The 115,343-nt window shown below is 55.7% G+C and carries 101 protein-coding genes (2 of these 101 only partly in view); 43 read left to right on the top strand and 58 right to left on the bottom strand.

What is annotated here, in order from left to right:
- Positions 1 to 189, bottom strand: the 5' end (the start) of a protein-coding gene (locus K1718_RS06185) for a helix-turn-helix domain-containing protein (RefSeq protein WP_265683086.1). It extends 714 nt beyond the left edge of the window; 189 of the gene's 903 nt are visible here — the first part of the coding sequence; its start codon is at positions 187 to 189; its stop codon lies off the left edge, out of view.
- Between the two features lie 92 nt (positions 190 to 281).
- On the opposite strand from K1718_RS06185, the gene melA reads away from it, so the two are divergent.
- From melA to K1718_RS06150, 7 genes are all read left to right on the top strand, one after another.
- The gene (melA, locus tag K1718_RS06180; protein ID WP_265683084.1) at positions 282 to 1,652 is read left to right on the top strand and encodes an alpha-glucosidase/alpha-galactosidase; all 1,371 of its coding nucleotides are present in this window, start codon (positions 282 to 284) and stop codon (positions 1,650 to 1,652) included.
- Between the two features lie 528 nt (positions 1,653 to 2,180).
- The gene (locus tag K1718_RS06175; protein ID WP_265683082.1) at positions 2,181 to 3,815 is read left to right on the top strand and encodes a phosphotransferase; all 1,635 of its coding nucleotides are present in this window, start codon (positions 2,181 to 2,183) and stop codon (positions 3,813 to 3,815) included.
- Complete coding sequence (locus K1718_RS06170; RefSeq protein WP_265683080.1) at positions 3,808 to 4,698, top strand: GAK system ATP-grasp enzyme; 891 nt, start codon at positions 3,808 to 3,810, stop codon at positions 4,696 to 4,698. Before K1718_RS06175 ends, K1718_RS06170 begins: the two co-directional genes overlap by 8 nt.
- Positions 4,695 to 5,795: an HprK-related kinase B gene (locus tag K1718_RS06165; RefSeq protein WP_265683073.1), complete on the top strand. Its 1,101-nt coding sequence runs from the start codon at positions 4,695 to 4,697 to the stop codon at positions 5,793 to 5,795. Before K1718_RS06170 ends, K1718_RS06165 begins: the two co-directional genes overlap by 4 nt.
- Complete coding sequence (locus K1718_RS06160; RefSeq protein ID WP_265683071.1) at positions 5,792 to 6,493, top strand: histidine phosphatase family protein; 702 nt, start codon at positions 5,792 to 5,794, stop codon at positions 6,491 to 6,493. Before K1718_RS06165 ends, K1718_RS06160 begins: the two co-directional genes overlap by 4 nt.
- Before the next feature lie 18 nt (positions 6,494 to 6,511).
- Positions 6,512 to 7,864, top strand: a complete 1,353-nt coding sequence (locus tag K1718_RS06155) for a metallophosphoesterase family protein (RefSeq protein ID WP_265683069.1) — start codon at positions 6,512 to 6,514, stop codon at positions 7,862 to 7,864.
- Positions 7,861 to 8,136 carry an amphi-Trp domain-containing protein gene (locus K1718_RS06150; RefSeq protein WP_152500101.1) on the top strand — a complete coding sequence of 92 codons (276 nt, stop codon included), beginning with the start codon at positions 7,861 to 7,863 and terminating at the stop codon, positions 8,134 to 8,136. Before K1718_RS06155 ends, K1718_RS06150 begins: the two co-directional genes overlap by 4 nt.
- 38 nt (positions 8,137 to 8,174) lie before the next feature.
- Here K1718_RS06150 and K1718_RS06145 read toward each other — a convergent pair whose 3' ends face one another.
- From K1718_RS06145 to K1718_RS06080, 14 genes are all read right to left on the bottom strand, one after another.
- A complete protein-coding gene (locus K1718_RS06145) occupies positions 8,175 to 8,645 on the bottom strand; it encodes a hydrogenase maturation protease (protein ID WP_152500100.1) in 471 nt (156 codons plus the stop codon).
- 102 nt (positions 8,646 to 8,747) lie between these two features.
- Positions 8,748 to 10,190 carry a Ni/Fe hydrogenase subunit alpha gene (locus tag K1718_RS06140; RefSeq protein ID WP_152500099.1) on the bottom strand — a complete coding sequence of 481 codons (1,443 nt, stop codon included), beginning with the start codon at positions 10,188 to 10,190 and terminating at the stop codon, positions 8,748 to 8,750.
- An 85-nt stretch (positions 10,191 to 10,275) separates the two neighbouring features.
- Entirely contained in the window at positions 10,276 to 10,845 is a 570-nt protein-coding gene (locus K1718_RS06135) for an NADH-quinone oxidoreductase subunit B family protein (protein WP_152500098.1), read from the bottom strand.
- Positions 10,842 to 11,570: a 2Fe-2S iron-sulfur cluster-binding protein gene (locus tag K1718_RS06130; RefSeq protein WP_152500097.1), complete on the bottom strand. Its 729-nt coding sequence runs from the start codon at positions 11,568 to 11,570 to the stop codon at positions 10,842 to 10,844. The genes K1718_RS06135 and K1718_RS06130 overlap by 4 nt, the downstream gene beginning before the upstream one ends.
- On the bottom strand, positions 11,567 to 13,453 hold the full coding sequence (locus K1718_RS06125) for an NAD(P)H-dependent oxidoreductase subunit E (protein WP_152500096.1): 1,887 nt from the start codon (positions 13,451 to 13,453) through the stop codon (positions 11,567 to 11,569). Before K1718_RS06125 ends, K1718_RS06130 begins: the two co-directional genes overlap by 4 nt.
- Before the next feature lie 388 nt (positions 13,454 to 13,841).
- Positions 13,842 to 14,927 (bottom strand): hypothetical protein, encoded by a 1,086-nt coding sequence (locus K1718_RS06120; RefSeq protein WP_209006841.1) that lies wholly within the window; start codon positions 14,925 to 14,927, stop codon positions 13,842 to 13,844.
- Positions 14,928 to 15,175: 248 nt separating this feature from the next.
- A complete protein-coding gene (locus K1718_RS06115; protein ID WP_152500095.1) occupies positions 15,176 to 16,333 on the bottom strand; it encodes a M56 family metallopeptidase in 1,158 nt (385 codons plus the stop codon).
- On the bottom strand, positions 16,320 to 16,715 hold the full coding sequence (locus K1718_RS06110) for a BlaI/MecI/CopY family transcriptional regulator (protein ID WP_152500094.1): 396 nt from the start codon (positions 16,713 to 16,715) through the stop codon (positions 16,320 to 16,322). The genes K1718_RS06115 and K1718_RS06110 overlap by 14 nt, the downstream gene beginning before the upstream one ends.
- Positions 16,716 to 16,850: 135 nt before the next feature.
- Entirely contained in the window at positions 16,851 to 17,129 is a 279-nt protein-coding gene (locus K1718_RS06105) for a DUF2160 domain-containing protein (RefSeq protein ID WP_152500093.1), read from the bottom strand.
- Entirely contained in the window at positions 17,129 to 17,926 is a 798-nt protein-coding gene (locus K1718_RS06100) for a carbohydrate ABC transporter permease (protein WP_152500092.1), read from the bottom strand. Before K1718_RS06100 ends, K1718_RS06105 begins: the two co-directional genes overlap by 1 nt.
- 11 nt (positions 17,927 to 17,937) lie before the next feature.
- Positions 17,938 to 18,807, bottom strand: coding sequence for a carbohydrate ABC transporter permease (locus K1718_RS06095; protein ID WP_209006975.1), 870 nt, complete (start codon positions 18,805 to 18,807; stop codon positions 17,938 to 17,940).
- Complete coding sequence (locus K1718_RS06090) at positions 18,804 to 19,892, bottom strand: ABC transporter ATP-binding protein (RefSeq protein WP_152500090.1); 1,089 nt, start codon at positions 19,890 to 19,892, stop codon at positions 18,804 to 18,806. The genes K1718_RS06095 and K1718_RS06090 overlap by 4 nt, the downstream gene beginning before the upstream one ends.
- A 12-nt stretch (positions 19,893 to 19,904) precedes the next feature.
- Positions 19,905 to 20,969 carry an ABC transporter ATP-binding protein gene (locus K1718_RS06085; RefSeq protein ID WP_265683057.1) on the bottom strand — a complete coding sequence of 355 codons (1,065 nt, stop codon included), beginning with the start codon at positions 20,967 to 20,969 and terminating at the stop codon, positions 19,905 to 19,907.
- Between the two features lie 127 nt (positions 20,970 to 21,096).
- Entirely contained in the window at positions 21,097 to 22,836 is a 1,740-nt protein-coding gene (locus tag K1718_RS06080; RefSeq protein WP_152500088.1) for an ABC transporter substrate-binding protein, read from the bottom strand.
- Positions 22,837 to 23,330: 494 nt separating this feature from the next.
- Between K1718_RS06080 and K1718_RS06075 the strand changes: the two genes are divergently transcribed.
- Entirely contained in the window at positions 23,331 to 24,389 is a 1,059-nt protein-coding gene (locus tag K1718_RS06075) for an NAD-dependent epimerase/dehydratase family protein (RefSeq protein ID WP_265683054.1), read from the top strand.
- 37 nt (positions 24,390 to 24,426) lie between these two features.
- Here the strand turns inward: K1718_RS06075 and K1718_RS06070 are convergent, their stop codons facing one another.
- The 5 genes from K1718_RS06070 to K1718_RS06050 are packed head-to-tail and all read right to left on the bottom strand — an operon-like array spanning position 24,427 to position 28,948.
- Positions 24,427 to 25,116, bottom strand: coding sequence for an ABC transporter ATP-binding protein (locus K1718_RS06070; protein WP_265683053.1), 690 nt, complete (start codon positions 25,114 to 25,116; stop codon positions 24,427 to 24,429).
- The gene (locus K1718_RS06065; protein ID WP_265683051.1) at positions 25,113 to 25,862 is read right to left on the bottom strand and encodes an ABC transporter ATP-binding protein; all 750 of its coding nucleotides are present in this window, start codon (positions 25,860 to 25,862) and stop codon (positions 25,113 to 25,115) included. Before K1718_RS06065 ends, K1718_RS06070 begins: the two co-directional genes overlap by 4 nt.
- Positions 25,855 to 26,838 (bottom strand): branched-chain amino acid ABC transporter permease, encoded by a 984-nt coding sequence (locus K1718_RS06060; protein WP_265683049.1) that lies wholly within the window; start codon positions 26,836 to 26,838, stop codon positions 25,855 to 25,857. The genes K1718_RS06065 and K1718_RS06060 overlap by 8 nt, the downstream gene beginning before the upstream one ends.
- Positions 26,835 to 27,755, bottom strand: a complete 921-nt coding sequence (locus tag K1718_RS06055; RefSeq protein ID WP_265683047.1) for a branched-chain amino acid ABC transporter permease — start codon at positions 27,753 to 27,755, stop codon at positions 26,835 to 26,837. Before K1718_RS06055 ends, K1718_RS06060 begins: the two co-directional genes overlap by 4 nt.
- A gap of 56 nt (positions 27,756 to 27,811) precedes the next feature.
- Positions 27,812 to 28,948, bottom strand: coding sequence for an ABC transporter substrate-binding protein (locus K1718_RS06050; protein WP_265683046.1), 1,137 nt, complete (start codon positions 28,946 to 28,948; stop codon positions 27,812 to 27,814).
- Positions 28,949 to 29,516: 568 nt separating this feature from the next.
- Between K1718_RS06050 and K1718_RS06045 the strand changes: the two genes are divergently transcribed.
- From K1718_RS06045 to K1718_RS06025, 5 genes are all read left to right on the top strand, one after another.
- Complete coding sequence (locus tag K1718_RS06045; protein ID WP_265683044.1) at positions 29,517 to 30,419, top strand: type 2 periplasmic-binding domain-containing protein; 903 nt, start codon at positions 29,517 to 29,519, stop codon at positions 30,417 to 30,419.
- Positions 30,420 to 30,546: 127 nt separating this feature from the next.
- The gene (locus K1718_RS06040; protein ID WP_265683042.1) at positions 30,547 to 33,879 is read left to right on the top strand and encodes a transglutaminase family protein; all 3,333 of its coding nucleotides are present in this window, start codon (positions 30,547 to 30,549) and stop codon (positions 33,877 to 33,879) included.
- Positions 33,880 to 33,967: 88 nt separating this feature from the next.
- Positions 33,968 to 36,373, top strand: a complete 2,406-nt coding sequence (locus K1718_RS06035; protein WP_265683041.1) for a circularly permuted type 2 ATP-grasp protein — start codon at positions 33,968 to 33,970, stop codon at positions 36,371 to 36,373.
- A 42-nt stretch (positions 36,374 to 36,415) separates the two neighbouring features.
- On the top strand, positions 36,416 to 37,291 hold the full coding sequence (locus tag K1718_RS06030) for a transglutaminase family protein (RefSeq protein ID WP_265683040.1): 876 nt from the start codon (positions 36,416 to 36,418) through the stop codon (positions 37,289 to 37,291).
- Between the two features lie 133 nt (positions 37,292 to 37,424).
- The gene (locus K1718_RS06025) at positions 37,425 to 38,867 is read left to right on the top strand and encodes a serine protease (RefSeq protein WP_265683038.1); all 1,443 of its coding nucleotides are present in this window, start codon (positions 37,425 to 37,427) and stop codon (positions 38,865 to 38,867) included.
- A gap of 66 nt (positions 38,868 to 38,933) precedes the next feature.
- Here K1718_RS06025 and K1718_RS06020 read toward each other — a convergent pair whose 3' ends face one another.
- The 8 genes from K1718_RS06020 to K1718_RS05985 form a co-directional block, all read right to left on the bottom strand.
- Positions 38,934 to 39,992, bottom strand: coding sequence for an ABC transporter ATP-binding protein (locus K1718_RS06020; RefSeq protein ID WP_265683034.1), 1,059 nt, complete (start codon positions 39,990 to 39,992; stop codon positions 38,934 to 38,936).
- An 18-nt stretch (positions 39,993 to 40,010) separates the two neighbouring features.
- A complete protein-coding gene (locus tag K1718_RS06015; protein WP_265683032.1) occupies positions 40,011 to 41,300 on the bottom strand; it encodes an MGH1-like glycoside hydrolase domain-containing protein in 1,290 nt (429 codons plus the stop codon).
- 43 nt (positions 41,301 to 41,343) lie between these two features.
- Complete coding sequence (locus K1718_RS06010) at positions 41,344 to 42,573, bottom strand: carbohydrate ABC transporter permease (RefSeq protein WP_265683031.1); 1,230 nt, start codon at positions 42,571 to 42,573, stop codon at positions 41,344 to 41,346.
- Positions 42,570 to 43,817 carry a sugar ABC transporter permease gene (locus tag K1718_RS06005; protein WP_173006227.1) on the bottom strand — a complete coding sequence of 416 codons (1,248 nt, stop codon included), beginning with the start codon at positions 43,815 to 43,817 and terminating at the stop codon, positions 42,570 to 42,572. Before K1718_RS06005 ends, K1718_RS06010 begins: the two co-directional genes overlap by 4 nt.
- A gap of 244 nt (positions 43,818 to 44,061) precedes the next feature.
- Positions 44,062 to 45,411, bottom strand: a complete 1,350-nt coding sequence (locus K1718_RS06000) for an ABC transporter substrate-binding protein (RefSeq protein WP_152500072.1) — start codon at positions 45,409 to 45,411, stop codon at positions 44,062 to 44,064.
- Positions 45,412 to 45,413: 2 nt separating this feature from the next.
- Positions 45,414 to 46,520: a LacI family DNA-binding transcriptional regulator gene (locus K1718_RS05995; protein WP_265683029.1), complete on the bottom strand. Its 1,107-nt coding sequence runs from the start codon at positions 46,518 to 46,520 to the stop codon at positions 45,414 to 45,416.
- A 353-nt stretch (positions 46,521 to 46,873) separates the two neighbouring features.
- Positions 46,874 to 47,284 carry a D-ribose pyranase gene (rbsD, locus tag K1718_RS05990; RefSeq protein ID WP_152500070.1) on the bottom strand — a complete coding sequence of 137 codons (411 nt, stop codon included), beginning with the start codon at positions 47,282 to 47,284 and terminating at the stop codon, positions 46,874 to 46,876.
- A gap of 34 nt (positions 47,285 to 47,318) precedes the next feature.
- On the bottom strand, positions 47,319 to 48,500 hold the full coding sequence (locus tag K1718_RS05985; protein WP_265683025.1) for a GAK system CofD-like protein: 1,182 nt from the start codon (positions 48,498 to 48,500) through the stop codon (positions 47,319 to 47,321).
- A gap of 297 nt (positions 48,501 to 48,797) precedes the next feature.
- Here K1718_RS05985 and K1718_RS05980 point away from each other — a divergent pair, with 297 nt between their 5' ends.
- Complete coding sequence (locus tag K1718_RS05980) at positions 48,798 to 49,187, top strand: DUF427 domain-containing protein (RefSeq protein ID WP_265683024.1); 390 nt, start codon at positions 48,798 to 48,800, stop codon at positions 49,185 to 49,187.
- Between the two features lie 25 nt (positions 49,188 to 49,212).
- Here K1718_RS05980 and K1718_RS05975 read toward each other — a convergent pair whose 3' ends face one another.
- From K1718_RS05975 to K1718_RS05945, 7 genes are all read right to left on the bottom strand, one after another.
- The gene (locus tag K1718_RS05975) at positions 49,213 to 49,650 is read right to left on the bottom strand and encodes an SRPBCC family protein (protein WP_265683022.1); all 438 of its coding nucleotides are present in this window, start codon (positions 49,648 to 49,650) and stop codon (positions 49,213 to 49,215) included.
- The gene (locus K1718_RS05970) at positions 49,643 to 49,990 is read right to left on the bottom strand and encodes an ArsR/SmtB family transcription factor (RefSeq protein WP_265683020.1); all 348 of its coding nucleotides are present in this window, start codon (positions 49,988 to 49,990) and stop codon (positions 49,643 to 49,645) included. Before K1718_RS05970 ends, K1718_RS05975 begins: the two co-directional genes overlap by 8 nt.
- 83 nt (positions 49,991 to 50,073) lie before the next feature.
- The gene (locus K1718_RS05965) at positions 50,074 to 50,445 is read right to left on the bottom strand and encodes a MaoC family dehydratase (RefSeq protein ID WP_265683018.1); all 372 of its coding nucleotides are present in this window, start codon (positions 50,443 to 50,445) and stop codon (positions 50,074 to 50,076) included.
- On the bottom strand, positions 50,442 to 50,831 hold the full coding sequence (locus tag K1718_RS05960) for a MaoC/PaaZ C-terminal domain-containing protein (RefSeq protein WP_265683017.1): 390 nt from the start codon (positions 50,829 to 50,831) through the stop codon (positions 50,442 to 50,444). The genes K1718_RS05965 and K1718_RS05960 overlap by 4 nt, the downstream gene beginning before the upstream one ends.
- A gap of 5 nt (positions 50,832 to 50,836) precedes the next feature.
- Positions 50,837 to 52,378 (bottom strand): AMP-binding protein, encoded by a 1,542-nt coding sequence (locus tag K1718_RS05955; protein WP_265683016.1) that lies wholly within the window; start codon positions 52,376 to 52,378, stop codon positions 50,837 to 50,839.
- A gap of 42 nt (positions 52,379 to 52,420) precedes the next feature.
- Positions 52,421 to 53,209 carry an enoyl-CoA hydratase/isomerase family protein gene (locus K1718_RS05950; protein WP_265683014.1) on the bottom strand — a complete coding sequence of 263 codons (789 nt, stop codon included), beginning with the start codon at positions 53,207 to 53,209 and terminating at the stop codon, positions 52,421 to 52,423.
- A complete protein-coding gene (locus K1718_RS05945) occupies positions 53,206 to 53,832 on the bottom strand; it encodes a TetR/AcrR family transcriptional regulator (protein WP_152500062.1) in 627 nt (208 codons plus the stop codon). The genes K1718_RS05950 and K1718_RS05945 overlap by 4 nt, the downstream gene beginning before the upstream one ends.
- A gap of 362 nt (positions 53,833 to 54,194) precedes the next feature.
- Here K1718_RS05945 and hemA point away from each other — a divergent pair, with 362 nt between their 5' ends.
- Positions 54,195 to 55,412 (top strand): 5-aminolevulinate synthase, encoded by a 1,218-nt coding sequence (hemA, locus tag K1718_RS05940; RefSeq protein WP_152500061.1) that lies wholly within the window; start codon positions 54,195 to 54,197, stop codon positions 55,410 to 55,412.
- 80 nt (positions 55,413 to 55,492) lie between these two features.
- Here the strand turns inward: hemA and K1718_RS05935 are convergent, their stop codons facing one another.
- On the bottom strand, positions 55,493 to 56,803 hold the full coding sequence (locus K1718_RS05935) for a hypothetical protein (protein ID WP_265683005.1): 1,311 nt from the start codon (positions 56,801 to 56,803) through the stop codon (positions 55,493 to 55,495).
- A 99-nt stretch (positions 56,804 to 56,902) separates the two neighbouring features.
- Here K1718_RS05935 and K1718_RS05930 point away from each other — a divergent pair, with 99 nt between their 5' ends.
- The 9 genes from K1718_RS05930 to K1718_RS05890 all read left to right on the top strand — a co-directional run bounded on the left by K1718_RS05930 (position 56,903) and on the right by K1718_RS05890 (position 65,329).
- Positions 56,903 to 57,640, top strand: a complete 738-nt coding sequence (locus K1718_RS05930; RefSeq protein WP_265683003.1) for a DUF1194 domain-containing protein — start codon at positions 56,903 to 56,905, stop codon at positions 57,638 to 57,640.
- Positions 57,641 to 57,793: 153 nt separating this feature from the next.
- Positions 57,794 to 59,041, top strand: coding sequence for a cation:proton antiporter domain-containing protein (locus tag K1718_RS05925; protein ID WP_265683002.1), 1,248 nt, complete (start codon positions 57,794 to 57,796; stop codon positions 59,039 to 59,041).
- 54 nt (positions 59,042 to 59,095) lie between these two features.
- Complete coding sequence (locus tag K1718_RS05920; protein WP_152500057.1) at positions 59,096 to 60,706, top strand: glutamate synthase-related protein; 1,611 nt, start codon at positions 59,096 to 59,098, stop codon at positions 60,704 to 60,706.
- A 29-nt stretch (positions 60,707 to 60,735) separates the two neighbouring features.
- Complete coding sequence (locus tag K1718_RS05915) at positions 60,736 to 62,712, top strand: thiamine pyrophosphate-dependent enzyme (protein ID WP_265683000.1); 1,977 nt, start codon at positions 60,736 to 60,738, stop codon at positions 62,710 to 62,712.
- 161 nt (positions 62,713 to 62,873) lie between these two features.
- Positions 62,874 to 63,095, top strand: coding sequence for a hypothetical protein (locus K1718_RS05910; RefSeq protein WP_152500055.1), 222 nt, complete (start codon positions 62,874 to 62,876; stop codon positions 63,093 to 63,095).
- Positions 63,092 to 63,259 (top strand): hypothetical protein, encoded by a 168-nt coding sequence (locus K1718_RS05905; RefSeq protein WP_173005902.1) that lies wholly within the window; start codon positions 63,092 to 63,094, stop codon positions 63,257 to 63,259. Before K1718_RS05910 ends, K1718_RS05905 begins: the two co-directional genes overlap by 4 nt.
- Entirely contained in the window at positions 63,256 to 64,323 is a 1,068-nt protein-coding gene (locus K1718_RS05900; protein WP_265682998.1) for a Rieske 2Fe-2S domain-containing protein, read from the top strand. Before K1718_RS05905 ends, K1718_RS05900 begins: the two co-directional genes overlap by 4 nt.
- The gene (locus tag K1718_RS05895) at positions 64,320 to 65,081 is read left to right on the top strand and encodes a hypothetical protein (protein WP_265682996.1); all 762 of its coding nucleotides are present in this window, start codon (positions 64,320 to 64,322) and stop codon (positions 65,079 to 65,081) included. The genes K1718_RS05900 and K1718_RS05895 overlap by 4 nt, the downstream gene beginning before the upstream one ends.
- Entirely contained in the window at positions 65,078 to 65,329 is a 252-nt protein-coding gene (locus K1718_RS05890; RefSeq protein ID WP_265682995.1) for a hypothetical protein, read from the top strand. Before K1718_RS05895 ends, K1718_RS05890 begins: the two co-directional genes overlap by 4 nt.
- A gap of 15 nt (positions 65,330 to 65,344) precedes the next feature.
- Here K1718_RS05890 and K1718_RS05885 read toward each other — a convergent pair whose 3' ends face one another.
- The 9 genes from K1718_RS05885 to K1718_RS05845 form a co-directional block, all read right to left on the bottom strand.
- The gene (locus K1718_RS05885) at positions 65,345 to 66,142 is read right to left on the bottom strand and encodes an alpha/beta fold hydrolase (RefSeq protein WP_265682994.1); all 798 of its coding nucleotides are present in this window, start codon (positions 66,140 to 66,142) and stop codon (positions 65,345 to 65,347) included.
- The gene (locus K1718_RS05880; protein WP_152500050.1) at positions 66,139 to 67,200 is read right to left on the bottom strand and encodes a branched-chain amino acid ABC transporter permease; all 1,062 of its coding nucleotides are present in this window, start codon (positions 67,198 to 67,200) and stop codon (positions 66,139 to 66,141) included. Before K1718_RS05880 ends, K1718_RS05885 begins: the two co-directional genes overlap by 4 nt.
- A gap of 14 nt (positions 67,201 to 67,214) precedes the next feature.
- Complete coding sequence (locus tag K1718_RS05875) at positions 67,215 to 68,243, bottom strand: branched-chain amino acid ABC transporter permease (protein WP_152500049.1); 1,029 nt, start codon at positions 68,241 to 68,243, stop codon at positions 67,215 to 67,217.
- Complete coding sequence (locus K1718_RS05870; RefSeq protein WP_152500048.1) at positions 68,240 to 68,965, bottom strand: ABC transporter ATP-binding protein; 726 nt, start codon at positions 68,963 to 68,965, stop codon at positions 68,240 to 68,242. Before K1718_RS05870 ends, K1718_RS05875 begins: the two co-directional genes overlap by 4 nt.
- A complete protein-coding gene (locus tag K1718_RS05865; protein WP_265682993.1) occupies positions 68,965 to 69,747 on the bottom strand; it encodes an ABC transporter ATP-binding protein in 783 nt (260 codons plus the stop codon). Before K1718_RS05865 ends, K1718_RS05870 begins: the two co-directional genes overlap by 1 nt.
- Positions 69,748 to 69,879: 132 nt before the next feature.
- Positions 69,880 to 71,079, bottom strand: a complete 1,200-nt coding sequence (locus K1718_RS05860; protein ID WP_265682991.1) for a substrate-binding domain-containing protein — start codon at positions 71,077 to 71,079, stop codon at positions 69,880 to 69,882.
- A 379-nt stretch (positions 71,080 to 71,458) separates the two neighbouring features.
- The gene (locus tag K1718_RS05855) at positions 71,459 to 73,051 is read right to left on the bottom strand and encodes a BCCT family transporter (RefSeq protein WP_152500045.1); all 1,593 of its coding nucleotides are present in this window, start codon (positions 73,049 to 73,051) and stop codon (positions 71,459 to 71,461) included.
- A gap of 318 nt (positions 73,052 to 73,369) precedes the next feature.
- Positions 73,370 to 74,431, bottom strand: a complete 1,062-nt coding sequence (locus K1718_RS05850; protein ID WP_152500044.1) for an ABC transporter ATP-binding protein — start codon at positions 74,429 to 74,431, stop codon at positions 73,370 to 73,372.
- 25 nt (positions 74,432 to 74,456) lie between these two features.
- Entirely contained in the window at positions 74,457 to 75,236 is a 780-nt protein-coding gene (locus K1718_RS05845) for an IclR family transcriptional regulator (protein ID WP_152500043.1), read from the bottom strand.
- A 119-nt stretch (positions 75,237 to 75,355) separates the two neighbouring features.
- Between K1718_RS05845 and K1718_RS05840 the strand changes: the two genes are divergently transcribed.
- From K1718_RS05840 to K1718_RS05800, 9 genes are all read left to right on the top strand, one after another.
- Positions 75,356 to 76,615, top strand: a complete 1,260-nt coding sequence (locus K1718_RS05840; RefSeq protein ID WP_152500042.1) for an ABC transporter substrate-binding protein — start codon at positions 75,356 to 75,358, stop codon at positions 76,613 to 76,615.
- Between the two features lie 189 nt (positions 76,616 to 76,804).
- A complete protein-coding gene (locus K1718_RS05835) occupies positions 76,805 to 77,722 on the top strand; it encodes a carbohydrate ABC transporter permease (protein WP_152500041.1) in 918 nt (305 codons plus the stop codon).
- Position 77,723: 1 nt separating this feature from the next.
- Positions 77,724 to 78,572, top strand: a complete 849-nt coding sequence (locus tag K1718_RS05830; protein WP_152500040.1) for a carbohydrate ABC transporter permease — start codon at positions 77,724 to 77,726, stop codon at positions 78,570 to 78,572.
- 54 nt (positions 78,573 to 78,626) lie between these two features.
- Complete coding sequence (locus tag K1718_RS05825) at positions 78,627 to 80,705, top strand: alpha-galactosidase (RefSeq protein ID WP_265682987.1); 2,079 nt, start codon at positions 78,627 to 78,629, stop codon at positions 80,703 to 80,705.
- A 62-nt stretch (positions 80,706 to 80,767) separates the two neighbouring features.
- Positions 80,768 to 81,532, top strand: coding sequence for an SDR family NAD(P)-dependent oxidoreductase (locus K1718_RS05820; RefSeq protein ID WP_265682985.1), 765 nt, complete (start codon positions 80,768 to 80,770; stop codon positions 81,530 to 81,532).
- Positions 81,529 to 82,449 (top strand): 2-dehydro-3-deoxygalactonokinase, encoded by a 921-nt coding sequence (locus K1718_RS05815; protein WP_265682984.1) that lies wholly within the window; start codon positions 81,529 to 81,531, stop codon positions 82,447 to 82,449. Before K1718_RS05820 ends, K1718_RS05815 begins: the two co-directional genes overlap by 4 nt.
- Positions 82,446 to 83,060: a 2-dehydro-3-deoxy-6-phosphogalactonate aldolase gene (locus tag K1718_RS05810; protein WP_265682983.1), complete on the top strand. Its 615-nt coding sequence runs from the start codon at positions 82,446 to 82,448 to the stop codon at positions 83,058 to 83,060. Before K1718_RS05815 ends, K1718_RS05810 begins: the two co-directional genes overlap by 4 nt.
- Positions 83,061 to 83,065: 5 nt before the next feature.
- On the top strand, positions 83,066 to 83,905 hold the full coding sequence (locus K1718_RS05805) for an SMP-30/gluconolactonase/LRE family protein (protein WP_265682982.1): 840 nt from the start codon (positions 83,066 to 83,068) through the stop codon (positions 83,903 to 83,905).
- 8 nt (positions 83,906 to 83,913) lie between these two features.
- The gene (locus K1718_RS05800) at positions 83,914 to 85,815 is read left to right on the top strand and encodes a beta-galactosidase (RefSeq protein WP_265682981.1); all 1,902 of its coding nucleotides are present in this window, start codon (positions 83,914 to 83,916) and stop codon (positions 85,813 to 85,815) included.
- An 84-nt stretch (positions 85,816 to 85,899) separates the two neighbouring features.
- Here the strand turns inward: K1718_RS05800 and K1718_RS05795 are convergent, their stop codons facing one another.
- The 5 genes from K1718_RS05795 to iolG all read right to left on the bottom strand — a co-directional run bounded on the left by K1718_RS05795 (position 85,900) and on the right by iolG (position 91,605).
- Positions 85,900 to 86,574 carry a DsbA family oxidoreductase gene (locus tag K1718_RS05795; RefSeq protein WP_265682962.1) on the bottom strand — a complete coding sequence of 225 codons (675 nt, stop codon included), beginning with the start codon at positions 86,572 to 86,574 and terminating at the stop codon, positions 85,900 to 85,902.
- 22 nt (positions 86,575 to 86,596) lie between these two features.
- On the bottom strand, positions 86,597 to 88,495 hold the full coding sequence (locus tag K1718_RS05790) for a monovalent cation:proton antiporter-2 (CPA2) family protein (protein WP_265682960.1): 1,899 nt from the start codon (positions 88,493 to 88,495) through the stop codon (positions 86,597 to 86,599).
- A complete protein-coding gene (locus K1718_RS05785) occupies positions 88,495 to 89,103 on the bottom strand; it encodes an NAD(P)H-dependent oxidoreductase (RefSeq protein ID WP_247649406.1) in 609 nt (202 codons plus the stop codon). Before K1718_RS05785 ends, K1718_RS05790 begins: the two co-directional genes overlap by 1 nt.
- A gap of 290 nt (positions 89,104 to 89,393) precedes the next feature.
- Entirely contained in the window at positions 89,394 to 90,515 is a 1,122-nt protein-coding gene (locus K1718_RS05780) for a Gfo/Idh/MocA family protein (protein ID WP_265682959.1), read from the bottom strand.
- A gap of 88 nt (positions 90,516 to 90,603) precedes the next feature.
- On the bottom strand, positions 90,604 to 91,605 hold the full coding sequence (iolG, locus tag K1718_RS05775) for an inositol 2-dehydrogenase (protein ID WP_265682958.1): 1,002 nt from the start codon (positions 91,603 to 91,605) through the stop codon (positions 90,604 to 90,606).
- A gap of 117 nt (positions 91,606 to 91,722) precedes the next feature.
- Here iolG and K1718_RS05770 point away from each other — a divergent pair, with 117 nt between their 5' ends.
- The 8 genes from K1718_RS05770 to iolB all read left to right on the top strand — a co-directional run bounded on the left by K1718_RS05770 (position 91,723) and on the right by iolB (position 101,322).
- A complete protein-coding gene (locus K1718_RS05770; RefSeq protein ID WP_152500028.1) occupies positions 91,723 to 92,565 on the top strand; it encodes a MurR/RpiR family transcriptional regulator in 843 nt (280 codons plus the stop codon).
- 142 nt (positions 92,566 to 92,707) lie between these two features.
- On the top strand, positions 92,708 to 93,649 hold the full coding sequence (locus tag K1718_RS05765) for a sugar ABC transporter substrate-binding protein (protein ID WP_152500027.1): 942 nt from the start codon (positions 92,708 to 92,710) through the stop codon (positions 93,647 to 93,649).
- 194 nt (positions 93,650 to 93,843) lie between these two features.
- Positions 93,844 to 94,977 carry an ABC transporter permease gene (locus K1718_RS05760; protein WP_152500026.1) on the top strand — a complete coding sequence of 378 codons (1,134 nt, stop codon included), beginning with the start codon at positions 93,844 to 93,846 and terminating at the stop codon, positions 94,975 to 94,977.
- A 1-nt stretch (position 94,978) separates the two neighbouring features.
- Positions 94,979 to 95,770 (top strand): ATP-binding cassette domain-containing protein, encoded by a 792-nt coding sequence (locus tag K1718_RS05755; RefSeq protein WP_152500025.1) that lies wholly within the window; start codon positions 94,979 to 94,981, stop codon positions 95,768 to 95,770.
- Between the two features lie 32 nt (positions 95,771 to 95,802).
- Positions 95,803 to 97,749, top strand: a complete 1,947-nt coding sequence (locus K1718_RS05750) for a bifunctional 5-dehydro-2-deoxygluconokinase/5-dehydro-2-deoxyphosphogluconate aldolase (RefSeq protein WP_265682954.1) — start codon at positions 95,803 to 95,805, stop codon at positions 97,747 to 97,749.
- Entirely contained in the window at positions 97,746 to 99,584 is a 1,839-nt protein-coding gene (gene iolD / locus K1718_RS05745) for a 3D-(3,5/4)-trihydroxycyclohexane-1,2-dione acylhydrolase (decyclizing) (protein WP_265682952.1), read from the top strand. The genes K1718_RS05750 and iolD overlap by 4 nt, the downstream gene beginning before the upstream one ends.
- A 23-nt stretch (positions 99,585 to 99,607) precedes the next feature.
- Positions 99,608 to 100,504 carry a myo-inosose-2 dehydratase gene (gene iolE, locus K1718_RS05740; RefSeq protein WP_265682951.1) on the top strand — a complete coding sequence of 299 codons (897 nt, stop codon included), beginning with the start codon at positions 99,608 to 99,610 and terminating at the stop codon, positions 100,502 to 100,504.
- On the top strand, positions 100,501 to 101,322 hold the full coding sequence (gene iolB, locus K1718_RS05735; protein ID WP_265682949.1) for a 5-deoxy-glucuronate isomerase: 822 nt from the start codon (positions 100,501 to 100,503) through the stop codon (positions 101,320 to 101,322). The genes iolE and iolB overlap by 4 nt, the downstream gene beginning before the upstream one ends.
- Before the next feature lie 107 nt (positions 101,323 to 101,429).
- Here iolB and K1718_RS05730 read toward each other — a convergent pair whose 3' ends face one another.
- The 7 genes from K1718_RS05730 to K1718_RS05700 form a co-directional block, all read right to left on the bottom strand.
- Entirely contained in the window at positions 101,430 to 103,610 is a 2,181-nt protein-coding gene (locus tag K1718_RS05730; RefSeq protein ID WP_265682947.1) for a methyl-accepting chemotaxis protein, read from the bottom strand.
- A 206-nt stretch (positions 103,611 to 103,816) separates the two neighbouring features.
- Positions 103,817 to 104,731 carry a sugar kinase gene (locus K1718_RS05725; protein ID WP_335343018.1) on the bottom strand — a complete coding sequence of 305 codons (915 nt, stop codon included), beginning with the start codon at positions 104,729 to 104,731 and terminating at the stop codon, positions 103,817 to 103,819.
- A gap of 330 nt (positions 104,732 to 105,061) precedes the next feature.
- Entirely contained in the window at positions 105,062 to 105,847 is a 786-nt protein-coding gene (locus K1718_RS05720; protein WP_265682946.1) for a DeoR/GlpR family DNA-binding transcription regulator, read from the bottom strand.
- Between the two features lie 393 nt (positions 105,848 to 106,240).
- Positions 106,241 to 107,332 (bottom strand): ABC transporter ATP-binding protein, encoded by a 1,092-nt coding sequence (locus tag K1718_RS05715; protein ID WP_152500017.1) that lies wholly within the window; start codon positions 107,330 to 107,332, stop codon positions 106,241 to 106,243.
- Between the two features lie 33 nt (positions 107,333 to 107,365).
- Positions 107,366 to 108,514 (bottom strand): carbohydrate ABC transporter permease, encoded by a 1,149-nt coding sequence (locus K1718_RS05710; protein ID WP_265682944.1) that lies wholly within the window; start codon positions 108,512 to 108,514, stop codon positions 107,366 to 107,368.
- Positions 108,514 to 109,755, bottom strand: a complete 1,242-nt coding sequence (locus K1718_RS05705) for a carbohydrate ABC transporter permease (RefSeq protein ID WP_247649348.1) — start codon at positions 109,753 to 109,755, stop codon at positions 108,514 to 108,516. The genes K1718_RS05710 and K1718_RS05705 overlap by 1 nt, the downstream gene beginning before the upstream one ends.
- Before the next feature lie 141 nt (positions 109,756 to 109,896).
- A complete protein-coding gene (locus tag K1718_RS05700; protein WP_152500014.1) occupies positions 109,897 to 111,264 on the bottom strand; it encodes an ABC transporter substrate-binding protein in 1,368 nt (455 codons plus the stop codon).
- Positions 111,265 to 111,513: 249 nt separating this feature from the next.
- Between K1718_RS05700 and K1718_RS05695 the strand changes: the two genes are divergently transcribed.
- Positions 111,514 to 112,554, top strand: a complete 1,041-nt coding sequence (locus K1718_RS05695; protein ID WP_265682943.1) for a LacI family DNA-binding transcriptional regulator — start codon at positions 111,514 to 111,516, stop codon at positions 112,552 to 112,554.
- 13 nt (positions 112,555 to 112,567) lie between these two features.
- On the opposite strand, the gene K1718_RS05690 is transcribed toward K1718_RS05695, so the two are convergent.
- The gene (locus K1718_RS05690) at positions 112,568 to 113,239 is read right to left on the bottom strand and encodes a GntR family transcriptional regulator (RefSeq protein ID WP_265682941.1); all 672 of its coding nucleotides are present in this window, start codon (positions 113,237 to 113,239) and stop codon (positions 112,568 to 112,570) included.
- 670 nt (positions 113,240 to 113,909) lie between these two features.
- Between K1718_RS05690 and K1718_RS05685 the strand changes: the two genes are divergently transcribed.
- Positions 113,910 to 115,343 carry the 5' portion of a TolC family outer membrane protein gene (locus K1718_RS05685; protein ID WP_265682940.1) on the top strand. Its footprint extends 75 nt past the window's final position, so only the first 1,434 of its 1,509 coding nucleotides appear in the window; its start codon is at positions 113,910 to 113,912; its stop codon lies off the right edge, out of view.

Raw genomic sequence — 115,343 nt, 5'->3', positions numbered from 1 at the left:
GAACCTGTATGTCATCTCGCCGCCTGTGAGCCAGTTGAACTCGACATGTCCATGCCAGTCCAGACCATGCCGAACCGGCACAAAACGGCGCATTGCAAACTGACCGAAGACAACAGGCTTACCGCCAACAAATGACGGACGGTCAGCATCTTCAGGTCCAAAAACAGAGCGAACGGGCAAATCGGGCACACCTGTAATTTCCGGACATTTTACTTTGATAACAGGATAGAATGTCCCGAACAGTCGTGCAATCTGATCTCACAACCAGGAGGTCTTTGCCCATGTCCAATCCAGCCAAGATTACCTTTGTCGGTGCCGGATCAACCGTTTTTGCCAAGAACATCATCGGCGACTGTCTGCTGCGGCCAGCGCTTACCCATGCTCATTTTGCCCTCATGGATATCGACCCTGAACGCCTTCGCGAATCCGAAATTGTGATATCCAAAATGATCTCCTCGCTAGGTGCCAAGGCAACGGTTTCCTGTCATCAGGACCAGCGGGAAGCGCTGGAAGGCTCTGATTTTGTCGTCGTTGCCTTCCAGATCGGCGGCTACGAACCTTGCACCGTCACAGACTTCGAGGTTCCAAAGTCCTATGGCCTACGTCAGACGATTGGCGACACGCTCGGCATTGGTGGCATCATGCGCGGCTTGCGGACCGTTCCGCATCTTTGGGGCATATGCGAAGACATGCGGGCCGTGTGCCCGGATGCGTTGATGCTGCAATACGTCAATCCAATGGCAATCAACACCTGGGCGATCAGCGAGAAATATCCTGACATTCGTCAGGTGGGTCTGTGCCACTCGGTTCCTCTGACAGCTGCCGAGCTGGCCGAGGATCTGGAAATTGACACAAGCCGATTGCGCTACAAAGTTGGCGGCATCAATCATATGGCCTTCTATCTTCACCTTCATGAAGTGCTGGATGACGGTTCAACGCGGGACCTCTATCCCAAATTGAAAAAGCTTCACGCGAGCGGAGCAATTCCGAAAACGGACAACTTGTGGAATCCCCGGTGCCCCAACTATGTTCGCTATGAAGTCATGCAAAAGCTTGGGTATTTCGTGACCGAAAGCTCCGAGCACTTCGCAGAATACGTTCCCTGGTTCATCAAGAGTGGCCGCAAGGATCTGATAGATCGCTTCTCGATCCCATTGGATGAATATCCGAAACGTTGTGTTGAGCAGGTGGCCGATTGGAAAGAGCAGGCGAAGGCCTTCCTAGGACCAGATTCGATTGAGGTGAAGGCCTCGCCTGAATACGCGTCGGAAATCATCAATGCGATCGTGACCAACACACCAACAACGATCTATGGAAACGTGCCCAACCATGGTTTGATCGACGCGCTGCCGAAGGGGTGTGCCGTTGAGGTGCCTTGCCTGATCGACAGCAACGGTGTTCAGCCTACACGGGTCGAAGGTATCCCGCCGCAGCTGACGGCCCTGATGCGGACCAATGTTTCCGTTCAGGAACTGACTGTTCGGGCGCTTGTCGACGAAGTACCGGAACATGTCTATCACGCAGCGATGCTTGACCCGCACACTGCAGCCGAATTGGATCTCGATCAGATCTGCGGCCTTGTCGATGACCTGATCAGGGCTCATGGCCACTGGCTGCCCAGCTGGCTGGCGACAAACAGACAGGCTGCCTGATCGACATCGATTTAACCCAAGACGCCCTCGCGACCATCGAAAACGGATTTGACCAGCACGATCAGTTTGACCACCCTTGCGAAACACTTTGCAAGGGTGGTTCGCGCTTTGGCGCGGACTTGTTCAGTCTGACGCTGATCTGCTGATTGTTCGCGACTTAGCGAAACCTTGTTCAAGAGATTGAACACCGCAGCAACGACGTGCTGTCAGGCCGGCTCAATTGCAGGCCTTGTCGGCAGATGCGAGGATAAGACACCCTTCCAAAGGGCCCCGCATCGGTAAAGCCCCTTTTTCGGCAAACCTTCCGATCCTCTTTCCACACATTCATCTTCTGGGATGAAAAGTTGTTCGCTCAAGAAAAACAACATTCCGTCAAAGGTTGCTATTTCAAACTTCCCGGCGGAAAACAGTAGCTTGGCGAAACATCTGAAGATGCTCAACAACTTCGTCCAGCCTATGTCACAAAACTGTTTTCACTTGGCTATAGTCGGGGCTTGGAAACTATCTCGGATCGCACAATGAAGAACAATGACTAGCCTGCCCAAGACCATCCGGGAAAATCTCCACTTTTTGTGCGCTGAAATCGATGGGCAGCTGATCCTTCTGGAAGCGTTCTTCCAGGATCCGACAGCCGCACTCGCTCGAAGGATCATGGACCGTGCGGGCTATGCCCACAATCTGAAGACACGGATCTTGGACGCATGCGTGCGCCAGATGGCGGGCGCAAAAAAAGACAACAGAAAACATCTGACACTGCGCAGCCTCGAATTTGTTGCCGTCGACCTGCAACGCCTTTCCAATCTGGCGCGCCAGTCACTGCGGCATGTGGAACGGATCGACACCTTCAATACACTGGTCCCGGAGCGGTACCCGGTAATCGTTGGACATGTCCGCAGCGGTGTCGCCAGGATCGAAAATGCCATTCATAGCAGCGACAGCAATCTGGCCATCGAAATTGGCCAGATGCAAAATAAGATCGAGGCCGACTACCGCAAGGTTTTCAAGGTCTACACACGGGAAATGCGCAACCCCAAAACGCAGCCGTCCGACATTGCCAACAGTCTGCTCGTCGCAAGCGAGTTTCAGCGTATGGGCGATTCCCTCAAATCCATCAGCGAAGCGCTGATCTCGTCAAATATCGGACAGGCGGTCAATTTTGAACGCTACTTCTCGCTGCAGAGCCTGATGTCCGACCTTGAGGAGCCAAACGGCGAACTGGCTATTGAGGCCATCGCAGAAACGCGGTCCGGCAGCTCCATCTCAGCAATTCGAAACACAAAAACCGAAACCGTGACTGCCGTCTTCAAGGATGGTGAAAAGAACAAGGTGAAAGAAGAGCGTCAGGGTGTTGAAAGCTGGCACTCTATCTATCCGGGCCTTGCTCCCAAGATCCTGTCCTATAAAAAGCGCAACCAGTCGGCTGCTCTTTTGATCGAACATCTGCCGGGCCTGACGCTCGAACATATTCTTCTGAACGAAAACGGAGATCTTTGCGACAAGGCACTCGCGCGCCTGTCCAAAACACTGCGTGACATCTGGAAACAGACCAGAACCAAGGAACCCGCCGAGCTGGGCAGCATGCAACAATTGTCTGAACGGCTCGGAGAGGTGCGCCGGGTTCATCCGGAGTTTCAGGAAACTCACGTCCGGTTCTGCGGAGAAGCCTTGCCGTCGCTCGACACTCTGGTCGGTCTGGCGGCAAAGCGCGAGGCGCAGGTGGCAGCCCCCTTTTCCGTCTACATCCATGGCGACTTCAACGTCGACAACATCATCTTCGACCCGGGAGAAAACAGGATCCATTTCATCGATCTGCACCGATCGCGTTACATGGACTATGTTCAGGATATCTCGGTGTTCATGGTTTCGAACTACCGTCTGCACGTTCTAGATCGCGAGACACGTAGCCGCATCATGGATGTCTCGCAAACCTTCTTTAAATCGGCACGGGCATTTGCCCGAAAACAGAATGACGACACTTTCGAATTCCGTCTCGCGCTCGGCCTGGCACGGTCCTTTGCCACCTCCACCCGTTTCATCTTCGACAAGGTTCATGCCAGACGCATGTGGCTGCGTTCCCGTTACCTGATCGAGAAAGCCCTTGCCTGCCCCGTTGGCGAGGAGGCCAGGTTCCGTCTCCCATTGAAGGAGATTTTCGTTGACTGAGCTGAAGATTGGCGTGGTCGGCATTCCCGGCAAATGGTCCACCGAAATTCTGGCGGAAGAACTTGAAGCCCGAACCGGATTTCGCTGTGTCATCGACATGGCCGATGTTGTGCTTGACCTGAAGTCCCGATCGCTAAGCGCCGGAAATCACAATCTCTGTGGTTTTGACGGCCTGATCATCAAGAAAATCAGCCAGGAGTATAGCCCCGCGACGCTGGATCGCCTGGATCTTCTGCGTATCGCCGAAGCTTCAGGTGTACGGGTGTTTTCCAAAACCCGATCCATCTTCAGCCTCGTCAACCGGCTCAGCTGCACCCTTACGCTTTCCGATGCAGGCATACCAATGCCCGCAACGTGCATCACCGAAAGCATCGACGAGGCAGCTCTTGCCGTTCAACGGTTTGGCACTTCGGTTTTCAAGCCATTGTTTTCAACCAAAGCACGCGGAATGACGCTGATTGAAGCACAGTCAGACGGTGACCGCCTCCGGCAGGACATCGCTGCCTTCAAGGCAGAAAACCCGGTCATGTACCTGCAGAAGAAAGTCAATCTTTCCGGTCGGGACCTCGGCATGGTGTTCCTGGCAGGTGAATATCTCGGTACCTATGCACGCGTTGCCAAGGAAGGCAGCTGGAACACAACCATCCATGACGGCGGCCGCTACGAAGCATTTACACCTGAACCGTCGTTGATAGATCTCGCGCGCCGCGCACAGGCCCCGTTTGATCTGGATTTCACCACGGTCGACGTCGGGCTGACGGACGAAGGTCCTGTCGTCTTCGAGGTTTCCGCTTTTGGTGGTTTCAAGGGTGCGCTCGAAGGTGCGTCAATCGACGCAGCCAGTCTTTATGCATCATATGCAATTGAAAAGGTGCGTTCGTGAGAAAGCCTCACCTTCAGGAAATTGTCGACGCACTTGCACCTGACCGGGCAACCCAAAACGCTGACCCGGTCTGCTTGAGCGTCGGTGGATTTGTGATCGAAGTGCGGTGTGTCTCCATCACCTTGCTGGCAGAACTGCTAAGATATTTTCAGCATGTCATTGTCGCGCCTTGCGAACCCGACACCGTTGTTCATGTTCTTGGCAATGCACAGCTGCCCTTTGAGCCTGAATATGTCGACTGGGTACGGGAGGCGAGCAAGCGCGGGCGCAAGGATACCATTTATGACTTGCCTGACGGCCGGTTGATCCTCAAGGTTCGAACGGGAGTTCAGTTTCTGCAGTCCCCAGCCTGGTCCGTTGCTTTCGGGCCTACAGAGCAAAATGCCAACCAGGTTATCAATTTCATCAACACGCAAATCCTGAACCGGTTTCAGCGCGAGGGCTGGCTCGCCTGTCATGCGGCGGCGGTCAAGACCAGTGACAAGGGTCTGGCCATTTCCGGTCTGTCCGGGGGCGGTAAATCAACCACCATGCTCCGCCTGATGGAGATCGCGGATACGCATTATGTCACCAACGATCGATTGCTCGTTCGCAAAAACGCAAACAAGACGGATGCACTCGGCATTCCCAAATTACCGCGCATCAATCCTGGAACCATCGTCACCAACGCAAGGCTCACGGGCCTCATCGACGAGGAACGGGAGGAAGAGCTTCGCAATCTGGAACCGGATGAGCTCTGGCATCTGGAAGAAAAATACGACCTCTTCATTGATGACATCTACGGGCCGGGCCGCATTTCGCACGAAACGCATTTGACGGATTTCTGGGTCCTGAACTGGTCTCGCGACAGCACTGCACCGACCGATGTTTCCGCAGTGAACTTGAAATCACGACCGGATCTTTTGTCCGCCATCACAAAAAACCCGGGGCCTTTTTATCAAAGATCGAACGGCGCCTTCTGGACTGACCGGTCGGCTCTGGAAGCAACCGCTTACCTTGATGCACTTTCAGACATTCGCGTCTGGGAAGTCTCTGGCCTCATCGACTTCGACGCATTGTTTGATGCTGGAATGCAATTGTTGGGAACTCCATCATGAACGACAGGTTCATCATTCTCCTGCGCCATGGCGCTTACCGGCAAAAACCTGGAACGCCAAGCGCACTGCAACCTTTTGATCTGACCGAAACAGGAAAAGCGCAAGCCAAGGCAGCCGGCCTTGAGCTGGCAGAACTCGCCAGGGACAAAAACTGGCACGTTTCGCCGGAAATCTTTTGTTCGCGCCAATTGCGGTCCTGGCAAACAGCAACGCTGCTCAGCAGGACCATGTCGAAAACGACGGGCCAAACCTTTGAGGTAACGGAAACAGAAGCCCTCGCCGAAAGGTCGGTCGGGGCACTGGCCAATCTCACCATTCCAGAAATTGAGCAAGTGCTGATGGAAGATCCCCGCCATGAAGCTCCGCCGGAAAACTGGAAATCGGACAGTCACTACAAATTGCCGGTTCAGGGAGCCGAGAGCCTGATGGAAGCCGGGGCACGGGTGGCCGACTTTCTGCAAAAACGTGTCGAAACAAACCCCCACGTGAATGGCCCGATAGCCCAGATATGTGTCGGTCACGGAGCAGCGCTGCGCCACGCTGCTCATCATCTGGGAGTGCTTTCCTTTCCGAAAATCCGGCAAGTGAGCATGCATCACGCCAAGGCTGTGATCTTGAGATTTCACCCGGATGCCGGCTGGAGCCATCACACCGGCGCCTGGAAAGAGCGCCGGGTTCTGGAACTCACAATGGACTGATTGGACCTCAAGCAAACTATGACGACCAACAAACCCGTTGCACAAATGCTACCGCCCATCGCTGCCAAGGATCTGACCGATCTGGGTGTTCCGAACAGCTGCGTTCCCTGGCCACTTGTCCACACAGGAAGCGAGCCGCGCGTTCACGCCAGGACCCCTGATCTGTTATCCAGTGTCGCAAAAGCCAATGCTCTCGGCCCCTGGGATTGGCCAGACAAACCAATAGTTTTTGTCTCGGATCTGCACGCAGACGCCGAAAGCCTTCTCCGTTCACTTGTTGCAGTGGGAGCAATCGTTCGCTTTGGCAGTGGCCTGACCGACTTTGAGTTGACGTCTTTCGGCCGCAGCTGCCAGATCGTTGTTGGCGGGGACTGTATCGACAAAGGTCCGAGCAATCTCGATCTGCTCGATAGCCTTTCAGCGCTTATGAAGCTGGGTGCAGACGTTGTTCTCCTGGCAGGAAACCATGACCTGCGTCTTTATCTCGGCCTTGAGTCGCTGACCGTCAAACGCGGTTCCCTGAATGCGCATATGTTTGTGCGTATGGGCAAGAAGGTCATGCCTTTGCTTCGGGAGGTCTTCGACAGATATGTCGATCCGGACACCGCATTGGACCGTCTGCCGGACGAAAAGGCCTGTCTTGAACTGATGGTGCCAGGCAAGAAGTGGGCAAAACAGTTTCCAAAAGCAGCTGCCAGCTTTCTGAATGACGCTGCAGTCAAAAAGGAAATGCGCCGGCTCAAGAAAAAAACATCCAGATTTTCCCAACATGCTGAAGAGCATGGCTTCACCATGCGACAGCTCTATGCTGCGGCGCTGGCGTGCAGAGAGCTCTTCATAAATCCCACAGGACAATACGCCTGGTTTTTTCAAAGCATGAAAGCTGTGCACCAGAGCGGGTCTTTGCTTTTTGTTCACGCCGGCGTCGATGACAGCATGGCCGCGCTGATTTCAGCAAAGGGTATTGCGCATGTGAACCGCCGCTTCAGGAAGGAGAGCCGGAAAGATCCTTTTGTTTTCTATTCTGGAACGATCGCCAATCTGGTGCGCACCAAATACCGCGATGTCGACCATCCGCTGACAGCCAGGGGTGTTGAAGAGCTGCACCTGGCAGGCATCAAGATGCTGGTTCAAGGTCACGTCAATCGACACAGCGGACAGGAACTGACTTCAAAAAACGGGCTGCTGCACCTGGAAGCAGACGTCACTCTTGATCGGCACTCCAGAAGCTCAGAGGGCCTTGAAGGCATTGGCACCGGCGCGACCATCATTCATCCAAATGGCAACATTCTGGGTATCAGTCGCGACTATCCGCATGCCAAACTGTTCAACCCGGACCACATTCTTCAACAACACGGACTGCTGCTATGATGGAACGTAAGGGCCGTTTCCGGCACCAGTCGCTTCAGGATAAGAAATCGATCCAGAAGATGCTCGATGCCATCAAACGCGGGATCGCCAAGGGAGAATTGGAGTTCGGGGACGAAACCGGCGATATCACACTGGAACCGAAGGGTCTCATGAACCTGCGTGTAACCGCGACGGTTGAAGATGACCAGTCGCGCCTCGACTTGCGCATCACTTGGACCAGCGACAGCATCGACCGAAAAGAAAGCGGCAAGCTCAAGGTCAAAGGAGGATAGAAGGCTTCAAGTCCCCCAGTTACGCGCTTTGACAAGGATCAGCTGTCAACTCGGTCCGGCACGACGCCGTTGGTACAGGTGCGTTCTGACAGCCAGTCCAAAAAGAACGCTTCGGCATCGTCAAGGTTTTTCAACGCCTTTTCCGAAAGCCCTTCTTTGACTTCGCCGAATTCGTGACCGGATATCCCGAGCACATAGGCCCGCGGTTTTGCCCCGTAGAGCGTCTCGCAAAGCGCAAGAACCGTCTGTGGCTTCAGACTGTGGCTGCCCAGAACTTCAGGAGCGCCTGCGGCAATTTCCTGGAAGGAAAATGGGTTTTCGCCTTCAATCTCCGCGTCGGCGAACACCACCACCTCATGGCCTGAAATCGTCAAGGCATGCTCGGCGACCAATTGATAGTCGGTGTCGATTTCCAACTCGGATAGTGCCCTGCCTGCCAGTCTTTGGGAGAACGCCGGGCCAAGTCCGTCGTCGCCACGCCCCGGGTTGCCATAGCCAATCAGGATCATCGCGCTATCCCGCTCCGGACGGTCGAAAAATGGATTGCCAACCGTATGTTGCTTGCCTCTGAGGGCTCATCTGGAAGAATGACCGCAAGTGTTTTTCATTTCTCATATGCATTGAGACCTACAGTCGACCAGACCGCCATCAGCATCGAACAGCTCCACCTGCAGCGGCATTTGACCGAGTGCATGCGTCGCGCATGACAGGCATGGATCATACGCCCGCACGGCAACCTCAACATGGTTCAGGAGACCTTCCGTGATCTGTTCCTTGCCCGATAGATGTTTGACGGCGACATCTTTTACCGCCCGGTTCATGCCTTCATTGTTGTGCGTGGTGGAAACGATCAGGTTGCAATAGGTCACCTGGTCGTGCTCATCGACCTTGTAGTGGTGAATGAGATTACCGCGCGGGGCTTCGATAACACCGATACCTTCTTCGCGCCTGTCCCCCTTGGCGATCAGGTCCGTGCCCTGCAGATCCGGATCGTGCAAAAGCTCACGGATCTTTTCGACACAGTGGAGGACCTCGATCATTCGGGCCCAGTGATTGGCGAGCGTGGAATTGTTTGGTGTTCCGCTCGTGACGGCTTTCAGTTCCTTGTGGGCAGCGTCCGCCAACGGCGTGTCGATGAAACTTGCCGTGTTCATACGGGCAAGCGGACCAACCCGGTACCAACCGACGTCAGGACCCAACTCCTTGATGAACGGAAACTTCATGTAAGACCAGGAGCGGACATCCTCGACAATCAGCTCGTGATATCTGGTGTAGGGCACCTGATCGAAGATCGTATCGCCGGTCGAACTCAAGGCCCGCAAAGTGCCATGATAAAGATCCAGGGCTCCGTCGCTCTCTCTCACAATCGACATGTAATTGGATGGGAAGGACCCGAACTCGGAAACAAGGTCCTCGTTTTCAAGTGTGTAGTCGCGCGCAAGCTTCACCGCGTCCTGACACCATTCAATCATCTCGTCGACATTCGACAAGAAATGGTCGCGTCTTTCGAGCGGCAGATTGCGATTGATCCCACCCGGAATGGCACCCGTTCCGTGCACCTTCTTGCCAGCCGTCGCCTCGATGATTTCCTGGCCGTATTTCCGCATCAGAACAGCGCGTTTGCCCAGTTCAGGCTGCTCTTTCAGAACTTCAAAAATATTGCGCTTTTCGGCAGGCGCTCCGAAGCCGAACAAAAGGTCGGGAGCTGCGAGATGAAAGAAATGAAGCACATGGCTCTGCATGACCTGCCCATAGTGCATCAGCCGGCGCATCTTCTCACCCGTCGGCGTCAATTGGTCGACCCCGGCGATCATGTCCATCGCTTTTGCTGCAGCCAGATGATGGCTGACCGGGCAAATACCGCACAGCCGCTGCACAATCACCGGCACTTCCCACATCAGACGGCCACGGATGAAACGCTCAAATCCGCGGAATTCGACAATGTGCAGCCGAGCTTCGTCGACCTCATTTTCCGCATTGAGGTGGATGGTGACCTTCCCGTGTCCTTCAACGCGGGTGACCGGCGAGATTTCAATCATTCTGGGTTCAGTCATCTCGAATTTCCAGCCAACTCTGGTGGGTTGCATCTGTGCGCCGGCGGACCGGCGACACTTCCAAAAAAGGGTTCAGAACGCGCCCTTAGTCGAACCTGATCATTTCGCGTTCAAAGCCGCGGAATTTTCCGGTCAGCAGTTTGAAGAGCGTGTCGAAAATTACATCGCCTGTCGGTGCACAGCCCGGGATCTGGTAGTCGATCTCCACCACTTGGGAGCAGGGATAGACCTCGTCGAGCAACAACGGCAAAGCGGGATCGTTCGGCACATTATGGGTCGTATTGCGGATGTATTTCCCGGTGATGTAGGCCTCGTCAAGGCACTCACGCAAAGGCGCATCGGAATGCATGATCGCGTTTCGCATCGCTGGAAGTCCACCCATGATGGCACATTGCCCGAGCGCGATCAGGATGTCGCAATTCCGTCTGAAATCGTGCAGCACATGCACGTTTTCCTCGTTACAGCATCCCCCTTCAATAATGCCGATATCACAGCGCTCGGTGAATTTTTTCTTGTCTGTTAGCGGAGAACGGTCGACGTCGACCAGTTTCATCAACTCAATCAGACGCTCATCGATATCGAGGATCGCCATATGGCATCCAAAGCACCCGGCCAAAGACGCTGTTGCTATGCGAGCCTTGGGAAGTTCGCTCATTTGCGCTTCTCCTCGATCTCATGGCCGATCAATCCCTTGTCGAACTCACGCTCACCGATCGGGACGGCGAAACCGACGCGCTTGCGGATGATGCAGCCCACTGGGCAGACTTCACTCGACATCGCATGATCGGAAACTTGCGCATCCGTATCGGCAAGGTTCTCACCGTTCACGGCGACCCGGCGGTGGATGCCGCGCCCGACATAGCCAAAGACACCTTTGCCATCGACATCCTGCGAGGCGCGAATACAACGGCCACAAGAAATACAGCGATTGGTGTCCAGCGCGATGTCGGGGTGCGATGCGTCGAGCGCACGGCACGGCTCCAGATATGGAAACTTGGTGGCTTCGGTCATGTCGAGCCGGTAGGCCATTGCCTGCAATTCGCAATTGCCGCTGGCCTCGCAGATCGGGCACAAATGGTTGCCTTCATGGAACAGCATCTCCACAAGGTCACGGCGCATTTTTGTAAGATGCGGAGTTTCGTTTTCGACTGCCTGGCCAGGCGCCGCCGGCTGCGTGCAGGCAGCGACGCTGCGGCCACCTGCCTTTACTGTGCAGACCCGGCAACTGCCCTGATGCCGTAACCCTTCGTGATCACACAAGCGCGGAATATAGACACCCGCAGCGTCAGCCGCTTCCATAATCGTCTGCCCCGCATGGGCCTTGATCTCCACCCCATCGATGGTGAAAGTGAAGCCGGTTTCCTTCTCTGTTCCGCTCATTGGGTGAAGTCCTTGTCGAAGATGTAGGAGCGGCGCTTGGCAATCTTGCGCGCGCCGTCGATCGCCGACTGAATGTCGAACGTATCGCGAATGCCATCCTTGCTCGGCTTGGAAACGGCCGAATAGACAAGCGGAAAATTCTTAAGCGTTGAGAGGATCGGATTGGGCGACGTCATGCCGAGACCACATCGGCTGGTCTCTATGATGGTTCCGGAAAGGTCCTTCAAGTAGTCAATGTCTTCAGGATTGGCGAGCCCCTTCTGGAACTTCTGGATCGCCTTCTGCAGAAAGACGTTCCCGACCCGGCAAGGCGTACAATAACCGCAGCTCTCGTGAACGAAAAAGGACATGTAGTATTCAACGATTTCCAGAATATTCCTCTGTCCGTTGAAGATGATGATCGCACCGCCCGTCGCCAGATCATCGAAGGTGAGTTTGCGATGGAAGCTGTCGCGGCCGATCATGGTCCCGCTTGGGCCCCCTACCTGAACAGCGGCAGCATCGGTGCCGCCAACCATCTCAAGCAGTTCCCAGACCGAGTGCCCGTAGGGCAGCTCGTATATACCCGGGTTCAGACAGTCGCCGCAGACGGAAAAGAGTTTGGTTCCGTGGGATCCTTCGGTCCCCATCGCGTGAAACCACTTGGCACCTTGATCCAGGATGCGCGCTGCATGGCAGAAGGTTTCAACATTGTTGACCACCGTCGGGTAACCAAGATACCCGCGACTGACTGGAAACGGAGGTCGCGTCTTTGGTTCGCCCGGCAGGCCTTCACAGGAACTGATCAAAGCGCCTTCTTCACCACAGATATAAGCACCGGCACCGAGCTGTAACCGGATGTCGAATTCAAAACCTTTGACGCCGAGAATGTCTTTGCCAAGCAGCCCGCGGCGGCGACGCTCCTCAAGCACGCCTTCCAACAACTCGCGCAGATAAACGTATTCACCTCGCAGGTATAATATTCCCTCGCGAGCGCCAACTGCCCGTGCAGCTATCGTCATTCCTTCAACGAGAAGGTGCGGGCGCTCTGTCAAAAGCACACGGTCCTTGAAGGTTCCCGGCTCACCTTCGTCGGCATTGCAGATCACAAAGTGCCTGTCGAGCTTCTCACTGGCCGCGAAACGCCATTTTCTGCCGGTGGTGAAACCGGCACCGCCGCAACCGCGCAAGCCGCTTTCTTCAACTGCATTGATGATCTGGCTCGGTCTCATGCCAACGGCATTGTTGAGGCCTGCATCTTCCGGCACTGGTCCAAGCAATACGGCCCCGGCGTGCCGAATGTTGTTTTCAACCATCCGCACGGCCCGCTCGTGCGCTGACAGTTCGTTAAAGCGATCGCTGACAAGGCTTTCAGGAGCCTGACCTGCCATCAATGCCTCTGCGGCCGTGCGAGCGGTCTCGGGTGTCAGGCTGGTCAGCATGACATTGTTCACCATGGCGGCCGGTGCCTGATCGCACATGCCGATGCAAGGTGTCGTCTCGAGAGAAAATGCCCCATCAGCGGACGTCTCACCGAGCTTGATGCCAAGAACGTCTTCAAATACGGCGACAACATCGTCCAAACCACAAAAGCGGTCGACAATGTCGTCGCACAAGCGGATCGTCACCCGTCCCTTCGGTGTCAAAGAGAGGAACGAATAAAAACTCGCAACTCCTTCAACTTCGATGCGCGTGAGATCGGTGTGCGACGCAATCGCATCCATGGTTGAGGGAGCTATGCAGCGATAGCGGTCCTGAACATCGTGAAGTATGTCGAGCATCCGGTGCTTGTCATTGCCGAACCTCTCACAAATGGCAGCGATTTCTGACTGCGGAACAGGAGCCACATTACAGGATGAAGCTGTGAGGCCGTTGGCGCCGGCGCCATTTCGACCGTTGTCCATAGTGAGCTCCCTCGTGATCCGTCCAGGTTCGCTTCCGGCTGGTAAATCGATTTGAACGAAATGCCTTTCACAAGGAATGACCAACACCGGGCACGTTCAATCGCCAGAAACTCCGATTGCTCTACGCTCCCAAAGATGGGGAGAAACGTCTTTGAGCCAGATCAAGATGCACGGAATAGGTGCAGGAAACACGCTGCTATCGTGACAAGGTCACACACGGCAATGCAATGGCCACGGTGCGTTGGTTTCCCCGCTGCTACTGGTTGACCTCGAAAGCGGTCCGCAGTGGCTTGGTCAGCAGGTCCGACGGCGCAACGCTAGAAGCGCTTCCGGTCCAAAAGGACCGGTGCGGTCACTATTGAGTGGCCTATGACCATTCAATCGTCAGCTAGGATATCAACGTCGCGCGATGAGCCAATGCCTGCTCGATTGTCTGGCGAAAGCGCGCAGCGACAGCCGTATAACCATCGTCCGTGCCGTGTATCTCGTCGTTCCAGTCCGAGACTTCGGGCATTGCCCCGCGACAATCGACCAGCCAGACGCCAGTATTCAACGGGTTTGCCGACAGCCCGGCCAACATGCCGTAAAGCTCATCCACGAGGTACATGATCAGATTGCGCCGCAGGGACTGGCTGACAATACCGCGCCGGTCCAGCGGGTCTCCCAGCCACTGGTTCTTGTCCGCATATTTGGGATTGCGCCTGTCCTTGCCCCCGGCTGGATGGTGCGGATAAGGAAACGCATAGTCATATCCATGAATAACAATCGGCAGATTGCGAAATCCGGGATCCGCTCTGATGTCGGAAATTACCTTCCTGTAGGCCGTCTTCAGGAAGGTCAGTTTTTCTTTCAGAACCGCGTGATCGATGTGCCCCGCAATGTCGCCGGGATTGCCGTTGAACGGCCGGATCAGATCGTAGAGCACGGGTTCGCCGGTGTCCGGATCAGCCCCGATAATGTCGTTGCCGGCGGCAGAAAACAGGAAGGCGTCAACATGGTCGCGCATCTTCCCCAGTGAACTCATGTATTCACGGCGCGCTTTTTTTTCAGGTCCATAAACCATGTTCTCAGCCGTGTCGCCGGCAGCTCCAACAGAATAAATCAGAAAGTGCCTGTTGAGCTGGTCAATAACGTCTTTGATCAGGACCGGGAACTGAAACCAGCTGTCACCTTCAGAAACCAGAACCGGACGGTTTTCGCCCGCGTTCAGCCGTCTTCGAAACTGGCTCTGCCGTCGCCATCTGGCCAGGCGATTGGCGGTACCCATCGCGTTTTCCAGCTCCTGAAGGTCCGGGTCCATCTCAACCTTTTCGGGGTCAGGAGCCAGCACAAGATCGAAACCGCCCTGGTTTTTAACAACAACCGAATACTTGAGTATCTCCTCTGACTGTTCTGCGAACGCGTCCGGGTCCGTGGCCGGCTCTTTCAACAAGAGTCCCAAATAGTCCTGATAGGAAATTTTCTCCGCAGTCATGCTCAAAGCCTCCCTAAATGAAATCGAAAAACGAAAAGAAATAACTCTACTTATTCTAGCATGCCCTTACGTTATACAATCAGTATTTTAGGTGCAACCTGACCTCATAGAGAACAGGGCACTGTAATCGCCGACCGGACGCGGCTGGTGCAAAGTTTCGTCTGAGGCAATCAAGTTGAGAATAAAAAAGCCCGGACCATGAGATGATCCGGGCTTCTTGGATGTGGTCCAGAATAAGGTCTGGCAAATTACCTTAGAGGTCTCTGACCGAAGGTGTTGATCGCTTCCAGGCGCTCAAGATTGACGATCGTCGACAACATCAAACGATCATGGGTCCAATCGGGTGGTTTCTGAATGGACAGTGCCGTCAGGAACACAACGGCGACGACAGGCAGAACGGCAAGACCCAGCACGCCCCAGTGAGGACGCACCTGTTTTGTGTCAAGCAGAGCTTCCACGCGTCGGCGCAATTTCTGCGACGGGGAACGCCGAAGAACCTTGTCCTGAACTTCGATCAAGGCAACGGCTGCGATGTCGCCAGTCACACGCTTTGCCGCCTGCTCCTGACGTTTTTTCAGACCCGCCTGCGCAGCGCGCAGCAGGCACATGCAATAGGCCATCACGTCGATGCGCTTGTCTTCAGTGACTTTCTGATCGCAAGCCAGTTCACGCAGACGCTCAACTTCGGATTTCCAGACATAGAAGAACGGGTTCCAGAAGAAGAACGGCCGAAGCGTTTCCAGTGCGATTTCCCAGGTGACATCGCCCTGCCTCACGTGCTGAAGCTCGTGACGCATCACCAGCTTGAGATCCTCAGGCTGGGTCAGAAGTTCGGACGGGATGACAATGTAGTGGCGACTAAGCCCCCTTGCGGAAAACGGCACCAGCGCCCAGTCGGACAACAATAGCTGAACACGTCCCGAACGGCGCCATTCGTGGCAATTGGACAGAAAGTCCGACAGACGGACAAAGCTTGAGACCAGCCGCAGTCCGAAATAGGTAAAGCCGGCAAGCAACAGGACAGCTATCGCGCCGCCAATGCCAGGCGAGAAGCTCAAGATGCCTTCGCTGATCTGCCCGCGCATACCAAGGATGGCCTGAAAGTCCTGAGCGGGCATATCAATGCCGCCGCGAATGTACTGGGCCACCACCATATCCGACAGATTGACGCTCGCCGCAGCTGGGACCATCTGAAGCGTTCCCAGGTAGTGATAAAGCGCCGCTGCAGCCGGAGACAGGATCAGAACGGCAAACAGGCCGTTCAGAAGTGCGAGTTGAAGATTGTAGGCAAGCTTGATGCCTGTGCGTGTCATCACCAGCTTTACGACCATCCAGATCAGTGCAGTCACAGCCAGCGTGACATTTAAGTCGATGTAAACATCGAGCATCATGTTAAGTAGCGTCATCTGTCCTCCTCCTGTCCAGTAACGCTCTAATTTCCTCCAGGTCGTCCTCCGAAAACTCGTATTCATCGACCAGCCGGGCCACAAGCGAGGCCGGCGTGCCGTCAAATAGTTTTTCTGACAGATTTCGGATGGAACGGGACTGGTAGGCGTCCTTGGTCAGCACGGGGGAATAGATAAATGTCTTGCCTTCTTTTCGGCTGTCCACGAACCCTTTCTCATCCAGGATCCGCATAATGGTGGCACAGGACGTATAGGCGAGCTTTCTCTCCGACGGCAGACAATCCAGAATGTCGCGCACGGAGCCTTCGCCGATCTTCCAGAGTTCGGTCATGAACTCCAGTTCGACTTCGGTCAAAAACTCGTTGCTTTTACGCTTTCTCATTATGGTCCTGCGCCTATCGCGGAATGGATGTGACTCACAGCGCCTATTCTTGCATCAATCTTCCGCAAATTACTATACTTTTAGTCGATCAAAGAACTTCGCCACGCCCGATACTTTACCGGGCGTGGCAAATGTTTAGACCTTCCAGAAGCAAAACACACACCAGGCAAGGCTAAGTCCCAACGCACCCCAGAGCGGGTATCCGATGAGGCCGAGCCAGGCCAGGAATATGTAGGCAGTGCCGAGCAGTGTGATGAAAAGGCGGTCACCACGCGTCGTTGTGAGCCCCAGCACCCCCTGGCGCGCGTCACCGCCTGGATACCGGATTTCTAGGAACGTCAGAAAACCGACAGCTGAAAAGATGCCGACAAACAAAAGAGCTGTCGGCCAGGTCCAGGCCATCCAACCAAGCATTACACCCTCCCCAGGGCGAAGCCCTTGGCAATGTAGTTGCGGACAAAGTAGATGACGATGGCGCCGGGAATGATAGTCAGGGTCCCGGCGGCCGCCAGAAGCCCGAGTTCATAACCGGCGGAGGAAGCGGTTCGGGTCATCACGGCGGCAATCGGTTTGGCTTCAACAGCTGTCAGGGTCTTGGATAGCAGCATCTCCACCCAGGAGAACATGAAGCAGAAGAAAGCGGCCACCCCGACACCGGATTTGATCGCCGGCAGGAATATCGTCGCGAAGAACCGCGGGAACGAATAGCCGTCGACATAAGCAGTCTCGTCGAGTTCTTTCGGGACACCGCTCATGAAACCTTCCAGGATCCAGACCGCCAGCGGAATGTTGAACAGGCAATGCGCCAGAGCAACTGCGATGTGGGTATCGAACAGACCAACAGCGGAATAGAGCTGGAAGAACGGCAGTGCGAAGACTGCAGCAGGAGCCATCCGGTTGGTCAACAGCCAGAAGAAAAGCTGCTTGTCGCCAACAAAGGAATAGCGTGAGAACGCATAGGCTGCAGGCAACGCCACCAGAACGGAGATCACCGTATTCATCGTGACGTAGATGATCGAGTTGATGTAACCCCAATACCAGGTTGGATCGGTGAAGATCTCGATGTAGTTGGCGAGCGTCCAGGTTTGCGGGAACAGGGTGAACCCGGCCAGGATTTCATTGGTTGTCTTAAAACTCATCGCGACGAGCCAGTAGATCGGCAGCATCAGGAAGAGGATGTAAAGCGCGGGAACCAGGCTTTTCATGCGCATGTTGGTTCTCCTCAGGACTTGTTATCGTTCAGCGTCATCAGCGTGTAGAACAGCCAGGAGGCGAACAACGTGATGGCGAAGTAGATGAGCGACATGGCAGCTGCAGGACCGAGGTCGAACTGACCGAGCGCGATTTTTACGAGGTCGATCGACAGCAGTGTCGTTGAGTTGCCGGGCCCACCACCGGTGAGAACGAACGGTTCGGTATAGATGTTGAAGCTGTCCATGAAGCGCAGCAGCACCGCGATGGTCAGCACCGTTTTCATTTTCGGCAACTGAATGAACCGGAAGACGGCCCAGTTGGACGCACCATCGATTTCGGCGGCCTGATAGTAGGCGTTCGGAATGGAAACCAGTCCGGCATAGGCCAGGAGCACCACCAGCGACGTCCAGTGCCAGACATCCATGACGATGATCGTTACCCAGGCGGCTACGGGATTCTGGGTCATGTCATAGGAGATGCCGAGGACATGGTTCATCGTGTATCCGAGGAGACCGATATCCGGCAGCGTGAAGATGTTCCACATTGCGCCGACAACGTTCCAAGGGATCAGCATTGGCAACGCCATCGTGACCAGGCAGAACGGAACCCACGGTCCTTTTTTCGGCATCGCAAGCGCGATTGCGATGCCAAGCGGAACCTCGATGATGAGGATCATGAAGGTGAAGAAGAACTGCCGTCCGAGCGCATTGTGAAAACGTTCGGACTTCAGAACCTGTTCGAACCAGTCGAGCCCCTGCCAGAAGAACAGGTTGTCGCCGAAGGTTTCCTGGACCGAGTAATTCACCACGGTCATCATGGGTATGAGCGCGTTGAACGCGACCAGGAAAAGAACGGGCGTGACAAACAGCCAGGCGCGTTGGTTTTGAGTTTTCATCAGGCACCCTCCCCCGGGCTGCTCGCCAGCCAGCCATCCTTGTAGAGGCGGGTCTGAGATTGTTTGAAGTCAAGCATCACCGCATCCCCCGCGGTCGGAGCCTCGCCTTCCAGAATCGCGTGAATCCGGCTGTCATGGGCAACGGCTTCCACCACCTTGTGGCGACCGATATCCGCGACCTTGCGAACCTGCGCGGCAAGACCTGTTCCTTCCTTGGAAACAGACACGAATTCCGGACGAATGCCGACTTCCGCCTTGCCATCGCCGGTGCCCGTGACCGGGCCCTCCAGATTGATCTGTTCACCTCCGAAAAATGCACCGCCGTCCTTGACGTCGCACGGCAACACATTCATGCCCGGTGAGCCGATAAAGTGACCGACAAAGGTGTGCGCCGGACGCTCAAAAAGCTCCACCGGAGTTCCAATCTGCACAACTTCACCGTCCTGCATGACCACTACCTGATCGGCAAAGGTCAGAGCCTCGGTCTGGTCGTGAGTCACGTAGATCATCGTCGCCTTGACCCGCTGATGCAGCTCCTTCAACTTGGAACGCAACTTCCATTTCAAATGCGGGTCGATCACGGTCAGCGGTTCATCAAACATGACGACATTGACGTCTTCCCGCACCAGACCGCGACCCATGGAAATTTTTTGCTTGTTGTCAGGCGAAAGGTTTGCCGCCCGTGTCCCAAGCATCTCGGTAACTTCCAGCATCTCCGCTATGCCGGTCACCCGGCGCTTGACGATGTCTTCGTCCCGACCTCGGTTGCGCAGTGGAAAGGCCAGATTGTCGTAGACCGTCATCGTGTCGTAGATGACAGGAAACTGGAACACCTGGGCAATGTTGCGCTTTGCAGGCGGCAATGCCGTGACGTCCTGATCGTCGAACAGCACCTGGCCGTCGGATGGGACCAAGAGGCCCGAAATGATATTGAGAAGCGTGGACTTGCCGCAGCCGGACGGACCAAGCAATGCATACGCGCCACCATCTTCCCAGGTCAGGTCGATTTTCTTCAGCGCATAATCGTCATCACCCGTCGGGTTCGGATTGTAGCTGTGCCGCAAGTTGGAGAGTTTGATCTGTGCCATGAATTCCTCTCCTCAAGCCGCCAAATCGCCGTCAGGCGAAAAGAAGAAGCAATGGCTCGGGTCCAGATAGAACGTGTGGACTTCGCCGACGAAATAAGGATGCACACCAGGTGACAGAGACACCCATGATTGTCCGTGCATGTCGAAATGAGCGCTGCTCTCAGACCCGCTGAGTTCGGTCACCTGAACATGCCCGTCCAGGCGCACGCTATGATGATCACTCTCGACCGGCATCACGTGGTTCGGGCGTATGGCAAGCGTATACGGCCCATCGGAAAGACCGGTTGCCCCACCCGAAGCTGTCCAACGAATGTCGTCGTTCAAAATGATCATGTCGCCCTGTTTCGTGACAGGTGCAGTGTTGATCGGCGGGTTGGAGAACACCTTGGCGGACTCAAGATCCTTCGGCTTGCGGTAAATTTCTGCAGTCGAACCGAATTGAACCACGTTGCCGTCGCTCATCAGAGCCGTGTTGCCGCCAAGAAGAAGTGCTTCTTCTGGTTCCGAAGTGGCATAGACCACAACGGCACCACGTCCTGCGAAAAGCTCTGGCAGCTGATCGCGAAGCTCTTCGCGAAGCTTGTAGTCAAGGTTGGCCAGGGGCTCGTCCAGGAAAACGGCATCGCTTTCCTTCACGATCGCCCGCGCCAGCGCGGTGCGCTGTTGCTGACCGCCTGAAAGCTCATGAGGCTTGCGTTTGAGATAGGGGTTCAGCTTGAGCAGCGCTGCAGCCTCTTCCACCCGCCCTTCGATTTCCGATTTTGCAACACCCGATACTTTCAAAGGGGAAGCAATATTGTCGAACACCGACATATGCGGATAGTTGACGAAAAACTGGTGAACCAGGCTGATGTTGCGCTTTTGCGCTGACAGGCGGGATACATCCTTGCCATTTAAGATGATCTGCCCGGAGGCCAGGCTGTCGAGACCGGCCATCAGCTTGATCAGCGAGGTTTTCCCGGAACCTGTTTCTCCAAGGAGAACATTGAAGTGGCCCGGGAGCAAGGTCAGGCTCGTTTCCTTGACATGCGTGATGCCGGCAACGCGCTTGCTGACGTTTTTGAGTTCTAGTGACATGAATAACTGCACCTGCGTCCGGACTGGACTTACTTGCGGCAATCAGTTGCCGCTGCCATCGCTTTCGGATCGGTGAAGGACCGGGGCCACGCCCCGGTCCAGTTTGGTGAGAGACTAAGCTCTCGGCTTAGTTCTGCGACCAGCGGGCAACGAGCTCGTCGTAGTTGACGGTTTCGCCCTGTGGCTTCTCATTGTCGAGCTTGGCCTTCGGAGCACCCGGCTTGGACAGCCACTCGTTCGGGTCAGACTCTTCGTTGAGACGCGGACCGCAACCACCGTAGACGTTGGCGCGCTCGTCAGCCTGTTGCATGCGGGCCATAACGATGTCCATTTCTTCCGCCAGTCGGTCCATCGCTTCCTGCGGTGTGAAGGCACCGGAGTTCACGTCACCGATCTGCTGCCACCAGATCTGGGCCAGCTTCGGATAGTCCGGAACGTTGACGCCGGTCGGAGACCAGGCCACGCGATCCGGAGACCGGTAGAACTCAACCAGACCGCCGAGCTTTGGAGCCCGCTCGGTGAAGGACTCGTGGTTGACGGTACTGTCGCGGATGAACGTCAGACCAACGTGGCTTTTCTTGGTATCAACCGTTTTGGAAACCACGAACTGAGCATAAAGCCAGGCGGCCTTTGCACGATCTTCCGGTGTGGAATTCAGGATTGTCCAAGACCCCACATCCTGGTAGCCGACTTTCTGGCCGTCTTCCCAATAAGGACCATGCGGGCTCGGAGCCATACGCCACAGCGGCGTGCCTTCGTCGTCAACCGTGTTGTTACCTTCGGACTTCGGCTTCACCATGTCGGCGGTAAAAGCGGTGTACCAGAAAATCTGCTGGGCCACGTTGCCCTGGCTCAAGGCCGGCAAGGACTGGTAGAAGTCGAAGCTGGCGGCGCCAGGAGGCGCATAGTTGCGCAGCCATTCGTCCCACTTGCGGATCGCGTAGACCGCAGCCGGACCGTTGGCAGCACCACCGCGAGACACGGATGCACCCACCGGATTACATGTGCCTTCTTCCATGCGGATGCCCCACTCGTCGACCGGGATGCCGTTCGGCTCACCCTTGTCGCCTGCACCTGCCATGGAAAGCCAGGCGTCGGTCATGCGCCAGCCGAGGTCCGGTGCGCGCTTGCCGTAGTCCATATGGCCATAGATCTGAACGCCGTCGATTTCCTTGACGTCCTTGGAGAAGAACTCCGCAATGTCCTCATAGGCAGACCAGTTGACCGGTACGCCGAGATCATAGCCATATTTTTCCTTAAAGGCCTTTTGCAGGTCTTCGCGGTCAAACCAGTCCTTGCGGAACCAGTAAAGGTTCGCGAACTGCTGGTCGGGCAGCTGGTAGAGGTCGCCGTCCGGACCTGTGGTGAACTGGGTGCCCATGAAGTCATCCAGGTCGAGCCCAGGGTTTGTGACGTCCTTGGCAGCACCGTTCATCCAATCCGTCAGGTTGTAGGCCAACTGAAGACGTGAATGGGTACCGATAAGGTCGGAATCGTTGACATAGGCGTCATAGAGGTTCCGACCGGTCTGCATTTGGGTCTGAACAGCCTGGACCACTTCACCCTCGCCGAGGATCTGGTGGTTCACCTTGATGCCGGTGATTTCTTCAAAGGCCTTTGTCAGAACTTCCGACTCGTAAGAGTGTGTCGGAATGCCCTCAGACAAAACATTGATTTCCATGCCATTGAAAGGCTCGGCCGCATTGATGAACCACTGCATCTCTGCAAGCTGCTCGTCTTTCGACAGAACTGATGGCTGGAATTCCTGGTCGATCCACTTTTTGGCCGCTGCTTCATCGGCAAAAGCGGACCCTGCTCCCGCAAGCACAGCACCTGCTGCGACTGCGGAGAGTAGATACTTACGCATCTTGATCTCCTCCCGTGAGAAATTTTCGCCGTATTTATCCGGCTGGGTATACTTGGACACACCGCCGCCATGTTGTCAAACTAATTTTTTAGTAGATTTTCATAGGATCTAAAGATCGGTATAAAATATTGAAAAATATGTATTTTTTAAAACAACTGCAACCAAAAGCATGCCTGAACCGACCGCAATTTCTCGCCAAGGCAACACGCAGTGTGGCACAAATTTGACGTTAAATGGAGTCAAAAACGGGGTTTCGGTTCTTTCATTTGAATATACAACCACCTTCAAATGGCGCTCACTTTGCAGTGCAAACGAAAAATATTAAAAACCCACGTGCTGCGTTTTTGTATGACCGATTGCAGATTTGAACGCTGTCAGAAACCGATTTGCGTCGCATTGTTTGCTCCCGATGCCGCGTCACCTATCTTCTCTTTCGAGACCTGAGCAAAAGCAGATTTTACAAACCCCGCCCCGACAGAACCGGAAGCAGCAATTTGACACACATACCAACTGACACTCCCGTCCTGGTGACCGGCGCATCCGGCTATGTCGCCGGTTGGCTCGTCAAAGAGCTGCTTGAAGCCGGTGTGACGGTGCATGCCGCTGTCCGCAATCCGGATGACACCGAAAAGCTTGAACATCTGACGACGCTTGCGGCAGGTACTCCCGGCCAGATCAGGTTTTTCGGGGCCGACCTCCTCAGCGAAGGGTCCTATCAACAGGCCATGGAAGGATGCTCCGTGGTCTTTCACACAGCGTCGCCGTTCACGGTGTCTGTCAGGAACCCTCAAAAGGAGCTCATCGACCCAGCCGTCAAAGGAACGCAAAATGTCCTGAGGACAGCGAACGAGACACAAAGCGTAAGCCGTGTCGTGGTCACAAGCTCTTGCGCTGCCATCTATACCGACGCGATCGACTGCGAAAAAGCTCCGGGCGGGGTTCTGACCGAAGCGATATGGAACACCACAGCGTCCTTGTCTCATCAGCCCTACAGCTATTCTAAGACACTTGCTGAAAAAGAAGCCTGGAAGCTGGCGCAGTCGCAAGACCGGTACAAACTCGTAACCGTCAATCCGTCACTGGTCATCGGCCCATCGCTTGCCAGGAAGCCGACGTCTGAAAGTTTCAATATCGTCCGTCAAATGGGAGACGGCACGATGAAACCGGGAGCACCGAAGCTCGGCATCGGCGTCGTTGACGTGCGCGATCTCGCCAAGGCACACGTTGCAGCCGCCTTTCTTCCAGATGCTGAGGGCCGCCACATCATCTCGGGCCACAACACCAACATTCTTGAGCTCGGCAAGGCACTTATCCCGAAATACGGCGACAGCTACCCGGTCCCTCGCAACTCATTGCCGAAGTGGATGGTCTGGCTGCTTGGACCGCTGATCAACGACATCTCAAGGAAGTTCATCGCCAACAACGTCAACGTCAAATGGCGTGCGGACAACTCCAAAAGCAAATCGGCCCTCGGTGTTACCTATCGCCCCTTGCGCACGTCCATGGAAGAGATGTTCCAGCAGATGATCGACGCAGACGCATTCAGGAAATAGCGCGTCAGTTGGATGATCATCTTTCCAGGTGCTTTGGTTAAACGCCCAGATGCCTGTCTGCGACTTCACGATCAAGCGCATCGAACGGACCGGACCAGACGTCTTTGCCCCGCTCCACGATCACAGCCCGGTCCGCAATCCGTGCCAATTCCTTGAGCGACTTGTCGATGATCAGGATCGAGACACCTGTCTGGTTTTTGAGAGCTTCGATGGCGGTCCAGATTTCCTGCCGGACGACCGGTGCAAGGCCCTCCGTTGCCTCGTCAAGGACAAGCAGTCTCGGATTGGTCATCAGGGCACGACCGATGGCAAGCATCTGTTGCTCCCCTCCCGAAAGAGAGGCAGCCTGTTGCCGACGGCGCTCAGCCAATCTCGGAAACAGATCCGTCACCTTGGCGAAATCCCACTCGCCCTTGCGGCTCGCCGCCACGAGATTTTCCTCAACACTCAGTCCGGAAAAACATCTCCGGCCTTCCGGAACGAGCCCGATACCCAGCCGGGCAATCTTGTGACTGGGCAGCCCATTGATACGGTTTCCGGCAAACCGGATATCACCCTGCGCCGGCAACATTCCGCAGATTGTCTTTACTGTGGTGGACTTGCCCATGCCGTTTCGTCCCATGAGCGCCACAGCTTCTCCTTCGCTCACGTGCAACGAGACACCGAACAACGCCTGGATAGGTCCATAGGAAGCTTCTATCTGTTCAAGGGAAAGGACCGATTTCATGCCTCGTCCCCCAAATAGGCTTCGCGGACGCCAGGATCTGACCGAATTTCCTCAACGGTTCCGCTGGCAATGATGCTGCCATAGACCAGAACGCTGATGCGGTCGGCGAGCGCAAACACAGCATCCATGTCATGCTCGACGAGCAGGATCGGAGCTTCGGCGCGCAAAGTGTCAAGAAAACCGGTCATGCGTTTCGACCCTTCCGCACCCAGACCTGCCATGGGCTCATCCATGACAAAAGCCTTGGGCGCCAGTGTCAGCGCGATGGCGACTTCAAGTTGCCTGCGCTGACCATGGCTGAGATCGGCAGTACGTTTTTCGACCACATCCTCAAGACCGACCCGCTCCAGCGCCGTTCGTGCTGTTTCCAAAAGGTCCTTGTCGGTCAGAACTGGCTGAAACAGCCGGAAGGCTTTGCCACTCGCTCCGACACATCCAAGAACGACATTTTCCAGAACGGTATCTTCCATCGCCAATGCCGAAACCTGAAAGGTGCGCGCTAGGCCCGCCTTTGCCCGTTTGTCGACAGGCTTTTGGGTAACGTCTTCGTCGAGAAGATGAATACTCCCAAAATCTGGTTGTACCGTTCCGCAGATCTGATGAATGAGTGTGGATTTGCCGGCACCATTCGGCCCGATTACGGCATGAACTTCACCTTTGCGCAGCGTCAAGGAAATGTTCTTGCTGACCTCCAGCGCCCCGTAATTTTTGCATATCCCTCTGGTTTCCAGGACCACATCACCCATGAGCAGCCCTCCGGCCGCTGACCGCCCCGATGATCCCGCCCTTGACGAAAAGCACCACAAGCAGCAGCAGGACACCCAGATAGATATGCCAATAGTCCGACAGGTCGCCCAGCACATGCTCAAGCAGAACATAGACGATGGCGCCGACGACCGGGCCATAAAGCCTGCCGACGCCACCAAGGATCACCAGGATCATGATCTCGCCTGACATCTGCCAGGAGAACATGGCCGGACTGACGAACCGGTTCAGATCCGCAAAAAGTGCACCGGCAAGACCGGTAATCGCACCGGAGATAACAAAGGCTGCAAGGCGCAAGCGAAACGGCATCATACCGACAGCCTGAACCCGCTGTTCGGATTGACGCGCAGCGTTCAAGGCAAGGCCGAAAGGTGAGCGTGCGAGGAGCGACGCGAACAAAAGCACCAGCATCAATAGACCGAAACAAAGTCCATAGAACTGAATAGGTGCCAGCGTGTTGAGGCCGGGGAAACCGTTTCGAAGATAGATCGAGACACCATCTTCCCCGCCATAAGCGCTCCAGCTGATCGAGAAGAAAAAGAACATCTGCCCGAAAGCGAGGGTGATCATGATGAAATAGGCCCCGGATGTCCGGAGTGACAACAGGCCGATCACAAAAGCCGCAAGAGAGGACATCACGACCGCCACAAGCCAGATGACCGGCATGGACTTCGTCCCCTCGATCACGAAGGGCCATTCGATAAATGGTGTGTAGGTCTGGGCGTGATAGGCCAAGATGCCCATTGCGTAGCCTCCGAGACCGAAGAACACCGCATGCCCGAGGCTGATCAACCCACCGAGGCCAAGAGCAATATTAAGCCCGACTGCCGCCATGGCCAGAATGACCGCACGTGTTGCCAGTGTGATCGTAAAGGGCTCATCTGCAAAGAAAGCCCAAAGCGGCACGAGCACAAGACCGGCGACAATCAGCAAATTGAAACCGTTTTCCCGGGTCATGCGCGCGCTCCGAACAGACCCGTCGGTTTCAGGATCAGGACGGCGGCCATCAGGATGTAGATCGCCATGGACGCCAGCGAGGCACCGACAGATGTGGCAACAGAGGGCTCCATGAACAGTTTCAACACTTCAGGCAGAAAAATCCCGCCAAGCGTGTTCGTGAGCCCGACAAGAAGCGCTCCGACAAGAGCACCTTTGATGGACCCGATCCCGCCGATCACGATGACGACGAATGCCAGGATCAGGACCGGTTCGCCCATGCCCACCTGAACGGACTGAATGGCCCCGACAAGCGCACCCGCCAGTCCGGCCAGCGCCGCGCCCAGCGCGAAAACGATGGTGTAAAGCCGGCCAATATCGACGCCGAGCGCAGCAATCATTTCGCGGTCATTTTCGCCCGCACGGATCTGAATGCCAATGCGCGTTCGCGATATCAGCAGGAATAGCCCGAGTGCCACCACCAACCCGACGGCAATCAGCGTCAGACGGTATAGTGGGTATTCGATACCGCCCGGCAGCGTGATCGGGCCGGACAGGGCATCGGGAACATCAAGAAAAAGCGGAAAGGAACCAAACAGCCACCGCGTTCCTTCCGAAAAAATAAGGATCAGGGCAAAAGTGGCCAGCACCTGATCCAGATGATCTTTTCCGTAAAGTCGCCGGATGACCAGGATCTCGACCAACGCCCCGGCGATGGCCGCTCCGGCGAGAGCCGCCACCAGCGCCAGTACGAAGGAACCTGTGGCCCCTGCAACCGCTGCCGCGCAGAACGCACCGATCATATAAAGCGAACCATGCGCAAGGTTGATCAGCCCCATCACACCGAAGATCAGCGTCAGACCGGCCGCCATCAAAAACAGCATGACACCGAACTGCAGGCCATTCAGAACCTGCTCTATGAGCAATAACAGTGACATGAAAATCCCGATGAAACGGCCGGCGCAGTCAGTGCGCCGGCCAGAGGAGTATTCGGTTACATCTTACACTCGGCCGCATATGCATCGGCACGATCGGTCAATGCAGTTGCAATGATCTTGTTGGTGTAGACGTCGCCTTCCTTGATCACCTCGCGGACAAAAATGTCCTGCACTGGATGGTGGTTCGGCCCGAACTCGAAGTCGCCCCGGGTCGAACTGAAGTCAGCTGCCTTAAGCGCAGCACGGAAGGCATCCGGATCGTTTACGTCTGCAGAACCCATTGCCGACAACAGCAGATTTGCCGTGTCGAAGCCCTGGGAAGCGTAGAGCGAAGGCAACCGTCCGTATTCGGCCTGGAAGCTCTCGACAAAAGCCTTGTTGGTGGCGTTGTCGATGTCCTTGTTCCATTGGCTGGTGTTTTTCACACCCAAAGCAGCATCGCCAACGGCCTGCAGAATACCTTGATCGAAAGAGAAGGCCGGTCCGACGACAGGCAGGTCGACACCGCTGTCGGCATATTGCTTGAGGAAGGAGATGCCCATTCCGCCAGGCAGGAAGAAGAAGACGCTGTCAGCATCAGATGCACGTATCTGCGCAAGTTCTGCTGCGTAGTCGGTCTGGCCGAGCTTGGTGTAGATCTCCCCGGCAAGCTCGCCATCGTAAAAGCGCTTGTAACCGGTCAAAGCGTCTTTGCCCGCCGGATAGTTCGGCGCAAGAATGAAGCTCTTCTTGTAGCCGGCTTCCTTGGCATAAGCACCGGCAGCTTCATGCAGATTGTCATTCTGCCAGGCCACATTGAAATAGTTCGGATGGCATCCCTTGCCTGCAAGTGCGGATGGCCCCGCATTGGGCGAGAGGTAGAATTTTCCTTGCGCGGTGACTGCAGGCACCACGGCCATAGCCAGATTGGACCAGATGATTCCGGTCAACACGTCGACCTTTTCAGACTGCACAAGCTTGTCAGCAAGCTGTACCGCGATGTCCGGTTTGCGCTGGTCGTCTTCAATGATGACTTCGATATTCTCGTTGCCGGCTTGCTTGACCGCCAGCATGAAACCATCGCGCACATCAATACCAAGACCTGCGCCGCCCCCTGAAAGCGTGGTGATCATGCCGACTTTAAAAGGTTCGGCGTGCGCAGACACCACACCGAGTGCCAGCGCGGCACTCGCCGCAAGGCTAAAGAATTTCATCTGTCTCTCCTGTTGGTTCCAGTGTTCCCGATTTCTGGATGGGCTATTGTTGTTGTCGCCCTTCACTCAAACAGACTTGTGTTTTTTCGCAAGGCCGATCGTGTTGTAATAAAGCACCTTTCGGAGCGTATGTTCCACATATTGCACGCGATTTTCAGTTTTCGCGAAGCATTTGAGCCCACATGTCCAGGTTCATCTGATCGCAGACCTTGGCTGACACGCAACTGAAGCCTAGTCAGACGGAAAATAAATTTCAAGCATGAAATATTAAACCTTAAAGAAGGTCATTTTCTGAAGCTTACCTCTGCTTGCGAACAAACAGACGACCAACCCGGATCGGTCGCTGCATTCCCTATAAGCTCGCGCTTGCGCACCCCGACCAGGTATCAACTTGAAAGGGCCCCTTAAAGAGCGAGAAATTGAAGAGAGAACCTTGTCGCTCAGAGCAAAACTCCTTTTTGCTTCAGGGCCCCAAGGCGTGGAAAGACCGGAAGTACCTCTCGGTCAAGCTGGAACAATGGTATAAGATACAGCGACATTTTTCGCCTGAAAGCGCAGGATTATGACAATGCGATCTGCATATTTGAAAATTGCACTCGCAAAAATCGCGATAGTTGTTTCCAGCGTGATCGCTTTCGCCGGAACTTCAGAAGTTGTTACGATCAAGCCTTACGGGCAGGACGATCAGCGATACCGCTACGCTCAAATTCTCCTGGAAATGTCTCTTGAGAAAGCCGGACAAACCGCTCGCGTTCGACAATTGGACACAGAACTCTCCAGGGACAGGTTACTGCAAGAGCTGATCGACGGTGAAATTATTCATGTTACGGCAGAGGCTCCGAAGCCGGGGTGGGAAGAGAACCTTCTGACAATCAGAATTCCTATAAGGAAGGGAATTCAAGGCCATCGACTGTTCCTCATCAACAAACGGGATCAACCAGCGATCTCGCAGGTTGAAACACTTGAAGATCTGCTCGCTTTTCCGACAGGATCTGGCGCTCAATGGTCGACGCGCCGGGTCATGGAGAATGCAGGTTTTCAAGTCGTCACGGCACCTGAATACAAGACCCTCTTCGATATGCTGAAACTCGGGCGTTTCACGACATTCAGCCGCGGCCTCAACGAAATATTTCAGGAACAAGCGGTTTTCAGTAAGACCAACCCCAATCTGGTCGTTGAAGAAACGCTTTGCCTGTTCATTCCCCTGCCGACCTATTTTTTTGTCAGTCCCAAACATCCAGAGCTCGCAAGACAGATCGAAACGGGGTTGAGACAAATGATATCTGACGGCAGTTTCGACAAACACTTTCTGGATTTTCACGGAGACGATATTGCGCGGGCAAAGCTGGAAGGCAGGAAGATTTTTTCGATTGCCAATCCAAACCTCAGCCCATTGACCCCGCTCGATGACAAATCGCTGTGGCTAGACCCGCGCAATCTGCGGGGCAATGCGTCTGATTCAGACAGCTGATCACGATCAGCCACACACATAGAGCCGCTCGGCGATGCTTTTTCTGCCTACAGTTTGACGTGGAACGCAGCGTGGAATTGTGAAACGCTAACCCGACTTACCAGCTCGTCCTGACCAGGGTCCGTTCATGTCGATCAAAGCAAGCATTTATCACCTTACGCACTACCGCTATGACCGTCCGGTCACGTTGAGCCCCCAGATCATTCGCTTAAGGCCTGCTCCTCACAGCCGCACCAGGGTACTTTCACATTCATTGAAAGTTGCCCCTGCCGATCATTTCGTCAATCATCAGCAAGATCCCTACGGGAATTGGCTTGCCCGTTTCGTGTTTCCCGAACCCGTTCGTGAATTCAAGATCGAAGTGGATCTGGTCGCGGACATGACCGTCTACAATCCGTTTGATTTCTTCGTTGAAGAACGTGCGGAAGAATGGCCATTCGACTACCCGGAAGAACTCCGCGAAGATCTCCTGATCTATACGCGCGCCGATCCAGCAGGTCCGCGTCTAACGGAATTTCTCGCTTCCATACCGAGAGAAACAGAACGCACGGTCGATTTTGTCGTCGGGCTGAACGCACGGGTTTCAAAGGAAATCGGATATGTCATCCGAATGGAACCGGGCGTGCAGACACCTGAAGAGACCTTCAACAAGGGCACCGGCTCTTGCCGGGACTCCAGTTGGCTTCTGGTTCAAACCTTGCGCCACCTTGGCTTCGCCGCGCGCTTTGTCTCAGGATATCTTATCCAGCTGAAGCCGGACCTTGAAGCGCTCGACGGGCCATCGGGAACGGATCATGATTTCACCGACCTTCACGCCTGGACAGAGGTCTACCTCCCCGGTGCCGGCTGGATCGGACTGGACCCGACATCCGGGCTCCTGACAGGGGAAAGCCACATCCCGCTCGCTGCAACGCCGCACTACACGAATGCCGCTCCAATCGTCGGCATGGCCAGCGATGCGAATGTCGACTTTGCCTTCGACATGAAGATCGCAAGGGTCGCAGAACACCCTCGCATCACCAAACCCTTTTCAGACGAAGCCTGGAACGCACTGAACAATTTGGGGGAAGAAGTCGACCGCATTCTGAAACAGGAAGATGTGCGCTTGACCATGGGTGGCGAGCCGACCTTCGTTTCCATAGACGACTTTGAATCCGCCGAATGGAATACGGATGCGGTCGGCCCAGCAAAGCGCGACCGCGCCGATGTGCTGATCCGTCGCCTGCGGGAACGTTTCGCACCGGGCGGGTTCCTGCATTACGGCCAGGGCAAATGGTATCCGGGAGAAACGCTCCCCAGATGGACGTTTTCGTTGTTCTGGCGACGCGACGAGAAGCCGATCTGGAATGATCCGGATCTGATTGCCGATGAGGGTCGGGAAACCGGTGCCGATGCCGAAAAGGCGCAAGCCCTGCTCAATGGCATGGCAGAAAATCTTGGTCTCGAAACCGACTATGTGGTTCCGGCATTTGAGGATCCGGCTGTGTGGCTCGTCAAGGAGGCGGGCCTTCCAGCGAATGTCACGCCGGACAATTCGGAACTGGAAGACGCAGAGGCGCGCCATCGCATCGCACGCGTGTTTGACCGAGGCCTGGCAACGCCGTCCGGTTACGTTCTTCCCGTACAACGCTGGCAATCGAAAGCGGCAGGTAAGGGGTGGCGCTCAGAACGCTGGAACCTCAGGCGTGACGCCCTGTTCCTGGTTCCGGGTGACAGTCCGGTCGGGTATCGAATTCCACTTGAATCCTTGCCTCATGTTCCCCCAGCTCAATATCCCTACACAAACATCATGGACCCGACATTGCCACGGGAGCCCTTGCCCGACTTTCCTGTCGGAAAGCGGGGTGACAGGCCTCAGGGAGTTGCACATTTCACCGCAGGTGGCGCACAGCAGGACCGGCGCGAGCAGCAACTGACAAATGACGAGTTGGGCGAGGCCGCCGTGCGGACGGCACTGTCGGTAGAGCCGCGCGACGGTAGGCTCTGCGTCTTCATGCCACCGGTCGAACGTCTTGAGGACTACCTGGAACTTGTCTCGGCGGCGGAAACCGCCGCTACCGATATGAATTTGCCAGTTCACATCGAGGGCTACCCCCCTCCAACCGACCCCCGCATGAATGTCATCCGCGTTGCCCCCGACCCGGGCGTCGTGGAAGTGAATATTCATCCGGCGACGAGCTGGAAGGACTGCGTCGCCATAACTGAAGGCGTCTATGAGGACGCGCGCCAATCCCGCCTTGGCGCTGAAAAGTTCATGATCGACGGTAAGCATACCGGCACCGGAGGCGGTAATCATGTGGTCGTCGGCGGTGCAACGCCTTTGGACAGCCCTTTCCTGAGGCGGCCGGACCTGTTGCGCAGCCTGATCCTGCACTGGCAAAGACGGCCCAGCCTGTCTTATTTGTTTTCCGGTCTTTTCATCGGTCCGACCTCACAGGCACCACGGGTCGATGAAGCTCGCCACGACGGGCTTTATGAACTGGAAGTGGCCCTGTCACAGATCCACCGTCCCAACGAAGGTCCCGCACCTTTCCCATGGCTGGTCGACAGATTGCTGCGAAACCTTCTTGTCGACGTCACCGGCAACACGCACAGAGCCGAAATTTGTATCGACAAGCTCTATTCACCGGACGGCCCGACCGGACGTCTCGGACTGGTGGAATTTCGAGGCTTCGAAATGCCGCCTGACCCGCGCATGAGCCTTGCACAACAGCTGCTTCTGCGTGCGCTGATTGCCCGTCTCTGGCAGCACCCATTGTCAGGCAATTTGACCCGCTGGGGAACAGCCCTGCATGATCGCTTCATGTTGCCGCACTATGTCTGGACTGACTTCCTTGAAGTCCTGAAAGACCTGGAACACCACGGTTTTTCGATGCGGCCCGAATGGTTCGAGGCGCAAGCCGAATTCCGCTTTCCATTCTGTGGTGAAATCGAGGTGGAAGGTGTGCATCTTGAGTTGCGCCAAGCCTTGGAACCCTGGCACGTGCTTGGCGAAACAGGAGCGATTGGCGGGACTGTCAGATACACGGACAGTTCAACCGAACGTCTGCAGGTCAAGCTGACGACCAGTGACCCGGACCGTTACACCGTGACGTGCAATCGCCGAATGATGCCATTGCAGAAAACGGAAACGAATGGCGTTTCCGTCGCCGGCGTTCGGTATAAGGCCTGGCAGCCTGCCATGGCTCTGCATCCCGTGCATCCGGTTGATGCTCCGCTGACATTCGACATATTCGACACGTGGAGCGGACGCGCTCTGGGGGGCTGTGTTTATCACGTCGCGCACCCTGGCGGGCGCAACTACGAGACGTTCCCGGTCAATGGCAACGAGGCCGAGGCAAGGCGGCTCGCCCGCTTCGAGGCCCATGGTCATTCACCTGGTCTATATATGCCAACAGCAGAGCACCCACATCCGGAGTTTCCTTTGACCCTAGACCTGCGCAGGCCTCAAAATGTATAAGGACGATCCGCGTTCATCGAAAAGTGCTTGAATACGGATAGGGTTATGTCAGCGGGCCGAACAACGGCTTCGGCTCGGGAACACGCAGATGAGTCTTGACGAAAACGCAGAGGCTGGAGCGCCTGGATATGCCTTGTTGAAGGCATACCGGCCCTTTCCGGGCGTTTCCGATGAGCTTCTGGATCCTCAAGGAAGAGTCCGTCCAGTCTGGCGCCCCTTCCTGAACCACCTGTCTTCGCTCACGTCAGAAGAGATCAGTGACCGCTTTGCCAGGGGCAACCAGTATCTGAACGATGCGGGGGTTTATTTCCGTCAATACGGTCAGGAAGGTGCAAATGAGCGCGAATGGCCGCTCAGTCATATTCCCGTTGTCATAAGCGAAGACGATTGGCAGGTGATTGCCGAAGGTCTCGTTCAGCGGGCGGAACTCCTGGAACAGGTGGTTGCAGATCTCTATGGCGACAACAGGCTTGTCAGCGAAGGATTTCTGCCCGCCAATCTGATCGCAAAAAGCCCGGAATGGCAGCGCCCGCTTGTTGGCATAAAACCGAACTCGGGACAGTTCCTGCATTTCCTTTCCTTTGAGATCGGCCGTGGTCCGGACGGCACCTGGTGGGTGCTTTCCGATCGAGCGCAGGCACCCTCAGGCGCCGGGTTCGCGCTGGAAAATCGTGTCGCAACAGGCCGCGTATTCAATGAGTTTTTTGCCAAGGCCAACGTTCATCGACTGGCTGGTTTCTTCCGACGGTTCAGAGACCATCTTGTGGATTTGCGCGATGAAAGCGACAGTCGGGTATCGATCCTCACGCCGGGCCCATTGAACGACACGTATTTTGAGCATGCCTATATTGCCCGATACCTCGGCTTCATGCTGTTGGAAGGCGAAGATCTCACGGTCGAAAACGAACGCCTGATGGTAAGAACCGTTGCAGGCCTCAGACCGGTCAGCGTTCTTTGGCGCAGACTGGATGCGGCCTGGTCCGATCCGATGGAACTGAACGAGAACTCTCACATCGGAACACCGGGTCTGGTGGAAGCAGTCCGTCGCGGCTCCGTCACAATGGTCAATGCGCTCGGCACCGGCATTTTGGAAACCAGGGCCTTGCTCGCCTTTCTGCCGCGTATCAGCGAGCACCTTCTGGGTGAAACCCTGAAACTTCCAAACGTTGCGACTTGGTGGTGTGGAGAAGCGACGACACGCTCTTATGTGAAAGAGCACGCCGAGAGCATGATGTTCAGCCCTGCACTTTCAACGGCTCTGCCCTTCGCTTCTGCGCAGACTGACTTTATCGGCAAGGACTTCCACAAGTTCCACAAGGGCGTGCTTGATACCTGGATCGACAACAAGCGCGACGCTTTGATCGCCCAGGAAGCAGTCACGCTTTCCACGACCCCTGCCTATTTCGAAGAGCAACTCGTGCCAAGGCCGATGAGCCTTCGCGTTTTTCTGGCAAGAACAGAAAAAGGCTGGGAAGTCATGTCCGGAGGCTTTGCCCGGATCGGCCGGACCGAAGATGCAAGCGCGATTGCAATGCAAGCGGGCGGATCGGCGGCGGATGTCTGGATTGTTGGTGGCAAGAGACCTGCAAAAGACACTTTGCTTCACCAGACTGAGTCCCCTTATTTCAAATCTCAACCAGGGGCGTTGCCGTCACGGGCAGCTGATAACCTGTTCTGGCTGGGCCGCTATGTGGAGCGGGCTGAAGGCGCTGTCCGGCTGCTGCGTGCCTATCATGCAAGACTGATGGAAACGGCTGATCCCGATGCGCCGCTGGTTTCCCAGACGGCGGACTATCTGGAAAAGATAGGCGTTACACCTGAAGACCCGGTACCCGACGCGCTGATTGCGATGCTTCAATCAGCCGTTTCAAGTGCGGGCAAGGTCCGCGACCGCTTCTCGGTCGATGGATGGCTCGCCTTGAACGATCTGGCCCAAACCGCGAACGGTGCCAAACGCGCGATGCGCCAAAACAGCGACATCCCACGCGCCATGGGTTTGCTCCTGCGAAAGATCACGGGCTTTTCCGGCCTCGTCCATGAAAACATGTACCGGTTCACCGGTTGGAGATTCCTGAGCATAGGCCGGGCACTAGAACGAGCCCACAGGATGACGGACCTCTTGTCCGTTTTCACCGAGCCTGATGCTCCGGAAGGCTCGTTGGAACTGCTTCTGGAGGTCGGTGACAGCGCAATGTCGATGAGCCGCCGTTACGCGGTGTCGCTCAGCAAGGCAACCGTTCTGGATCTTTTGGCGATGGACGGGAAGAACCCCAGAGCGGTGCTTTATCAGCTGACAGACATAAAAGATCATATTGACGACCTGCCAGGTGAAACGGAGCATGGGCATCTGTCTGACCTTGCCCGCTCGGTGCTGCAAATTCACACCAGCCTTGCCATAGCGTCGCCCGAAACGCTGAATCCGGCAGCCCTTAGCGAGCTGCGTGACCAGATTGCCTATCTCTCCGTGGAACTGACTGATGCCTATATTCGTTAGCGCCGGGGCGTTGCACACAACTCCTTCCAAGTGAGGTCAAACGTGCTCTACGACGTCGCCCTGGAAATCACCTATGACTACGCCAGTCCGGCAAATTCGGGGCGCCATGCGCTGCGTTTGATGCCCGCGACGATCACTGGCGAACAAAGACTGATATCCGGTCAGATTCAATTGGCTCCGGGGCCCTCCGAGCGTCACGACCGCACAGACTTTTACGGCAACGCGGTGACCGATGTGGCCTACCGCAAGACCCATAGCGAATTGACATTCAAGCTCAAGGCGCGGATCGACCGCACCGCCTTTACCGAGGAACTTGATATCTCACCGCCGCTCAACAATCTCGGCAGGGAACTGGCGGTGATACAGTCCCTCCAGCCAGAAGCCCCTGTGCACTTCACGTCGGTCTCTCCGAGGTTGCCGCTGGATCCGGTCTTTGCTGTTTATGCCGAAGAGCATGTGAACCCGAACATGAGCGCATGTGCTGCGGTTGAAGCCATTGGCAAAGCATTGCACAAGGATATGCACTTCGACGCGGACGCAACCACGGTGGACACGCCGGCCCTTGAAGCCTTCGAGCGTCGGCATGGCGTTTGTCAGGACTATTCGCATATCATGATCGCCTGCCTCAGGAGCATCGGCATTCCGGCAGGATATGTCAGTGGCTTTTTAAGAACGATCCCGCCAGAAGGCCAACCTCGCCTGGAAGGTGCTGATGCGATGCACGCCTGGGTACGGGCCTGGTGCGGGATTGAGGTCGGCTGGATCGAATACGACCCCACCAATGCAACGCGCGTGGGTCAGGACCACATTGTCGTCGCCAGGGGACGTGACTATGGAGATGCAGCGCCGGTCAAGGGTGTGTTGCGCACTGCTGGGTCGCAAACGACTGATCACAAGGTGGATGTCATCCCGCGCTGAGGCTTCGAAACATGAAGCTGGAGTAAACAACATCGCGATAATCGAAAGATATCCCCCAAAGAGCGCCTGACACCTGTTCCAATGTGATCGGTTTTGATAAAATCTGATCAGCGACCATTGGGCCGGGAGCTGCATGATGCGTGCATTTATCTGTGCAATTGCCTTTCTCGTTTTATCTTTCGGCAACGTGCAGGCCGACTACGACCAGTCGAAAGACTGGTTTAATTCGCTCAGTCGAAACGAGCGTATTCGCCTGCAGTTCCTGTTGGTCTTTACCGGTGATTATGCGGCCATTGTCGACGGAGCCTTCGGGCCGAAGACCTATGGTGCGCTTATGGAATTTCAACGAAATCGGGAATTTCGGCGAGATGGGGTCCTGGAGACCGAGGAGTTACAAATCCTGCATAGGGACGGACTTGATCTGGTCAAACGTGTCGGCTTCAGAACCCGGAACGATCCGACCGCCGGCATCACGCTCGGCATCCCCGTCAGCTTGTTCGACCCACCCAAGAAATCCGAGCGCGGACACCTCTGGCGCGCTTTTGACGGAAGCATCGAACTGGAGACGCTGCGCGTTGACGGTCAACGATCCGACTATGAAGCTCTCTATCGTCGCCTGACCTCGACCGAAGATGGCCGGACGATCGAAAACAAGCAGTTCCGCAATGATTTTTTTGTTGTGTCGGGCACACAAAACGGCCGTGACTTCTATCTGCGCATGATGAGAACCGGTGCGGACAGCCGCGGCTTCTCGCTCTTCTGGCAACCCAAACATGCAGTGTTCATGGATCGGGTTGCCATTGCAATGTCCAACAGCCTGACGTTCTTCGACCGCTCGGCGACGGGCCGGATGGACGCGGTGACATCGGCCCCTGCTCTGGACAACGCGCCGGACAGCGAAAACCGGTTGGGAGAACTCTCCGCTGGAAGCACTGCATCGACATCGGACGAAACCGGTTCATCAACCGGTTCCGGCTTTTTCATCACACCAGATGGGCACGTGGGAACAAATGCTCATGTCGTCGGCAACTGCGACAATCTCGAAGTCGCAGGATATGGCTCGGCGGCCTTGGTTGCTTCCGACACGACCAACGACCTTGCGATCATTCAGCTCGACAGCAAAAAGGCTGATCACTTTGCTCAGTTCCGTGCCAAGCAACCCATTGTGCGCGGCGAGGAAGTGTTTGTCCTGGGCTACCCGTTTGCACAGATCCTGGACAACAATCTGAACTTCACCTACGGGATCGTCTCGGCACTTGCCGGTGTGAGCGGTGACATTCGGCACTTCATGGTGTCTGCGCCCGTACAGCCAGGCAATTCCGGTGGACCGGTTCTCGATCGGACAGGTGCCGTCATCGGCACGGTGCTCTCACGCCTCGACAAATTGAAAACCCTCAAGGTCGCCGGTGACCTTCCGGAGAACGTCAATTTCGCCATTCGCGGCCGCTTGATGGCTGAATTCATGGAAAGCCTTGGCCTTGCGCCTTCCTACAACACTGTAACCAGCATCAAGACCCCTACCACGATAGACCAGGAAGCTGCTCGCTATACGGTTCAGGTTCTGTGCAGGAACTGAAGCTGCGTCGACGCTGCTTGCATCCATCGTCAAGCAATCTCACCAACGTCGTAGCGGCTGCTCAAGTTAGCGAACAGCCTGGTCCTTGTTGTCGAAGAAGTGCATCCGGCTTTCGTCGAAACGAAGGCCTACACGTGATCCTTCTTCCACCTGATCGCTTCCACTGATCCGCACCAGTACGGTTTCAAGTCCGTCGAGTGCCACATAGAGGAAGGTGTCGGCACCAAGATATTCGGCAACTTCGACCGTGCCTGTGCAATGTCCTTCGTCCGTCGCAACAATACTCATATGTTCAGGGCGAATGCCAAGCTTGACAGGTCTTTGAGGGTTGTCCTGGTGGGGGTAGTGCCCGCCTCCGTGACCTTGAAGCGAGAACTGATCTCCCTCGACCGAACATGGCAGCACATTCATTTTGGGAGAGCCGATAAACTGGGCCACAAACAGATTGTCCGGGCGCTCATAAAGCTCGCGCGGTGAGCCCACCTGTTCGATCCGTCCCGCTTGCAGGACAACGATCTTGTCCGCCAGCGTCATGGCTTCGACCTGATCGTGCGTCACATAGATCATCGTGGTCCCGAGGCTCTTGTGAAGCCTTGCAACCTCGAAACGCATTTCGACCCGAAGCGCCGCATCAAGGTTGGACAGCGGTTCGTCGAAAAGGAACGCGCTCGGTTCACGGACGATCGCCCGGCCAATGGCAACACGCTGTCGTTGACCGCCGGAAAGCGCCTTTGGCCGGCGATCGAGGTATTCGTCAAGCTTGAGCACATCTGCCGCCGCATTGACCTTCTTGTCGATTTCATCCTTTGGCAGGCCTGCGGTTTTCAGACCGAAACCGACATTCTCACGCACAGACATATGCGGATAGAGCGCATAGGACTGGAACACCATGGACAGGCCTCGGCCGGACGGTGGCAGAGCAGTGACGTCCTTGCCGTCAATTTCGATCTCGCCCCGGCTGGTTTCCTCCAGTCCGGAGATCAACCGCAGCAATGTCGATTTACCGCAGCCTGACGGACCGACAAAAATCACGAATTCGCCGTCCTGGATATCCAGATCGATACCCTTGATGACCTGAAGACTGCCGAACCACTTTTCGACCTTGTTGAGCTGGATCGCTCCCATGACATTAAACCCCGCTCGTTAAGCTGCCTGTTCTTGGTGTGAGGGCGACGCCCAGGTTAGCCAGATGGCTGCCGTCCATGAGAAGGTGCCTCCTCCGGCTCCGGCACCGTTTTCCGGGCTGAAATACTCGGCAAAACCGCCTGTTGCGATCAGATCGGCGGTGTCCTGACGCAACCTGTTGGCGCGCTCATTGTCACCTGCTTCCGCAAACCCTCTTGCGATCATGTAGTTGATCATGGCCCAGACCGGACCGCGCCAATAGCGCAGCGGCTCATAGTTCCTGTGATCAGGATCGTAGGATGGCATCAGATATCGGACTTTCGAGGCAATGCGATCGAAATGGCCCTGCAACGATGTCAGCGTCGTCTGATCCGCAAGGCCCGCATATGGTGCGAGGAAGGATGCGCTTGAAATACCGTCGGTCTGCCGTCCGGTTCTTTCGTTGAGAGCCACATGAGCTTTCAACTCATCGTTCCAGAGTGTTTTGGCACCAGCCTCCATCTTGCGGATCCAGCCACGAACTTCTTCGGCCTCAGCATCCAAACCGAGCCTTTCCGCCAGGATCAGAAGATCTCTGTTCGCGCGCAGGAAAATGAAGGTCACTCCGGGATCAGCCACAAAGAATGGACAGGTTTCGGCAACCTTCTGCGGATCCCAACCCACATTCCGGCAGGCAGCCATAATGCTCAAATAGCGATCATAGTCTTCCTTGTGCGGACGCATTGCTGGATCCACATGGGAGGTGTCCTTGCGCTCGTAAGGACCAATGTCCTTGACCTCGACCGCGCGCAGAGCCTCGTCCCAATCCGGCAGATTGTCGCGGCCTGACTCCCAGGGATGAATGACAGCGAGAACGCCGAGGTCCTTAGGGTCCCGATACGCAAGATACCAGCGATGCCAGTTCATCAGTTGCGGCATGAGCTTTACTGCCCGCTCAAGTGCCTTGCCCGAACCGTCTGCATCGACCAGATCTTTGATCACCGTCGCGGCGACCGGTGGCTGCGAGTGCCCGGAACTCGGGATTGGCCCGCCATCGGTTCCCCAGACAGATGGTCCGGGGAAGTAGCTCGGATCGTCCTTTCGGAACAGGATGTGCGGTACCATACCGTCACGCCATTGACCTTCGAACAGCATCTCGATTTCGCGCCATGCACGGCTTTGATCGAAAGTGGCAAAGCCCAGCGCAACAAAGACGGAGTCCCAGTTCCATTGATAGGGGTAAAGCCCCTTTGTCGGGATTGTATAACCGCCCTGATCATTCTCAATCAGGATAGTCCGGGCGGTTTTGTCTAGATCTGCGTTTGACACAGGTAACTCCTATGGGCCTCTCACGAGCCCTTTTGAATTTCCACTAACCCTTCACACTGCCGGCCGTGAGGCCCTGCACAAGGAAGCGTTCGAACCAGAGGAAGATAAACAGAACCGGCACGGTCGCGATTACGGCACCCGCCATCAGGTGTTGGCGTGGGACCTCCGACGAGTTCAGAGAGACCACCCCACGAGACAGGGTGAAGATGTCCGGATCATCCAGGAACATGAATGCAAAGAGGAATTCATTCCAGGCAATCATGAAGACATAGAGCGACACGGACGCCAGCGCCGGCAGTGACAGTGGCAGTGTGATTTTCAGGATCACACCAATCCGCGAAAGACCATCCATGAGACCGGCTTCTTCCAGCTCGGACGGGATCCCGCGGAAGTAGCCCTGCAGCATATAAAGTGCGACCGGGATGGTTGTTGCCGGATAGACGATCAGAAGACCGGTCAACGTATTGCGAAGGCCGAGCTGCGAAAAGACTGCATAGAGCGGGATCACGAGAACGATCGCCGGGACCATGTAGATGAGCAGCACGGATCTGGCGAGAAACGCCTGTCCCGGGAACCGGAGCCTTGAGACAGCATAGGCGCCAGGCACTGAAAAGGCGAGCGTCAGAAACACTGTCGCTATCGACACGAAAGTCGAGACCAACAGATAACGGCCAAAGTTGAACTGGGTGAACAGCTCCACATAGGAGCGGAACAGACCATAGAGCCCCTGCGAAAAGTCGATGGACAGATCAAGCGGATTGGCGAGCAGGGTCTGCTGGCTTTTCAGCGACGTCATCACCATCACATAAAACGGCAGGGCAACAACGATCGTGAACAGAACGAAGCCAATACCCTTGGCGATGCGAATATAGACAACCTCACGCTCGTAGCGGGTCATCGCACCAAGAGATGCACCAGAGAGCGACAGATGGTTGGCGCCGGTGACACCTGCGATGAAGGCGATCAGCGCAAGCCCTTGCCACACCGGTTCCTTGTTGAGCGGAAGCCCGAAGGGTGCTGCAAAGGTTGCGGCCATCAGCACTATGAAGAGAACTGCGGCGGACAGCGCCCAGGCCGGAAGACCACTTGCTGCTGATGACTGCCGCCACACAAAGATGAGTGAACTCAACAAACCCGCAATCGCAGCAGCGGTTGCCTGCGGCAGAGCCACCTCGCCGGTGATCAGCGTCAGTGTCACACCGATCACCACCATTGCGGTCACGCCCCAGATCAGGCCTGTAATGGCCGTGAGCAAAACACTTCCCGGTCTCATAGGCCTTCCTCCTTCGGTGAGAAGCGGATGAACAAGGTGGCAAAAGTCACAAGCACCACAAAGACGACCACCGCGACGGCAGCACCAGCCCCGAGATTGGAGAGTGCAAAACCCTGTTCATAGACATCGACAGTCAATGTCCGCGTACCTGCGTTGCCGCCGGTCAGCAGGAAAATGTCGTCGAACTTGTTGAACGTCCAAATGAAACGCAGCAGGAACAGGACAGACAGGATGCCCATCAATTGCGGCAGTGACAGGTACCAGAATTGCTGCAGTGGTGTAGCGCCGTCCATTTCGGCCGCTTCATACATGTCCGTATTGATCGACTGCATGCGCGCAAGAATGAACAGGAACGACAGCGGAAAATACCGCCAGGCCTCAAATGCGATCACGGTCGTCAGAGCCAGTGGGAACTCCATCTGGATGCCGAAAATCGAATATTCGATCGCGCGCTGCCCGAAGAAATTGATCGGGTCGGATACCACTCCCATTTTCGTTAGCAGCGCGTTGACAGTGCCTGAGAATGGGTCGAACAAGACAACCCATGTAAAGGCAACGGCTATCACCGGTGAAACATAGGGGAACAGAAACAGGCCGCGCATGAAACCGCGCCCGACAAAGACGGTGTTGAGCAGCTGCGCAGCGAAGAGACCGAGCACAAGTGCACCGCCGGTACCGAAAATTGTGTAGTAGAATGTCACTCGCAGAACCGACCAGAATTCATCGGCACTGAAGATCCTCTGGAAGTTTTCGAACGTGAAGTCGAAATTGGTGAGCACGTTGTTGGCATCACCGGACACCTCGGGTTCGCTCGCGCGCTCCGGGCGGTTGGCAGACAGGAAGGCCTCTGTGACGGTTCCCTCGAGGCGGAGCCGTTCACTCCAGCCTGGTTCAACCGTGCCAATGGTACAAGTCAGCGCACGCCCATCAAGCGCACAAGCGTCTGGCACAACAGCAACATTAAACCCGTCCGGCACCTGATCCTTCACAACAACGTTCCGGATTTCCTCGGTCCGGGACGAGTTCCGGAGCCTGTATTCCAACGTTGCTTCGTCACCGTCTGCCGCGGGACGGCCACGCACACGTTCGTTGACGAGGACAGTCGGCGGCCTCAGATCGGCCAGCTGGACAGGCTTCACACTTATCCAGAAATTGGCCAGAAGAGGACCGGCGACAATCATCAGGATGATGGCGAATGTCGGTGCCAACATCAGATAGGCCAGCCACATTTCGCGGCGCTGCATGGGTCCGATCCCTTTGGGGGGACCTGAAGAAACAGACTGTTGGTCAGTTGCGCTCATCGTTCCAGCTCAGCTTTCGGCTATGCGTACGCCCCGAAGGACGTCGGCGTCCGGGCAGATCTCCTCCGGCCCTCCCGCACGCAGTCGCACGGGAGGTGGGAGGAGGACCGGGCAATCCAGGACTGTACTGTCCGGTCCTATGCGGTTGTCGATGGGGGCCCCGCCACCTGATGTGGCGGGTGTTCAGTTACTGGACTTTCGCCAGTTCTTCATTGAGTTTGGCAACCGTTGCGGCCGCATCGCGCTCATCGTCGATATATTCACGCACCAGACGGTTGATCACCTGGCTGTTGATGATCTTGGAAGCAAGCGACAGCTGACCTTCCGTGACACCCCAACGGCTGGCAGTGTCCAGACCCGAGACGATTGTTTTGATTGTTTCCGCGTCATAAAGGTCGGTCAGGGGTGCTTTGCGATCGACACCAACCGGCAGTTTGGACCAGCCATCGACAAACGCCGTTGCATTGTCCTTGTTGCCACGGCGAACCGGGAACTTTCCTTCCGGCGCGATCGACAGTGTCGACATGTAGCCATCATCCATGGAGAACTCGATGAACTGCATCGCAGCTTCCGTGTCCGCATCGTTGGTGATGCCGAAATAGCGAACATCGCCCCAAGCTGCACCATCCGGGTTGGACGGACCGCTCAATGTGGTCACGATACCGGTCTTGGATGCCAGCTCACTGGACGTCGGATCGTCGGTGATGGTTGGCGGTGCACTGTCACGCAGACCGGCCAGTTCATCCAGGATGAACGGAGACCAGATGATCATCGCTGCTTTGCCGGCAAAATAAAGTTCGCGCGACTGTTTCCAGAACAAATCGCCTGGAGGAGAGGCCTTTGCGATCGCCTTGTAGAAATCCAGCGCCTCAATGGTCTTCTTCTCATCAAGCGGCTTGAAGCCTTCGTTGTTCACCGGATTGACGCCGTTTGCCAGAAGCACATGCTCCAGCACCTGGCTCATGAAGTTCTCGTCAATCTTGGTCGCAGCAACAAACGCGAACATTTCCGGCGGATTGTGCAGCTTTTCAACGGCAGCCAGAATGTTCTCGTAGCTATCGGGGGCCGCAAGGCCATTCGCATCGAAGAGGTCCTTGCGGTAGACCACCATCTGGGTCCAGCCATCGACCGGAACCGATGCGATCCCGCCATCGACGGCTGCCATGGAAACAGCGCCCGGTGCGAAGGTATCCTTACCGAGGGTTTCAACCACTTCGGTAGCAGCTTCCGTGTCCAGAATGCCGGCTTCCGCCCAGGGAAGAGCATATTGCAGCGTGTGATAGATCACGTCCGGCAAGTCGCCTGCGGCAAAGGCAGCCGTTGCCCGTGTACCCAGTTCTGATTCCGAAACCGGAATGACATCGACTTCAATGCCTGTTTTTTCCTTGAATGCAGCCGCCAGTTCTTCCTGTTTGGCCAGTCTTTCCGGCTGCTCTTCCGTCGTCCAGAAACGCAAAGTGTCAGCCTGGGCCGTTGTCAACCCGAGTGCAAGTACACCCGCAATGGTCGAGGCCAGGAATTTAGTCCTCCCAAACATTCTCATTCTCCCTTGTTGCCAGAATGTGGCTGGTCTTTCAGCCGTTCCCGGAGCGCTGTCGCCAACGCTGCCGGTGTCTTCGCCGGCGCGCCATCCGAGGCACGGCGGATCAGGTCTGCCTTGGACAGCTCCTGCAAACTTGTCGGTGACTTTCCGTCCAGAATGTCGGTCAGCATGCGCGCGACCCGGCCACCCGCTTCCTGCGCACTCTGGGAAAAGGTCGTGAGCGGCGGATCGAGATATTCCCCGACGGGCAATCCGTCATAGCCGATGACCGTGACGTCCACCCCGGCTTTCAATCCAATCTTTCGACAGTACTGAACAGCACCAATGGCCAGAGCGTCGGTCGCACACAGCAAGGCTGTCGGCGGTTGATCCAGCGACAACAGTTCTTCTGCACCGAGGATCCCGCCTTTTTCGCTCACGGTCTGAATGGTTTCGAGAGAAGGGTCATGTTTCACACCCAGGTCTCGCAGCCCCTGGCGATACCCTTCTCTGCGCTGACGCGCGAAATTCAGCTCCAATGTGCCGCCGACCAGTCCGATCCGCTCATGCCCGAGGCTGTAAATATGACGTACGCCCTCGGCGAATGCCGCCTCGTTGTCGATGTCGTACCAGGCATAACCGGACGGATTTGCCGTGCGCCCGTGGGCAACGAACGGAAAATTGCGCTCCTGCAGATAGGCAATACGCGGGTCGTTGACTTCGGTTCGCGTGACGATGAAACCATCCACCTTGCGGCGTGCGATCAACCGCTCGAGCGACTCGATCATGTGCTCGCGTGAATGTGCGGTGGTCACAAGAAGGTCCAGATCCAACTCATCCAATGCGCGGGCGATACCGTCGATGAATTCAGACAGGAATGGATCAGCACCGTTGCCATGCCCGACCGGGATGATAATCCCGAGGGTATCCTGACGACCGCGTTTCAGGTTTCTTGCGGTTGCCGACGGTTGATAGCCAAGGTCCTTGACCGCCTTCAAAATGCGCTTGCGGGTCTCGTCGGATATGTCTGTGTAGTTGTTGAGGACGCGCGAAACAGTTCCCTTGGCGACGCCGACATGGCGTGCCACATCATCAATCGTGACGGAACCGCGTAACCGCGACATGCTTCCTCCCACTGGACATTTGGAATGTCCTGATTGTTTTTGGCGCAAATCGAAGATCTGGCTTCAACTCCGCCTTTCTTAACAAAAAGTGTTACAAAACCGATTTTGTAAGTCAACAAAATCGGTTTTGGTGCTCCGCAGAATCTTTTTCGCATAGCGGGAAGACACTGTCTTTACAACAAAACCTTGCGCCATTGTGTTTTGGGAAGCGGCCTCGTTATTCGAAACAATGCCGCCAGGAGACAGGCTTACAGACCACTTGAGGAAACAAATAAGGTCGTTTGGCCTTCAGGGCGCACACCTGCCTTCAAACACTGATAGCAGCAAGATCAAGAAACGGTCTGGACATTCATCTAAAACGGGACGCCGGAAACCAGGATGACATTTGCGTAAGGCGTGCACTCACCTGTTCTGATAACGGCCCGTGCATTGGCGGACCTCGATTTCAGATCGTCATGGGAAATTTTCAATTGCGCAATCGGCTTGCCGGTATCCGCCTCCCAATGCGCCAGCCGGACTTCGATTTCCGTGCCAAGCTCAGGCGATGTTTCATCGGCGAACACTGCCTGCTCAATGATAAGTTCGCGGGACAGGGCCTCAAGAACATCGAAGAAACCTGGAATACCGGGAGTAACGGCGAGGTCAATAACCTCAACACCGGCAGGCACTGGCAACCCCGCGTCGGCAACCACGATCTCGTCCAGATGCCCGAGCGAGGCAACAAGTTGGCTTAAGTGACGGTTTAGCAGCTGTGTGCGTTTCATGTTGTTTTTCCAGCAGATGTCTTATCTTGGCCGATCAGGTCAACGAGACCAGGGCTTCGCAAAGCGGTTCGGGATCATAATAGGGAGCAGACTGAGCGCTGACGAGATCCAGTTTCAAAACCGTGATGCCGCGAGCACTGATTTCAAGCGTTTCGTCATCGGACAGTGTGCGATCGACAACAACGAAATTGATCAATTTATGAGTTGGACAATCAGGTCCGACGTCCCTGTGCAGATAGTTCAGCAGAGTGTGGACCTTATCGGACAGGTTCATTTTTCCCGTTTCCGGGTCCAGTCCGAGACTTGGAATATAGACCTTGGGAACAGTCCGTTCTGCAATCGCCCGACCGACCCCTTCCGGCAACAGATTTGCAATCAGGCTGGTGTAGAAGCTGCCAGGTGCGTAGCAGATGAGATCAGCCGTTTGCACCAGCTTCCGATTTCGCGTTGGAAACGCTGTCACAGCGGGATCACGCCCGGCCAGCGACTTGTTGAGGAAAAGATCCTTGATCGGTGATGTAAGCGGCGGATGTTCCTTGGCAGTCAACAAATGCTGCCCGACAACCATCTGGCCATCCGCCAGCTCTGCGCCCAAATGCAAATTGTCATCAGAAACAGCCCGCACTGTTCCAAGGACGCCAACAAGCTTGGAGACGAGGAAGATAATCGGCTCAAGCTGCTGGTTCTGGTTCAGATAGCCGCCGGCGAGGATCAGGTTTCCAATGCTGGCGCCGCGCAAGTCGAATCCTTGCGGACAAGCTGCGCGGAACATGCCGAGCTGGTTTTGAATGAGCGTGCGCATCGGCTGCTCGATGGACGTGACCAGCGGGTGAGTGCCGGCAATCATGGCATCGAGTTCTCCTTTCAGATCGTCTTTTCGAGCCGATTTGGAGTAACGATGCGTGAACAGTCGAAACACTTCCGGGTGACCGAGAACAGTCTCGTCCGCAAGCGCCATCAAGCGGCTTCTCAAGTCTCCGATCGCGGGCATGTTGAACGCCACCCGGAGCCCCTGCGAGCTTCCTCCGCTATCAAACGGTGTCACCAGATGTATGGAATTGTGCGTGTATTTCTTGAGCCTTTGCGACAGACCATTGAGAGCTGATCCTCCGCTGAAAAACAGGACACGAGGGCCAAGTTTCGGGTTGGATGAAAAACGCTCGATCCGAAAAGGGTCCGGCATGCGCACGGCGCGGGTTATGGTAATTTCCGACACTTCCAACCCTTTCTAAGCGGAAGCCGGCTGCACTTGGCGCCGGTTGAAATCCTCGTTGCACAGAAGTGGTTACAGATTGGACAACCCCGCAATGACAAGTCTGAGTGAACACTATAAGCGTTTCGAATACGGCTCAAAAGATGCCTTTTCCTCTGAGAGGACCTCTGGCGTCTGTCGGGATGTTGCACACTGGTGCGATCAGCCTGCAACAGTTGTGTTCACGGCAATGTCAGAAATTTGTTTTTGCGCTCCCGCGTACCGATACTCACCTAGTTCTCAGGAACCAAGGAGATTCAGATGACCGCACAGCAATCCGCGGCATTCGCCAATGCTGCTCGCAACCCGAACAATCCTGAGCACCTGATGGTGATCAAGCCCGTGCCACGACGCATCCGTATTTACCAGGGTGATACTCTGCTTGCCGATAGCACTGCCGCTTTGCGTGTCCTGGAAATTGGCAAAGCCTTTTATGACCCCGTGGTTTATGTGCCCGAGGCAGATTTGAAATCGGATTTCGATCCAGTTGAGAAATCCACCCATTGCCCGATCAAAGGTGACGCCAGCTATGCTGCACTCAATGGTGAGGAAATCGGCTGGGTCTATAAATCGCCAATAGAAATGGCCAGCCAATTGAAGTCACATTATGCGTTCTGGCCTGCCAAGGTTCGCCTGGTCGAAGGGGATTGATCAGCGAAGTCCAGACAGCACCTGACTATCCGGCACTTGCCTCTGAGAGGCCGTGATCCATTGTCTCCAATATTTTGCCCCAGCCCGCACGATGGTTGTCACGGCTTTCCTCTGACGGAAATTTCACATGTGTGAGTGTAAGCTCCGTACCGCCCGCAACTTCCTCAAAGTCGAGCGTCACCGTGCTGTCGGCGGTTGAAAAGGGGCTGTCCCAAGTAAAGACAAGACGGCTATGGCGGTTGATTTCCTTATAGATCCCCCGGTGCGGGATCTGCTGGTCACCCGCCTGCATGATAATTTCGAATTCACCACCAACGCGAGGGTCGGCCGTTGCCTTTGGCACACTCATGTCCGGTCCGGGGATCATAAACTTTGCCAGCATGTCCGGATCCAGCCATGCCTCGAATACACGGGCTGCGGGAACTGAAAACCTGCGGGATACAACAACTGTCAATTCACTCATCGTCCGTCTCCCCGGAAAGGGCCTGGTCCAATGCGTCGAGCCGTTGGGTCCAGATTGACCGCAATTCCTGAAACCAGTGATCGATTTCGCTAACCGGTTCCATAACCGGTTCAATCAGGTGCTCGCGCCATTCGGTTCGGCGACGCACGAGCCCTGCAGCTTCCAGGATCTTTATGTGCTTCGACACGGCATTCAGGCTGACATCGAAATGCTTGGCGAGATCCGTGACTCGCGTCGGCCCATGCTGCACAAGCAGTGTGAGCAACTCCCGGCGCTTTGGATCACTTACCGCCTTCAAAATGGCGGTAAGTTTCTGGTCGTCAAGCCGTTGTTCAACCATATGGTTGAATTACCTCCTGCAGCTAATTCAGTCAACCCCGAAGCAGATCATTCGAAGCACATTGGTCCATTGAACTCATGGTCTCAGAATTTTCCGACATCCTCGACATAGACCAGTGCACGGCCTTGGCATATGCGGTGTCCGCTTGAACTGACACAGACGGTTTCCAGATCGACCAAGTGTTTTTCAGGGCGCAGCTTCGTGACTGTGACGGACGCAGTCAGCGTTTCACCGACCGGAGCGGGTGAGAGGAATTCCAGGTTTTGTTTGAGATAATTTGTGCCGCGGCCCGGCAACTCGACACCCAGGAGGTAGGAAAACAACCCTCCGATCAAAGGCCCTGGAACAGAATTGGGCACGTTGGCTGCGTCGCCTGAAAGCGCCGCGAACTCGAGCATGTCCTGCTGCGAAAAAGTCCTGGTCAATTCAGCCTTTTGTCCTTCACGGAAGTTCATGACGGCCCTCCCAGTCGGCAGGATCCTGACAGTGTGACTGCGCCATCTGCGCTTCGCTTCACTTCAATCAACACCTCGCCGTTGTCGTCCGGTCTTTCACTAAAAATGAAGACAAGTTCTTCACCGGCATAGGATGGATTTGGGAACATCAGTGTTTGCAGCTGATGGTCTCGCCCCGGATAGAGCGCCTGAAGATGAGCGAAGACGCGCGAATAAAGCAGCATGCCGTGGGACACGGTCCGGCCAAACCGGGTTCGAGCGGAAAATTCCGGATCGACATGGATAGGATTGTCGTCCCCTGAGAGCTTTGCAAATGCATCAAAGTCGGTTTGCCGGGGAACCCAGGTATATGTTGCCATGACAGCTGCTTCTGTTGTGCGGTCCATCGGTCTTAAGCGTCCTCCGATGCCTTATGTGTCGACAATTGGTCTTTGAGAACGTTCTTTCGGACCTTTCCGGCGGCCGTCCTGGGAAGATCGTCAACGACGGAGAATGTTTTTGGAATCTTGTAGGGCGCCAAATACTCGCGGCACCAGCCGGGAAGTGACGAGGTGTCGATTTTCCGATCCGGGCGCGCAATCACAAAGGCTGCACCCACTTCGCCCCACGTCGCGTCGGGGAGACCGACAACGACGGCTTCGAGAATGTCGGGATGGCTAACCAGTGCTTTTTCCACCTCGGCCGGATAAACATTTTCGCCACCGGAAATGTACATGTCCTTGATCCGGTCGACGATGAAGTAGTAGCCGTCCTCATCCCGGCGCCCGACATCACCGGAACTTAGCCATCCGTCGACCGTGAAAGCTCCGGCAGTCGCATCCGGATTGTCCATGTATCCGGGAGTGATGTTCGGCCCTCTGAACTGGATTTCACCTTCACCGGGTCCTTCAAGAACACCGCCCTCACCGTCCACAAGCCGCACGTCAGTAAGGATCTGCGGCTTGCCGACCGAGCCGATTTTCTCTGCAGCATGATCCCGGTCCATGAGAAACACCGTCGGGCCGGTCTCGGTCATCCCCATGCCATTACAGATGGTCACTCCGCGCTTTTGGAAATCAGTCAGGAGGTGTTTGGGAACCGGCGCACCGCCGCAACCGAGTGAGCGCACGCTGGAAAAATCGGTGCGCCCGACCGCAGCCGAGAGCGCCAGGGCCTGATAAATTGCCGGAACACCAAAGAAGCTGGTGACGGCTCCGGCATCGATCAGTCCGAGCACAGTATCGGGATCGAATTTCCGAAGAATGGTCGACGACCCGCCGTTCAGAAAGATCGGCAAGGTTGGCAGGTTGATGCCGGCTGTATGAAACAGCGGCAGAAAATTGACACCGCTTTCTCCGACACTAAGGCCCGTCGCTTGCGCGTAGTTGATCATGTTGGCATAGGCCATTCCCGCAGTTTGAATGACCGCCTTGGGCAGACCGGTCGTACCGGAAGTAAAAAGCAGATACCAGGGCGTACTGGCTTTTACCCGACCGCAGCCGATTGCAGCCGGGCTAACGGAGCTCAGCACCTGATCGAGCGCGCTTGGGGCTCCATCCGCAGAACCGAGCATCAGAAAAGGTATGTCCCCATCTTCCGCCAGCTTGGATGCAGTATCTGCGCAGGTGAGGTCGTGAAACAAAAACTTCGCCCTGGACGCCGCCAGAACCGGCCGCAATTCCGCGACAGGCTGACGCCAGTTCAGAGGCACCAACACAATTCCGGTCTTTTGAGCTGCAAAAAGCAGAATGAAGAAATCCGGGTGGTTGAGGCACAGCACAGCTACACGGTCCCCTTTGGAGAGGCCGTGTTTCAAAAGCAGATTTCCCAGTCGAGTTGCCCGGCTGTTCACTTCACAAAAAGTGTAGCGAAGTCCGCTTTCGTGATCGATGAAGGCAACATGGTCGGGCGTTAGCTCTGCCCGCTTGGCCGCCATGTCAGTTAAAAACTCCATGCGTCCTCCCGAAACCAGGTTCTTCGAAGAACTTTCAAAATCTCATGCCCGTCTGCGTGTGAATTCCAGCATGCCCTCAATGGTCTCCGGAAGGGCAACCAATTCAAGGAAGCGGTCCTTTTCCTGATCGAGGCGTCGGCGAACAGTTTCACGCCGTGCGTCATCCCAAACGCCCCGACGGGTCGCAAGATGCGTTCTGGATGATCCCCCACTGAGATCATCCAGCCATTTGCCAATCTGCCCTTCCAGCTCAGATAGCGGACAAACCGAGGACACAAGACCGATCTCGCGCGCTTCAGCTGCGTTAACCCGCTCGTTGCGATACTGGATCTCAAGGGTCCTGCTGACACCAATACGGTCCGGCATCAGCGCGGTCCAGCCACCATCCGGGCCGAAGCCGACCTGCGAATAATAAGGCTGCAGAAAAGCATGTTCGGCCATCGCAACAAGGTCTGCGGCAAGCATCAATCCAACCGACCCGCCGGTGACAGGACCGTTAAGTGCAGCCAATACCGGTGCCGGAAAGTCAATAAGATCCAGAATGACCCCGTGCAGACCGTCGACCAGCTCTTCTGCATAGTCCCTGAGGTCTTGCTGTGTCCTTCGGTGATCCAGAAATCCGGCGATGTCACCGCCTGTTGAAAAACTGCTGCCTTTCGCAGTGACCACAAGCGCTCGCGGTCTTTGTCGAGCCGCATCCATTAGAGCGTTTTTAAGATCCGAGATGAGTTCCGGGATGAGCGAATTATGACGATCAGGCCGGCTCAGCCAGACCCAGACAACATCGTCCCGGTTTTCAATCGAGACGAACCCCTGTACCGTCGTTGTCACGGTCTGATACCGCGTTCAATCAAACTGTATGCTGCCTCGACAATGTCAGGGATCGGCTTGTCCGATTTAAATACGACAAGCTGTTCGCCCAGCGACTTGGCGATGCCCATCAAGGCCCAGGCGCGGGTATCCGCGTCGCCTTTTGATATTTGCCCGGCCGCTTCGGCCGCAATCAAGCCGGTTTTGTAACCTGCGGCAAACGTCTCGTAATATTCCTGGTAGGCATCCGGATCGACGAATAGTGCTTCTTGAACAATCCGGTAAAGATCCGGATGAGCCTGCACAAATTCCAGAAATGCCTGCAGACCGGCCCGCTCCGCATCAAGGCGGTTCTCGAAACCCTGGGTCGCCTCGGCGATCTCGTGCCGGACCAGCCGTCCCATCTCAAGAACAAGTTCGGAAAAGACCTGCTCTTTCGTGGAGAAATAGATGTAGAATGTTCCCTGGGCGACCCCTGCCTCACTGGTAATATGACCGATGGATGCATCGTTGTAGCCCTTGGACCCTATGACCCGTTCGGCAGCTGCCAGAATCGCCCTTCGCGTCGCTTCACCGCGGGCGGTCTTGGGCAGATTTCCCTGCGCCTTTTGCGGTACTTCCGCAACTCCGGCAGATTTTCGCACCAGATTTTCCTCCCAAAAGCATGAAACATGAATCAGTATTCATGTTTATCTCGTGAAAGCAAGCAGCATGTTGGAAAATCGCAGTTTACCTCACATTGAAGGTCTTGCCTGTGACCGGTGTCTCACATAAATCAGGCGGACATACGCTACCTTTTTGGCTAGGACGGATAGACGCATGTCTGTGATTTGACCTTGATCAAGGCTAATTGTCTGGTAATGCGGTTTTGAATAGATAGACGTTACTTGGTAGTCTGAGATCTAAAGGGATGATCTCGGTTAAAACTGACCCGCCCATGGACGCATTATCGGGGCGGAAGAAATAAGAGGCGCTGGAGAATTTCCAGTGAAGAGAGGGCCGAAGGATGGACGTAAACGCGTATCTCGAGGAACGCCTGGGCAAGCTGCACGACAACGGCAATTACCGAGTGTTTGCAGACTTGGAACGCATGGCAGGCAATTTCCCGCGCGCGAAACGTTACCGTGAAGACGGCTCTGTCCAGGACGTGACCGTCTGGTGCTCCAACGACTATCTCGGCATGGGTCAGCACGACAAGGTTGTCGGTGCCATGCAGGATGTGATTTCCAAATGCGGCGCAGGCGCCGGTGGAACACGGAACATTTCAGGCACCAATCACTATCACGTGCTTCTGGAAAACGAACTGGCTGACCTTCATGGCAAGGAAGGCGCGCTGATCTTCACCTCCGGTTATGTTTCCAACTGGGCCGCGCTCGGGACCCTGGCGTCTCAAGTTCCGGGAATGATCGTTTATTCCGACTCCCTGAATCATGCCTCCATGATCGAAGGTATTCGGCACGCACGCTGCGAAAAGCGGATCTTCAAACACAACGACTACGAAGATCTCGAGCGTCTGATGGCAGCTGACGACCCGGACGCTCCCAAGATGGTTGCGTTTGAAAGTGTCTATTCGATGGATGGCGACATCGCCCCCATCAAGGAGATTTGCGACGTCGCCGACAAATTCGGTGCCCTGACCTATCTCGATGAAGTGCATGCCGTTGGTATGTACGGACCGCGCGGTGGCGGCGTTGCCGAGCGTGAAGGACTGATGGACCGCCTGACGATCATCGAAGGCACACTCGGCAAGGCCTTTGGCGTGATGGGAGGCTACATCACCGGTTCCAAGACAGTTGTCGACTTCATTCGCTCCTTCGCATCCGGGTTCATTTTTACGACGGCACTTCCGCCTGCATTGGCTGCAGGCGCGACAACCTCGATCCGTCACCTGAAGGACAGCCAGCTTGAACGTGCAGCTCACAAGCAAAGAGTTGCGCAGGTTCGTGCCGCCCTCGACAAGCGCGGCATCCCGCACATGGAAAACCCCAGCCATATCGTTCCGGTGATGGTGGGAGACGCCAAGAAGTGCAAATGGATCTCCGATATTCTGCTGGAGACCTACGGCATCTATGTACAGCCGATCAACTATCCGACTGTCCCCGTTGGCACCGAACGCCTGCGCTTCACACCGACCCCGCTGCACACGGCCGCCGACATTGAGCATCTGGCCGATTCGATCAATGATCTCTGGTCGCAATGCGCCTTGGCCCGGGCCGTCGCCTAAGCCAGACGAATTATAGGTTGCAAGACCCGCTCTCCGTTGGAGGGCGGGTTTTCTTATGCTCGATTGCAAACAACAGTTCCTTATGGAACGCAATCAAAGGTTTTGTTGTGAAACGCTTCGTGCAAGCGCTCTGCCGAATTTGAGCCGCGTTCTGCGTTTGCAATCCGCAGAACTTTTCCGTCTTCGTTGACACAGACAAAACTCTCCCCTTTAGACTTTGTTTTGTATTGCTCCGAAATGTGAAATTGAAGGTGGAACAGCCACAACTCCGCGTTCTCTGAGACAGCCCAGTTCTGAACCGACACCATCAACTCGGAGCCCTCATCGGTGTAAGCGACTGTCCCTCGGCACCAAATCTGACCGGGTGACTGGCAACGTTCGCGTTTCCTATCACGATTGCTTGATGAAAGGCCCATTCGGCCAAGCAATGGCTGTGAAACGGCGTCTCTTGCAATCACGAGAGCATTGCGGAACTGCTCCACGTTTTTCGTGGCTTCACCTTTTCCGCGAACACTTATGTAGTCGCCATGCGGAAGCCTCAGCCCAAGTGGTGTAACCACTGGCTCAGCAGTGCAGGCCTCGACGACACCAGAAAAAAGCAAAGGGATTTCTTTCGTCAGGCAATAGTACCCACCACCTAGATCCCTCAATTCGTTGATGTTCAGCAAGGCGTCTTGCAAGATATCGCTCGAATTCGGTAACTGCAGTAAATCCCAGACAAAACTAACCGCACGGCTGTTGAGCTTATTCTTGAGGCGGCTCATGTCGATGTCGCCCGTCAAATCAAACGGTCGAGATGTCGCCGATTGCTGCAACTTGGTATCTTGTGACCTAGTTGGCCGTCCAACCACCGGGACATTTTTATCGCGATAGAATTGCGCGTGTATCTCAAAGCGGCCAGCTGAAAAGTTCTTACATGAAATAGGAAGATCAAACGGAGCCCACCATGTGAAGAGACCGCTCCAATAGAAAGTATTGGTTTCGTCGGGATTAAATGGGAGCGTAACCGGGGTTAGTGCGCCTTTGCAGCCAGGGCTTGAGTAATAACCGCGCTCGTTCACGTCACCCGGCATGACAGGCCACAACCAGAGAACGACGCTGGAACCCGACGGAGCGCGCTCATTGATTACATTGATCTTGATTTCTTCGCCAATCGCAAAGCTGTCTGCCTCCAGCTCAACCCGAATATCTCCTTCAGGTTTCGCATCGTTTCCCTCCGCTCTCCCAACCACACTGTTTAAGAAAAGAAAGAGCACAGCGACAAGGAATGAACCAGCGAGCTTTTTTGCATCAGGCCAATCAATCTCCAAAACACTGCTCCTCGAATGCACCCCCAAAGAAATGCGAGAAAGTGTGTTAAAATCTTGGTTGCCCAAAAAGAAATTTGGCAAAAATTCGCAATAATTTCAGGCTCTCCGCTTCACCGCACTTTTCCTTTTTCCGCTCGCTGCCCTAGCTACTGCAGGTGAATGGCCTGATAGGAGGGGCATATGAAACGGATTGCGGCTCTGGTCTTTGCCTGGTGTTTCCTCACGGCGACGCCTGCCGTGTCCGAAGAACTGGACCTTGAACTCGTGCTTCTGGCCGACGCGACCGGCTCAATTGACGACGCCGAGATCCAGTTCCAAAGGCAAGGTTATGCCGAAGCGATCACGGATCCGTCAGTGCTGAGCGCCATAGCCAGCAATGCTTACGGGAAGATCGTTGTTACCTATGTTGAATGGGCCGACATGTTTTCCCAGGACGTTGTTGTCGATTGGACAGTCATAGACGGCAAGGCATCTGCGGAAGACTTTGCGGCAAGGCTTTTGGAGCCACCGCGCCGCGCGTTCGGACGGAACGCGATTGGTGCAGCCCTGCTCAAAGGCAAGGAATTGATCGACACCAACGCCTATACCGGATTGCGGCGTGTCATCGATCTGTCCGCCGACAGTGCCAACAACTGGAACGGCCCGACCATTCACGAGGCCAGAGAAACTGTCGTTTCATCAGGGATCGTGATCAACGGCCTCGCCGTTCTGTGCCGTCATTGTTCCGGGCGCCCTGTGGCCTACGACCTTGAGGAAAGGTTCCATCAGGACATCATTGGTGGTCCCGCAGCCTTCGTGGTGACAGCCGACAGTGCCGCAACATTTGCAGATGCCGTGCGCAAGAAACTGATTCTGGAAATTGCTGCACGCCCGGAAGACGCCGACAAGATCCTGCAGCGTTTCGCACAGGTGCAATAAAAATTCTCTTTCGCTGATCAATGGCTAACGTCCAGCAAATCTGACCTTGGGTAATTTCACAGTTGCCACACACGAGTGTCATCGGGTTATGATTTGAGCCTGCGGTGCCATCGAGCCTAAATGCTGCCGTGGGCTTTGGGAGAGAGTGCATTCATGGCCACCGGTCTTTTGATGCTGGCAATGTTTACGGTGAGTTACACCTTGCTGGCAAAAACGCTTTCCAGAAGCATTTTAACAGCGCCGATGCTGTTTCTGGGCTTCGGCTTCCTAATGTCTCAGACAGGGATGTTTCCCTTTCAGGATGCAGAGCATCTGCTGCATATCGTGGCCGAACTTGCGTTGATCATCCTTCTGTTCCTTGATGCGGCCCAGATCAACCTGCAAGCCATTCGAAAACGCCACCAATGGCCGCTGCGCATGCTGCTTATCGGCCTTCCGTTGGCAGTGGTTCTGGGCACTGCTGCAGCAGCGCCATTCTTTTCCACCGAACCCTTGATCGTAGCAGCTCTGGCAGCAGCGCTCCTCGCCCCAACCGATGCCGCCCTTGGGCAAGCCGTCGTTACCAACAAGGCCGTTCCTGAGCGGGTACGCAGGGCCCTGACGTTGGAAAGCGGCCTGAACGATGGTCTGGCTTTGCCGGTGATCCTGCTCTTTGCCAGCCTCGCAGGTGAAATGATGCAGCCCACCGCCACGAACTGGCTGCTCTTCGGGGCAAAACAGGTTGTGCTGGGGCCGCTTGTCGGAGGTGTTGTCGGTGCGGTCGGAGGCATCATGTTTCTGGCGGCAAAACAGCGCAAGATGACGACGGCGACTATTGAAGGCATTGGTGCCATCGCCATGGCGGGCGGTGCTTATCTGGCCGCCGGTCTTGTTGACGGCAACGGCTTTATCTCAGCATTTGTTGCCGGCCTTTTCTTCGGCAATGTCATCAAGGGCCAGTGCGCATTCATTTACGAATTCACCGAAAGCGAAGGCCAAATGCTGGCCTGGGGCGCTTTTTTCCTGATTGGTCTGGCCCTCGTTCCAACTGCAATTGCCCATCTTGACGGTGGAAGCCTCGCAATCATCCTGATCAGCCTCTTTATTGTGCGTCCGCTTGCCGTTTGGCTGTCGCTCAGTGGAACGGACGCTTCACCGTTGACAAAACTGTTCTTTGGCTGGTTCGGACCACGCGGTCTGGCAACAGCGCTGTTTGCCCTGCTGGTCGTTGATCAGATCGATCATGAAATCGGTGAGCAACTGCTCAACCTCGCCGTCAACGCAGTCTGGATCAGCGCTGTGCTCCACGGCATCACCGCGGTGCCGTTCGCCAAGTGGTACGGCGCGCGCATGTCAACACAAGATGAAGCAGCGGAGATGGTGAGTGTTCCATCGATGCGGCCAGAAACGCAGCCAGACTGACTGGCGCTCATATTCAACAAGCCAAGGCAATAGAGCCGGTAGCCGGGGGAAGAAATGAAGAAGACAGCTGTAGCAAATCTGAGCGAACTGGCAGACAGGGACCCTCAATACGCGCTTGTTGCAAGTGTTGACCTGGTTGTCGTCCGGTTCGACGACGATGTCTCTGTTTTCTATGGGCGCTGCCTCCATCGTGGTGCGCTTATGTCGGATGGGTATGTTGACGGCGACAATCTGATTTGCGGGCTGCACTATTGGGACTATCGGCTCGACAGTGGTGTCTCCGAATACAACAACTCCGAAGCGCTTCCGAAATTTTCCAGCTGGATCGAGGACGACAAAGTTGTTGTCGATGAAGACGAGATTGCCGCCTGGGCAAAAGAGCATCCTCAACCCTTCGACCGCGACCAGTATCTCGGCCTTTATGCCGACACCAGCCATGGCACGGAAGAAGAGCCGTATACCGGGCTCATCCAGCAATACGCCCGTGACGCCCTCACCAAAACCGGCCATCACGGGCGGGTCGACGCAATGGGTGTACCCAGAACGCAGTTGCCCGACTGGGACGACATTCAAATTCTGACTGCTCAGCTGCACCGTCCGCCTCTTCTGGACGATGATCCGGTCGGAACGGATGTGGTGATTGGCCCCAACGCCCAAAAACCGCTGCGCCTTAAGATACCGCTCTTCGTTTCAGATATGAGCTATGGCGCATTATCCGAGCCGGCAAAGGTTGCGTTGGCGCGCGGCGCCGAACTTGCCGGCACGGGCATCTGCTCAGGTGAAGGCGGCATGCTGCCCGAAGAACAGGAAGCAAATTCACGATATTTCTATGAACTGGCGTCGGCCCGTTTCGGCTTCGACTGGGACAAGCTCAACAAGGTACAGGCTTTCCACTTCAAGGGGGGACAAGGCGCCAAGACCGGCACGGGAGGCCATTTGCCCGGTTCAAAAGTGAAGGGCAAGATCGCCGAAGTTCGCGGTTTGAATGAAGGTGAGGATGCCATCTCTCCACCGCGTTTTCCGGACTGGACGGAAGTCTCGCAGATCAAGGAATTTGCCGACGAAGTTCGTAGCCGCACAGGCGGCATTCCAATCGGTTACAAGCTTTCAGCCCAGCACATTGAGAAGGACATTGATGCCGCACTGGAGGTCGGTGTCGACTACATCATTCTGGACGGCCGGGGCGGTGGCACGGGTGCGGCTCCGATCATTTTCCGGGACAACATCTCAGTCCCGACGATTCCAGCCCTTGCCCGTGCCCGGCGGCATCTGGACAGGCTCGGCCGATCAGACGTGACCCTTGTGATCACCGGCGGCCTTCGAAAACCGGCTGACTTCCTGAAAGCCTTGGCACTCGGCGCAGATGCCGTCGCCGTTTCCAACTCGGCCATGCAGGCGATCGGCTGTATAGCGATGCGTGCCTGCCACACCAACAATTGCCCCGTTGGGATCGCGACGCAGAAACCCCATTTGGTCAACCGCCTGCAAATCGAGAAGTCAGCCCGACAACTGACCAATTTCTTTGATGCCTCCGTGGAGCTGATGCAGGTAATGGCCCGTGCCTGTGGCTATTCCCACCTCAACCAGTTTTGTGAGGAGGATCTGACGACTTGGAAACGGGAAATTTCGGATCTTTCCGGTGTAGCCTTTGGCGGCGTTGCCTGACACGGACCGACTTCTAGGGAGACCAGAAAATGGACGCTCAAAATCTCGACTGGATCAAGGTCGCACATGTCGATGATCTGCCGGAAGGCCGGGTCAAGACCGTCACCGCAAGAACCACTTCCATCTGCTTGTCGCATTTCGACGGCCAATGGGCTGCGATGGACAATCATTGCCCGCATCAACGCGGCCCTCTCGGGGAGGGTTCGATTGAAAAGGGCACCGACGGCAAATGCTGGATCCGGTGTCCATGGCATGGGTGGGATTTCGATCCGCTGACCGGTGCGCCTCCTGGCGGTCACGAAGACACGGGCCAAAAAGTCTTCCCGCTCAAGATCGAGAACGGAGAGATTTTTGTCGGGATAGAAGCTGAACCGGAACACGAACGGACTGTCACCGATGTCATGGCCGAGACCATGGTGAATTGGGGCGTCAAACGTGTCTTTGGCATGGTTGGCCACTCCAATCTCGGGCTGGCAGATGCCATTCGGCTTCAGGTCAACAAGGGTAAACTTGGCTATGTCGGCATCCGGCACGAAGGCGCAGCAGCATTCGCAGCGTCTGCCTATGGCAAGTTGACGGGAAAGCCTGCAGGCTGCCTGACCATTGCAGGACCGGGCGCAACAAACCTTCTGACTGGTCTTTGGGATGCCAAGGTGGACCGGGCTCCAGTTCTTGCCCTGACCGGTCAGGTCCAGACACAGGTCTTCGGACCGGGTGCATTTCAGGACATTGACCTCAAATCGGCCTTCGATGCCGTATCGCGTTTCTCCCAACCCGTCCTCAGCACGTCCAACCATGCCGAGCTCATGTCGTTGGCGCTCAAGACAGCAATCGTTGAACGGGATGTCTCAAACCTGATCTTTCCAGACGATGTCCAGACGATCCCGAGCGAGAAAGATGCCGGATCTCCCGAAGGGCGAATTGGCGGCTCTAAGGTGACCCCGTCAACGGAAGATCTCAATAAAGCCATCGAGATGATCAATGGCGCAAAACGCCCAGCGATCGTTCTTGGCTATGGTGCCAAGGATGTCAGGGACAAGGTTATAGCCCTGGCCGAGAAGATCGGCGCACCGGTTATGACGACCTTCAAGGGCAAGGGTCTGATCCCGGACACGCACCCGCTCGCCGCTGGTGTTCTTGGCCGATCCGGGACACCGATTGCAAGCTGGTTCATGAATGAAGCGGACCTGATCATTTCACTTGGATCATCATTTGCAAACCACACCGGCATTGCCCCCTACAAGCCGATCATTCAGGTCGATTTCGAACGCATGCAACTCGGAAAATTCCATCCTGTCTCTTTACCGGTCTGGGGGGAAATTGGCACTTTCTGTGAAGCAGTCATGCCTCAGGTAACAAAGGATTCCGACGCTGCCGATCAGGTTTCCGAACTTGTCGAACGCTGGCAGATCTGGCGCGAGGAAAAGGAGCGCCGTCTAACGGAAGAGCGCGGCCAGGGCATTCACTCAGCAGCAATCTTCAAGGTCTTGAGCGAATTGTGCCCGGAAGACGCGATCATTCCCGTCGATGTCGGCAACAACACCTATTCCTTCGGCCGTTATTTTGAACCACGTGGTCAGCGTATCTTGATGTCAGGTTATCTCGGTTCAATCGGCTTTGGCCTGCCCGCAGCCATTGGTGCCTGGTGTGCCACGCAGGACTTCGAACAGTATCATGGCCGCAAAGTCATCTCGATCTCCGGCGACGGCGGGTTCGGTCAATATGCGATGGAATTCACCACTGCCGTAAAATACGGGATGAACATCACACATATCCTCCTGAACAACTCCGAACTCGGCAAGATCTCGAAAGAACAGCGTTCCGGTGAATGGCCGGTGTGGGAAACCAACCTCACAAATCCATCCTTCGCGGCCTTTGCGCGGCTTTGCGGTGGACAAGGACACAGAGTGACCGATAGCGCTGATCTGAAGAGTGCCATTGGCGAGGCAATCGCTCACAATGGGCCGTCGCTTGTGGAAATCATCACCGACGCCGATCTGGTTTGAGGAGGTCGGAATGCCGTCATTCCTGCTGCGCCGAGGTGTTACCGGATGCCGCTCTGCCACTGGCTTTTACCGGTGCAAACGACAAGTGGCTGGTGTTTACTGGACACCGGAAGCTTGACCCGGGTGACAAGACGCAAAGTTGATAAAGCTGGAGCCGTAAATTGCAAACAGCAGAATTTTTGATCGAAATAGGCCAGTACTACCTGATGGCAGGCGGTGTTGTCGCAGCTCTGTTCCTGGTAATTGGCATTGACCGGATAGAGCCGTCCTCACGCGGGTCCTACGCTTTCCGGCCCCTGCTCATTCCAGGCATTTGCCTGATCTGGCCTCTGGTGATCTATCGTTGGGTCGTGCTTGAAAAGCATGGGGAGGCGCGGCGATGAAACGTGCTCACCGTACAGCCCATGCCAGGATCTGGACGATCCTTGGCATCTTGCTTCCACTCGCCTTCTTCACAATTCTCGCCCTGCGGCAAACGCCTCCGGTTGATCGTCCGGCCGTCTTGATCGAGGCTCCGGAAAGTGGTTCGACGGAGGCAGCACAATGAGTGTTCAATATACGCCCGTCATCTGGAACCGGAACAAGATCTTCTATGATGCCGTGCTGCTGATTGCAGTTGCGCTTTATCTCTACATCTTCATTCGTGTCGGCCCGATGTTTGAAGATGTCACCAAGCCGATTGATGGCGCTATCTTGAGAATGCGCGCCTTTGGCAGCTGCGCCTTCTTGATGCTGACAGTGATCTTGTGCATCGGTCCGCTCGCTCGCCTTGACCGGCGGTTCCTTCCACTGCTCTACAATCGCCGCCACTTCGGTGTCATGACCGCGGGCATTGCCGCCGTCCATGCGAACTACGTGCTGACATGGTATTTCAATTTCTCACCGACCGACCGCTATGTCGCCTTGTTGTCATCCAACACAAACTACGGCCAACTGCTCGGCTTCCCTTTCGAAGCCCTTGGCATTGCGGCCTTGATAGTCCTGTTTGTCCTGGCAGCAACAAGCCACGACTTCTGGCTGAGTTTTCTGGGAGCACCGATCTGGAAAGCGCTGCATATGTCTATCTATGCCGCGTACGCCTTCGTTGTGCTTCACGTTGCGCTCGGGGCACTTCAGGGCCCCGCCGACCCGATCTTCACCAGCGTCGTGGCGGCCAGCGTTGTTCTTGTTTGCGGTCTGCATTTTGCGACCGGCCGCATGGAAGCCAGACGGGAACGCGGCGAACAAACCGCAAAGGCCTCACTCCAGGAAGCCGGATGGGTCGTTGCCGGAGAGCTGGAAGAGATTGACGACGATTGCGCGAAGGTCGTGACACTCACCGAGGACGAGCGCGTCGCCATCTTCAAATATGATGGCAAGCTGTCCGCCATAACCAATGCCTGTGCACACCAAAATGGTCCACTCGGCGAAGGCAAGGTGCTTTGGGGATGCATTACCTGTCCCTGGCACGGCTACCAGTACAATCTCGCAGACGGCCGTGCGCCGGAACCTTTCACAGAGAAGATTTCGACCTATCGGCTCAAACTGATCGGATCGACCGTTCTGCTCGACCCCAATCCTCAACCACCGGGCACCTATGTCGAGCCTGTTGAGATAGGAGAAGCGGCATGACCTGGAGACAGACCAAAGAAGCGCCGTTTTTTGTCGGCTATCTGAACGCGGTCCCCAAAACTCTTGTGATGTTCCTGGGCGTTTTCTCCGTCTGCTTCGTTGCAGGTCTCGGTCTCGCCGCACTGGCTCTTTCGTCAACGCAAAACGACCCTGGCGCCGGCGGCTTCGAGTGGGGAAACCGATTTGAAACCGCGGGCATATTGGAACTGAGGCCATATCCGGTGTTTCGGGTGCCGGCCAAGGACGGTGAACCGGCAAAGACCTACATGCTGGCCGGACAAGGCAAACGGGGTGTCTTCAAACAGGCTGAAACCCACAAGGGGTCTACGGTTTCAATACGCGGTGTTCCGGTAAATCGGGGCGACCTGACAATGGTTCAGGTCGGTCGCGTTGAAGCCGTTGAAGGCGAAACCGAGGAATTTGCTCCCAGCGAGGCCGTCCCGCTTGGCCGCTGGAAACTTGCCGGCGAAATCTGTGACGGCAAATGCTATGCGGGCGCTATGCGGCCTGGCAGGGGCCTTGCTCACAAAGCCTGTGCGGATCTTTGCCTGACCGGTGGAATTCCGCCGGTTTTCGTTTCATCCGGTCCGGTCGAGAACCGCAACTTTTTCATGATGGCGGACAAGGATGGCAATTTGCTTGGCGACGAACTCAAGTCGCTGCTCGCGCTTTACATCGAGGTTGAAGGCGAAGTCGAAAGGTTGGATGACCTGATGGTCTTCAAAGTGGATCTGGCGACCGCGAGGATCTTGAAATGAGCGAGACACCTCAAAAACCGACCTGGCAGACGATTGTTGTTTCGCTCGTACTGACGGGAGCGCTCGCGGCAATCGCTTACTATGTCTGGATCTATGCCAATTCGAGCGTACGCATGTTGGACCTGACAAAGGGAACCTTGCTCACCGACATGCGCTTCTTTGTCGGCCTGTTGGCAGTGTTTCTGGTGCTTACGTTTCTTAACCGGATTATCGGCTTTATCTTGTCAAAATTCGGTAATGGCCACTGAGCGGTAAGAATTGCATCAGTCTGATTGGATGACATCCAGAAGAAACTGATTGAACGCCTCAGGCTGCTCCAGATGCGGAGCGTGTCCGGACTGTTCGAACAGATGCAAATGAAAGTCGGGCACATTGTCCAGATGCCATTGGCGGACCCCGCAACCGTAAAGCTGGCTACGCGCACCTGAAGCAAGATGAAGAGGCACTGGAAAGGACTTCAACAATGGCCTGAAGTCCTGCGCTGTCAGTGACATCCACATCTCTCGCAGCAGACCCGGGTCCTCGCGCGCTATTTCCACGGCAACCTTATCGATCAACTCCTGATCAATCGGCAGACCGTCGGCAAAAAGGCGCCGTGCAATCCGGCCCGGCAGTTTGGACCAATCGGCAATGATCCCGTCGATCACATGCGCGTTCTGGGTAGTATCCAGCCCATTCAGCGTTCCATTTGACCAGGCCTCGTCATTAAGAACCCTGGGCGTCATGTCGATGGCAACGACCGACGACAGCCGCTCCGACCCGTGGCGTTCTATCATTGAATAGATCACCAGCGCGCCCATCGACCAGCCGCACAGAACAATGTCGCTCAGGTTTTCAGCGAGAAGATACTCGTAAAGCGCATCGGCAGACGCTTCAATACTGAGCGGCGAATAGCTCCCGGTTTTGCCGTGACCGGGAAGATCCGGGACAATGCAGCGGGCATACATTTTCAAAGCAAGCGTCTGATCGTCAAAGAATTGCCCGGGACAGGACCATCCATGCACCAGCACCAGTGGCCGGCCTTTTCCCTCATCCCGGATATAAAGCGAATTGGTGCTCACGCACGTCCTGCCCTCAATCGCCCGACGATCCCCGACGGGAAGAAATACACAGACAAAATAAACAGCACGCCCAACCAGAGCAGCCAGCGCTCCGGAGCAACCAGCGTTGAGAAAAATGGCACCGCGCTGGTGGCCTCCGAAGCGATACCCATCAGATTTTGCAGATAGGTTTGAGCTAGAATGAACAGCGTCGCCCCCAACACTGCGCCATAGAGCGTGCCCATGCCTCCTATCACGACCATCAAGAGAATGTCGATCATGATTTCCATCGAGAGGGTTGTTGCAGGTCCTGTGTAGCGCAGCCAGACGGCCAGTAGGGAACCGGCCAGCGCCGCCATCACCGCGGAGAGCACGGTTGCTGTTGTTCGATACCAGACAACACGATAGCCGATTGCTTCTGCCCTGAAAGCGTTGTCACGCACCGCCTTCAAGGTTCGCCCGAACGGGGAATTCACGATCCTCAGCATGACAAGAAACAGGAATGCAGATGCAAAGAACACGAGATAATAGGCCAGCAGCTTACCATTGATCCGAACGTCAAGGACCTTCTCCTTAACGAGCTTGAAGGCTGGTGTGAGCTCCCTCGGGATCTTGTAATTCAAGCCATCTTCGCCGCCCGTCAGCCAGGACATTTGCGACACAAGAACGGCAAAGGCGCTCGCCACCGCCAACGTCACCATTGCGAAGAAAATTGCCTTCACCCTCAATGAAAAGAGACCGATAGCAAGCGCAAAAACGGCTGCCAGAACAGCGCCTGCCAATGTTCCCCATGCAAGGGAGAAATAGCTCGGCCCCGTAGCGGAAAGTGCAAGAGCCGTCCCATAGGCCCCAATTCCGAAAAACATCGTATGCGCAAAGGACACGATCCCCGCATAGCCGAGCAACAGATCGTAGCTGGCAACCAGAACGATGAAGATACAGATCCTTGCCGCCGTCTCCAGCGATTTTGTTCCTGGAAAAAGAAAAGGAGCAAACGCCAGGCATACCAGCACGACCAGCAGGATCACCGTCAGAAGGCGGCTGCGTGGCGTGTCACCGGAAAGAAGTTTCGTCAACATGCTTTTCGCCCGCCCTACTTTGCCTTAACGACCGGATAAAGGCCTTGAGGCCGCCACATCAGGATCACCACCATCAGAGCGATGGTCGAAATCAAGGCCACCTTTGGAGCCAGAAAGGCTGTGTAATTGGCCAGGAGGCCAACCATCAGCGCTCCGATGAAACAGCCTTCGACGGAACCCAATCCGCCAATAATCACCACGATGAAAACAAGCACCATGATCTCTGAGCCCATATGAGCGGTAATGGTTTCCTGGTAGAGGCCCCACATGACACCTCCCAATCCGGCCAGTGCCGATCCGGTCATGAAAACGACCAGGAAAAGTCGGCGGATCCGATACCCAAGAGCTTCGACCATCTCGCCGTTTTCAACACCGGCACGTACCAGCAAACCAACTTTGGTATTTTGCAATATATGCCGCATGGCGAGAAACAACGCGAGCCCGATGCCAACGGCGACAAGCCTGTATTTCTCGATCGCGGCCTCCCCGAAAATGAGCGAACCCTGGAAGGCTTCGGGACGCGAAATATGGAGCTCGTCCGGGCCCCAGACCACGTAGATCATCTGCTGGGCAACAATCAGCCCGCCCATGGTTACAAGGATCTGCTTCAGGTGCTCGCCATAGACCGGCATGACGATGACCCGTTCAAATGCGTATCCAAGCAACCCGGTCACCAGCATTGCTGCAAGGATCGCGATCAGAACGGCAAAGAGGTTCAACAAGACGCTCGGAGATTCTGTCCAACCGGCCAGCCATGCCAGAACCGTGAACCCCACAAAGGCCCCGATCGCCACAAAAGCTCCATGGCCGAAATTGATGACGTCCATGAGCCCGAAAACCACTGTTAAACCCGAGGCCATGATGAAAATCATCATGCCCATGGCGAGACCCGCGACAGTCAGCGTCAACCAACTTGCCGGATTTCCGATGGCAAGCAGCCCTGCCAAGGCCAGCAAGGGAACCAGCATGACCGGCAGTTTCTGGAAGAACTGTTCGCTTAGCGGAACTTTTTCGATGCGTGGTTTGATCGAGGTGTCGCTCATTGGTGGACCTCCAGCGTGAGTCCCATCAGCTTTTCCTGAAGGGCCGTGTCTTCAACCAGTTCCTGCATGTTACCGGCGTGAATGATGCGACCGTCATCCATCACAGCAACGGTGTCGCCAATGCTGGAGGCCATTGCGAAATTCTGTTCGACCAGAAGGATGGTGGTGTCCGTTTCCTTCAACTCTTTCAGCGCGTCCGTCATCGACTTGATGATCGCAGGAGCAAGGCCCTTGGTCGGCTCGTCGATGAGGATGAGACGCCGGGGTTCGATGATTGCGCGTGCGACAGACAACATCTGCTTTTGTCCACCGGACAAGGTACCTGCGGACGATTTCCAGAAAGTGCCTATAGGAGGAAACAGATCGGTTATCCATGAAAGGCGTTTTTCGTCGATCGGGCCGTTCGATGCGGCAAGCATCATGTTTTCCGAGACAGTCAGATCGGTAAAGATGCCCATATCTTCGGGCACAAAGGCGATGCCACGCCGCGAAATCTCCGGCGTTGCGAATTTGGTGATGACTTGATCCTCGAACCGGATGTCACCGCGGCTTGCCGTCCAAAGTCCCATGATGGTGCGCAGGGTCGTGGTTTTGCCTGCACCGTTTCGCCCAAGCAATACGGTGACGCCACCTTCGGGAACAAGAAGATCCACCCCCTGCAGTATGTGATAGGGCCCGATATGAGTGTGAACGCCGGAGAGCGAAAGCAAAATATCAGACACTACGCCGCCTCCCCAGGTTCTGCAGGTGCTTTGCCGAGATAAGCTTCCTGGACAATGGGCAACGCGATTACTTCTGCCGGTTCACCATCGGCGACCAGCGCACCATTGTGCAGCACGATGATCCGGTCTGCGAGCGTTCGGATCACATCCATTTTGTGTTCAACCAGCAGGATTGTGCGGTCCATATCGGCCTTGAGTTTCTGGATCAGCTCCAGAATGACCGGCACCTCATCTACACTCATGCCGGCCGTGGGCTCATCGAACATCAGCACCTGAGGACCAAGTGCGATCAAGAGCGCAACTTCCAGCTTACGCTGGTCGCCATGCGGCAAAGCCGACACGATTTGGTCGGCCTGATCAATGAGCCGGACCTCCGAGAGCACGTGGTCGGCGCGCTCAAGCAATTCAATGTGGCTTTCGGCAATGGAAAAAAGGTCAAAGCCCTTTCGAGCCTTGGCCTGAGCAACCAACCGCACGTTTTCCCGCACACTCAATGTCGGAAAAAGGTTGGTCAATTGAAAGGCCCGGCCGATCCCCCTGTCGGTGCGTTCTGGAACCGACAGTCTGGTGATGGTCTCGCCATTCAGCCAAACGCTCCCGCTTGTGGCGGCAAGCTGACCTGATATCAGGTTGAAATAGGTGGTTTTGCCGGCCCCGTTGGGCCCGACGATGGCGGTCAAAGTGCCCCGGTCAAAACTGCAGCTCACATGGTCAACCGCAACGTGTCCGCCAAAGCGGATCGCAAGGTCTCTCGTTTCAAGAATGGGACGTTCCTTGGTCACGGCACGTGTTCCCAGGTCAAGTAGGAGGAAAAAGTATTATCGGAGCGTTGCCTGGCTGAACAGCGAATGCCCAGCCAGGACGAAGGTGTGATGGGGCCACCTAGCAAGAGCAACAGGCTCAGCAAATGCGGATCACTGATTGCGGACGGGAATATCCATGTCTTCTATTTTGAGCTCACGCACCAGCTCCGGAATACCCCATTCGACCTCCGGATCGACCTTGATCTTGAAATGGTACATGGGCTGCAGCGCCTGGTGATCTTCGGCGCGAAACATCATCTTGCCCTTTGGCGTGTCGAATTCCATGCCTTCCATCGCGGTGATCAGGTCTTCCGTGTCGGTGGACCCGGCTTTGCGAATGCCTTCGACAATCGCGATTCCAGCTGACATGCCCCCAGCTGTGAAGAAATCCGGTGGCGTGTCGAACCGTTTCTGATGCTCGGCAACCAGCCAATCGTTCACCGGGTTCTTGGGAATTTCATAGTAGTAATAGGTGGCGCCTTCCATGCCCGGGAGTTCCTTATAGGCCTTCATGGCAGCAAGAATGTTCCCGCCGGTCGCGATTTCAACGCCGAAGCGCTCCGGTTCCATTGCCTTGATCTTGCTGATCGGGTTGCCGCCTCCGGCCCAGATAACAAACAGGAATTTGCGGCCAGGCTCATCCTTCAAGGCATCGAAAACACGTTGCGCATTTGCCGTGAAGTCTTTCGTGTCTGTTGGCGCGTATTCCTCGAAAACCAGATTTGCGCCAGTGCCTTCCAGCGCTTCCTTGAACGCAGCGACACCATCGCGGCCAAAGGCATAGTCCTGTGCCAGCGTTGCGACCGAGACACCTTCTTGTCCCAGAGCAACCGCATTTGCAATGGCATCCTGAGAAGAGTTTCGGGAGGTGCGGAACACATACCGGTTCCAGTTTTCGCCTGTGATGGAGTCCGCAACGGCAGGCTCAACAATGAGCAACTTCTCATATTCTTCAGCCACGGGCAGCATGGCGAGTGCCACACCAGAAGAGACCGGTCCAACGGCCAGATCCACTTCATCATCACCATAGGCCTCGGCAAGAACCGCTTTACCTATGTCCGGCTTCAGCTGCGTGTCCTTTTCGATGACAACGATCTTGCGGCCGTCGATCTCCATTGTCCCGTCGGTGGCAAATTCCAGTCCCATCATCAGACCCGTGTGAGACTGTTTGGCATAGGCCTCAAACGGTCCCGTCTTGCCATAGACATGGGCGATTTTGATGTCTTCCGCAAAAGCGGCAACGGACCCCGATGCCGCAAGGCCGAGGCCGGCCACAAGCGGCAGTGCCCAGCGGGTAAACTGCTTGGTCATAAATGCTCCTCCCGTTTTGCGCCAAGGTGCAGCCGGCAATCTCAGACCGTTTCCAGCCTGGAAAAAACGCCGCTGCTTCGCTTAACGCCTCCTAATATGAAACCTGAATCAGTATTCATGTCAAGGCTTCAACACGCTTAAGGCGTTGTTGTGCGGGCGCATGCTTTGCAGCAGGAGCACAATCAGAAAGGTGTTTAAGGCTCCGTGTGCAACAGACCGGAAACGAGGATCTCGACTGATATTCAGTCTGGCACGGCCTGTGTGACGTGCTCACAACACGATGGGTTCTGCCGAAATCGAAAGACACAAAAAAGGCGGCGGCAAGAAGCAGACCGCCCGAACAAAAAAGGCGCGCCGTAGCGCGCCTTTCGCGTCAGTTTCAGATTTTTTGTCGTTCAGATCGAAGCGCTTTATAAAGGCAATAACACATCGCCAGAACGACCAGGGTGAAGGGAATCCCCATCGAAACCGCCGCTCCTTGAAGTGCGTTGAGCCCTCCACCGAGAAGAAGCGCAATCGCAACCAGGCCTTCGAATGTGCACCAGAACACGCGTTGCGCCACCGGAGCATCCATTTTTCCACCTGCCGTGATCGTGTCGATGACCAACGAACCGGAGTCCGACGACGTCACGAAGAAGATCACGATCAGGACCAGCGAGATCGGCGCGATAATGTTGTAGAGCGGCAGCTGATCCAGCATACGGAAAAGAGACAGCTCTGGCTGATAGGCCACCACCACGTCTTTTGCGCCGGTATAGCCATTCGCCAATTGGTCGAGAGCAAGACCACCGAAAACGGTCATCCAAAGCGCGCAGACCAGTGAGGGCGCAATCAAGACGCAGAGAATGAACTCACGAACGGTCCGTCCTTTAGAAATACGCGCGATGAACATGCCGACAAATGGTGACCAGGCAATCCACCAAGCCCAATAGAAGGTGGTCCAGCCGTGCATGTAGCCCAAATCATCCCGGCCGAACGGGTTGGACAGCGGAACGAAGGCAACAACATAGTCTTTGAGGACGCCACCGAATTGAGCGATGAGATCAAAGGTCGGGCCCACAAGCAGAACGAACACGAAGAGGCACGCCGCCATGATCATGTTGATCTCAGAGAGCCGCTTCACGCCTGCGTCCATGCCAAGAAGCACGGATCCGAGCGCAATCGCCGTGATGCCGAGGATCAGCCAGACAACAAGGGAACTTGAGACCGGAATTCCAAACACATCGTTCAGACCGGCAGCAACCTGCTGTGCTCCGAGACCAAGAGAAGTGGTTAGACCGAACAGGGTCGCGAAAACCGCCAGCGTGTCGATCACATGACCTGGCCAACCCCAAACGCGTTCGCCGAAAATCGGATAGAAAGCCGAACGCAACGTGAGAGGCAGGCCGAGATTGTAGCAGAAAATCGCCAGGCAGAGCCCGACGACAACATAGACCGCCCAACCACTGATGCCCCAGTGATAAACGGTGCCAACAATGCCCATGTTTTCATTGCCCGGAAGCGACGGATCGGACCCGAGAGGCAATGTATTGAGCTCCGGAATCGAATAGTACATCGGCTCCAGAACGCCGAAAAACAGTAGCCCGATACCGATGCCCGCAGAAAACAGCATCGCGATCCATCCCGCGTAGGAATAATCCGGAACCGCATCCTTGCCGCCGATTTTCACCTTCCCCAGGGGCGACAGCGCAAGAAAGAAACAGAAAACGACCATGATGTTGACGGACAACATGAGAAACCAGTCGAACGTACTTGTCAGGAAGGGTCTGAACCATCCGAAGAAGGACGCTGCTGCTTCCTGATTTGCCAAGGCAACCATGACGAATCCGACGATCACGATCGCCGAGACCAGGAAGACCGGATTGTGCAAATCAAGACCGAACGGCCGAATGTTATCCTGGCCCAGTTCGTATTCCGTGCTGAAATCCATGACCCGCGGGTCCGGATCCAGCATCTTCTTCGTTTTACTCATAAATATTCCCTCCAGACTTTGCCACCCGACCACCTTCGGCGGTTACACGCTTGCTGTTTCGGACGGCGGCTTGTCGCCGCTCTTCGAGAAACCCGTCCACGCAGGGCAGCAGACACAGTCAAGTATGAAAGGACATTCTGTCACAATTGTCGATTTTACGTAGCGTAATAACGCCAATCCGACAATTTTAAGTATTTACCTGTTGCCCAAAGACGATAGAAACTCAAAAAAAACCCCGGCAAACAGCCGGGGTCGTATGCACTTTGAGCCAAAGTCCGGGAGGAAGGGCTTTGGTGCAAGTTGGAGCGTTTTCTCTGCTTAGCGCAGACGTTTTTCTGTCTTGATGTCGAAATACATCGCCGATGCCGGGTCGAACGAGACGGAAACTGTTCCATCTGCAGGCGGTTGATCCTCGCCCTTTGTCTCAACGATGACACGCTCACCTGTCGGACACACCAGATAGGTGTAGGCAACACCGCCCAATTGCTCGCAAAGATCAACCCTTGCACCTTCTGTGCTCGGTGCAATGTCGAAATGCTGAGGCCGCAGTCCGACAAGAACCTTCTCGCCCTTGGCCGGCAAAGCCACGGATGTCGGAACCTTGGTATCGCCAAATGCCGGAACGATTACCGCGCCTTCGTCTGCCACGCCTTCAACGAAATTCATGCTCGGCGATCCGATAAAGCCGGCAACAAAACGATTGTCCGGATCGGAATAAAGGTTCATCGGGGAACCTACCTGCTCGATGATACCTCCGCGCAGCACGACGATCTTGTCCGCAAGGGTCATGGCTTCGACCTGATCGTGCGTCACGTAGATCATCGTCGCGCCGATATCCTTGTGCAGACGTGCGATTTCAACGCGCATGTCGACACGCAGTTCGGCATCCAGGTTCGAGAGCGGCTCATCGAACAGAAACACTTCCGGGCCGCGGACAATCGCACGCCCGATGGCCACACGCTGACGCTGCCCGCCGGACAGCGCTTTCGGCTTGCGTTTCAAATACGGATCAAGCTTCAGGATCCTGCTGGCTTCCGAGACTTTTTCATGAATCTCGGTCTTGGGGTGACCGTTCATCTTGAGGCCGAAGCCCATGTTCTCTTCAACCGTCATGTGCGGATAAAGGGCGTAAGTCTGAAACACCATGGCAACGCCACGTTCCGCCGGATCCACTCTGGTAACGTCGCGGCCACCGATCTCGATCTTGCCGGAGCTTGTTTCTTCCAGGCCTGCGATCATCCGGAGCAATGTGGATTTGCCGCAGCCGGAAGGCCCGACAAAGACGCAAAACTCACCATGCTCGATCTGGAGATCCACTCCATGGATCACCTGAAGATCGCCATATTGTTTGACGGCATTTGTAAGAGTTACGCCAGACATCTTATTTCTACTCCCTCCGAAATGTTCACGCGGGGAACTGCCAGTCTTCGACTGCCGCGGCAATCTTGGATGCGGCCTGCTCCAATGCAGGACGCGCATTCATCAGTTCATCCAAATTTTTTCGCTGTGTTGATGTTGTCACGGACAGGGCGCCGACCGGCCGCCCTTTGGTGGACAGGATTGGAGCGGCAATACAGATGATCCCGGGTTCGTGCTCCTCCCGGTCAAAGGCGATGCCGTCCTGCCTGATCTGGTCAAGTTCCGCGCGGAGCGCCGCTTCGGTTACGAGCGTTGCCGGCGTGTACCTGTAAAAAGACTGTTTCTGAATAATCTGGTCGATCTCGCTTGGGTCCTGAAAAGCCATCAGAGCTTTTCCGACACCCGTGCAATGTCCAGGCCCGACCTTGCCGGCCTGCGAGAACATGTCGATCGCATTCTGGGGGTTGCGCTTGTCGACATAGAGCACCTGCCCGTTGTCCAACTGTGCCAAGTGGACCGTCTCGCCAACCTCGTCGGAAAGCGCGGAGATGAAGGGCCGCGCTATGGGCGCGATGGAACTTTGACGCCAAGCTGCATGTGCCAGCCGCACAAGACGGATGCCGAGCGAGTAGGTCTGCTGCTTGTCGTCATAGGCCAGCATGCCCTGGTTCACGAGGGTCTGCAGCAGACGATAGAGTGTCGCCTTGGGATGCGCACTTTCTGAAAGCAGCTCGGAAAATCGCACAGGCCGACCCACGGCTGCGACTTTGTCGAGCACTTCAAGAGCCTTTCCGACCGTACCGTCGCCGGTGGCCTGCTTGTTCATTTTTTCCTCCACTCGGCCCGTTTCTTTATGTCGGACCTGTTGACAACCTAACCTGATCGCAGCAAAGTATCAATATACAAAACTAAGTTTCACATAATGGAACCTAAAGGGAGGACACCATGCGTTCCATGCTGAAAACGTCCGCTGCGGCGTTTGCCATTCTGGCAGCCTCAATGGGCGGAGCATCTGCTGACGGCCTGACAGGCGATCTGAGAATTTTCCTCGATACATCCAATCCGGCGCCGCGCGCGACCATGGAAAAGATGATTTCGCAGTTCCAGGAAAAGAACCCGGATCTGAACATCGAGACGACAGTTATCGATCGTGAAGCCTACAAGACACAGATCCGTAACTTCCTGTCTGCAAATGCGCCGGACGTTGCAACCTGGTATGCGGCAAACCGCATGCGCCCTTATGTTGAAGCAGGCTTGTTCGAAGACGTATCTGACCTGTGGGCAGATCCGGCAATCGGCGACAACCTGGCCTCGACCAAGGGTGCGATGACCATTGATGGGAAGCAGTGGGGCGTGCCCTACACCTACTATCAGTGGGGCGTTTACTACCGCAAAGACATCTTTGACGAGCTTGGCCTTTCCGAACCGACAACCTGGGAAGAAGAAAAAGCCAACTGTCAGAAAATCATCGACGCCGGCAAGAAATGCTACACCATCGGAACCAAGTTCCTTTGGACCGCAGGCGGCTGGTTTGATTACCTGAACATGCGCACGAACGGCTTCGACTTCCACATGGACCTGCTGACCGGCAAAGCCAAGTGGACCTCTGATGAAGTACGCCAGACGTTTGCCAACTGGCGCGAACTCATCGACATGGGTGCGTTCATCGACAATCACCAGACCTACAGCTGGCAGGAAGCTCTGCCGTTCATGGTCAAGGGTGATGCAGCAGCATACCTGATGGGCAACTTTGCTGTTGCACCGCTGCGTGATGCAGGCCTGACTGACGACCAGCTCGATTTCTACCAGTTCGTTGAAATCACACCGGGCGTTGAAAAGGCTGAAGATGCTCCGACTGACACCTTCCACATTCCGGCAAATGCCCAGAACAAGGAAGCGGCACGCGAATTCCTGAAATTCGTCGTCTCTCCGGACATCCAGACCCAGATCAACGATGGCAAGAACCTCGGCCAGCTGCCGGTGAATGCACAGTCTTCCGTTGATAAGGACAAGTTCCTCGAGCAGGGCTTTGAAATGCTGTCCACCAACTCTCCGGGCGGCGTTGCTCAGTTCTTTGACCGCGATGCTCCGGCTGAAATGGCAAAAGTTGCCATGGAAGGCCTGCAGGAATTCATGGTCAAGCCGGACAATCTCGACAAGATCCTGGATCGTCTGGATCGCGCTCAGGAGCGCATCTACAAGTAAGCTCTCCTATCGAGCCGGACAGGGTGCTTCCTGCACCCTGTCCTTTTCCAATTCGTTTCTCCGACAGGTTCGGGGACCGGCCTCGCAGCGCGCGCCCGTGTGACGACAATGGGCGACCGGTTGATAATTGGGTGAACGCGCACGTGACATGAGCTGACTCTCTGCCGGATCAAAAGAAGAGCAACGACAATGGCTCAAGCATCTGTCGAAGGAACCCGCCAAAGCTCCTGGTGGCATCGCAATCAGCAACAGCTGACACCCTGGCTTTTTTTGGCACCGGGTATCCTGTTTTTCCTGTTCTATGTGATCTTCCCGATCTTCCAGTCCTTTAACCTGTCTCTGTACCAGTGGGACGGACTTGGAGCCGCGGAATATGTTGGCGTCAGCAACTATGAAGAGCTTTACTGGGACGAGGCCTTTTATACGTCCCTGAAAAACAACGTGATCTGGCTGGTGCTGTACCTTGCAGCAATTCCCGCCGGCTTGTTTATCGCCCTCTTTCTGAACCAGACGGTAACCGGGATCCGGGTCTACAAATCCCTGTTCTTTTTCCCCTTCGTGATCTCGCAGGTCGTCGTCGGTCTGGTCTTCACCTGGTTCTACGATCCGACATTCGGCATCCTCAACGTGGTGCTCGGCTCAGTAGGCCTGCCGCCCATGAACGTGCTAGGCGATGAAAACTGGGTAACCGTCGGCATCATCATTGCCGGCCTCTGGCCCCAGACCGCCTACTGCATGATCCTTTATCTAACGGGTCTGAATGCCGTCGATCCAGAACAGATCGAAGCTGGTCGCCTTGATGGCGCCAAGGGCTGGCGCATGCTCTGGTACATCATCGTTCCTCAGCTGCGCCCTGCGACGTTCATCGCATTCGTCGTCACCATCATCGGCGCCTTGCGATCATTCGACCTCATTTCAGTCATGACCAACGGCGGTCCATTCGGCTCCAGCCGCGTCCTCAGCTTCTACATGTTCGAGGTTGCGCTGTCCGAATATGGCTTCCGTATGGGCTACGGCGCTTCGATCGCTGTCGTCCTGTTCCTGATCATGCTGGCCTTCATCGCCTACTTCCTCTGGTCGATGTACAAAGAAGAAAAGGCGCGCTGAGATGTTTCCGACACCTATTGAACGCTCGCCACGAGCCTGGCAGATCACCTATCAAAGTCTTCTGCCTCTCGCCCTGATCCTGTGGCTGCTGCCTCTCATTGCGGTCGCGATCTTCTCCGTCAAGCCGGATGCGGATTTCGTCAATGCAAACTACTGGGGTTGGCCGTCTTCCTTTGAAGGCTTCACCAACTACGCGCTGGTTTTCACCGGCTCGGACATGCCCCAGTATCTCTTGAACTCGTTCAAGATCACCATTCCGACCGTGATCGGGGCCGTGGCCCTGTCCTGCATGACCGGCTTTGCGCTTGGAGTATACAAGTTCAAGTCGAACATCTGGATCTTCTTCATGTTCGTGGCCGGCAACTTCGTGCCGTTTCAGATCCTGATGGTGCCTGTGCGAGATCTGACGTTGCAGATGGGTCTCTACAACACGATTACCGGCCTTGTGCTGTTTCATGTTGCCTTTCAGACCGGCTTTTGCACGCTCTTCATGCGCAACTTCATCCGCGCTCTGCCATTCGAGCTCATCGAAGCCGCGCGCGTTGAAGGCATCGCGGAATGGCGGATCTTCTGGTTTGTTGTTCTGCCGCTGATGAAGCCGGCCATTGCCGCACTGTCGGTTCTCATCTTCACCTTTATCTGGAACGACTACTTCTGGGCCGTTGTGTTGACACAAGGCGTTGAGAGCCAACCGGTGACCGCTGGCATCACATCCTTCAACGCACAGTATCGCGCCGCTTATCACCTGATGAGTGCCGGCTCACTCGTGGCTGCGCTGCCGCCAGTCGCAATGTTCTTCCTGATGCAGCGGCACTTCATTGCCGGACTGACACTCGGAGCCGTGAAATGATCCACGGTCTCCGGGCTTTTCAGCCGATAATCGAAGCTACAGGAAAGGCCGGAAATGCAGGCTAAGACGTGGCATCTTGGTGATGCCCGTCAAAGCCTGGTTCTTGCCAGCTTTGCGGGCCGCCTGCCGGAAGTGATCTATTGGGGCCCGGCTCTACCGGGCAAAGACGATCTCCAGCTACTTGCCGCAGCCTCTCTCACAGATGTGACTGGCGGAATGGTGGATCGGAATGCAGGGATCAGTTTGAGCCCGGAAGCATCACAAACATTTACGGGCCATGCTGGTCTGTCGATTCGTGATACCGATGGCAATATACTGGTTCCGGCCTTCCTGTTCGAAAGCGAAACCACAACTGAAAACGGTTTGAGACTCGAATATAGTGACAGTCATCATGGCCTGACGCTTATATGTGACCTGTCACTGACCGCCGAAGCTTCACTCTTCAAACTCCAGACCCGGCTCGAAAGCACCAATGTCATCCTGGTGGACTGGCTGGCAGCTCCCGTCGTACCAGTGCCTGCGCACACAGGTGAGATGATCGAGTTTTCCGGTCGATGGTGCGCCGAATTCCTGACCAGACGTCTTCCGTTTTCACCTGGTGCACGTGTCAGAGACAACCGGACCGGACGGACGGATCATGCCCATTTTCCGGGCCTGATTGTCTGTAACGGTGCCACCACCAATACCCAGGGAGAGGCCTACTCGTTCCACTATGGCTGGTCAGGCGGTCACAAGATGGTCGCAGAAGAGCTGGCCGACGGACGACGCCACATTCAGTTCGGTCACGCTTCTTCCAGCAAGGAAAAGGGAAAGGCCTTCCAGAGCGCGCCCCTTTACGCCACCTACTCGGCAGAAGGGCTCAACGGAGCCGCAATCCAGTTCCAGCGGTATGCGCGTGACCGAATGGTGACGGGTGCCAGATCGCCAAGGCCCGTGCACTACAATTGCTGGGAAGCGGTCTATTTCGATCACAAGATCAGCGAGCTCAAATCCATCGCCAGCCACGCGGCGGGACTTGGAGCCGAGCGGTTTGTTCTCGACGACGGCTGGTTCGGCCGACGGGATGACGACACTTCATCTCTGGGTGACTGGTTCGTCGACGAACGTAAATATCCCGATGGTCTGACCCCGTTGATCGATCACGTCAAATCGCTCGGCATGGAATTCGGGATCTGGTTCGAGCCGGAAATGATCAACGAGGACAGTGATCTTTATCGAGCTCATTCCGACTGGGTTCTGGGCCGCAAGGACCAAACACGCGGGCGCCAGCAGCTGGTTCTGGACATGTCCCGTGAGGATGTCAGGTCGTATCTATATGACCGGATCGCCGACATCTTGAAAAGCAACGATATCGGTTACATCAAATGGGATCACAACAGGGTCCTGCCGATCGTCGCAGCGGCACAGACGATTGGTGTCTATGAACTTCTGGATCGGCTGCGCGCCAGCTTTCCCGAGGTGGAAATCGAAAGCTGTGCTTCCGGTGGCGCCCGTGTCGACTTCGGCATCCTGGAACGCACTCAGCGTGTGTGGCTGTCCGACAGCAACGATGCGCTGGAACGTCAGCGGATCCAGCATGACGCAGCGCTCTTTCTACCGGGAGCCGTTACAGGCTCGCACGTCGGTCCGCGGCGCTGTCACACATCAGGCCGCGTCCTCGACATGAAACTGCGCGCCTGGACCGCAGCCCAGCGGCATATGGGATTCGAGATGGACCCACGCGAACTGGACGATGCCGAGACAGCCACCCTGTGCGATGCCACCAACTGGTGGAAAGCCAATCGGGACTGGACCATGCAGGCAGACATCCATCGCCTAGACAGTTCCGATCCCGCTGTCATAGCCGAACAACAAATGGCAAGAGACGGTGGCCGTTTCGTCGTGTTTGCGGTATTGGCACGCACTTCCGACCAGATCCTTCCACACCCTGTTCGATTGACAGGACTGGATCCGGACGCGATGTACAGCGTTTCCCTTGCCAATAGGAACGAAGCTCCGAGGCTCTCCCGCGGCAATCCACTCTTGAAAGAAAAAGACATCGAGGTCAGCGGACGCTACCTCATGACACATGGTCTTATCCTTCCCTGGCGCTTCCCGGAGACAATCTGGGTCCTGGAAGGTCAGAGGCTCTAGGCGTTAAGGCGCATTTGAATTCATCGGCGAAGGCCGTCAACACAAACAAAGGCATTGGTCCCATGCACGCTACATTTCCGGATCTTGACGGTGCTTCGGTCTTCATCACCGGTGGCGGTTCCGGCATTGGAGCAGCATTGACCGATGCCTTCATGTCTCAAGGTGCCAAAGTTGCATTTGTGCAGCGGTCAGATGCCACTGATTTCTGTGACGAGATGGAGCAAAAACACGGCGTTAGGCCACTTTTCGTCTCATGCGACATCACCGACATCCCTGCTCTGAAGGGCGCGATCGACAAAGCCGCCGAGGCTCATGGCGCGGTGACCGTCCTGGTGAACAATGCAGCAAATGACAAACGTCATGCGACTGAGGAAGTCGACGAAGAATTCTGGGACTGGTCGCAGGCAATCAACCTGAAAGCCTATTTCTTTGCTTGCCAGCATGTGATCGCTGGCATGAAGGCCGCCGGTGGTGGCTCCATCGTAAATTTCACTTCGATTTCCTATATGATGGGCAACGCCGGCTACGCGGCCTACACCACCGCCAATTCCGGCATCAACGGGATGACGCGCAGCCTGGCGCGCGAATTCGGACCGGACAAGATTCGAGTGAATGCTGTTGCTCCCGGTTGGGTTCTGACTCAAAGGCAAAAGGATCTTTGGGTGACCCCGGAAGCACTTGGCGCGCACATTGATCGGCAATGCCTGAAGGAAGAGCTGTCGCCGGAAGATATTGCTGAACCGGTTCTGTTTCTTGCCTCCAAAACCAGCCGGGCGATGACCGGACAGGCATTGGTTGTGGACGGTGGTGTCGTGGTGACGGGATGACAACACAAACCGACATTACCTGGATTGCTGCGGATTGGGGAACCACCAACCTGCGCGTCTGGGCGCTAAGCGATACCGGTGAGATCCTGATCCATCGCGGCTCCGACAGGGGCATGGGGAAACTCGCGCCGGCAGAATTTGAGCCCGCATTGCTAGACTTGATCGAGGACATTCTGCCTACTCGGGGCGAAGTCCCGATCATGGTTTGTGGCATGGCCGGCTCGCGTCAGGGCTGGGCTGAAGCGCCCTATAAGTCTGTGCCCTGCCCGCCCCCTTCGATAGCTGACGCAACACGAGTTAAGACCGCGGACCCTCGCCTCGATGTGCATATCCTCCCGGGCCTCAAGCAATTGAAGCCGGCAGATGTGATGCGCGGCGAGGAAACCCAAATCGCCGGTTTCCTGGCGGATCAGCCGGTTTTTTCCGGAACGTTGTGCCTGCCCGGCACACATACAAAATGGGTCAAGCTCAAATCTGGGGTTGTTGAACGCTTCCGGACCTGCATGACCGGTGAGACCTTTGCGCTCTATCGACATCGATCCGTACTTCGCCATGGTCTGTCCGAATCTGAATTCGACACTGGCGCGTTCAAGAATGCCGTCCTGTGTGTTCTCCAGGATCCAAAGGTCTTCGCTTCCGAATTGTTCGGCATTCGCGCGGCAAGCCTTGTGGCCGGCCAGACCCCCACAGAAGCCACCGGTCGTTTGTCCGGATTGTTAATCGGTGCTGAACTTGCGTCCATCAGGGACGAATTCGACCTTGCGGATGTTGCTATTCTCGGCAGCAGCAAGATTGCCGGAACCTATCACGCCGCGCTGGAGTGCCTTGGACAAGATGCCAGGTTGCTGGACGCGGAATCCATCACTTTGCGAGGTTTGACCCTCGCCTTTTCTTGCTATGCAAGGGAGACATCATGAGCCGCAATCTGATCGCCATCTTGCGGGGTCTGACACCTGACGAGGCACTGCCTGTCACAGAATGCCTGATTGCCGCGGGCATAACCCGCATCGAAGTGCCTCTCAACTCACCCGATCCGCTCAAAAGCATCGAGGCCATGGTTACCTCGTTTGGAGGCGATGCCGAGATCGGTGCAGGTACAGTTCTGGAGCCGGAACAGGTGCGCAATGTCAAGTCTGCGGGTGGCACTTTGATCGTGTCACCGGACTGCAACCCCGAAGTCATCAGAGCCACCAAAGCAGAAGGCATGTCATCTTTCCCGGGCGTCATGACACCAACGGAAAGTTTCACGGCTCTGCGCAATGGCGCGGATGGCTTGAAGTTTTTCCCCGCGTCCCTCGTCGGCCCTTACGGATTGAAAGCACTTTTGGCGGTTTTACCAAAGGGCACGGCAACTTACGCCGTAGGTGGCGCTGGGCCGGATAATTTTGCTGAATGGATCAAAGTTGGCGCCGCGGGCTTTGGCATCGGAACGGCTCTGTTCAAGCCCGGGTTTACGGTCGATGAGATCGAAGACCGAGCCCAAAAAATCGTATCCGCCTATGACATGGCCGTTACAGCCAGCGAGTAATTTCAATGACAACCATTTTCGACGAACGCCAGTGCAAGCTCGGCGAAGGTCCGCTTTGGCATCCTGAACGACAGCAATTGTTCTGGTTCGACGTATTGAACAAAAAGCTTATGTCCCGGGAAAACGGCACGGCAAAATCTTGGGAATTCGATGAATATGTCTCTGCGGCCGGTTGGGTGAGCAAGACAGAACTCCTGATCGCAAGCGCGAGCAAACTGTTCCTCTTCAATCTCGACACAAAAACATCCATGAAGCTTTGCGACATGGAAGCAGACAATCGGGTGACCCGGTCCAATGATGGCCGTGCAGACCCGAAGGGCGGTTTCTGGATCGGTACCATGGGCATTGAGGCGGAGGCCGGTGCTGGATCCATCTATCGCTTTTACAAAGGAGAGCTGCGCAAGCTCTTCAGTGGCATCACCATTACCAATGCCATCTGTTTCGCACCCGATGGCAACAAGGCCTATTTCTCCGACACGGATACCCAGAATATCCAGCAGTTGATGTTGGACGACCAGGGCTGGCCAACAGGAACACCCAAACTGTTTGTCGACCTTACCGGTGACAACTTGAATCCCGATGGGGCGGTGGTCGACAGCGAAGGGTATTTGTGGAACGCTCAATGGGGCGCAAATCGTGTCGCGCGGTATTCACCTGAAGGCCAGTTTGTCGAGGAAATTAGTTTCCCTGCCAAACAGATATCCTGTCCGGCCTTTGGCGGGGCAGAGCTGCAAACACTCTTTGCGACCTCTGCGGCGGTCGACCTGAGCGGTGTAGACGAGGGAAAGACCTTCTTTGCCCAGACCGGCACCCGTGGTCAGCTCGAACATCGGATCATTTTGTAGGCAACGCAATGAAACGCACCCTGGGCACCTGCTATTATCCGGAGCACTGGCCGGAGGAAATCTGGGAGGCCGACGCAAGGCGCATGGCCGATGCCGGACTGACATGGGTCCGGATTGGCGAGTTCGCCTGGTCCCGGCTTGAACCAACCCAAGGCAATCTGCAATTCGACTGGCTCGACCGAGCAATTGAAGTGCTCGGCAAGGCGGGCTTGAAGGTCGTGCTCGGCACTCCGACTGCAACCCCACCTCATTGGATGGTCGAAAAGCACCCGGACATGCTGGCGGTTGATGTAAATGGTCATCCACGCAAATTCGGATCCCGGCGCCACTACTGTTTCTCGCACGAAGGCTTTCAGCTCGAAAGTGATCGGATCGTGCAACTCCTTGCCGAACGCTATGGCGACAGTCCCTATATCGCGGCCTGGCAAACCGACAACGAGTATGGGTGCCATGACACCGTGCTGTCTTATTCAAACGCAGCGAAAAAGGCATTTGGCCTCTGGTTGGCACGACGTTACGGCTCGATCGAAGCTCTGAACCGCGCATGGGGCAATGTCTTCTGGTCAATGGAATACGCATCCTTTGACTCAATCGACCTGCCCAATCTGACCGTAACCGAACCCAACCCGTCCCACAGCCTGGCGTTCCGCAGGTTCTCCTCCGATCAGGTCGTTGCGTTCAACAAGCGTCAGGTTGACATCATTCGCCGCTACTCCGGCGCACCGATCAGTCACAATTTCATGGGGCGTATCACGGAGTTTGACCATTTCAAGGTCAGCGATGACCTGGATATTGCAACCTGGGACAGCTATCCCCTCGGCTTCCTGGAAGACCGTGTCGGCGCAACTTCCGAGCATCAGCGCCTTTATGCCCGACAAGGCGATCCGGACTTTCAGGCATTTCACCATGATCTCTATCGAGCGGCCGGCAACGGACGCTGGTGGGTGATGGAGCAACAACCCGGGCCGGTCAACTGGGCGCCGTATAATCCGGCGCCGCTGTCTGGCATGATGCGGCTGTGGGCATGGGAAGCCTATGCACATGGCGCTGAGGCCGTTTGCTATTTCCGCTGGCGACAAGCCCCGTTTGCACAGGAACAGATGCATGCCGGCATGCTGCGCCCCGACAATGCCGATGCACCTGCCCTGATCGAAGCACGGCAGGTCCGGGACGAACTGCACGACGCTCCTGATGTGGAGACTTCACCAGCTCCTGTGGCATTGATTTTTGACTATGACGCTGACTTTGCCTGGGCAACCCAGCCACATGGTGCTGGCCTGAGCTATTTTCAGCTTGTCTTCGAAGCTTACAAGGCACTCCGCAGCCTGGGACTTTCCGTAGATATTTTGCGAGGCGAAACACGTGACTTTTCCGGTTATCAGATCGTCGCCGCACCCGGGTTGATCTATATGTCGCAGGACCTCAAAAAGGCTCTCGCCGAAAGCAATGCAGAAGTCGTGCTCGGGCCACGGACAGCCGCCCGCAATGCGGACATGGTCATACCTGTGCCGCTTCCCCCAGACATGCCGGGCCTTGAGGTCACGGTAGCACGTGTTGAAAGCATGCGCCCTGACATGCCCATGCCCCTCAAGGGCGGCGGAAACTTAGTCTCTTATCGCGAAGAACTGGAAGGTGCCGCCGGAACGTTTCTGGAGCTCGAGGACGGGCAGATTGCGGCCATGCGACAAGACAATCTGACTTATGTCGGCGGCTGGTGCGATGGCTTAGCCTGGAAACGGGTTTTCAAGATGCTCTGCGATGAGGCAGGTATTGAAACCTTCGACCTTTCCGGAGGCGTCCGCTGCCGCGACGCAGGCAACATCAGGATCTGGACGAACTACGGAGCTTCACCTTCAGATACACCGGCTGGCCGGATCGATGCCGCCGGTGTTCTGTTCGAAAGGCTCTGAAGTTTTCAGATCTGCTGGGACCGGCAACCGCAAAAAGAAACAGCGTCCATCAAGATGTGAAACCCGGATATCCGGGTTGCAACTTCACTCTGCAGCCTGTCCGGTCACCAGCTGTTGGATGATCGAGGCGTAGTTCTCGGCTCCCTGAGCGCCGCTGACCAGGTGCTTGCGCTCAAAAATAACCGCGGGAACCCCGTGAATGCCGTTTCCAGTCCAGAACGCTTCTTCCTGGCGGACTGTCTCTGCAAAGCGACCGTCCTGCAAAACGTCCAGTGCCTCGTTGCGGTCTAATCCGATGTCTGCCACCACGTCGGCAAGCACCTCATCGTTGTTGAGGTCCTTGCGTTCCTGAAAATAGGCCTGGAACAACGCCATCTTAAGCTGGTGCTCCTTGCCTTGTGGACCTGCCCAATGAATGAGCTGATGGGCCTTGAAAGTGTTGACCATCCGCATGTCATCGGTGAAGTGAAAATCGAAACCAAGCCCTTTGCCGACATCCGTCAAGCGCTCCCGCGCGGCCTGAGACTGCTCCTCCGTGGAACCGTATTTGCGCATGATGTGCTCTTTGAGGTTCTCTCCGTCCGAAGCCATGTCCGGATTGAGTTCAAACGGGTGCCACTTCACGGCTGCAGAAACGCCAGTCATCGCGATGGCCCGTTCGAGTTGCTTGAAGCCGACAATACACCACGGGCAGACGACATCGGACACGATGTCGATTTGCAGAACGGGGTCAGTTTCCTGACCGGTTGCGTCTGTCATCAGGTTTCTCCTTTGCGACCCACTACAAAGTCGCATCACCTTTCGGCGGTGGGTTCCAGCCTCGTTCCGTGCGTTCGTGCCGTTCGTCGCCGCGGTCAACCCGCATGATCTCGAACAGCGTATCGGAATGGGCACGCATCGCATCGATATAGGACGTGTCGACGCCGCCGTCATTGTAATTGGCACGAAGATCGTCGAGCATCGCAAGATCGTGATGACGGAACTCCTGTGCCTTGGTCCGTGACCGGAAGGGGTGGCGGCCAAGTTCGGTGAAGGCGCGCCGGCCAAGTGCCAAGGCTCCCTCGAACACTTCTCGTTCGGCATAGTGCGCGCCGGCATTTTCCAGCTCATAGACATGATGCCGGTCTCTGGCCCGCGCCAGGATCTTCACATTGGGATAGGTCTTGGCAACATGTTCCACCATCAGGGTTTGCTTGTCGCGATCATCGACGGCGGCAATGAAAAGATCTGCATCCTCCAGTCCGGCACCATGCAAGAGATCCGGCCGTGTCGCATCTCCATAGAATGTCCGAATGCCAATCCGGGAGAGATTGTCGATGGTTTGAGGATCATGATCGAGAATGACCACATCATAGCCGCTGGTCAAAAGCATGCGAGAGACGATCTGTCCAAATCGCCCCATGCCGGCAACGACGACACGCCCTCGGCTGTCGATCTTGTCCGGCTCCCGGTCCGATGTTGCGACCGCACGCGGCGCGACCACTTTTTCATAGAAAATGAAAAGGGCGGGTGTAAGAACCATCGAAATGGCCACCACGAGCGTCATGGTCTGGAGAAGGCCCGTTTCCAGGACGCCGCTGCCCGCTGCAAATCCGAACAAGACAAAGGCAAATTCACCAGCTTGCGCCAATCCGAGCGCAAACAGCCATCGATCAGCGCCCTTGAGCTTGAAGATCGTGCCAAGTGCGAAGAGCAAAGCGAATTTGACCGAAAGCAACCCAACTGCAAGCCCGAAGATCGTCAACGGCGCACCGAACAACAATCCGAAGTCGATACCTGCACCAACTGTCAGGAAAAACAAACCGAGCAGAAGACCCTTGAAGGGCTCGATATCGGCTTCTAGCTCATGTCGGTAGTCACTGTCGGACAGGACGACACCGGCCAGAAACGTTCCAAGAGCGGGCGAAAGACCGACAAAGTCCATCAGGAGCGCAATTCCAATCACAAGTAACAGCGCGGTTGCCGTGAAGATTTCCCGCAGACGCGCTTCGGCAATGAAACGGAAAACCGGACGCAGCAGATGACGCCCGGCAATGATGATTGCCGCAATGACAGCAAGAATGATCAGCGCTTGCGCCCAGCTGGGCAGTGAGGCGAGCGCCTCACCACCATGTGCTGCTGCATCGCCATGGCTGTCAGACCCATCGCCGCCACCATGACCGTCACCGTTGCCAGCAGCCAGAAGGGGCAGAACAGCCAGCATCGGAATGACGGCGATATCCTGGGTCAAGAGGACAGAAAACGAACTTTGACCGCCCTGGGTTTTCATCCAACCCTTTTCGTTCAGTGTTTGTAGAACGATTGCCGTCGAAGAGAGAGCCAGGATCATTCCAAGAGCTACCGCACTTTGCCAGGATAGCCCGAAGAGGTAGCCGATGCCTGTAAAGACGGCTGTTGTGCCGACGACCTGTAGACCGCCAAGGCCAATCAGTTGTTGCCGCATTTTCCAGAGCATCGCCGGTCGCAATTCTAGCCCGACCAGAAACAGCATCATCACGACACCAAATTCTGCAAAGTGTTGAACGTCAGCTGTTTCCTTACCGACAATTCCCAGGATCGGACCAATCACAACACCAGCTATCAGATATCCGAGCACGGACCCGAGACCGAGCCGGTTGGCAATGGGCACGGCAATGACTGCTGCGCACAAATAAACGAAAGCGTCGCCCAAGAGACCCATCAGACGGCCTCCCCTTTCAAGATGAAATCGTCCAGGACATCTGTCAGCACGGAAGCATGTGTGGCCTTGTCCAGATCAAGCCGATCCGCGACGAGAGCTTTCAGAAGGTCGTCATAGCCATTACGGTGTATGTCCAACCTGCTGTCTTCCAGTGCGCGGCCTGCGCCATACATCACAAATGGAGCCAGATAACGCATACCGCAAAGGTCGGCGGTCTTCTCGAATGGCGCCAAAAGACTGCGCAGATCAGCGTGGTTCATCCCCTCAGTAGAATAGGCTTCGGACAGAGCGCCGGCCGTAATTGCATTCATGAAGGTCTTACCGTGAAGGGCTTTGCCATGGAGGCCGTAAGCAAATCCGTGTTCCAGAACCAGGTCCTGCCATTCCTTCATGATCGATGGGGCCGAGTACCAATAGAGTGGGTGCTGAAAGACAATCACGTCATGTGCAATCAACTGGGCTTGCTCACTGTCAACATCGATACTGAAGTCGGGATATCTGGCGTAAAGATCGACCGCCGTAACACCTTGAACATTCTGCGCTGTTTCAAACAGGGGCAAATTCACCTCAGACCGGTCGGGCCTGGGATGAGCAAACAGAACTAGCACTTTGGCCAAGAGCAACTCCCGATCATCGAATGGAGATCCAGGCGGGCCTGCCCGCCCATCGGTTGGGCTTCTTGAAAATGTATAGCGCCTGACCCTGGATAGACAAACATCGGGCCTGTCGGACGTCACCGGCGAACAATCGGCGTGTGCCTTCAGGATGGCAATTTCGTGCGCACTCCCCAACGGTTGACTGAGGTTGGGGATCATCGGGAAATCAAACTGGTTCGATTGAGCAGGTTCTGACTTCAGAGTGTCAGATCAAGCAAGCCCGACGCGTGCTTGAAACGACTTCAAAGCTTCACGGGCTTGCCGGTTGCACCGGATTGGGCAATCGCGTGGATCACCTCTTCGAAATGAAGTGCTTCTGAAAACGACGGCACTGCAGGACGGTCGTCCTGAATTGCGCGCAACAGCTCGTTGGCTTCAATCACCTTGAGATCGTTGAACCCAAGTTGGTGACCGGGAGCTGGCACGAACTGACCATAGGGTGGATGCGCGGGCCCGCTCAGCAAGGTCTTGAACCCTTGCTCGGACAGAGGACCCTTGTTCTGATAGAGCCGCAACTCGTTCATACGCTCCTGATCGAACGTGATCATGCCTTCCGTTCCATGGACCTCAAAGGAGATGTAGCTCTTGCGGCCCCAGGCGCTGCGGGAGGTTGAAAAGACACCATGAACACCATTTGCAAAGGTCAACAGCGCCGAGGCAATGTCCTCGTTTTCGACTGGCCTGTGTTCATCCGATCCATCGCCCATTGGCCGTGTCACATGTACGGTTTTGGTCTCCGCGATCAGGCTTTCGATCGGTCCGACCATGGCGACCGCCAGCGAGATCAGATGACAGCCGAGATCTCCAAGCGTGCCGAGTCCTGCCCCTTCTCTGGTGGCGCGCCAGGTCCAGGCAAGATCCGGATCTGCCTGATAATCTTCATCGACCATGCCGCGAAAATGCACGATGCGACCGATGGCACCGTCCGAAATCAGTTTGCGTGCATGTGCAATTGCCGGATTGTGGAGATAGTTGTAGCCGACAATCGTCTTGGCACCTGTTTTGCTCGCCAACTCCAGCATTGCCGTCGAATCTTGCAGCGTCAGTGCCATCGGCTTTTCCAGATGCACATGCTTGCCGGCGTCCAGCGCGGCCATAGCCATTTCCTTGTGCACTTTGTTCGGTGTCGTGATGCAGACAATATCGACCTTCGGGTCGGCTATCAGGTCTTCCCAGTTGTCTGTAGAGCGTGCAAACCCGAACTGATTGCCAAGTGCTTCCGCCTTGTCTGCCGGAACATCACACAAAACCTCCAGCTGAATGTCGGGAACGTCTCCAAAGACCGCCTTCACCGAACCATAGGCGAGCGCGTGACACTTGCCCATGAAGCCGGTGCCGATCAGACCAATGCCGAGCGAATCCATATCCCGGTTCTCCTGAAAATTCTGCTGCCGAATTTGACAAAAGAGCGTGCCGACACGCCTCTTTCACGGGGATCGAAGTCTGCAGTCTCTATTGGATTTCATCCGTTCCGACAGCGCGCCGCTCGGCCACGGATTTCAATGCAGCCTCACCCAAAATGAGCGATTTCAGTCCGTCCTCGCCGGTTGGAGATGGTTGTGTTCCGTTTTCGATGGCTTCTACGAACGCCTTGATTTCAGCGGCATAGGCCTCGGTGTAGCGCGTCATGAAAAAATCATGCAAAGGCGGGCGCAGGTATCCATCCTCGGTCGCGACCTCTATGGAAACCGGGCGCTGATTTTCGGCGGAAACAGCTCCCTTGGATCCATGCACTTCAATCCGTTGATCGTAGCCGTAGGCCGCGCGGCGCGAGTTGGATATCGAACACTGCTTGCCGGACGCTGTTGTCAGCACGATGGTTGCGCTGTCGTAGTCGCCAAGCTTGCCGATTTCAGGATCGACCAGAACCGAGCCGGTTGCATAAACGGTGGTGAATTCTTCGCCGAGCAGAAATCTTGCCATATCGAAGTCGTGAACAGCCATATCGCGAAAAATCCCGCCAGAGGACTGGATATATCCCGGAGGTGGCGCGCCTGGGTCACGCGATGTGATCTGGACCATCTCAACATCGCCGATACGGCCTTCCAAGATGGTGTCGCGCACAGCAGAAAAATGCGGGTCAAAACGGCGATTGAATCCCAACATGAGAGTCGCACCATGGTCTTCAACCGTCTGGAGACAGGATTTGACCCGCTCTATGGACAGGTCGATCGGCTTTTCGCAGAAGATCGCCTTACCGGCTTTTGCAAACTGCTCGATCAGATCCGCATGTGTGTCTGTTGGCGTACAGATGATCACCGCATCGACATCATCGGCCGCCGCAATCTCGTCGATCGTTGCAACACGTGCGCCATAAGCTTGTGCCAGCGCTTCAGCAGCCTCCGGGAAGGCATCGGCGACGGCGACGAGCATTGCTCCATCAACCGCGCCGATGGCTTTTGCGTGCACCTTGCCAATCCGTCCTGCTCCCAGCAGAGCGACCAGAGTTGCCATTTGTTTTCCTCCCGGATGGACGGCAGCACGCGAGCAGATCCAACGCCTTGCCAATTTAGAATAAAAATTCCAAAATCACTTTATACGGAATGTGTCAAGCAGGAAAAGAAGAAATAGATGAACGATATGAGCCCGGAGCAACTTTCTGCATCCGCCGCCCCTGAAACAGTCGATGGGTTCTTCAATCGGCTAGGCAGTTCCGCAGACCGGCTTCCCAAGCGGCTCAAACAGTTTGCCGATTTCATTGCCGCAAACCCGGACCGGGTCGCCGTTTCAACGGTCGCCGAACTTGCAGAAGGGGCTGACGTCCAGCCATCTGCCGTCATGCGATTTTGCCAGGAGATGGGGTTCTCCGGCTTCTCGCAGATGCAGAAGTTGTTCCGCTCGCACTATTCCCAGAAATGGCCCGACTATGCGACCCGCCTCGCCAAGCTTCGCGACCATGGCACGGAATCTCCTTCTGCGTTACTGGCCGAATTTGTCGAGGTCGGAAGAGCGTCGCTGGAAAATCTGCTGACAACGGTGGATTCTTCGGCTTTGCAACAGGCGGTCGATGTGCTGTCCCGGGCGGAAACTATTCACATGATCGGTTTTCGCCGGGCCTTTCCGGTCACCTCCTACCTTGCCTACGCGTTTGAAAAAATGGATGTGCCGGCGGTCCTCCATTCCGGCATCGCCAACATCAACATGGAACACCTGATCCGCCCAAACGATGCGGTCATTGCTGTGACCTTTGCACCCTATACGGAAATGACAATCGACATGGCCACCAGCGCCCGCGCATCCGGGGCCGATATTGTGGCGATCACAGATGTGGTCACAAGCCCGCTTGCCCGCCTGAAGGCCATCCAGTTGCTTGTCTCCGAACTTGATGTCGGCGACTTTCGCGCATTGTCCGCAAGCCTTTCGCTTGCGATCGCTCTGGCAGTCTCTGTTGGGGCTGAACGAAACCGGAAATAACTTTTTTGGAAAATTTCTGTTGCAATGAGAAAAAAATGGAATTTAAATTCCAAAAGTGGTTTTTCGATCTCGAGCCACGCCGAGTTTTGAAATCGCGGACAGAAAGATGTCTGAACCGCGAGGTTTGTTTTGGGAGGAACTAATGAAGAAGACATTGATTGCGCTTGCGACGGCCGCCATTGCGTTTACGGGTGTGAGCGGATCGGCAGTTGCGGACGGCGAGCGTTTTGTTCTTGTGAGCCATGCGCCTGACAGCGACAGCTGGTGGAACACGATCAAGAACGGCCTTGCACTTGCTGGCGAGCAGGTTGGAGCAGAGGTTGAGTATCGCAATCCGCCGACAGGCGACATTGCCGACATGGCACGCATCATCGAGCAGACGGCTGCGTCCAACCCGGATGGCATCATCACCACGCTTGCCGATCCTGACGTTCTGTCCGGACCGATCCAGAATGCGGTTGCCAAGGGTGTTCCCGTGATCATCATCAACTCCGGCACGCCTGAGCAGGCAGCCGATGTCGGTGCGCTGATGTATGTCGGCCAGCCTGAGTATGATGCCGGTCTTGCAGCCGGTCAGCGCGCCAAGCGTGATGGCGTTGGCTCGTTCCTGTGTGTCAACCACGTTGTCTCCAACCCTGTGGTTGGCGAGCGCTGCCGCGGCTTTGCCGACGGTCTGGGTGTGGATCTGGGCACCAGCATGATCGACAGTGGCCAGGATCCGGCCGAGATCAAGAACAAGGTCAAGGCGTATCTTCTGGCCAACCCGGACACGGAAGCTGTCCTGACGCTCGGCCCGACCTCCGCGGACCCGACCATCCAGGCGCTTCAGGAAATGGGCAAGGCCGGCGACATCTACTTCGGCACCTTTGATCTGGGCACCGAGATCGTCAAGGCGATCAAGGACGGCACCATTCAGTGGGGCATTGACCAGCAGCCGTTCCTGCAGGCCTACCTGCCGGTGATCGTTCTGGCCAACTACCAGCGCTATGGTGTGCTTCCGGGCAACAACATCAACTCCGGCCCGGGCTTCATCACCAAGGACGCTCTGGCGAAGGTTGAAGAATTCGCCGGCGAGTACCGCTAAGGCAGTGGCCGCCCGAGCGGTCGACTGGAGAGGCGGTTTCCCCGCCTCTCCCTTCTCAAGAACGTAACCCAGGCGCTCCTTAGTCGAAGTCGAGCGCGCTTCATCCAGAACATTGTTCTGCGGCCGGGCCGCATGGGAGCGGGCCTTTCCTGCTTCTCAAGGCGGCCGGCCACACCGGCACGCAGGAGGACACCATGGCTGAGACCCAAACGGCAGCCCCACCAGAACCAGAGAAAGACGAACGCGTCCGCGAGATGTCTCGCATGCGCAAGGCGTTGATCCGCCCAGAGCTCGGCGCCATTTGCGGCACCATTCTCGTATTCATGTTCTTCCTCGGCATAGCCAGCGACAGCGGCATGTTCGCCGCCGAAGGCATCATCAACTGGGGCACCGTTTCTGCCCAGTTCGCCATCATCGCTGTCGGCGCCTGCCTGTTGATGATCGCCGGCGAGTTCGACCTGTCCGTCGGCTCCATGATCGGGTTTTCCGGCATCATCATCGCTCTCATGAGCGTGCAATGGGGCTTTCCCGTCTGGTTCGCCATTCTGGTCGCCTTCGCCCTGTCCCTTTGCATTGGCGCCCTCAACGGCTATCTGGTCATCAAGACCGGCCTGCCCTCCTTCATCGTCACGCTCGCCTTCCTCTATATCCTGCGCGGGCTGACGATCTTCATTGCCATTGCCACCACCCGCAAGACCATCATCGGCGGCGTCAAGGATGTTGCCGAGGGCGACCCGATCGCCTGGCTGTTCGGCGGCAAGGTCTTTTCCGGAGTGTTCGTCTGGCTGGCGGATCTGGGCCTTGTCGGCACCTTCGTGGCCGGCCCCAAGGCCGGTCTGCCCGTGGTCGAGGGCATTCCCATGCTGATGATCTGGGCCATTGCCCTCATCATCTTCGGCCACATTCTTCTGACCCGCACCCGCTTCGGCAACTGGATCTTTGCCTCCGGCGGGGATGCCCAGGCCGCCCGCTATGTCGGTGTGCCGGTCAGCCGGGTGAAGATCTCCATGTTCATGTTCACTGCCTTCTGCGCCACCGTCTTTGCCACCTGTCAGGTGATGGAGTTCGGCTCGGCGGCCGCCGACCGCGGTCTGTTGAAGGAGTTCGAGGCGATCATCTCCGTGGTGATCGGCGGTGCGCTTCTGACCGGCGGCTACGGCTCGGTCATCGGGGCCGCCCTTGGCGCGCTGATCTTCGGCGTCGTCCAGCAGGGCCTGTTCTTTGCCGGCGTGGAGAGTTCGCTCTTCAGAGTGTTCCTCGGGGTGATCCTGCTGCTTGCCGTGATCCTCAACACCTATATCCGCCGCATGATCACAGGAGAACGTTGAGATGCCCGATGCAAACACAGCTCCCCTGATCGAACTGGTCGACATCGAGAAGCATTTCGGGCCGGTGATTGCTCTCAACGGCGTCTCCGTCTCCGTCAAGGCCGGCGAATGCCATTGCCTGCTCGGCGACAACGGCGCCGGCAAGTCCACCTTCATCAAGACCATGTCCGGTGTGCACAAGCCCACCCGCGGCAAGATCCTGATCGACGGCAAGGAGATGGCCTTCTCAACGCCCCGCGATGCCATGGAGGCCGGCATTGCCACGGTGTACCAGGATCTGGCGATGATCCCGCTGATGTCGGTGACCCGGAACTTCTGGATGGGCCGCGAGCCCAGAAAGAGCGTCGGCCCGTTCAAGTTCTTCGACTTTGCCGAGGCCAACGAGGTCACCATGGCCGAGATGGCCAAGATGGGCATTCACCTGCGCTCGCCCGACCAGGCTGTTGGCACCCTGTCGGGCGGGGAACGCCAGACGGTCGCCATTTCCAGGGCGGTTTATTTCGGGGCAAAGGTGCTCATTCTCGATGAGCCGACATCCGCCCTCGGTGTGCGACAGACCTCCAATGTGCTCGCCACAATCGACAAGGTCCGCAAAAAGGGCATCGGCGTTGTCTTCATCACCCACAATGTCCGCCATGCCATGGCCGTCGGAGACCGGTTTACCGTGCTCAACCGCGGGAAAACCCTCGGAACAGCCGAGCGCGGAGACATCAAGGCAGAAGAACTCCAGGAATTGATGGCTGGCGGACAGGAACTCGCTCAACTCGAAGGATCCCTCGGAGGAACCGTGTAAAAAACTGGTCTCACAACGGACGGAATGCGCACGTGAAAGAACTTGATGTCATCACGATCGGCCGGTCTTCGGTCGATCTTTATGGAGCCCAGGTGGGTGGCCGGTTGGAGGACATGTCGTCCTTCAACAAGTATATCGGCGGCTCGCCCACCAACATGGCGACAGGCACAGCCCGTTTGGGTCTCAAGTCCGGCCTGATCACCAGGGTTGGCGACGAACATATGGGCCGCTTTGTCCGGGAAGAACTAGAACGCCACGGGGTCAACACCCAAGGTGTCGTCACCGACCCGGACCGGTTGACCGCGCTTGTCCTCCTGGGCATTCGGGATCAGGAACAGTTCCCATTGATTTTCTATCGTGAGAACTGCGCGGACATGGCGCTCTGTGAAGATGACATCAACCCGGACTTTATTGCCTCTGCCAAAGCTATCGTCGCGACCGGCACGCATTTGAGCCACCCAAAGACGGAAGCAGCAGTGCTGAAGGCGCTGAAATTGGCGCGTGAATCAGGTGGCAAGACGGCCCTCGACATAGACTACAGACCAAATCTCTGGGGTCTCTCCGGTCACGGCGACGGGGAGAACCGCTTCATCGCCTCAGATGAAGTCACAGCAAAACTGCAATCGACCCTGGAGCTGTTCGACCTGATTGTCGGGACGGAAGAAGAATTTCACATTGCCGGCGGCACCACAGATACTTTGCAGGCATTGAGGAACGTCAGGGCGGTATCCAAGGCAACGCTCGTCTGCAAGCGTGGTCCCATGGGGGCTGTGGCATTCGAAGAGAACATTCCATCAAGCCTCGATGACGGCATTTCCGGACCGGGCTTCCCGATCGAGGTATTCAACGTCCTTGGCGCTGGTGACGGTTTCATGTCCGGTCTCCTCAAAGGCTGGATCACAGGCTGTGACTGGGTCACTTCCCTGACTTATGCCAATGCGTGCGGCGCTTTCGCAGTCTCCAGACACGGCTGTACGCCAGCTTATCCCAGCTGGGAAGAACTCCAGTTTTTCATCAAACGCGGCGTCAAGGACAAGGCCTTGCGCAAAGACAAGGAACTGGACCAGATCCACTGGGCCACCAACCGGCACACGTCTCATGGCGGCGACTGGTCCACCATGCGCGTTTTTGCATTTGATCACAGGATACAGCTGGAACAGATGGCCGATGAAGCCGGTGTTACGCACGAACATCTGGGCTTTTTCAAGAACCTGTGTCTCGATGCGGCGCTCAAGGTTGCCGATGGAAAACCCGGCTACGGCATTTTGTGCGACAGCCGGCTGGGACGCGATGCCCTCTATAAAGCTGCCGGCACAGGACTGTGGATCGGACACCCTGTTGAATGGCCAGCGTCCCGCCCCTTGAGCCTGGAACCGGAAATCGGCCCCGATTTCGGTGGCCTGGCCGAATGGCCGGTAGAACATGTCGTCAAGGTGCTGTGCTTCTATCACCCTGACGACGCCGAAGACTTGAAGGCCCTGCAGGAGGACGTCTTGAAACGTCTCTTTGCCGCCTGCAGGCGAAATGGTCTGGAACTTCTTTTGGAAGTCATTCCATCAAAGGTTGGCACTGTTGATGATGACACGACCGCCAAAGTCATTCGCCGCATCTACGAGATAGGCATTTATCCCGACTGGTGGAAGCTGGAGCCCCTCACAACAAAAGAGGCCTGGTCCCGCGCTTGCGCGGCGATTACCGACAACGATCCGAATACCCGCGGCATCGTAATCCTCGGTTTGGATGCGCCGGAAGACCAACTGGCTGCAAGCTTTTCGGAAGCGGCACAATTTGAACTCGTCAAAGGCTTTGCCGTCGGCCGAACCATATTTGCTGACGCGGCACGCAAGTGGCTTGCCGGTGAGCTTGGCAATGAAGACACCATCGCTGAAATGAGCAACAGGTTCGAGCGCCTTTGCCGGATCTGGGACAAAGCGCGCGCGCATTCGCAGTCTTTTGAATATCAAGGAATACCTGCATGAACACCATCCGCCTCACCGCGGCGCAGGCCATGGTCCGATATCTCTCGGCACAGATGACCGAAGACGGCGAACGTTTCATCGACGGCATCTGGGCCATTTTTGGTCATGGCAATGTCGCAGGCCTCGGCGAAGCGTTGGAGCATGCCGGCAACACGATGCCGACCTGGCGTGGCCAGAACGAGCAAACTATGGCGCACACAGCCATTGCATACGCCAAGGCAAAGCAGCGTCGGCGCGCTATGGCAGTCACGTCCTCGATCGGACCGGGCGCAACCAATATGGTCACCGCGGCAGCACTTGCTCATGTCAATCGCCTCCCGGTTCTGTTGATCCCTGGCGACATCTTTGCAGGGCGAGCGCCGGATCCCGTGCTGCAGCAGGTTGAGGATTTCGACGACGGCACGGTTTCCGCCAATGACTGTTTTAGACCCGTATCCCGCTATTTCGACAGGATCTCTCGCCCGGAGCAGCTGCTTACCGCCTTACCGCGTGCGTTCCGCGTCATGACCGACCCGGCCAATTGCGGCCCGGTCACGCTCTCCTTCTGTCAGGACACTCAGGCCGAAGCCTTCGACTATCCTGATAGTTTCTTTGAACCCAAGGTCTGGCGCATTCGGCGCCCCGAACCGGACAACCGGGATGTCGCCGACGTTGCGGCCCTGATCGAGACCGCGAAACGCCCCGTGCTTGTTTGTGGTGGCGGTGTCGTCTATTCGCAGGCCGAAGAAACGCTTGCCGATTTTGCAACCCGACATGCCATACCGATTATCGAAACCCAGGCAGGCAAATCTGCGCTGGCACAGTCTCATCCGATGAATTTTGGTGCTGCCGGGGTCGACGGCGCCGCGTCCGCCAACGAACTGGCGGAAAAGGCCGATCTTGTCATCGGCGTTGGCACACGATTTCAGGACTTCACGACTGGTTCATGGGCGCTTTTCAAAGGCGCAAGTCGCAAACTGGTGTCGATCAACGTTCAAGGCTATGACGCGGACAAACACGGCGCGATCGGTCTTGTCGGTGACGCCAAGGTCTGCCTTGAGCGGCTGTCCGCAACACTCAAGGATCACCGGTCTGGCGCTTTTGAACCGCAGTCACGTCTCAATTGGCTTGCAAAGGTTGATGCCCACTGCAGCGCCCGAACCGATGTATCAGACGACTACCTGCCACTTGATGCAGAGGTGATCGGTGCGGTTCAACGCACGGCGAACGAGAAGACCATTGCCATGTGCGCCGCCGGAACCATGCCGGGTGCGCTCAAGCTTTTGTGGCAAGCACCCCAGGGCGGCTACCACATGGAATATGGCTATTCCTGTATGGGCTACGAGATCGCCGGTGCCATGGGTGTCAAGCTTGCGCAACCTGATCGAAACGTTGTCTGCTTCGTCGGCGACGGTTCTTATATGATGGCCAACTCCGAACTTGCGACGGCTGTTATGCGTCAGGTCCCTTTCACGGTGGTCCTGACCGACAACCGTGGTTTTGGCTGCATCAACCGGCTGCAATTGGGGACCGGTGGGGCCGAGTTCAACAATCTTTATCGAAGCGCCAATATTGAAGTGCAGCCTGAGATCGATTTTGTCGCTCATGCATCGTCCATGGGCGCACATGCGGTAAAGGCGAAGGACATTGCGGACCTGGAAACGCAAATCCTGGCATCCCGCGAGCGGCAGGTTCCAACTGTGATCGTGATCGACACCGATCCGATGCACGGCCCAGGTGAAGCAGGAGGCGGTCATTGGTGGGACGTTGCCGTTCCAGAGGTCTCCGACCGGCCCCAGGTCAAAGAAGCACGCGAAACCTATTTGGCTGCGCTCAAAGATCAACGCGCCGACTAATCCTCATCAGGGACAAAGAAAACATGATCCTTTACGGCGCAAACCCGATTGCCTGGGCAAACGATGACGACCAGACGCTCGGTGCGCACATACCTACGGAGCACATCCTGCAGGAAGCTTCAACAATCGGCTTTGACGGCATCGAAAACGGACACCGTTGGCCGGATGATCCCGAGGAACTCAGACAGTTGCTCGCCAGTCATGGCCTGAAGTTCATATCCGGCTGGTACTCACTAAATCTCCTAGCCCAGTCGGTTGAGGACGAGAAGAAGGCGATCCAGCCGCATCTGGACAAACTGAAGCACAATGGCTGCAAGGTTTGCATAGCCTGCGAAACCTCAAACACCATTCAAGGGTCCGATGTAGATATTTCCACAAGCCCGGTACTGAGCGCAGATGAGATGAATTCTTTTGGCGTTAAGGTGGAGGAACTTGCAGCCTTTTGCGCGCAGCAAGGCATTGATCTTGTCTATCACCACCACATGGGAACCGTTGTCGAAACCCCTTCGCAAATCGATGCGTTCATGGCCGCAACCGGCCCGGCGACGAAACTGCTTTTTGATGCTGGTCACTGCTATTTCGGCAGCAAAGGCGAGGACCCGGCACCGGTCCTGAAGACTTACATCGACAGGGTCGGCCACTTCCACGCCAAGAACGTCCGGCCTGCCGTGATGCAGGACATCAGAGCGAACGGCAGCTCCTTCATGGATGGTGTCCGGGCAGGTGTGTTCACCGTGCCGGGTGACCATGAAGGTGGCATTGATTTTCATCCCCTTTTGACGATCCTGAAAGAAGCCGGTTATCAGGGCTGGATTGTAATTGAGGCTGAGCAGGACCCTGAGGTCCACAATCCGTTCAAATACCAGAGCCTGGGACTTAATACGCTCAAGGCCATTGCGAATGAGTTGGAACTAACATGAGCGACCTCCTTCGAAAACCGACCGGTGTAAGCGGCAAGGTTCATGACATCACCGTTGAAAGCGCAAAAGGACCGAAGTCGCCGGACTGGGGATATGTCGGGTTCTCCCTCTATCGCCTGAAAGCGGGCGAGACGACCAGTGAAGCGACTGGGGACCGAGAGGTGATCCTGGTCATGGTCGAAGGCAAGGCCAGCGTCTCTGCAGGTGGAGAAGACTTCGGTGAGCAGGGTGAGCGCATGAACGTTTTCGAGCAACTGCCACCACACAGCGTCTACGTGCCAAACGAAACCACCTGGTCGGCAACGGCCACGACCGACTGCACCGTTGGCGTGTGTACCGCACCGGGGAAAGGCGGCCACAAGGCTCGGGTTCTGCCGATACCGGAAAAGGTCACACGTGGTAAAGGCGCCAACACGCGCTACATTTTCCCGATTGCCATGGAAGAAACGGATGTTGCCGACAGTCTCCTGGTGACGGAAGTCTTCACCCCTCAAGGCAACTGGTCGTCCTATCCACCTCACCGGCACGACGAGGACAATTTTCCGGACATGACCTATCTTGAAGAGACGTATTATCACCGTCTCAACCCGGATCAGGGCTATGGGCACCAAAGGGTTTTCACTGAAGACGGAACGCTGGACGAGTCCATTTCCATGAACAGTCATGATGTCGTGTTGGTTCCGAAAGGTCACCACCCTTGCGGCGCACCTTATGGCTATGAAATGTACTATTTGAATGTCATGGCGGGCCCGATGCGCAAATGGCGCTTTCAAAACCATCCAGACCATGACTGGATCGCCAAGCGGGATGCTGGCTAAGACGTCCTTAGCGAGACGTCCTGGCAACACTTCCGGCGCGTTCCAGGAAAACCAAAAAGGGTGCCCGGAGGCACCCTTGATTTTTCACTCCGATCGTCGTGCAGCCGTCACGCCGCACTTCGATCCTCGGCCCTGTCACCGGAAACCCTGGCAAGGAAACGTTCGACCTCTTCTGCCAGATTTGAGCTGGCCTCAGAGACGAGATCAGACGCCGAGTTCACGGAAACCGCTTCCTCGGAAGTCTGGAGCACAACATTCGATACGGATGACATGCTGGTAACGGCATCACCCGTACTGTCGCTGGCTGACTTGGCCGAACGGGCAATTTCCAGATTGGCTGCACGCTGTTCTTCGATGGCACCGGCCACAGAGCTGGTTAGACTTCTGATCTCATCAACCTTCTCAGCAATGTGTCCGATGGCACCTGCTGCATCTTTGACCGAGCCCTGAATACCGGTAATGCGACCGGAGATTTCGTCCGTCGCCTTCGATGTCTGTTCCGCCAGGTCCTTGACTTCCGAAGCAACAACAGCAAACCCGCGTCCAGCTTCACCGGCGCGCGCCGCCTCGATGGTTGCGTTAAGAGCAAGCAGATTGGTCTGTTCGGCAATATCCCGGATCAGATTGACAACACTGCCGATGTGTTCAGCAGAATCGGACAGGGTCTGCACATCCTTGTTGGTCGCTTCAGCAGCTTCCACAGTTTCCTGTACGATCCGAGACGTGGTTTCGGTCTGATTGGCGATTTCCTGAACCGTCGCCGTCATTTCCTCGGTCGCGGCCGCAACGGTGGCAACACTTTCAGAAGCACTTTTTGAGGCATTGCCGGCAACATCGGATTCCGACCTGGCATTTGTGGCAAGTTCATCAAGTGTCGCTGCTGCTCCACGCATCAATCCCATTTGATCGGATACCGTGGCCAACCGCTCCGACATGGTTCCCTGGAACTCAGAGATGAGCGTTTCAAGATACTCCTGACGTTCTTGTTCGCGATCTCGTTCTCCGCGAGCATTGGCTTCAAGTTCCTGCCTCTGGATGGCATTGTCCTTGAAGACAGTAACTGCGCGGCTCATATCTCCGATCTCATCTGTGCGATCCGCACTTTCGATCTCGACACTCAGGTCACCAGCTGCGAGGGCACTCATCGCGTTCACCAACCGGTTGATTGGAGACGTAATCGTACGAGCGGCAAACAGACCCGCGACGGCAGCAATAGCAAGCAGAGCCAGACCAGCCATAAGCATACGATTGCGCAAAGCGACGATCGGCAAAGATGCTTCTTCGTAGGACTGCAAGGCCAGGAGAAGAAATTCGTTGTTCTGATAGTCGAACGTGATGGCCTCGACATCCATCAATTCACCGCGGTGCAGTTCGGCGTAACCGAAGGCTTCACCATTGGCCCTTGCCTCGTCAATCACCGCGCCTTCGATCTTGGTGGTCAAGATATCGTTGACATCTGGGGTGTAAGTGGTGTCGTTCCGCATCAACCCGTCTTCGCCGATCAACACAAGTTCACCCGTGGTGCCCAGTCCAAGATTGTGACGCATCAGCTCATTGATCTTGTCAACGGGCATCTGAAACGCCAATACGCCTACAGTGTTGTTGTCGCTGTCAACTACAGGGTGTGCCATGAAACTCGCGGGTGCATCATAACTTGGGCCATAGGGTGCGAAATCTTCAAACGCCACATCGCTGTGCGCAGTAATCGTCATAGCCTTTCGGAACACTTCGCCGAGGTCAGATCCGGCCCACTTGCCACCATCTGCCTTGAAATTGGTCGCGTAGTCCAATTCCTTGAATACGGAATAGACAAGGTTGCCGTCGGTATCGAACAGGAAGACGTCATAATAGCCTTCATCCTGCTGAAGCTTGTGGAACCAAGGATGGTATTTGCCGTGGACGTCATCATAAGCTGTGCCAGTTTCTGCGGCGTAAAGCTTATCTTTCTCCCCAGTCGGGTGCGGATTGTTCGAGATATAGGCATCCTGAAGCGCGGTCTCCAGATTTACCCCTTCCTCGGACATTTCCTGCCACGCAGCTGAAAACTCGTGGACTGCGGTGACCGTTCCAGGGTTCTCGGCTATCAAAACAAGTTGATGCTCAATCGTTTCCAGGTAGGCGCGGATTTCCGCTGAACCGGTTTCAGCTGCCGCCAAAAGCCTTTGCTTGGTCAATTCATCGATACTGGCCACAGACGTGAAATAGCTGGCCAAGCCGATGCCGACGCCAACAATTGCGGCAGCCCCAACGACCATTGCGGGTATTTTTCTTGCGAGACGGAAAGCCATTTTCGTCCCTTCCTTAGCGGTATTTTTGGTTTCATCAGCCCGAAATTCCCGGCAAAGGTAAGGTTAATAATAAAATATAGACTTAACGTTTTCGCCTTTAGGTAATAATTAGATATTGCAAGAATTTACAATATACAAAAGTCGCAAACTAGGTGAGACGCTTTTAAAATCTGACAGTTAGGGTAAAGAGTGGCCAAGCGCCGCTCCTAAGCCGGCTCAAGAATTTTCACCAGCGCACCTCTGTGCTGAATCACCGTCGCGGCCAGTTTTGCCCCGGCCTCGACGCTTGAAGCAACATCTTGCGAAATCAGGTAGTCAGCAAGAAAGGCTGCGTTGAAGCTGTCTCCGGCAGCCGTCGTATCCACAATGCTGCCGACGGGTTGCGGCGTATAACTTTGATGCTCACCGCGGCGCGCACAGACAACGTCTTCAGGGCCGTTTTTGACCACCACCATATCAGCTCCGGCTGCAAGATATCTTTCAGCGCTGTCTTTAGGGGTTGCATCACCAAAGTGTTCCAGCTCGTCCTCGAAAGACGGCATCACAAAATCACAATGACCCGCGGCCTCGGTCACGACCGACCGCATGGTTTCAAGGTTTTCCCATAGCCGCGGCCGAAGGTTCGGATCAAAAGCCACTTTGGAACCGCTGACACGGGCCGACTTCAAGGCATCCATAAACGCGGAACGATCCTTTGCGGAAAGAATAGCGAGCGTGATGCCGCTGAAGTAGATCAAACCGGCATTTCCAAAGGCTCGTGCCAGATGCTCAGGATCGCTGGCCAAGCATCGGGCCGCTGATTGCGAACGCCAATAGGCAAAACTCCGCTCGCCGTCTTTCAGCTGGATCATGTAGAGACCAACCGTTCGATCATCCAACTTTCGGATTTGGTCGGTATTGATGTTGGAACTCTTCAAAAACTCCAACATCTGATCTGAAATCTGATCGCGGCCAACGCCCGTCAGGTAGCTGACGGTCCAACTATCAGGCAATGCGCGTCGGGCATACCAGGCCGTGTTCAATGTGTCTCCAGCGAACCCCATCGAATAGGTTCCCTCTGCTGTCGGCGCCATTTCAACCATGCATTCGCCAACGGCAAGAAACGATTTTGACACGAGCATTTCCTCACAAACTGAATCCAGGTTTTCCCGGATTTCTGTCATTTTAATCGATTTAAAATCTTTACCACAAACGCCCCCATACTCCAATTCTACTTTTGGAAGGGGGATTCGCTTGCCTTTTCTTTTCGGAAACTTTTCGCGCGATTGCAACTCCCCGCTTCAATTTGTGGGGAGAAACGCAACTCTCAGCAGGTTGGACAATGCAAATTGGATGAACGCAAAAATACCAAAATCTGACATCTCACAGTCCTGAAGATGTCAAGGTTTTCACACTGTTTGCAAGACAGCAGAAACCTTGCCTGTTGCCGCGATTTTTCGTCGGACAGACAATCAGATACGGGGCGTGCCAGCCACATACACCCGCGTTTGTGTCCCCTTAAGACCTGAGAGAATTGCAGGCGGAACGGGACGATCGGTGAATATGGCATCGACGTCGCTCAAGACTCCACCGCGCACATGAGCGCTGCGCCCAAACTTGCTGTGATCAAGCACCAGATAGGATTTGCGGCAGTTGGCGAGGATTGACTGACGCGCGGCCACCTCGTCTTCGTGAAAATCGAGAAGCGTGCCATCTTCGTCAACGCCGGCGACACCAAAAATCCCGACATCAACCTTGTAGTTGGAAAAGAAAGCCTGTGCAGCAGATCCGAGCACATCTCGGTCGCCATGCCGTAGACGCCCACCTGCAATCGTCACTTGAAAAGACGGGTTGATCGACGCCGAAAAGGCAACATTCAGATTGTTCGTGAAAATCGCCAGTTTTTCGTTTGCTGTCAGGGCCTGCATGACAATTTCGGGCGTCGTGCCGATTGAAAATGCGAGAGAAGTATTGTTTTCGATCTTGCTGGCAACGAGATTTGCGATCCGCTGCTTTTCCGGAAGATTCAGGATCTGCCGAGTCGAATAGTGAATGTTGGAAGCTGGTGCCGGAGGCTCAACGCCGCCATGCGTTCGTCTGAGTATGCCCAGCTCACACAGGCGGTTCACATCCCGTCTGATTGTCTGTGTGGTAACTTCAAAACGATCGGCGAGTTCTTCGACAGATGCAAAACCTGCCTTTTGAACGAGATCTGAAATTTCAGCCTGACGTTTTGAAATATCTACTTGCCCAAGCATATGCTTTTTAACCCGACGCCGTATCGCTCTTTCCGGCACGTGCCGGAAAACCCTTCTGAAAGAGCTTGTTGCTGGTTCGAAAAACCAAAGCTTCGAAGCCAGATAAATCATGTTCATATGAACCTTATTAGACGCTCATATGAACATGATATGACAGTTTTAGCGCGTCATCACGCCAGATGACAAACCAAGACTGCACACGACGAAGTCTCAAGGTTCGGATCCGTCCAAAAGGAGCGACTGAATGGGATGAAGCTGTGGCTCCCCGGAGCCAGGGAAACACTATGAAAATTCAAAGATCCCACTTTGGCGGGGCTGAAACGCAACGCCCCTCCCCGATTGGGAAGGGACGGTGCAAGTTAGCAAAAGGCGGATACAGCCGCAGCCAGTCGATTACCTGTAAAGGAAGGACTTTCCGTCGGCATCGAACAGGTGCAGCTTTTCTTCGGCTGCCGTCAGACGAACCTTGGTGCCACGCTTGATCTCGTGAATACCCGGGAGCTTTGCAATAAGACCCGGATTCCCGTTCTGCGCCTTGAAGTAAAGCACTGTCGTTTCACCAAGCGCTTCAACGATTTCGACTTCAGCCGTGACCAGATAGTCGTCACTTTCCGTGAGCACCAGATCTTCCGGCCGCACACCGAGTTTGACGGTCTTACCGACATCCGCATCCGTCGATGCAATCGGCACATCGGCATGGCCGCCATCCGACATCACCACCGAGGTCTGGCCACCGGCGACTTTCACCGTCGCCTCGACAAGGTTCATGGCCGGTGAGCCGATGAACTGCGCCACGAAAGTGTTTGCAGGCCGTTCATAGAGATCCAGAGGTGCTCCGAACTGCTCAACGTCACCGCCGTGAAGGACCACGATCCGGCTGGCCAGCGTCATGGCTTCAACCTGGTCATGGGTCACGTAGATCATCGTGCTGTCGGGCATGCTCTCCTTGAGCTGGGCAATTTCAATCCGCGTTGCAACGCGCAGCGCCGCATCGAGGTTTGAAAGCGGTTCATCGAAGAGAAACACCTTCGGGTCACGCACGATCGACCGGCCAATAGCAACCCTTTGCCGCTGCCCGCCCGACAGGGCCTTGGGCAATCTGTCCAGATATTGCGTCAGCTGCAATCTGTCTGCGGCGGCGCGCACGGCGGTGTCTATTTCGTCTTTTGACTTGCCGGCCAGCTTAAGAGCAAAGGCCATGTTGTCGTAGACCGTCATATGCGGATAAAGCGCATAAGACTGGAACACCATTGCAATTCCACGCTGAGCCGGCGGCACATCGTTGACGACCATGTCGTCAATTTCCAACGTTCCACCGGTGATGCGTTCAAGGCCTGCAATCATGCGCAGCAAAGTGGATTTCCCGCAGCCTGACGGCCCGACAAATACGATCAACTCGCCCTGTTCGATCTCCAGGTTGATATTCCGGAGAACTTCCACGGTGCCATAAGACTTGCTGACGTCTTTCAGGGACAACGAAGTCATGCCGGCTCCTCCCGATTATTGAAAATGTTCATGTTACTTGACCGATCCGGCGAGCAATCCCCGCACGAGATAGCGCTGCATCGCGAAGAACACGATGAGCGGCACGGCGATGGATACGAATGCCGCGGTTGCCAGAATTTCCCAGTTACCACCACGGGTACCGAGAAGTTCCACGATCTGGTTGGTCATCACGGTTGTCGAACCGGTCGAGTCGATCAGGAACACTTTGGCGACGAGAAGATCGTTCCAGGTCCACAGGAACTGGAAGATCGCGAAAGAAGCCAGGGCCGGAAAGCTGAGCGGAAGAATGATCTTGGTGAAGATCTGAAAATCCGTTGCGCCGTCGACCTTGGCGTTTTCGATGATATCTCGCGGCAATCCGACCATGTAGTTTCGAAGCAGATAAACCGCGAGCGGCATTCCAAACGCCGTATGGGCGAGCCAGACGCCGAGATAACCCTTCCCTATACCGATTTCCAGGTGCAGCCGAAGCAGCGGAATAAGTGCCAGCTGCAACGGGACGACGAGAAAGCCGACAACAGCTGCAATCAGCAATGCCCGTCCGGGAAACTCCATCCAGGCCAGTGCATAGGCAGCAAAGGCGGCCACAACAATCGGGATGATCGTTGCCGGAATGGTTACAGTCAGGGTGTTGAAGAACGCCTTGGCCATGTTGTCCTGCCCGGAGCCGGACAACAAAATGGTTTCATAGTTCTCGGTTGTGAATTCCGGCGGCACTGTTGCGGTGATGAAAATGCGCTGACCGCGGCCGGACAATTGCTTGTCATTGCCCCGCCAGGCGTAACTGCCGTCGGCTTCAAGCGTGACAGTCTCGCCATCCTTCATCTCAGCGGTTTCACCGGGCTGATAGGCCGACACATTGCGTGACGACACGCCCCAGGACCTGATTTCACGCGGCTCACCGTCGAAAATGTTTCCGGTCACGACAAAAATGTCGCCATCGGCCACACGCGTGTCGTCAGGGTCTGACGCACGGTAGACTTCGTTCTGTTCGGCAGGGAAGAGCGCTGCCCACCAGCCTGAACTCGAGATCTGGTCGGCCGTCCGGAAGGACGACACGAACAGCCCGACTGTCGGAAACAGCCAGAGCAACACGAGAAAGGCGACGGAAATCTGCACGGCCCATGTCAGGCCGGATTTTTTTCCAGCAATACTGGCCATCACTTCATCTCCTTGCGGGCGTTGTAGACGTTCCAAACCAGGATCGGCGTGACCAGCACCATGATGATGATCGCGCTTGCCGATCCAACGCCCCAGTCGTTGGCCCGGAAGAGCTTGTCATACATGTAGTTGGCGAGCACCTGCGTCTCCCACTGCCCATTGGTCATGGCAAACACGATGTCGAAGACCTTGAGCACCGTCAGCGTGATCGTCGTCCACACAACAACGATCGTTCCCATGATCTGGGGCACCTTGATCTTGAAGAAGATCTGGAACGGGTTGGCACCGTCGATGATGGCAGCTTCCACCGTTTCCTCTGGAATGCCACGCAGCGCGGCGGACAGGATCACCATGGCAAAGCCCGTCTGGATCCAGATCAGAACCACCATCAGAAGAAAGCTGTTCCAGAGTGGAATTGTCAGCCAGGTCTGAGGTTCGCCGTAAGGAAGTTGGGTTGTCCAGACACCCAATAGCGAGCTCAGCGACGTCCAGATCAGCCAGAGCCCGGCAACGGCAACAAAAAGGCGCAGTGGCAACAGCCAGACCGATTTGTCTTCTCCCTTTGCAACGATCCCGCGCGCAAAGATCCAGGCGACATAAGCGACGATACCTGCAAAAGCCAACAGCACGAGGCTCGGCAGAACTTGAAGAAACAGAACGGATCCGATCCCACCGTCAAACCTCAGCCAGACAGCATTCAGGACGCCGATCTGGTTCTGATCGGCTGGGCGCGTATCGTAAATCAGTTTGAAGATCACCGAAGCACCGACAAAGGAGATCGCCATCGGCATGAAGATCAAGGACTTCGCCAGGTTGCCCCATTTGATCCGGTCGGTCAGCTGCGCAACCAGCAATCCGAATGCCGTTGACGCCGCGGGAACGACAATCAGCCAGAGCAAGTTGTTCTGGACAGCTTCCCAGAATTTCGGCTCCGCCATCATTTGATGATAGTTCGCAAGGCCTACAAAGGCACCGCCCTGATCCCTGTCCGTCAGCGACAGTCGCAGCGTCTCAAAGACCGGATAGGCCAGATAGAGCGTCAACGCGAAGATCGCCGGGAACAGAAACAGCCATGGTCGAACCATGTTTGCCCTGTTGATGTTGGATCCTGCTTTTGGTCCTGAAGCAGGAAAGATCAACTTGTCGAGGATCAGATTTGAAAAATAGAAATATCCCAGGCACCCACCAACGCCAATGACGATGGTTAGCAGGCCCAATACTGCTGGATTTTCCGTCAGCACGGCCGTTCCCTCCCATTTGATTATGGGGATACGCCCGGTTTGCCGGGGGCATCCAGTCGCAAGGAAACTTCGGATCGCGGCTATTGCCGCTGATCGGATAAAAAAGGCCGGCCCCACGAGTGGGCCGGCCATTGGAGGAGCTTACTTGAGAGCGTCCCAGCTTTTCTGGATTTCGCTCGCCACTTCCTTGGCGTCTTTGCCGCCGGTGTAGTCGACCATGCCGGTCCAGAACGTACCCGCACCAACACCACCAGGCATCAGGTCAGATCCGTCGAAGCGGAAGGTTGTGGCGTTGATGAGGATTTCACCCTGACCGCGAAGCGTGTCATTGAGATAAGCTTCCAGGTTGACGCCCTTGTGCGGGGTCAGGAAGCCAGTCTGGGCCATCATCACTTCATGTGCCAGCGGAAGCTGGAAGAACTTCATCAGTTCGTTCGTGGCATCGGACGGGTTGGTGATCGCCATCAAAGTGCCGCCACCCAGAACCGGATTTCCGAGGTCTTTCTCGGCGTAGGCCGGGAAATAGAAGAAATCGACATCGGACCCGAATTCAACACCATCGGGGAAGAAGGCAGGCACGAATGACGCCTGGCGGTGCAGGTAGCACTGCGGAGGCGAGGAGAATAGACCCTTCGGGCTGTCCCGGAAATCGGTAGACGCAACTGCGTTCGCACCACCGGCAACCTTGGCATCGTCGCGTGCGAACCAACCAAACTCTTCGATAGCGGCGACGACGCGCTCGTCATCAAACGGGATTTCGTTCTTGGTCCACTGGTCATAGACATCAGCGGACTGTGTCCGCAACATCATGTCTTCCACCCAGTCGGTTGCAGGCCAACCCGTGGCTGCGCCAGATCCCAACCCGATGCACCAGGGTGTTTCACCATCTGCAACGATCTGCTCTGTTAGCGCTTTTAGGTCTTCCATGGATTCAGGCACTTCATAACCTGCATCCTCAAAGTTTTCCGGAACGTACCAGACAAGGCTCTTTACGTTGACGTTGTAGAAGAAACCATAGAGTTGATCAGCACCATCCTTGTCCTGATAGGTGCCAAGGTTCACCCAGCTGTCACCAGCGCCGTAATTGTCTGCAACCCAGCCACCCATGCCTTCCGGCAGCGGCGTCAACAATCCACGGGCCGCCATGTCAGAGGCAAGACCAGGCTGCGGGAAAACGGCGATATTCGGCGCAGCGCCCGCCTCGGCATCGATCACGATCTGCTGCTCGAAGGAATCTGAACCTGTGTAGATGACTTCAGCGCCGGTTGCTTCGGCGAAATAGGCAAGCACGCTGCGGAAATAGCCATCTTCCGGCTGCAACCACGGACCGGCGATTGTTACGGTCTGGCCCTTGAGATCAGGAGCGCTTTCCGCCCATTTGTTATAGCTGTCCCAGTTGAAAGGACCTTCGCCCACCGGGAACTTCAAGTCAGCCGCAGACGCCGCTCCGGCGCCGAAAGCAAGGCTGAGCGCGATACCTGCAGTGCAGGCCATCAAACGAAATTTCATCTCAATCCTCCCAGATTGCCCCTATCCTGGGGCCCTCCATCAAAAGTGGCACAACTCGCCACCTGGCAGCAATACCCGCACATCGATGAATGTCGGTAATCCTACCAGAACCGTGCATCCAAACCGCTTTGGATTTCGTCTTCAACATGTCTCTACAAACCGGACTTGTCAAGCGCGCAACTCACCAATTAATGTTGGATTTCAATAACTGCCTGAAGGGAGGGCGCTTTCAAAGCGTTTTGGGCGAGCATGAGCAAGGGCGTAAATCTTAAAATTCTGTCACAACGGCTGAACCTGTCTCAAACGACAGTCAGCCGCGCCTTGAACGGCTACCCTGAGGTGAGTGCAGAAACCCGAAAGCGCGTGGCCGAAATGGCTGACAAGCTAGGCTATGCGCCCAACAGTCAGGCCCGACGATTGGCTACCGGACGATCCATGGCCATAGGCCATGTCATTCCGCGCTCGATCCATGAGATGATGAATCCGATCTTCCTGGAATTCATCGCCGGTGCCGGCGAAACCTATTCCAAGCACGGCTATGACATGATTATTTCGGTCGTAGAAGACGATCAGGAAGAAGAAGCCTATCGGCAGATTTCCTCACGAAAAAAAGCAGATGGCGTCATTGTGCATGGGCCCGCTCACGATGAGAACCGGCACGCCCTCTTAAAGGACCTGAACCTGCCCTTCGTTGTTCATGGCCGCATCGCTGGCGCTGAAACCGAAACCTGCTGGATTGACATGAACAACCGCAGGGCATTCCAACGGGCAACGGACTTGTTGCTGGACCTTGGCCACACGCGCATCGCGCTTCTAAATGGCCTGGAACACATGGATTTCGCCCGCAGGCGTCGACGCGGATTTGAAGATGCCATTAAGGAACGGGGCCTGGCCCCGGACCCGGCGCTCATGCGCAGCAATGACATGACCGAGCCCTATGGATGTGACAATGCCATGGAGATGCTGAAGTCAGACAATCCTCCCACCGCATTCCTGGTTTCGTCCATGATTTCAGCCATTGGCGTTGCACGCGCCATAGGCCAATGCGGCCTTGTCACCGGAAAGGATGTCTCGATCATTACCCACGACGATGCGCTTTCGTTCCTTCCCAATAGCGGAGAAGTACCGATTTTCACCTGCACGAGATCATCCGTACGGTATGCCGGGGAAAAGGCAGCAGAGCTGCTGCTGGCCATGATCGCAAACCCCAACAGTGAACCGACTTCGCTGCATCTGGACGCCGAGTTGATCATCGGGCAGTCCACGGGGCCAGCCCCGGCAAAAGTCTGATTTTCGGGGATGCCTATACTTGTGTGAGACCGCAGTCTTGTAAAAGCTTCCTCATTGTTTTCAATCCGTTGAGGCGGTGGCTGCGGGCAATCTCCCATGCAGCACCGCCCTCCCCTGACTTTATGGCGGCGGTGAGCTTCCGGTGATCGGCCGCACATGAGGCTGGTGCCTGATTTAGCCGAAGCAAAACCGTGTTTGCTCGAAGCACCTGATCGAGAAACCCGTTGATTTCGGCCTCAAGACGATTGTTGCCGCTCGCTTGGGCAATGAGCCTGTGGAACTTGTCATCAAGCTGCGCCCAGGCATCAATATCTTTGGCAGCAAGCGCCTGATCGGCCTCATCGCTGACCGCCTCAATTTCCGTCAACACTTCTTGGCTTGCATCGTTTTCACCTGCACGCTGTGCGGCCAGCGCCTCCAGAACGGACAGGATTTCGAAGACTTCGCAAATGTCGTTGCCGGTCACGGGTATGACCCTCGCGCCACGCCTTGGGATGAGTTCCACCAACCCGTCTGCCTCAAGCCGGATAAGCGCTTCGCGAACAGGTGTCCGACTCATACCAAGCCGACTTGCCACTTCTGGCTCGGGCGCTTGAAACCCCGGTGGCAACATGCCCGTCAATATGTCTGACTTCAGCCGATCGTAGGCGCTATCAACACGTGTTGCTTTGGCTCTTGATGACATCGAGAACAACACCCAAACCTTTGTCCAAATTGAATAATCCTATTCAGGCTCGATGCCTGAATGGGCAAACGACAACAAGCGACGGGATCGTCCTGCTGGCGCAGCAATACCGTTTTGGATGCAAATCAATTCATCATCGATAATATTATCGATAAAAGTTTATCGACCGCGTTTTCTCTGCCACTCCAGCTGCCATTCAGATCATCATGCAGCCGTCGGGCCGCCAGCCCCATGAGTTGGCCAAACCCGGTTCTTCCAAGGCAACCCGAACCTGCAAGACTGCGGACCCGATTTGTGTTGAGATATCAACCGCAACGCAAAGTTACCGTTTCCGATTGGAACACGGTTTCAGCCTCGTCACCTGTTTGAAACAGGAAAAAACTTCCTGCGAAGGTTTGAGAAAAGACACGTATTCGACGTGAATTTTATTCTTTTTGTGCGCGGCTGAGTTCAGTTTTTTGCAGCTTTTGACAATAGCATTTGCAGGTTACTATTTAACCTTGCGGTTAAAAAACTCGCACCCTGATATAAGGGCCAATATTAGTTCATATAAAGCAATGACTTAATTGTGAAATCCGGCCGATTGCACATGTGACATTTCACATATCGGCTTACCTTTGATTAACCATAAAAAACTACGGTTGGCGCAGATATCCGAACTGGTGCCACCATGACAACCCTTTCAAGCCCTACCGACCAGCCGCCGGGGATCACCTCCCTGCTGGCCCGTGCTATGGCCGGGGTCTCTGTCTTCGTTGTGGCCATCGCCAATCTGCCAGCACAGGGGCAGTCTCTTGAAGAGGCAATGGCATCGGCCTATGCGGTCAATCCGGGTCTGAAAGCTGAAAGGTCACGTTACCAGGCCACGAACCAGGGTGTCTGGACAGCCAGGTCTGAATTTCTGCCGACAGTAACCGGATCTTATCTCGGCGAGCAAAATGCCTATGAAACGCGAAGCGGCTCGAGCGACCGTGCGTTCTTCCACGAACTTGGCGTCTCCATGTCGCAGACCCTGTTTCAGGGCTTTGCCGGTGTCAATCGACTCAATCAGGCGCATGAAGAATCCGAATCCGGCCGCAACCAGCTGATTGGCGCTGAGCAAACACTGCTACTGAACACGGCTGACGCTTATTTGCGTGTCGTGCGGGACAAGGCCATTCTCGCACGTCTGAAAGCCTATACCGGCGTTGTGCAACGCGAGGTGAAGGCTGCACGGGCCCGGTACAAGTCCGGCGATGCCACGAAGACCGACATCGAGCAAGCGCTTGCCAGGCTTGCCGAGGCACAAGGGAATTCAGACCAAGCGGTCGGTGATCTGGAAGCCTCGGAAGCGCTCTATGAACGGCTGACGGGACAAAAGCCCGGCAAACTGGGTTGGCCCGGCATTCCCGAAAAACTGGAACCCGATGGGTTGGACGATGCGATTACGATCGCGTTTCAAAACAATCCCTCTATACGCGCCGCGACTGCAGATGCACGTGCTGCCCGTTACGCAGCACGGGCCGCGGTTGGAGACATGCTTCCGCGGGTATCTCTGGAAGGTGAATGGGAAAACGGATATCGCGGCAACCTTGGCAATCAGGACGAAGAGGATTTCCGCTTCGGTGTTCGTGTCTCAGCTCCGCTCTTCACAGGTGGCCGCAACATTTCTTCGGTAAAGCGTGCCAAGTTCACGGCGGCCCAAGAGGAATATGAGCTTGACGATACCCAGCAGATTATTCGTGAGAACGTCATTCGCGCGATGAAACAGCGAACCGCATCCCGATTGCGGGCAAAAGCGGGCAAACGCGCCATTGAAGCCAATCGGCGTGCCGTGAAGGGTCTCCAGATAGAGTTCGACAGTGGCCAGAGGTCCCTGCTCGACGTTTTGGACGGCGAACGGGAATTGCTTTTGAGCCAGGTCGATCATGTCCGTGCACGCTATGATGCGCGCATCGCCGATTTCTTCTTGTTGGCAAACATTGGGCGACTGGCCCCGCAACACTTCTCAATCATCGAAGAACGCCCGCCGGCAGTCGGCAGATTGATCCCTGAATTCAACACCTGGGATCTGCGGCTTGGTCCGACCGAAAACGATACTGTTCAGATGGAACTGGCCGACGCG

The sequence above is a fragment of the Roseibium porphyridii genome (assembly GCF_026191725.2).
Classification (GTDB): domain Bacteria; phylum Pseudomonadota; class Alphaproteobacteria; order Rhizobiales; family Stappiaceae; genus Roseibium; species Roseibium porphyridii.
Note: the sequence above shows the minus strand (reverse complement) of the source record. Positions and strands in the feature narration are given on the sequence as shown.

Excerpts from the sequence above, each read along its gene's own strand:
- melA (WP_265683084.1), top strand. The coding sequence starts at position 282 with ATGTCCAATCCAGCCAAGATTACCTTTGTCGGTGCCGGATCAACCGTT.
- K1718_RS06175 (WP_265683082.1), top strand. The coding sequence starts at position 2,181 with ATGACTAGCCTGCCCAAGACCATCCGGGAAAATCTCCACTTTTTGTGC.
- K1718_RS06160 (WP_265683071.1), top strand. The coding sequence starts at position 5,792 with ATGAACGACAGGTTCATCATTCTCCTGCGCCATGGCGCTTACCGGCAA.
- K1718_RS06155 (WP_265683069.1), top strand. The coding sequence starts at position 6,512 with ATGACGACCAACAAACCCGTTGCACAAATGCTACCGCCCATCGCTGCC.
- K1718_RS06150 (WP_152500101.1), top strand. The coding sequence starts at position 7,861 with ATGATGGAACGTAAGGGCCGTTTCCGGCACCAGTCGCTTCAGGATAAG.
- K1718_RS06145 (WP_152500100.1), bottom strand. The coding sequence starts at position 8,645 with ATGATCCTGATTGGCTATGGCAACCCGGGGCGTGGCGACGACGGACTT.
- K1718_RS06140 (WP_152500099.1), bottom strand. The coding sequence starts at position 10,190 with ATGACTGAACCCAGAATGATTGAAATCTCGCCGGTCACCCGCGTTGAA.
- K1718_RS06135 (WP_152500098.1), bottom strand. The coding sequence starts at position 10,845 with ATGAGCGAACTTCCCAAGGCTCGCATAGCAACAGCGTCTTTGGCCGGG.
- K1718_RS06130 (WP_152500097.1), bottom strand. The coding sequence starts at position 11,570 with ATGAGCGGAACAGAGAAGGAAACCGGCTTCACTTTCACCATCGATGGG.
- K1718_RS06125 (WP_152500096.1), bottom strand. The coding sequence starts at position 13,453 with ATGGACAACGGTCGAAATGGCGCCGGCGCCAACGGCCTCACAGCTTCA.
- K1718_RS06120 (WP_209006841.1), bottom strand. The coding sequence starts at position 14,927 with ATGACTGCGGAGAAAATTTCCTATCAGGACTATTTGGGACTCTTGTTG.
- K1718_RS06115 (WP_152500095.1), bottom strand. The coding sequence starts at position 16,333 with ATGACGCTACTTAACATGATGCTCGATGTTTACATCGACTTAAATGTC.
- K1718_RS06110 (WP_152500094.1), bottom strand. The coding sequence starts at position 16,715 with ATGAGAAAGCGTAAAAGCAACGAGTTTTTGACCGAAGTCGAACTGGAG.
- K1718_RS06105 (WP_152500093.1), bottom strand. The coding sequence starts at position 17,129 with ATGCTTGGTTGGATGGCCTGGACCTGGCCGACAGCTCTTTTGTTTGTC.
- K1718_RS06100 (WP_152500092.1), bottom strand. The coding sequence starts at position 17,926 with ATGCGCATGAAAAGCCTGGTTCCCGCGCTTTACATCCTCTTCCTGATG.
- K1718_RS06090 (WP_152500090.1), bottom strand. The coding sequence starts at position 19,892 with ATGGCACAGATCAAACTCTCCAACTTGCGGCACAGCTACAATCCGAAC.
- K1718_RS06085 (WP_265683057.1), bottom strand. The coding sequence starts at position 20,969 with ATGTCACTAGAACTCAAAAACGTCAGCAAGCGCGTTGCCGGCATCACG.
- K1718_RS06080 (WP_152500088.1), bottom strand. The coding sequence starts at position 22,836 with ATGCGTAAGTATCTACTCTCCGCAGTCGCAGCAGGTGCTGTGCTTGCG.
- K1718_RS06070 (WP_265683053.1), bottom strand. The coding sequence starts at position 25,116 with ATGAAATCGGTCCTTTCCCTTGAACAGATAGAAGCTTCCTATGGACCT.
- K1718_RS06065 (WP_265683051.1), bottom strand. The coding sequence starts at position 25,862 with ATGGGTGATGTGGTCCTGGAAACCAGAGGGATATGCAAAAATTACGGG.
- K1718_RS06060 (WP_265683049.1), bottom strand. The coding sequence starts at position 26,838 with ATGACCCGGGAAAACGGTTTCAATTTGCTGATTGTCGCCGGTCTTGTG.
- K1718_RS06055 (WP_265683047.1), bottom strand. The coding sequence starts at position 27,755 with ATGTCACTGTTATTGCTCATAGAGCAGGTTCTGAATGGCCTGCAGTTC.
- K1718_RS06050 (WP_265683046.1), bottom strand. The coding sequence starts at position 28,948 with ATGAAATTCTTTAGCCTTGCGGCGAGTGCCGCGCTGGCACTCGGTGTG.
- K1718_RS06045 (WP_265683044.1), top strand. The coding sequence starts at position 29,517 with ATGCGATCTGCATATTTGAAAATTGCACTCGCAAAAATCGCGATAGTT.
- K1718_RS06040 (WP_265683042.1), top strand. The coding sequence starts at position 30,547 with ATGTCGATCAAAGCAAGCATTTATCACCTTACGCACTACCGCTATGAC.
- K1718_RS06035 (WP_265683041.1), top strand. The coding sequence starts at position 33,968 with ATGAGTCTTGACGAAAACGCAGAGGCTGGAGCGCCTGGATATGCCTTG.
- K1718_RS06025 (WP_265683038.1), top strand. The coding sequence starts at position 37,425 with ATGATGCGTGCATTTATCTGTGCAATTGCCTTTCTCGTTTTATCTTTC.
- K1718_RS06020 (WP_265683034.1), bottom strand. The coding sequence starts at position 39,992 with ATGGGAGCGATCCAGCTCAACAAGGTCGAAAAGTGGTTCGGCAGTCTT.
- K1718_RS06010 (WP_265683031.1), bottom strand. The coding sequence starts at position 42,573 with ATGAGACCGGGAAGTGTTTTGCTCACGGCCATTACAGGCCTGATCTGG.
- K1718_RS06005 (WP_173006227.1), bottom strand. The coding sequence starts at position 43,817 with ATGCAGCGCCGCGAAATGTGGCTGGCCTATCTGATGTTGGCACCGACA.
- K1718_RS06000 (WP_152500072.1), bottom strand. The coding sequence starts at position 45,411 with ATGTTTGGGAGGACTAAATTCCTGGCCTCGACCATTGCGGGTGTACTT.
- K1718_RS05995 (WP_265683029.1), bottom strand. The coding sequence starts at position 46,520 with ATGTCGCGGTTACGCGGTTCCGTCACGATTGATGATGTGGCACGCCAT.
- rbsD (WP_152500070.1), bottom strand. The coding sequence starts at position 47,284 with ATGAAACGCACACAGCTGCTAAACCGTCACTTAAGCCAACTTGTTGCC.
- K1718_RS05980 (WP_265683024.1), top strand. The coding sequence starts at position 48,798 with ATGACCGCACAGCAATCCGCGGCATTCGCCAATGCTGCTCGCAACCCG.
- K1718_RS05975 (WP_265683022.1), bottom strand. The coding sequence starts at position 49,650 with ATGAGTGAATTGACAGTTGTTGTATCCCGCAGGTTTTCAGTTCCCGCA.
- K1718_RS05970 (WP_265683020.1), bottom strand. The coding sequence starts at position 49,990 with ATGGTTGAACAACGGCTTGACGACCAGAAACTTACCGCCATTTTGAAG.
- K1718_RS05965 (WP_265683018.1), bottom strand. The coding sequence starts at position 50,445 with ATGAACTTCCGTGAAGGACAAAAGGCTGAATTGACCAGGACTTTTTCG.
- K1718_RS05960 (WP_265683017.1), bottom strand. The coding sequence starts at position 50,831 with ATGGACCGCACAACAGAAGCAGCTGTCATGGCAACATATACCTGGGTT.
- K1718_RS05955 (WP_265683016.1), bottom strand. The coding sequence starts at position 52,378 with ATGGAGTTTTTAACTGACATGGCGGCCAAGCGGGCAGAGCTAACGCCC.
- hemA (WP_152500061.1), top strand. The coding sequence starts at position 54,195 with ATGGACGTAAACGCGTATCTCGAGGAACGCCTGGGCAAGCTGCACGAC.
- K1718_RS05930 (WP_265683003.1), top strand. The coding sequence starts at position 56,903 with ATGAAACGGATTGCGGCTCTGGTCTTTGCCTGGTGTTTCCTCACGGCG.
- K1718_RS05925 (WP_265683002.1), top strand. The coding sequence starts at position 57,794 with ATGGCCACCGGTCTTTTGATGCTGGCAATGTTTACGGTGAGTTACACC.
- K1718_RS05920 (WP_152500057.1), top strand. The coding sequence starts at position 59,096 with ATGAAGAAGACAGCTGTAGCAAATCTGAGCGAACTGGCAGACAGGGAC.
- K1718_RS05915 (WP_265683000.1), top strand. The coding sequence starts at position 60,736 with ATGGACGCTCAAAATCTCGACTGGATCAAGGTCGCACATGTCGATGAT.
- K1718_RS05905 (WP_173005902.1), top strand. The coding sequence starts at position 63,092 with ATGAAACGTGCTCACCGTACAGCCCATGCCAGGATCTGGACGATCCTT.
- K1718_RS05900 (WP_265682998.1), top strand. The coding sequence starts at position 63,256 with ATGAGTGTTCAATATACGCCCGTCATCTGGAACCGGAACAAGATCTTC.
- K1718_RS05895 (WP_265682996.1), top strand. The coding sequence starts at position 64,320 with ATGACCTGGAGACAGACCAAAGAAGCGCCGTTTTTTGTCGGCTATCTG.
- K1718_RS05890 (WP_265682995.1), top strand. The coding sequence starts at position 65,078 with ATGAGCGAGACACCTCAAAAACCGACCTGGCAGACGATTGTTGTTTCG.
- K1718_RS05880 (WP_152500050.1), bottom strand. The coding sequence starts at position 67,200 with ATGTTGACGAAACTTCTTTCCGGTGACACGCCACGCAGCCGCCTTCTG.
- K1718_RS05875 (WP_152500049.1), bottom strand. The coding sequence starts at position 68,243 with ATGAGCGACACCTCGATCAAACCACGCATCGAAAAAGTTCCGCTAAGC.
- K1718_RS05860 (WP_265682991.1), bottom strand. The coding sequence starts at position 71,079 with ATGACCAAGCAGTTTACCCGCTGGGCACTGCCGCTTGTGGCCGGCCTC.
- K1718_RS05855 (WP_152500045.1), bottom strand. The coding sequence starts at position 73,051 with ATGAGTAAAACGAAGAAGATGCTGGATCCGGACCCGCGGGTCATGGAT.
- K1718_RS05850 (WP_152500044.1), bottom strand. The coding sequence starts at position 74,431 with ATGTCTGGCGTAACTCTTACAAATGCCGTCAAACAATATGGCGATCTT.
- K1718_RS05845 (WP_152500043.1), bottom strand. The coding sequence starts at position 75,236 with ATGAACAAGCAGGCCACCGGCGACGGTACGGTCGGAAAGGCTCTTGAA.
- K1718_RS05840 (WP_152500042.1), top strand. The coding sequence starts at position 75,356 with ATGCGTTCCATGCTGAAAACGTCCGCTGCGGCGTTTGCCATTCTGGCA.
- K1718_RS05835 (WP_152500041.1), top strand. The coding sequence starts at position 76,805 with ATGGCTCAAGCATCTGTCGAAGGAACCCGCCAAAGCTCCTGGTGGCAT.
- K1718_RS05830 (WP_152500040.1), top strand. The coding sequence starts at position 77,724 with ATGTTTCCGACACCTATTGAACGCTCGCCACGAGCCTGGCAGATCACC.
- K1718_RS05825 (WP_265682987.1), top strand. The coding sequence starts at position 78,627 with ATGCAGGCTAAGACGTGGCATCTTGGTGATGCCCGTCAAAGCCTGGTT.
- K1718_RS05820 (WP_265682985.1), top strand. The coding sequence starts at position 80,768 with ATGCACGCTACATTTCCGGATCTTGACGGTGCTTCGGTCTTCATCACC.
- K1718_RS05815 (WP_265682984.1), top strand. The coding sequence starts at position 81,529 with ATGACAACACAAACCGACATTACCTGGATTGCTGCGGATTGGGGAACC.
- K1718_RS05810 (WP_265682983.1), top strand. The coding sequence starts at position 82,446 with ATGAGCCGCAATCTGATCGCCATCTTGCGGGGTCTGACACCTGACGAG.
- K1718_RS05805 (WP_265682982.1), top strand. The coding sequence starts at position 83,066 with ATGACAACCATTTTCGACGAACGCCAGTGCAAGCTCGGCGAAGGTCCG.
- K1718_RS05800 (WP_265682981.1), top strand. The coding sequence starts at position 83,914 with ATGAAACGCACCCTGGGCACCTGCTATTATCCGGAGCACTGGCCGGAG.
- K1718_RS05795 (WP_265682962.1), bottom strand. The coding sequence starts at position 86,574 with ATGACAGACGCAACCGGTCAGGAAACTGACCCCGTTCTGCAAATCGAC.
- K1718_RS05790 (WP_265682960.1), bottom strand. The coding sequence starts at position 88,495 with ATGGGTCTCTTGGGCGACGCTTTCGTTTATTTGTGCGCAGCAGTCATT.
- K1718_RS05780 (WP_265682959.1), bottom strand. The coding sequence starts at position 90,515 with ATGGATTCGCTCGGCATTGGTCTGATCGGCACCGGCTTCATGGGCAAG.
- iolG (WP_265682958.1), bottom strand. The coding sequence starts at position 91,605 with ATGGCAACTCTGGTCGCTCTGCTGGGAGCAGGACGGATTGGCAAGGTG.
- K1718_RS05770 (WP_152500028.1), top strand. The coding sequence starts at position 91,723 with ATGAACGATATGAGCCCGGAGCAACTTTCTGCATCCGCCGCCCCTGAA.
- K1718_RS05765 (WP_152500027.1), top strand. The coding sequence starts at position 92,708 with ATGAAGAAGACATTGATTGCGCTTGCGACGGCCGCCATTGCGTTTACG.
- K1718_RS05760 (WP_152500026.1), top strand. The coding sequence starts at position 93,844 with ATGGCTGAGACCCAAACGGCAGCCCCACCAGAACCAGAGAAAGACGAA.
- K1718_RS05755 (WP_152500025.1), top strand. The coding sequence starts at position 94,979 with ATGCCCGATGCAAACACAGCTCCCCTGATCGAACTGGTCGACATCGAG.
- iolD (WP_265682952.1), top strand. The coding sequence starts at position 97,746 with ATGAACACCATCCGCCTCACCGCGGCGCAGGCCATGGTCCGATATCTC.
- iolE (WP_265682951.1), top strand. The coding sequence starts at position 99,608 with ATGATCCTTTACGGCGCAAACCCGATTGCCTGGGCAAACGATGACGAC.
- iolB (WP_265682949.1), top strand. The coding sequence starts at position 100,501 with ATGAGCGACCTCCTTCGAAAACCGACCGGTGTAAGCGGCAAGGTTCAT.
- K1718_RS05730 (WP_265682947.1), bottom strand. The coding sequence starts at position 103,610 with ATGGCTTTCCGTCTCGCAAGAAAAATACCCGCAATGGTCGTTGGGGCT.
- K1718_RS05725 (WP_335343018.1), bottom strand. The coding sequence starts at position 104,731 with ATGCTCGTGTCAAAATCGTTTCTTGCCGTTGGCGAATGCATGGTTGAA.
- K1718_RS05720 (WP_265682946.1), bottom strand. The coding sequence starts at position 105,847 with ATGCTTGGGCAAGTAGATATTTCAAAACGTCAGGCTGAAATTTCAGAT.
- K1718_RS05715 (WP_152500017.1), bottom strand. The coding sequence starts at position 107,332 with ATGACTTCGTTGTCCCTGAAAGACGTCAGCAAGTCTTATGGCACCGTG.
- K1718_RS05710 (WP_265682944.1), bottom strand. The coding sequence starts at position 108,514 with ATGGCCAGTATTGCTGGAAAAAAATCCGGCCTGACATGGGCCGTGCAG.
- K1718_RS05700 (WP_152500014.1), bottom strand. The coding sequence starts at position 111,264 with ATGAAATTTCGTTTGATGGCCTGCACTGCAGGTATCGCGCTCAGCCTT.
- K1718_RS05695 (WP_265682943.1), top strand. The coding sequence starts at position 111,514 with ATGAGCAAGGGCGTAAATCTTAAAATTCTGTCACAACGGCTGAACCTG.
- K1718_RS05690 (WP_265682941.1), bottom strand. The coding sequence starts at position 113,239 with ATGTCATCAAGAGCCAAAGCAACACGTGTTGATAGCGCCTACGATCGG.